Below are 114,102 nucleotides of genomic sequence, written 5' to 3'. Positions count from 1 at the left end.
TTTTTACCCTGCACTTTACCTTTTCTTGGTATTCCCTGTACTGTTCCTTGGACGGAGGGGAGTACTCCCATACGCGGCGTGCCCGTCAGTACGGACTGTGACCGGTCCCGGGGCGCCGGCCCGCGGCGCGCACCCCGTGCGCCCGGGTGGAAGAGACCTCCGGCAGCGACGACGCTGATCAGTAGCCGTAGCGAACTGCCGGAGGCGCAGTGGACGTTTCATGGACCCTCTGGGCGCTGACCATTCTCGGTCTGTCAGCCCTCATCGCCGTCGACTTCTTCATCGGGCGCAAACCTCATGACGTGACGACGAAGGAAGCCGGACTCTGGACGATCGTCTGGATCGTGCTGGCCGCGCTCTTCGGGCTCGGCCTGCTCCTCTCCGGTGAGAGCCAGGCGGCCGGCGAGTTCTTCGCCGGTTACATCACCGAGAAGTCGCTCAGTGTCGACAACCTCTTCGTCTTCGTCCTGATCATGGCGAAGTTCGCGGTGCCCTCCCACCTCCAGCAGCGTGTGCTGCTGGTCGGCGTGCTGATCGCGTTGGTACTGCGAGCGATCTTCATCGCCGCCGGCGCCGCGGTCATCGCCAACTTCTCGTGGGTCTTCTACATCTTCGGCGCGTTCCTGATCTACACGGCCTGGAAGCTCATCCAGGAGGCGCGGACCGACGAGGAGGAGGACGAGTTCGAGGAGAACCGTCTCCTCAAGTCGATCGAGCGCCGGTTCGGTGTCGCCGACAGGTATCACGGCACCAAGCTCTTCATCAGGGCCAACGGCAAGCGCGTCATGACCCCGCTGATGGTCGTCATGCTCGCCATCGGCACCACCGATGTGCTCTTCGCGCTGGACTCGATCCCCGCGATCTTCGGCCTGACCCAGGACCCGTACATCGTCTTCACCGCCAATGCCTTCGCCCTGATGGGGCTGCGGCAGCTGTACTTCCTCATCGGCGGTCTGCTGAAGAAGCTGGTCCACCTCAGTTACGGGCTGTCGGTCATCCTCGGCTTCATCGGCGTCAAGCTGGTGCTGCACGCCCTGCACGAGTCCGGGGTGCATGTCCCCGAGATCTCCATCCCGGTCTCGCTCGGCGTCATCTGCGGCGTACTGGTGATCACCACGATCACCAGCCTGATCGCGAGCAGGAGGCAGGCGGCGGCCGAGGGCGAGCAGGAGGCGGAGAAGAACTCCACCATCGAGGCCTGACCACTACCGTCGGCCGGGGCCCGGGGCGATGACCGCCCGCCCCGGCCGGCGGCCGTCCTCACCACCGGCGACGTGCGGGACGGCCCCGGCAGGGACGCGCGGCGGGGCGGGGCCCGGCCCGGGTCACCAGCCGCGTGCGCGCCACTCGGACAGCTGCGGCCGCTCGTCGCCGAGCGTCGTGTCGTGGCCGTGGCCCGGGTAGACCCAGGTCTCGTCGGGCAGCTCGTCGAAGAGCTTGGTCTCCACGTCGTGGAGCAGGCTCGCGAACGCCTCGGGGTCCTTGTGCGTATTGCCGACCCCGCCGGGGAAGAGGCAGTCCCCGGTGAACAGGTGCGGGGCGCCGTGCGGGTCGTCGTAGACCAGGGCGATGGAGCCCGGGGTGTGGCCGACCAGATGCCGGGCGGTCAGCGTCACCCGCCCCACCCGGATCGTGCCGTTGTCGTCGACCAGCACATCGGTCGGCACCGGGATGCCCTCGGCGTCGTACCGCCCGGCGAAGGTGCGTGCGCCGGTGGCCGCCACCACCTCGCCCAGAGCCTGCCAGTGGTCGCCGTGCCGGTGCGTGGTGACGACGGACGCGATGGAGTCGTCACCGATCAGCTGCAGCAGGATCCCGGGCTCGGCGGCCGCGTCGATCAGGAGCTGCTCGCCGGTGGCCCGGCAGCGCAGCAGATAGGCGTTGTTGTTCATCGGGCCGACGGCGACCTTGGAGATCATCAGATCCGTCAACTCGTGTACATCCGCAGGTCCGCCGACCTTGACCGCTCCGCTGTACGTCATGCGTCTCAGCCTATAGCGGCGGCAGTGCGGGGAGCGGGCCGCCTTCGGTCTTCAGCGCCGAGCCGTCACGACGCCCGGCGAGCCAGCCGAGCAGCTCCGGGGCCGTGCCACGGACCACGACCGGTCCGCCTTCCGCGTCGCCGCCGGTGGTCCAGAACCGGCCGTCGTCGGCGGCCACGCCCGTGGAGGGGACATCCGGGTGCCCGGCGAACCGCTCCGTGAGGAAGTCGATCTCACGGGTCACGAATTCGTCCGGCAGGTCCTCCAGCTCGTAGCCGACGCCCAGGTCGACATGGTGCAGTTCGACCTCGATCCGACGGCGGAAGGGGACGCGGGAGGCGGAGTCGGTCACACCGTTGCGCATGGTGACGGTGCGGGACCAGTCGGCCGGGACGGCGGCCGCGGCCTCGAAACGTGCGGCGCTTCCGCGCAGGTCGGCCAGGTGCTCGGAAAGCGGTCGCGTCGCATCGCGCTCGATGTCGCGTTCGCGGGTTTCGCTGTCTGCGTACATCGGCCGGCCCTGGAGAACATTTACCAGCGCGTCGGCGTTACGAGAGAGATGCGCAAGGACATGGCGTCGGCTCCAGCCCGGCAGACGGGACGGCGCGGCCGCGGCGAGATCGTCCATCGCGGCCGCTGCGCCGAGGAACCGATCGGTCGCCTCACGGAGGGCTGCCAGGTCGAGCGCATGATCAGTCATGGGGCCGAGCCTAGCCTCGCCACTCGTTCGGGTGAAGGAGTCGACGGACGTCCGTAAATCGAATGTGCGTGCTATACGCTCGTAATCGAAAGCTTCGACCAACGCTGTGGCGCCCCCCATACCCTGGGACAGGGGCTCAGTTCCCCCACTTCTCTCCAGAAAGGTGCGGACCGGCGTGACCGACCGTCTCATCGTCCGTGGCGCTCGCGAGCACAATCTCAAGAACGTCTCGCTCGACCTTCCCCGCGACTCCCTCATCGTCTTCACCGGGCTCTCCGGGTCGGGCAAGTCGTCGCTCGCGTTCGACACGATCTTCGCCGAGGGCCAGCGCCGCTACGTGGAGTCGCTCTCCTCGTACGCCCGGCAGTTCCTCGGCCAGATGGACAAGCCGGACGTCGACTTCATCGAGGGCCTGTCGCCCGCCGTCTCCATCGACCAGAAGTCGACCTCGCGCAACCCGCGCTCGACGGTCGGCACGATCACCGAGGTGTACGACTACCTCCGGCTGCTCTTCGCCCGGATCGGCAAACCGCACTGCCCCGAGTGCAGCCGGCCGATCTCCCGCCAGTCGCCGCAGGCCATCGTCGACAAGGTGCTCGGCCTGCCCGAGGGCAGTCGTTTCCAGGTGCTGTCGCCGCTGGTGCGCGAGCGCAAGGGGGAGTTCGTCGACCTCTTCGCCGATCTGCAGACCAAGGGCTACAGCCGGGCCCGGGTCGACGGCCTGACCATCCAGCTCTCCGAGCCGCCCAAGCTGAAGAAGCAGGAGAAGCACACCATCGAGGTGGTCATCGACCGCCTCACGGTGAAGGACAGTGCCAAGCGCAGGCTGACCGACTCGGTCGAGACCGCGCTCGGGCTCTCCGGCGGCATGGTCGTGCTCGACTTCGTCGATCTTCCCGAGGACGACCCCGAGCGTGAGCGGATGTACTCCGAGCACCTCTACTGCCCGTACGACGACCTCTCCTTCGAGGAGCTGGAGCCGCGCTCCTTCTCCTTCAACTCGCCGTTCGGCGCCTGCCCCGACTGCACGGGTATCGGCACACGGATGGAGGTCGACCCGGAGCTGATCGTCCCCGACGAGGAGAAGTCGCTCGACGAGGGCGCGATCCACCCCTGGTCGCACGGCCACACCAAGGAGTACTTCGGGCGTCTGATCGGCGCGCTCGCCGAAGCGCTCGGTTTCCGTACGGACATCCCGTGGGCCGGACTCCCGCAGCGCGCCAAGAAGGCGCTGCTCCACGGCCACAAGATCCAGACCGAGGTCCGCTACCGCAACCGCTACGGACGGGAGCGCGCCTACACCACGCCGGCCTTCGAGGGCGCGCTGCAGTTCGTCAAGCGGCGGCACTCCGAGGCCGAGAGCGACTCCAGCCGGGAGCGCTTCGAGGGCTACATGCGCGAGGTGCCCTGCCCGACCTGTGAGGGCACCAGGCTCAAGCCGATCGTTCTCGCGGTGACGGTGATGGAGAAGTCCATCGCCCAGGTCGCCGCGATGTCGATCAGCGAGTGCGCCGAATTCCTCGGCCGGATGAAGCTGAACGCCCGGGACAGGAAGATCGCGGAGCGGGTGCTGAAGGAGGTCAACGAGCGGCTGAAGTTCCTGGTCGACGTCGGCCTCGACTACCTCTCGCTGAACCGTGCCGCAGGCACCCTGTCCGGTGGCGAGGCGCAGCGCATCCGGCTCGCCACCCAGATCGGCTCCGGCCTCGTCGGCGTGCTGTACGTGCTGGACGAGCCCTCCATCGGCCTGCACCAGCGCGACAACCACCGGCTGATCGAGACACTGGTCCGGCTCCGCGACATGGGCAACACGCTCATCGTCGTCGAGCACGACGAGGACACCATCAAGGTCGCCGACTGGGTCGTCGACATCGGCCCCGGCGCGGGTGAGCACGGCGGCAAGGTGGTCCACTCCGGCTCGCTCAAGGAGCTGCTGGCCAACGACGAGTCGATCACCGGCCAGTACCTGGTCGGCAAGAAGGCCATCCCGATGCCCGACATCAGGCGTCCGGTCGATCCGGGGCGCCTGCTCACGGTGCACGGCGCCCGGGAGAACAACCTCCAGGACATCGACGTCTCCTTCCCGCTCGGGGTGCTCACGGCCGTCACGGGCGTCTCGGGATCGGGGAAGTCGACGCTGGTCAACGACATCCTCTACACCCACCTGGCGCGCGAGCTGAACGGCGCCAAGTCGGTCCCCGGCCGTCACACCCGGGTCGACGGCGACGACCTCGTCGACAAGGTGGTGCACGTCGACCAGTCGCCCATCGGCCGTACGCCCCGGTCCAACCCGGCGACGTACACCGGCGTCTTCGACCACGTCCGCAAGCTGTTCGCCGAGACGATGGAGGCGAAGGTGCGCGGCTATCTGCCGGGCCGCTTCTCCTTCAACGTCAAGGGCGGCCGCTGCGACAACTGCTCCGGCGACGGCACGATCAAGATCGAGATGAACTTCCTGCCGGACGTCTACGTCCCGTGCGAGGTCTGCCACGGGGCGCGGTACAACCGGGAGACGCTGGAGGTCCATTACAAGGGCAAGTCCATCGCCGAGGTGCTGGACATGCCGATCGAGGAGGGGCTGGAGTTCTTCGAGGCCGTCCCGACGATCGCCCGCCACCTCCGTACGCTCAACGAGGTGGGCCTCGGGTACGTCAGGCTCGGCCAGTCCGCGCCGACGCTCTCGGGCGGCGAGGCGCAGCGGGTGAAGCTCGCGAGCGAGCTGCAGAAGCGCTCCACCGGCCGGACGGTCTACGTTCTGGACGAGCCGACCACCGGACTCCACTTCGAGGACATCAGCAAGCTCATCAAGGTGCTGTCCGGACTGGTCGACAAGGGCAACTCGGTGATCGTCATCGAGCACAACCTCGATGTCATCAAGACCGCGGACTGGGTCATCGACATGGGTCCCGAGGGTGGCAACGGCGGCGGCCTGGTCATCGCCGAGGGCACGCCGGAGCAGGTCGCCACCGTCCCGGCGAGCCACACCGGCAAGTTCCTGCAGGGCATCCTGGACGCGGACCGGGTGAGCGAGGCGGCGGTGCCCGCGGCGCGCAAGCCGGTCCGTAAGGCGGCCGCGAAGCAGGCGGTGGCCGCGAAGTCGGCCCCGGCGAGGAAGACGGCGACGGCCAAGACCGGCACGGGCGCCGCCGCCAAGCCCGCCGCGGCGAAGAAGGCGACCCGCGCGCGCAAGGCCTGACGCGCAGACGCGTCGAGGTGGCGGCTCCCGGCCGGAGAGAGGGAGCCGCCACCTCGGGCTGCTGCTGCGCAGGCGCCCGCATGACCGGCTCCGACCAGGCACGACCGTTCACGACCGGCCCGGCCGCAGGGCCACCGGTCTCCGCCGGTATCGTCGGTTCTGTCACCGATGCCTGTGGTGTCCCGGGGCAGACAGCGCCCCCGACGCCGCCCGGCGGTTCTCTGACACCCCTCTTCGTTCCGTATCTCCGACCCCGTGGAGTCCGCATGTCCGGCCAGCCCGCCGCCCGCCGCACCGTGCTGAAGGGTGCCGCTCTCGCCGGTGTCGCCGGGCTGGGGGTGGCCGCCTGCTCGACCGATTCGAAGCTCGGTCACGCGCAGACGCCGACCCCCACCGCCCCCGTCGAGCTCGGCTCCCCCGACGAGGTGCCGGTCGGTGAGTCCAAGCTCTACCGCGAGCAGCGGGTCGTCGTCAGCTGCCCGGCCAAGGGGCAGTACAAGGCGTTCAGCGCCCAGTGCACCCACGCGGGCTGCCTCCTGGAGAAGGTCGAGCACAACGAGGGGCAGTGCCCCTGCCACGGCAGCCGCTTCGACACGACCACCGGCAAGGCCGTGCACGGCCCGGCCACCGTGCCGCTGCCCTCGGTCCCGGTCAGGGTCGAGGGCGGAAAGCTGATCGCCGGTCCCGACGCCTGACATCCCCGGGCCGGGTCACTCCCACTCCCAGTCGATACCGATCAGACCGGGCCGTACCGCCTGTTCCACCAGGTGTACGGTCCGGTGCCGGCCGGTGGGGGTGAGCTCCGCGCGGCTGCCGCGCGGAGACCCCGACGACGACTGGGCGAAGCGGCGGCACCGCACCGGCAGCGCATCCTCGTCGAAGCGCACCTGCAGCACGTACTGTCCGCCGGGGAAGCCGAAGGCTTGGACGTACTCGTTGCAGGGGCCGCCCGTACCGTCGTCGAACCCGTACCCGAAGAGGTACGTCTCACCGGCTCGCAGCCGGGCGTCGAAGAGCAGCTCGGCGACGAGCACGCCCGTCTCCCGGTCCCAGCGGACCCTGCCGGTCCGGCAGTTCTCCCTGGCCGACACCGCCACCCTCCCCGGGTCGCAGCCCGGATCACCGTCGTACACGGCGAAGTAGCGGTCGACGCCGTCGCGGTGCGCCCGCACGACATGCTGCGAGTGCCGGTGCCGCATCTCCCGGCCGGGTCCGATCCGTACCCGCTCCTGGTGCCCCACCGTGTGCAGCCCGCTGCCGGGGGACGACCCCGGGGCGCCGAGCAGCCGCTCCACCGCGCCGGACGTCTCCTTCGGCGAACGGTAGGGACGCGGGGCGGGACGTTCGGCGTCCGTGTCGGCGTCACCGGTCCGCAGGAGCCGGAGCAGCGAGTTCTCCGGCAGCCTCAGCACCTCCTCCAGCGCCTCCACCGCCCGCAGCGACTCGGCGCGCTGCGGGCGCCGCGCGCCCTGCTGCCAGTAACACAGGCTGGTCACGCCGACCTTGACCCCGCGGTGCGCGAGATGGTGCTGCACCCGCTGGAGGGGGAGCCCGCGCACCGAGAGGGCGGTGCGCAGCGCCAGATGGAAAGGTCCGGTGTGCAGCACCTGCGCCAGTTCGGCCTCGGTGTGCTGCATGACGTACCTCCAGTGAACGGTCGTGACACGGGCGGCGGGCCGCGCCGGGGGAGTGGGGCGGCAGGCGGCCGGGGCGGGCCGTGCACGCTTCCGCCACGTCGTTCACACCGCGTTGTTCCCCCGCATTGAAGCGTGTTGACCCGTCTCCGACAACGGTTGGCGCTCCTTCCGCTCGGTCCGCGCGCACTCCGGCGACTTCCGCCACCTCCCGCCACGGGAGGAACACCGTGCGCAACCGCACATCACGGCCGGGCGGCCGCCGCTCCCGGCTCCGCGGTCCGCCCGGTGCTCCGTACCCAGGAGCGCGGCACCACCGCCGAGGGCTCCGCACTGTCACTGCCCGCAAGTAGGGTGGGAGGCATGGCAGACCCCTCCAGCTACCGCCCCAAGCCGGGACAGATCCCCGACTCCCCGGGGGTCTACAAATTCCGCGACGAGCACCGCCGGGTGATCTACGTCGGCAAGGCCAAGAGCCTCCGCCAGCGCCTGGCCAACTACTTCCAGGACCTGGCCCACCTCCACCCGCGCACCCGCACGATGGTCACCACGGCAGCCTCCGTCGAATGGACCGTGGTCGCCACGGAGGTCGAGGCGCTGCAGCTGGAGTACTCCTGGATCAAGGAGTTCGACCCGCGGTTCAACGTCAAGTACCGCGACGACAAGAGCTATCCGTATCTCGCGGTCACGCTGAACGAGGAGTTCCCGCGGGTCCAGGTCATGCGTGGCGCCAAGAAGAAGGGCGTGCGTTACTTCGGTCCGTACGGGCACGCCTGGGCGATCCGTGAGACCGTCGACCTGATGCTCCGGGTCTTTCCCGTGCGTACGTGCTCCGCCGGTGTCTTCAAGAACGCCGCACGGACCGGCCGCCCCTGCCTTCTCGGCTACATCGGCAAGTGCTCGGCGCCGTGCGTCGGCCGCGTCACCCCCGAGGAACACCGCGAACTGGCGGACGACTTCTGCGACTTCATGGCCGGCCGCACGGGCACGTACATCCGCCGCCTGGAGAAGGACATGATGGTGGCGGCGGAAGAGATGGAGTACGAGCGGGCGGCCCGCCTCCGCGACGACGTGGAGGCCCTCAGGCGCGCCCTGGAGAAGAGCGCCGTCGTCCTCGCCGATGCCACCGACGCCGACCTGATCGCGCTGGCCGAGGACGAGCTCGAAGCCGCCGTGCAGATCTTCCACGTCCGCGGCGGCCGGGTGCGCGGCCAGCGCGGCTGGGTCACCGACAAGGTCGAGGCGGTCGAGACCTCGGACCTCGTCGAGCACGCACTGCAGCAGCTTTACGGGGAGGAGAGGGGCGACGCCGTGCCCAAGGAGGTCCTCGTCCCGGCCCTCCCCGAGGATCCCGCGGCGGTCTCCCAGTGGCTCGCCGACCGCCGCGGCTCCCAGGTCAGCCTGCGTATCCCGCAGCGCGGCGACAAGAAGGACCTGATGGTGACGGTCCAGCGCAACGCCCAGCAGGCCCTGGGGCTGCACAAGACCAGGCGCGCCTCCGATCTGACGACCCGCTCCCGCGCCCTGGAGGAGATCGCCGAGGCGCTCGGTCTCGATACGGCTCCGCTGCGTATCGAGTGCTTCGACATCTCCCATCTCCAGGGCGACGACGTGGTCGCGTCCATGGTCGTCTTCGAGGACGGTCTGGCGCGTAAGAGCGAGTACCGCCGCTTCCAGATCAAGGGCTTCGAGGGGCAGGACGACGTCCGGTCGATGCATGAGGTGATCGGCCGGCGGTTCAAGCGGTACCTCCAGGAGAAGGAGCGGACGGGGGAGTGGGAGGAGACCCCCGCCCCGACCGGAGCCGTCCCCGCCCCGGCGGCTGCCGCGACGGCCGTGCCCGAGCCGGTCGACGCGGCACCGGACGGCGACCCCTTCGGGAGCGAGCCCCGTGAGGACGACGGCCGCCCCAAGCGGTTCGCCTACCCGCCGCAGCTCGTCGTGGTGGACGGCGGCCAACCGCAGGTCGCCGCGGCCAAGCGCGCCCTCGACGAACTGGGGATCGACGACATCGCCGTCTGCGGTCTCGCCAAGCGCCTCGAAGAGGTCTGGCTGCCCGATGACGACGACCCCGTGGTCCTGCCCCGTTCGAGCGAGGGGCTCTACCTGCTGCAGCGCGTCCGCGACGAGGCCCACCGCTTCGCCATCACCTATCAGCGGGCCAAGCGGGCCAAGCGCATCCGGTCCAGCCCGCTGGACGCGGTCACCGGCCTCGGCGACACCCGGAAGCAGGCGTTGATCAAACATTTCGGCTCCGTGAAGAAGCTGAAGCAGGCGACAATCGATGAGATCTGCGCGGTTCCGGGGATAGGCCGCAGGACGGCGGAATCGGTGGCCGCCGCCCTCGCCTCGACCGCCCCGGCGGCGCCCGCCGTGAACACGGCGACAGGAGAGATCATTGAAGAGGACGACGGGGGCAGCACAGCATGACTGAGCGTGAACAGGAACAAGCACACCGGCAGCACGACGCGCACGGGCCGGAGCGCGCGCAGGACAGCAGAGACCGAGCAGACGGAGCAGGACACGTGAGTACGGGCACCACGACCGAGACCGGTGATGCCGCCGCGGCCATCCCGGAGCTGGTGATCATCTCCGGGATGTCGGGCGCCGGGCGGTCCACCGCCGCCAAATGCCTGGAGGACCTCGGCTGGTTCGTCGTCGACAACCTGCCGCCCGCGCTGATCCCCACCATGGTGGAGCTCGGCGCCCGGTCCCAGGGCAATGTGGCCAGGATCGCCGTGGTCGTGGACGTACGCGGCCGCCGGTTCTTCGACAACCTCCGGGAGTCCCTGGCGGACCTCGCGGCCAAGCACGTCACCCGGCGGATCGTCTTCCTGGAGTCCTCCGACGACGAGCTGGTCCGTCGCTTCGAATCGGTCCGCCGCCCGCATCCCCTCCAAGGCGACGGCCGCATCGTCGACGGCATCGCCGCCGAGCGCGACCTGCTGCGCGAGCTGCGCGGCGACGCCGACCTGGTGATCGACACCTCCAGCCTCAACGTGCACGAACTGCGGGCCAAGATGGACGCCCAGTTCGCCGGCGACGAGGAGCCGGAGCTGCGCGCCACGGTGATGTCGTTCGGCTTCAAGTACGGCCTGCCGGTCGACGCCGACCTGGTGGCGGACTGCCGCTTCCTGCCCAACCCGCACTGGGTCCCGGAGCTGCGCCCGTTCACCGGACTCAACGAGGAGGTCTCCGCCTACGTCTTCGACCAGCCGGGCGCCAAGGAGTTCCTCAACCAGTACACCGAGCTCCTCCAGCTCGTCGCCGCGGGTTACCGCCGCGAGGGCAAGCGCTACGTGACGATCGCCGTCGGCTGCACGGGCGGCAAGCACCGTTCCGTCGCGATGTCCGAGAAACTCGCCGCCCGGCTCGCGGGCGAAGGGATCGAGACCGTCCTCGTCCACCGGGACATGGGGCGCGAGTGACCGCCCGCAATCTGCGCCTGCGAAGGCTGCGCAGAGCCACCTCCGCGCTGTCGGCCCGCAAGCGCGGCGCCCAGCCCAAGGTCGTCGCCCTCGGCGGCGGAATGGGCCTGTCCGCATCGCTCGCGGCGCTCCGCCGGATCACCGGTGACCTGACCGCCGTGGTCACCGTCGCCGACGACGGCGGCTCCAGCGGCCGGCTCAGGGAAGAGCTCGGCGTCCTGCCGCCCGGCGACCTCCGCAAGGCGCTCGCCGCGCTCTGCGGGGACGACGACTGGGGCCAGACCTGGGCGCAGGTCATCCAGCACCGCTTCCAGTCCAAGGGCGATCTGCACGAGCACGCGGTCGGCAATCTGCTGATCGTGGCCCTGTGGGAGCAGCTGGGCGACCATGTGCAGGCCCTCGACCTGGTCGGCAGGCTGCTCGGCGCGCACGGCCGGGTGCTGCCCATGTCCGCGGTGCCGCTGGAGCTCCAGGCGCTCGTACGGGGGCACGACCCGGCCCGCCCGGACGACGTGGACACGGTGCGCGGCCAGGCCACCGTGGCGCTCACCCCGGGCGAGGTGCAGTCCGTGCACCTGGTTCCGCACGACCCGCCGGCCGTCCCGGAGGCGGTCGAGGCGGTCCTGGACGCGGACTGGGTGGTGCTCGGCCCGGGGTCCTGGTTCTCCTCGGTGATCCCGCACCTGCTCGTACCGGAACTGCTCGACGCGCTCGTGACGACGAAGGCCCGTAAGGTCCTCTCGCTCAACCTCGCACCGCAACCCGGTGAAACTGATGGCTTCTCCCCGCAGCGTCATTTGGAGGTTTTGGGACGACACGCCCCTAAACTCGCCCTGGACGTGGTGCTGGCCGACGAAGCCGCCGTGCCCGATCGCGAGTCCCTCGCCGATGCCGCCAAACGGCTCGGCGCCGCGGTCGAGCTGGCGCCGGTGGCCTCACCCGACGGCGTTCCGATTCATGATCCGGAGCTGTTGGCCGCCGCGTACGACCGTATTTTTCGGATGCATGGAAGGATCGGCCCATGGCGATGACGCCAGCGGTGAAGGACGAAATCTCTCGGCTTCCCGTGACCCGGACCTGCTGCAGGAAGGCAGAGGTTTCGGCGATTCTTCGGTTCGCGGGCGGGCTGCACCTGGTGAGCGGCCGGATTGTGATCGAGGCGGAGCTGGACACGGCGATGGCGGCGCGCCGGCTGAAGCGGGACATCCTCGAAATCTTCGGCCACAGCTCCGAGCTGATCGTGATGGCGCCCGGCGGTCTGCGGCGCGGCTCCCGCTATGTCGTACGGGTGGTGGCGGGCGGCGACCAGCTGGCCCGGCAGACCGGACTCGTGGACGGCCGCGGCCGCCCCATCCGCGGTCTTCCCCCGCAGGTGGTCTCGGGGGCCACCTGCGATGCCGAGGCGGCCTGGCGCGGAGCCTTCCTGGCCCACGGTTCGCTCACCGAGCCCGGACGCTCGTCCTCGCTGGAGGTCACCTGCCCCGGCCCGGAGGCGGCGCTCGCGCTGGTCGGCGCGGCCCGCAGGCTCTCCATCGCGGCGAAGGCCCGCGAGGTGCGCGGTGTGGACCGCGTCGTCGTCCGCGACGGTGACGCGATCGGTGCCCTGCTCACCCGGCTCGGCGCCCACGAGTCGGTGCTGGCCTGGGAGGAGCGGCGGATGCGCCGCGAGGTCCGGGCGACCGCCAACCGGCTCGCCAACTTCGACGACGCGAATCTGCGCCGGTCGGCGCGGGCCGCGGTGGCCGCAGGCGCCCGGGTAGGGCGCGCCCTGGAGATCCTGGGCGAGGAGGTGCCCGAACACCTCGCGGCGGCCGGACGGCTGCGCATGGAGCACAAGCAGGCATCGCTGGAGGAGCTGGGCGCGCTCGCCGACCCGCCGCTGACCAAGGACGCGGTCGCCGGCCGGATCCGCCGGCTGCTGGCCATGGCCGACAAGCGGGCCCAGGACCTCGGTATCCCGGGGACGGAATCGACTCTCAGCGAGGAGCTCGCCGACGGCCTGGTGGGCTGAGGCGCGGCAGGGCGCAAGCACGCCGAAAACGGAACAGGCGCCATTCACCAAGGTATTGACGCCCCGTAATCGTCGCTGCATGCAAGGGCGAGCATCCGGAGGCCCGTACTCCTACTGGGGAGTACGGGCCTCCGCGGCTCTCCCGGCTCCACTCGATGTCACTCCAGGGCCTTCGGAGAGGTAGGGTCGGAGGCGGTCGGGGACATCCCATACAACTCGCCGGCGTCGAAACCCGGCGTACCTAACGAGGAGATCGGTTCGTGACGATCCGCGTAGGCATCAACGGCTTTGGCCGCATCGGTCGTAACTACTTCCGCGCGCTGCTGGAGCAGGGTGCGGACATCGAGATCGTGGCTGTCAACGACCTGGGTGACACTGCGACCACGGCCCACCTGCTGAAGTACGACACCATTCTGGGTCGTCTGAAGGCCGAGGTCAGCCACACCGCCGACAGCATCACTGTCGACGGCCACACCATCAAGGTGCTCTCCGAGCGCAACCCGGCCGACATCCCCTGGGGTGAGCTGGGCGTCGACATCGTCATCGAGTCGACCGGCATCTTCACCAAGAAGGCCGACGCCGAGAAGCACATCGCGGGTGGCGCGAAGAAGGTCCTCATCTCGGCTCCGGCCAAGGACGAGGACATCACCATCGTGATGGGCGTCAACGAGGAGAAGTACGACGCGGCCAACCACCACGTCATCTCCAACGCCTCCTGCACCACCAACTGTGTCGCGCCGATGGCCAAGGTTCTGGACGAGAACTTCGGCATCGTCAAGGGCCTCATGACGACGGTCCACGCGTACACGAACGACCAGCGCATCCTTGACTTCCCGCACTCCGACCTGCGTCGCGCCCGCGCCGCGGCGGAGAACATCATCCCGACCACGACCGGTGCCGCCAAGGCCACCGCTCTGGTGCTCCCGCAGCTCAAGGGCAAGCTCGACGGCATCGCGATGCGCGTCCCGGTCCCGACCGGCTCGGTCACCGACCTGGTCATCACGCTGGAGCGCGAGGTCACCCGCGACGAGGTCAACGCCGCCTTCCAGAAGGCCGCGGCGGAGGGTCCCCTCAAGGGCCGCCTCTTCTACACCGAGGACCCGATCGTGTCCTCGGACATCGTCTCGGACCCGGCGTCCTGCACCTTCGACTCGCTGCTCACCATGGCCGAGGGCACGCAGGTCAAGGTCATCGGCTGGTACGACAACGAGTGGGGCTACTCCAACCGTCTCGTCGACCTGACCGTCTTCGTCGGCAGCCAGCTCTGACCGTCGAACCGGCAGGCACCTCGATGTGAGCACGGGGCTCGAACAGCGCAACGCAGCGCCGTTCGAGCCCCGTTGCATGCTCTCTCGCCCTCCAAGGAGTCCAGCAGGATGAAGACCATCGACGAACTTCTCGCCGAAGGGGTCGCCGGCAAGCGCGTATTCGTCCGCGCCGACCTCAACGTGCCGCTGAGCGGTACCACCATTACCGACGACGGCCGCATCCGCGCCGTCCAGCCGACCGTGGAGAAGCTCGCCGCGGCCGGTGCCAAGGTCATCGTCGCCTCACACCTGGGCCGCCCCAAGGGCGCCCCGGACCCGGCCTTCTCCCTGGCCCCCGCCGCGGCCCGCCTCGGCGAGCTGATCGGTGCCGACGTCGCCTTCGCGACCGACACGGTCGGCGAGTCCGCCCGCGCCACGGTCGCAGCCCTCGCCGACGGCCGGGTCGCCGTCATCGAGAACCTCCGCTTCAACGCCGGCGAGACGTCGAAGGACGACGCCGAGCGCGGCGCGTTCGCCGACCAGCTCGCCGAGCTGGCCGACGTGTACGTGGGCGACGGCTTCGGAGCCGTCCACCGCAAGCACGCCTCGGTATTCGACCTTCCGGCCCGGCTGCCGCACGCCGCGGGCGACCTGATCGCCACCGAGGTCGGCGTCCTCAAGAAGCTCACCGAGGACGTCGCCCGTCCGTACGCCGTCGTGCTCGGCGGTTCCAAGGTCTCCGACAAGCTCGGTGTCATCGACCACCTCCTGGAGCGTGCCGACCGCATCCTCATCGGCGGCGGCATGGCGTACACCTTCCTCAAGGCCCAGGGCCACGAGGTCGGCAGCTCCCTCCTGCAGGAGGACCAGATCCCGGCGGTGCTGGAGTATCTGAAGCGGGCCGAGGAGAAGGGCGTGGAGTTCGTGCTCCCCGTCGACGTCGTGGTCTCCGGACAGTTCCCGGACCTCAAGACCAAGGCCCCGACCGAGCACAGCACCGTTCCCGCGGACGCCATCCCGGCCGGTGTGATGGGCCTGGACAACGGACCCGAGACCGACAAGCTGTACGCATCGAAGCTCGCCGACGCCGTCACCGTCTTCTGGAACGGCCCGATGGGCGTCTTCGAGCACCCCGACTACGCCGAGGGCACCCGGGCCGTCGCTCAGGCCCTCGTCGACTCCGAGGGCTTCAGTGTCGTCGGCGGTGGCGACTCCGCCGCGGCCGTCCGCATCCTGGGCTTCGACGAGAACGCATTCGGCCACATCTCGACCGGTGGCGGCGCCAGCCTCGAATACCTCGAGGGCAAGACGCTTCCCGGCCTCGCCGCACTGGAGGACTGACCTTTCATGAGCACCCGTACCCCGCTGATGGCGGGCAACTGGAAGATGAACCTCAACCACCTCGAGGCCATCGCGCACGTCCAGAAGCTCGCCTTCGCCCTGGCCGACAAGGACTACGACGCCGTCGAGGTCGCCGTCCTGCCGCCCTTCACCGACCTGCGCTCGGTGCAGACGCTGGTGGATGGCGACAAACTGAAGATCAAGTACGGCGCCCAGGACATCTCGGCGCACGACTCCGGCGCGTACACCGGTGAGATCTCCGGTCCCATGCTCGCCAAGCTGAAGTGCACCTACGTCGCGGTCGGCCACAGCGAGCGACGCCAGTACCACGGCGAGAACGACGAGATCTGCAACGCCAAGGTGAAGGCCGCGTACAGGCACGGCCTGACCCCGATCCTCTGCGTCGGCGAGGGCCTGGACATCCGCAAGGCCGGTGACCAGGTCGCGTACACCCTCGCCCAGCTCGACGGCGGTCTGAAGGACGTCCCGGCCGAGCAGGCCGAGTCCATCGTGATCGCGTACGAGCCGGTCTGGGCCATCGGTACCGGCGAGGTCGCCACCCCCGAGGACGCGCAGGAGGTCTGCGGCGCGATCCGCCGCCGCCTCGCCGAGCTGTACTCGCAGGAGCTGGCCGATGCCGTCCGTATCCAGTACGGCGGCTCGGTGAAGTCCGGGAACGTGGCGGCGATCATGGCGCAGCCCGACGTGGACGGCGCGCTGATCGGTGGCGCCGCACTGGACGCCGACGAGTTCGTCAAGATCGTCCGCTTCCGCGACCAGTGAGTATGCGGTAGCGCGGATCCGTCGTACCCTTGCGGGGGCCGGGGAGGTTGTCTCCCGGCCCCCGTTGTCCGTTAGAGCAGTCCAAGGGAATTCCGGAAAGTAGGGACCAGCCGTGGTTGTGGGGTTCTCGATCGCCCTGATCGTCTTCAGTCTGCTGCTGATGCTGCTGGTGCTGATGCACAAGGGCAAGGGCGGCGGCCTCTCCGACATGTTCGGTGGCGGTATGCAGTCGTCCGTCGGCGGCTCGTCGGTCGCCGAGCGAAACCTCGACCGGATCACCGTGGTGGTCGGTCTGGGATGGTTCGCGTGCATTATCGTGCTTGGTCTGCTGATGAAGCTGGACAGCTGACCCGTCGTCCGCGATTCCTGGTGAGGGTGTAACTCCTTTCACTGGACGCGCGTTGGGCCTTACGTAGACTGGGGCATCTTCGAGCACCATCACGCAGGGAGTTACGACCGTGGCAAGTGGCAACGCGATCCGGGGAAGCCGGGTCGGAGCGGGGCCGATGGGGGAGGCCGAGCGGGGCGAGTCCGCGCCGCGTCTCCGCATCTCCTTCTGGTGCTCGAACGGGCACGAGACGCAGCCGAGCTTCGCCAGTGACGCGCAGACACCGGAGACCTGGGACTGTCCGCGCTGCGGTTTCCCGGCCGGTCAGGACCGGGACAACCCGCCGGACCCGCCGCGCACCGAGCCGTACAAGACGCACCTCGCGTACGTACGTGAGCGGCGCAGCGACGCCGACGGCGAGGCCATCCTCGCCGAGGCCCTGGCCAAACTCCGGGGCGAGATCTAGTTCTGTTCACCGGCCGGTCACCCCAAGGGTGCCCGGCCGGAGTGCATGTGGCGGCGTCACAGCTTTTCGTCGCCTCGCCGATCCCCCTGATCAATTAGGTTGGAGGGGCAGCGGGGCATGTGCAGGCACGAGAAGAAGTGGGCTGATACCCGGGATGAACACCCAAAGCCGAACCAAGCTCAACCAGACCCCCGAATGGACCGCTCTCGGCAAGCACCGTGAGCAGCTCGGGCAGACGCATCTGCGGCAACTCTTCGCGGACGATCCGGAGCGCGGCACCGGATACACCCTCCAGGTCGGCGACCTGTATCTCGACTACTCCAAGCACCTGGTGACCGACGAGACGCTCCGGCTGCTGCGCGAGCTCGCCGACGCCACCGGGGTGGCCGGGCTGCGGGACGCCATGTTCCGCGGCGAGAAGATCAACACCACCGAGGACCGTGCCGTCCTGCACACCGCGCTGCGCGCCCCGCGCGACGCCGTGATCGAGGTCGACGGCGAGAACGTGGTGCCCGCCGTGCACGCCGTGCTCGACAAGATGGCGGCGTTCGCCGACCGTGTCAGGTCGGGCGAGTGGACCGGCCACACCGGCAAGCCGATCAAGAACATCGTCAACATCGGTATCGGCGGCTCCGACCTCGGTCCCGCCATGGCGTACGAGGTGCTGCGCTCCTTCACGGACCGCTCGCTCACCGTCCGCTTCGTGTCGAACGTCGACGGCGCCGACCTGCACGAGGCCGTCCGCGACCTCGACCCCGCCGAGACGCTCTTCATCATCGCGTCGAAGACCTTCACCACGATCGAGACGATCACCAATGCGACCTCCGCGCGCAACTGGCTCCTGACCGGCCTGAGGGCCGGCCAGGACGCGGTCGCCAAGCACTTCGTGGCACTGTCGACCAACGCCGAGAAGGTCGCGGAGTTCGGTATCGACACCGCCAACATGTTCGAGTTCTGGGACTGGGTCGGCGGCCGTTACTCGTACGACTCCGCCATCGGGCTCTCGCTGATGATCGCCATCGGCCCGGTCCGGTTCCGCGAGATGCTCGACGGCTTCCACCTCGTCGACGAACACTTCCGCACCGCACCGGCGGAGGCCAACGCCCCGCTGCTGCTCGGCCTGTTGGGCGTCTGGTACGGCGCGTTCTTCGACGCCCAGTCGCATGCCGTACTGCCGTACAGCCACTATCTCTCCAAGTTCACCGCCTACTTGCAGCAGCTGGACATGGAGTCCAACGGCAAGTCCGTCGACCGGCAGGGCGATCCGGTCGAGTGGCAGACCGGGCCGGTCGTCTGGGGCACGCCCGGCACCAACGGGCAGCACGCCTACTACCAGTTGATCCACCAGGGCACCAAGGTCATCCCGGCCGACTTCATCGGCTTCGCCGAGCCGGTCGCCGATCTGCTGCCCGGTCTGGTCGCCCAGCACGACCTGCTGATGGCCAACTTCTTCGCCCAGACCCAGGCGCTGGCCTTCGGCAAGACGCCGGACGAGGTCCGTGCGGAGGGCGTCGCGGAGGAGCTGGTGCCGCACAAGACGTTCAAGGGCAATCACCCGACGACGACGATCCTCGCCGACCGGCTGACGCCGTCGGTGCTCGGCCAGCTGATCGCGCTGTACGAGCACAAGGTCTTCGTCCAGGGCGCCGTCTGGAACATCGACTCCTTCGATCAGTGGGGCGTCGAGCTAGGCAAGGTCCTCGCCAAGAAGATCGAACCGGTGCTGACCGAAGGCGCCGGGGGAGAGCAGCTGGACAGCTCGACCGCCGCCCTCGTCTCCGCGTACCGGACGCGCAGGGGCCGCTGAGCCGATGACCACGGGGGAGGGGACGGTACGGCTGCGGCCGTAGAACAACAGGCTGGACCCCAGGGCGGTCGGCTGGTGGCGGCACCCTGCGGATCCGGCGCGGTCTCCTCACTCTCCCGGTCCGTCTCCGTCGAGGAGCGGCGGCTGCGCGGTGTCGACGTCGTCGAACCGCTCGGCGTCCCGCTGTCCGGCGCCGCCCGGGTGGACGCGATCACCACCGGCCTGGCCGAGGACGACGAGAAGCAGCACGGCGACCGGAACACACTGCTGCCCGCCGTGCCCCGGAACATCGCCGACTCGGTGGCGGCCGACGTGCTGCGGGAGACGGCGGCGCCGACCGCCGTCCCGCTGCCCGCGCATCCCGTCGCGGCCCGCGGCCGGCGGGTGCGCAGGGCCCTGTGGGCCGTCCTGACGCCCGTCCTGGTCCGCGGGCTCCTCGGTGCGCTGCCGGCGCCCGTGCTGTGCCGCGACCCGGGGGCCGTTCCGGCGGGTGCCGCACGACGTACGGGCCCGGTCCGCTCCTGGGAGCGGACCGGGCCCGTGGTCGACGGTGCTGACGGCCGGTCAGGGAGAGGCCGGCGGATACAGCGCACGCGGCAGCTGCGAGGCCGCCGACGCGTCCAGCAGCCACAGCGTGCGGCTGCGTCCGTACGCGCCCGCCGCGGGGGCCTGGATCTCCCCGGCGCCGGACAGCGCGATGGCCGCGGCCTCCGCCTTGTCCTCGCCCGCCGCGAGTAGCCACACCTCACGTGCCGCCCTGATGGCGGGCAGCGTCAGCGACACCCGGGTCGGCGGCGGCTTGGGAGCGCCGTGCACACCGACGACGGTGCGCTCGGTCTCCCGTACCGCGGGCAGCTCCGGGAAGAGCGACGCGACATGCGTGTCCGGGCCCACGCCCAGCATCAGCACATCGAACGTCGGCACCGGGCCGTGGTCCTCCGGACGGGCCGCGGCGGCCAGTTCGGCGGCGTACGCGGCCGCGGCGGCATCGGCGTCGCCGCCCCAGGGGCCGTCCGAAGCGGGCATCGCGTGCACCCGGGACGGGTCCAGCGGTACCGAGTCCAGCAGGGCCTTACGGGCCTGCGTGACATTGCGCTCCGGATCGCCCTCCGGCAGGAACCGCTCGTCGCCCCACCACAGATCGAGCCGCGACCAGTCGATCGCGTCCCGGGCGGGCGCGTCGGCGAGCGCGGCCAGCAGGCCGTTGCCGTTGCGCCCACCGGTGAGGACCACCGAGGCGTGGCCCCGTGCGGCCTGGGCGTCCACGATCTTCGTGATCAGCCGGGCCGCGGCGGCCTGCGCCATCAGCTCCTTGTCGCGGTGCACGACAAGCTGAGGGGCACTCACTTGGCTGCTGCCTTCTTTGCCGCGGTCTTCTTCGCCGCGGTGGGGGCGGTGGCGGCCGGTTCGGCGGACTTCGCCTCGTCCGGGGCACCCAGCTTCTCCACGCCGAACTTCACCGTCGACGCGTAGGTGTTGTCCGGGTCCAGGCGCCGCAGCTCCTCGGCGAGCAGTTCGGCGGTCTCCCGCCGCTTGAGCGCCACCGCACGGTCCGGCTGTCCCTGCATGGAGAGCGTGGCCAGCGAACCGTCCGGGCGGTCCAGGACGATGGGGCCGTCCTTGGTCTCCATCCGTACGGCCGTCAGGCCGGGGCCGTCGGACTGGGCACGCTGCACCCGTACGTGGAGCCGGTCCGCGAGCCACATGGCGAGCAGCTCGCAGCTCGGGTTCTCACCCTCGCCCTCGACCGTCGCGGAGATGACCTCGGCGGGCTTCTGGTCGAGCGCGGCCGCCAGCATCGAACGCCACGGGGTGATGCGGGTCCAGGCCAGGTCCGTGTCGCCCGGGGTGTACGACTGGGCGCGCGCCGCGAGTTCGGCGCTCGGCGTCACCGCCGAGTAGGAGTCCGTGATCCGGCGCTGGGCGAGCGCGCCCAGCGGGTCCTTCGCCGGATCGGACGGCGCGTCCTCGGGCCACCACAGCACGACCGGGGCGTCCGGCAGCAGCAGCGGCAGGACCACCGACTGGGCGTGGTTGGCCAGTTCACCGTGGAGCCGCAGGACGATGGTCTCGCCGGAGCCCGAGTCGGAACCGACCCGTACCTCGGCGTCGAGCCGGGCGTCCCGCCGGCTGCGCTGCGAGCGGCTGGCCCGCTTGATCACCGCGATGATCCGCGAGGGGTGCTCGCGGGAGGAGTCGCTCGCCGCCTTGAGGGCGTCGTACGCGTTCTCCTCGTCGGTGACGATGACCAGGGTCAGCACCATGCCGATGGCCGGCGTGCCGACGGCACGGCGGGCCGACACCAGCGCCTGGTTGATCTTGCTGGAAGTGGTTTCCGTGAGATCGATCTTCATGGCCGGCGCCAGCTCCGTCCGTCTCGTGCAAGCATCTCGTCAGCCTCGGTCGGACCCCAGGTGCCCGCCGGGTACTGCGCGGGCTTGCCGTGCTTGTCCCAGTACTCCTCGATCGGGTCGAGGATGTTCCAGGAGAGTTCGACCTCCTGGTGCCGGGGGAAGAGGTTGGCGTCGCCGAGCAGCACATCGAGGATGAGCCGCTCGTACGCCTCCGGGCTGGACTCGGTGAAGGACTCGCCGTAGGCGAAGTCCATCGTGACGTCCCGGACCTCCATCGAGGTGCCGGGCACCTTGGAGCCGAACCGTACGGTCACGCCCTCGTCCGGCTGGACCCGGATGACCAGGGCGTTGCCGCCCAGCTCCTCCGTGGCACCGGACTCGAACGGCAGGTACGGGGCGCGCTTGAAGACGACCGCGATCTCCGTGACACGACGGCCGAGCCGCTTGCCGGTACGGAGGTAGAACGGCACGCCCGCCCAGCGGCGGTTGTTGATCGTCAGCTTGATCGCGGCGAAGGTGTCGGTCTTCGACTTGGGGTCGATGCCGTCCTCCTCCAGATAGCCGAGGACCTCTTCGCCGCCCTGCCAGGCGTGCGCGTACTGGCCGCGTACGGTGTGCCGGCCCAGGTCCTCCGGCAGCTCGACCGCCGTGAGCACCTTGAGCTTCTCGGCGACCAGGGCCTTCGGGTGGAAGGAGCCGGGCTCCTCCATCGCCGTCAGCGCCAGCAGCTGGAGCAGGTGGTTCTGGATGACGTCACGGGCTGCGCCGATGCCGTCGTAGTAGCCGGCCCGGCCGCCGATGCCGATGTCCTCGGCCATCGTGATCTGGACGTGGTCGACGTACGACCTGTTCCAGATCGGCTCGAACATCGTGTTGGCGAACCGCAGCGCCAGGATGTTCTGGACCGTCTCCTTGCCCAGGTAGTGGTCGATCCGGAAGACCTCGTTGGGCGGGAAGACGTCGTGCACGAGCTGGTTGAGCTCCTGCGCGCTGGCCAGGTCGTGGCCGAACGGCTTCTCGATGACGGCCCGCCGCCAGGAGTTCTCCTTCTGGTCCGCCAGCCCGTGCTTCTTGAGCTGCTGGACGACCTTCGGGAAGAACTTCGGCGGTACGGACAGGTAGAAGGCGTAGTTGCCGCCCGTGCCCTGTACCTGGTCGAGCTCCTCGATCGTGGCCTTCAGGGTCTCGAACGCCGCGTCGTCGTCGAAGGTGCCCTGGACGAAGCGCATCCCCTGGATGAGCTGCTGCCAGACCTCCTCGCGGAACGGCGTGCGGGCGTGCTCCTTGACGGCGTCGTGGACCACTTGGGCGAAGTCTTCGTCCTCCCAGTCACGGCGCGCGAAACCGATGAGCGAGAAGCCCGGCGGCAGCAGGCCGCGATTGGCCAGGTCATAGACGGCGGGCATCAGCTTTTTACGGGACAAATCGCCCGTGACTCCGAAGATCACCAGGCCCGACGGCCCCGCGATACGCGGGAGCCGTCGGTCCTGAGGGTCACGAAGCGGGTTGGCTCCGGGAACACCAGACAAGGTGGTCAGCCCTCCGAAGGGGCGAGGCGCTTGAGCTCCGCCTCGGTCGAGTTGAGCAGGTCGATCCAGGACGCCTCGAACTTCTCGACGCCCTCGTCCTCGAGCAGCTGTACGACGTCGTCGTACGAGACGCCCAGCTTCGCGATGGCGTCCAGGTCGGCCTTCGCCTGGTCGTAGGTGCCCGCGACGGTGTTGCCGGTGACCTCGCCGTGGTCGGCCGTGGCCTCCAGGGTGGCCTCGGGCATGGTGTTCACCGTGCCGGGGGCGACCAGGTCGACGACGTACATCGTGTCCCGGTACGCGGGGTCCTTCACGCCGGTGGAGGCCCACAGCGGACGCTGCTTGTTGGCCTGCGCCTTGTCCAGGGCGGCCCAGCGGTCGGAGGAGAAGACCTCCTCGAACGCCTGGTACGCCAGCCGGGCGTTGGCGACGGCCGCCTTGCCCTTCAGGCCCTTGGCCTCGTCGGTGCCGATCGCGTCGAGCCGCTTGTCGATCTCGGAGTCCACCCGGGACACGAAGAACGAGGCCACCGAGTGGATCTTGGAGAGGTCCAGGCCCGCGGCCTTCGCCTTCTCCAGGCCCGCCAGGTAGGCGTCCATGACCGCGCGGTAGCGCTCCAGCGAGAAGATCAGCGTGACGTTGACGCTGATGCCCCGCCCGATGACCTCGGTGATCGCCGGCAGGCCGGCCTTCGTCGCCGGGATCTTGATGAGCGTGTTCGGCCGGTCCACCAGCCAGGCCAGCTGCTTGGCCTCGGCGATGGTGGCATCGGTGTGGTGGGCCAGCCGCGGGTCGACCTCGATGGAGACCCGGCCGTCCTGCCCGTCCGTGGCGTCGAAGACCGGGCGCAGGATGTCGGCGGCGTCGCGGACGTCCGCCGTCGTGATCATGCGGATGGCCTCGTCGACCGTGACCTTACGGGTCGCCAGGTCGGTGAGCTGCTGCTCGTAACCGTCCCCGTGCGAGATCGCCTTCTGGAAGATGGACGGGTTGGTGGTGACGCCCACGATGTGCTGCTGGTCGATCAGTTCGGCGAGATTGCCCGAAGTGATCCGCTTGCGCGACAGGTCGTCGAGCCAGATCGCCACGCCCTCGTCGGAGAGGCGCTTGAGTGCGTCTGTCATGAGAATTGCATCTCCTACTAGTCGTATGTCGGCGTCAGCGTGCGACGGCGTCGAGAGATTCCCGCGCGGCGGCGGCAACGTGCTCGGCGGTGAAACCGAACTCGCGGAAGAGGACCTTGGCGTCGGCCGAGGCACCGAAGTGCTCCAGCGAGATGATCCGGCCGGCGTCGCCGACGTACCGGTACCAGGTCAGGCCGATGCCCGCCTCGACGGCCACACGGGCCTTCACCGACGGCGGCAGGACGCTGTCCTTGTACGCCTGGTCCTGCTCCTCGAACCACTCGACCGACGGCATCGACACGACGCGGGTCGGGATGCCGGCCGCCTGCAGCTCCTCGCGCGCCTCGACGGCGAGGTGCACCTCGGAACCGGTGCCGATCAGGAGGACCTGCGGCTCGCCGCCCTCGGCGTCGAACAGGACGTAGCCGCCCTTGGCCGCGTTCTCGTTCGCCTCGTATGTCGGCACGCCCTGGCGGGTCAGCGCCAGACCGTGCGGGGCGCCCTTGCCGAACACCTTGGTGTAGCGGCGCATGATCTCGCGCCAGGCGATGGCGGTCTCGTTGGCGTCGGCCGGGCGGACGATGTTCAGGCCCGGGATGGCGCGCAGCGAGGCCAGGTGCTCCACCGGCTGGTGGGTCGGTCCGTCCTCTCCGAGACCGATCGAGTCGTGCGTCCACACGTACGTCACCGGCAGGTGCATCAGCGCGGACAGGCGCACGGCGTTGCGCATGTAGTCGGAGAACACCAGGAAGGTGCCGCCGTAGATGCGGGTGTTGCCGTGCAGTGCGATGCCGTTCATGGACGCGGCCATGGCGTGCTCGCGGATACCGAAGTGGATCGTGCGGCCGTACGGGTCCGCACCCGGCAGCGGATTGCCCGCCGGGAGGAACGACGACGTCTTGTCGATCGTGGTGTTGTTCGAGCCCGCCAGGTCGGCGGAGCCGCCCCACAGCTCGGGAATGATCTCGCCGAGCGCCTGCAGCACCTTGCCGGAGGCGGCGCGGGTGGCGACAGCCTTGCCGGGTTCGAAGACCGGGAGCCGGTCCTCCCAGCCCTCGGGCAGCTCGCCCGCGGCGATCCGGTCGAACTCGGCGGCGCGCTCCGAGTTGGCGGTACGCCACGCGGCGAACGACTTCTCCCACTCGGCCTTGGCCTCGCGGCCGCGGTCCAGCGCCTCACGTGTGTGCGCGATGACCTCTTCGGAGACCTCGAAGCTCTTCTCCGGGTCGAAGCCGAGGACCTTCTTGGTCGCGGCGACCTCGTCGTCGCCGAGCGCCGAGCCGTGCGCGGCCTCGGTGTTCTGCGCGTGCGGGGCCGGCCAGGCGATGATCGAGCGGGCCGCGATGAACGACGGGCGCCCGGTCTCGGCCTTGGCCGCCTGCAGCGCCCTGTACAGGCCCGCGGGGTCGAGGTCGCCGTTCGGCAGCTGCTCGACGCGCTGGACGTGCCAGCCGTACGCCTCGTACCGCTTCAGAGTGTCCTCGGAGACCGCGGTCTCCGTGTCGCCCTCGATGGAGATGTGGTTGTCGTCCCACAGCAGGACCAGGTTGCCGAGCTTCTGGTGCCCGGCCAGCGAGGACGCCTCCGCGGAGATGCCCTCCTGGAGGCAGCCGTCACCGGCGATGACCCAGACCATGTGATCGAACGGGGAGGTGCCGGGGGCCGCGTCCGGGTCGAACAGGCCGCGCTCGTAGCGGGAGGCCATGGCCATGCCGACGGCGTTGGCGACACCCTGGCCCAGCGGGCCCGTCGTCGTCTCGACACCGGTGGTGTGGCCGTACTCCGGGTGACCGGGGGTCTTCGAACCCCAGGTGCGGAACGCCTCGAGGTCGCCGAGCTCCAGGCCGTAGCCGGCCAGGTAGAGCTGGATGTAGAGGGTCAGGCTGGTGTGGCCCGCCGAGAGCACGAACCGGTCGCGTCCCGTCCAGTCGGCGTCGGCCGGGTCGTGCCGCATCACCTTCTGGAAGAGGGTGTACGCGGCGGGAGCCAGGCTCATCGCCGTGCCCGGGTGGCCGTTTCCGACCTTCTGTACGGCGTCGGCGGCAAGGACGCGGACAGTGTCCACGGCCCGCTGGTCCAATTCGGTCCACTGGAGGTCTGTGGTGGTCGGCTTGGTGCTCACCCTGAGTCAGGGCTCCTCTCCACTGTTGTAAGCCGGTGACTGGTTGAACGCACCGGGCGATGTCGAGCCTACCCCCGTCGGAACAAGCATTTTCCGGCTGCTTTCCAGGGTGCAGGCGACCCGCGGAGTTCGCCTCCCGTATGAGCGCAACGGCTCACTTCTGCGCCTCTCCGATGAGCGCGTACCCATACTTCTGGGCTACTCCGATGAGCGCGTCCTGCCGCTTCTGTGCCTCTCCGACGAGCGCGTCCTTATACATATGCGCCTTTCCGGTGAGCGCGTCCTTATACATCTGTGCACTCCCATGAGCGCCTCGTCGTACTTCCGTGCCGCTCCGCCGGTGTGACCTCGCACTTCTGCGCCACGTCAACACGACCCCACCCCCGCGAAGGAGGGCCTGTCCCCAACGTCTACAGTGGTCTGGTTCGCGCAAGTCTTCACCGGGCCTTCATGCCCGGAGCTTGCTGGGATTTCTCTGTCAGGGGTGTGCGTGACGGCCGTCGAGTCCCGACCCGCAGGGGTCGCCTTGACTCCGAGCCCAGGGGGCCATCGCCCGTTCGGGGCCCGTATCAAGGCATTCGTGGCGCTGACCAAGCCGCGGATCATCGAGCTGTTGCTGATCACCACTGTTCCGGTGATGTTCCTGGCCGCTCAAGGTGTGCCCAACCTGTGGCTCGTTCTCACTACCACCATCGGCGGATATCTCTCCGCCGGCGGTGCCAATGCGCTGAACATGTACATCGACCGCGATATCGACGCGTTGATGGACCGTACGTCGCAGCGTCCGCTGGTCACCGGCGCGGTGAGCCCGCCCGAGTGCCTGGTCTTCGGCCTCGCCCTCGCGGTGATCTCGACCGTCTGGTTCGGCCTGCTGGTCAACTGGCTGTCGGCGGCGCTGTCGCTCGGCGCACTGCTCTTCTACGTGGTCGTCTACACGATGCTGCTGAAGCGCCGGACCTCGCAGAACATCGTCTGGGGCGGCATCGCGGGCTGCATGCCGGTCCTCATCGGCTGGTCCTCCGTGACCGACTCGATGTCGTGGGCCGCGGTGATCCTCTTCGCCGTCATCTTCTTCTGGACGCCGCCGCACTACTGGCCGCTGTCGATGAAGGTGAAGGACGACTATGCCCGGGTCGGCGTCCCGATGCTCCCGGTCATCGCCTCCAACAGGGTGGTCGCCCGGCAGATCGTGATCTACAGCTGGGTGATGGTGGTGGTCTCGCTGCTGCTGACCCCGCTCGGCTACACCGGCTGGTTCTACACCGTGGTGGCGCTGCTGACCGGCGGGTTCTGGCTCTGGGAGGCGCACGGCCTGCAGAACCGGGCGAAGGCGGGAGTCGCCGGCGCCAAGCTCAAGGAGATGCGGCTGTTCCACTGGTCGATCACCTATGTCTCGCTGCTGTTCGTCGCCGTCGCGGTGGATCCCTTCCTGCGATAGCACCCCAGCACTCCTGCCGACGGGCGGGGTACGTGGCCCATGCCACGTGCCCCGCCCGTCGCCAGTTGATCTACCCATCGGTAGCATCCGTTGCATGGCAGACACGGCAGAGACCCAGCAGGTTGACGACGGCAAGCAGGCGGCCCGCGCGGAGCGCAGGGCGGCCAGGCTCGCCAAGCAGATCGGCGCCTTCGCCAAGGCGCACGGCGGAGCCGAGGGGCAGCTCGCCTACATCGGGCAGATGGGCACCCGCATCGTGCTGGTCGGCGAGGACGGTGGCTGGGGCGACCTGGTCGCACCCTCGTACGCGGTCGCCGAGAGCGCCACGGCCAAGGCCGGGATCACCATGCACGAGACCTTCGACGGGGAGTTCGCCGCCAAGGTCCGCACCGGCCCGTACGAATGGACGCGGATGGCCGGGATCCAGGTCGGCGGCCCGTCCAACAAGGCCTGAGCCGCCCGCGACGCATTCCGGGGGGCAGGGGAGCGCTACCCGACGACGGCGTCACCCGTCGCGCGGGTACGCCCACGTCGTCGCAGGGAGCTTCGGACGACCGGCGCACCGCACGTGGCGGTACGCGCACCGAGCCCGGGCCGCCACCCTCGGGGCCGTGCCGGCCGCGGGGCGGCCCGCGCCGGGCAACACATCTTCGGCACCCGGACCGTTTCCGCCGTGCGTCGACGGTGCCCGCCGCACGGCGGCGGGTGGCTGTGACTCCGGCGATGCCGGCCGGATGTACGGGCCGGAGGGGCGGACGGGCCGCGAGCAGGGCCGGATCCGGCCGGAACCGGGCCGAGGAGCCGCGCCTCGCTCAGCCGGCGGCCGCGGGCTCCGGCTGCCCGGTGACGGGGGCCGGCACGGCGGCGGCCGTGGCCGGACGCTCGCGCAGCGACAGCAGCACCCGCAGGGCGGCGATCCACACCAGGCACGAACCGAGCATGTGCAGCCCGACCAGGATCTCCGGGGTGTCGGTGAAGTACTGGACGTAACCGATCACACCCTGAGCCATCAGCACCACGAAGAGATCACGGGTGCGGTGCTGCGGCCCGGCCGGCGCGTCGACGGCCTTCAGCACGAACCAGAGCGCCACGGTCAGCGCCACGACGACCCAGGCGAGATCGGCGTGCAGCTGCGCGATCATCTTCCAGTCGAGCGGGATGCGGTGCACCTCGCTGGAGTCCCCGGCATGGCGTCCGGCGCCCGTCACGACGGTGCCGACCGCGATCAGCAGACCGGCCGCGGTCATCAGCAGCCAGGTGAGCTGGGAGACCGCCTTGCCGACCAGTGGCCGCGGCTGCTCGTCGCCCTCCCGGGTCCGCTGCCAGGTCAGCACGGCGACCGTGAGCAACGCGGTGGAGAGCAGGAAGTGCGCCGCGACGGTGTACGGGTTGAGGCCGACCAGCACGACGATGCCGCCCAGTACCGCATTGCCCATGACCACCCAGAACTGCGCCCAGCCGAACCGGGTGAGGCTGCGCCGCCACGGCTCGGCGGAACGGGCGGCGATGATCGCCCAGCCGACCGCCGCGCACAGCACGTAGGTGAGCATCCGGTTGCCGAACTCGATCGCGCCGTGGAAACCCATGGCGCTCGTCGCCGTCAGCGACTCGTCGGTGCACTTGGGCCAGGTCGGGCAGCCGAGGCCGGAGCCGGTCAGCCGCACCGCGCCACCGGTGACCACGATGATCACGGCCATCACGACGGCCGACATCGCCGCGCGACGGACCGTCCGGGGGGACGGGGTCCAGCGTTCGGCGATGCAGAGAAGCGGGTTCCGCACGGCTTGAGCGACGTTCCGCACGGCTTGAGCGACATCGGCTCGGGTCAGCTTGGGCACGCGCACCATCGTAAGCGGCGGCTTGTGCAAGCTTTCACGAGGGGGACGAGTTACCCCGAACCGTCATGCCGCAGGGCGTGCGGCGCCGGTCGCTCCCGTCATTCCCAGCGGAAGAACTTCGCCGCCGCGCCCAGCCCGAGCACCGCCCAGACCGCGAGGATCCCCAGATCGCCCCATGGCATCGAGGCACCGTGCTGGAGCACGTCCCGCAGTCCGCCGGACAGGGCGGCGATCGGCAGCAGACCCAGCGCCGACTGCACCGCGTCCGGGAACTTGTCCAGCGGCACGATGACCCCGCCGCCGACCAGCAGCAGCAGGAAGACCAGATTGGCGGCGGCGAGCGTCGCCTCCGCCTTCAGCGTGCCGGCCATCAGCAGACCGAGTCCCGAGAACGCGGCGGTGCCGAGCACGAGCAGCAGCAGCACGGCCGACGGACTGCCGTGCGGGGACCAGCCCAGCGCGAACGCGATGACGGTCAGCAGGACGACCTGCAGCACCTCGGTGACCAGTACCGCGAGGGTCTTGGCGGTCATCAGCCCCCAGCGCGGCAGCGGTGAGGCACCGAGCCGCTTGAGCACTCCGTACCGGCGCTCGAAACCGGTCGCGATGGCCTGGCCGGTGAAGGCGGTGGACATCACGGCGAGCGCGAGAATGCCGGGCGTCAGGAAGTCGACGGCCTTGCCCGCGCCGGTGTCCACGATGTCGACGGCGCTGAACAGCACCAGCAGCAGCGTCGGAATGATCACCGTCAGGAGCAGCTGCTCGCCGTTGCGCAGCAGCATCCGCGTCTCCAGCGCGGTCTGCGCGCCGATCATGCGCGGCAGCGGGGCGGCTCCGGGCCGCGGGGTGTACGTACCGGCGCTCATGCGCGCAGCTCCTTGCCGGTCAGTTCCAGGAAGACGTCCTCCAGGGTGTGCCGCTCGACGGAGATGCCGTCCGGCATCACGCCGTGCTGCGCGCACCAGGAGGTGACGGTGGCCAGCAGCTGCGGGTCGATCTGGCCGGTGATGCGGTACGTGCCCGTGACGGGCTCGGCCGCCTCCGTCCCGTCGGGCAGCGCCTTCAGCAGTGAGCCGAGGTCGAGACCGGGGCGGCCGGTGAAGCGCAGGGTGTTCTCGGCGCCGCCGCGGCACAGCAGCTCCGGGCTGCCGTGGGCGATGACCCGGCCCGCGTCGATGATGGCGACATCGTCGGCGAGCTCCTCGGCCTCGTCCATGAAGTGGGTGGTCAGGACGGTGGACACGCCGTCGGAGCGCAGCTCCCGTACGAGTTCCCAGGTGGAGCGGCGGGCCTGCGGGTCCAGGCCGGAGGTCGGCTCGTCCAGGAACACCAGCTCGGGGCGGCCGACGACGGCCATCGCCAGGGCGAGCCGCTGCTGCTGGCCGCCGGAGAGCCGCCGGTACGTCGTACGGCCGCAGCCGCCGAGGCCGAGACGCTCGATCAGGGCGTCGACGTCGAGCGGGTGGGCATGCAGTTTTGCCATGTGGCGGAGCATCTCGTCGGCGCGCGCCCCGGAGTAGACACCACCCGACTGGAGCATCACGCCGATCCGGGGCCGCAGCTCCGCGGCGTCGGCCAGCGGGTCGAGGCCGAGCACGCGTACGGTCCCGGCATCCGGGCGGCGGTAACCCTCGCAGGTCTCGATCGTGGTGGTCTTGCCGGCGCCGTTGGGGCCGAGGACGGCGGTGACCGTACCGGTGCGTACCGCCAGGTCGAGGCCGTCCACCGCGGTCTTGGTGCCGTACCGCTTCACCAGGCCACGGATCTGCACGACCGGCTCGTTCTTCATGGCCGGTAAGTCTAGGCAGCGGCGCTGCGGGCTCGTCCCCGGGGGCCTGATTAGGTAACCCTTAGTGACGAACTCCACCATTGATCGTTCCGGACCGTGGTTGTCAGAGCCGGAGGAATTACGCAACAATGGCGTTGTGAAATACGTGGGCGAGGCTCCGCAGGAGGAACTCGCGACCGGAGAGCGCTCGACGCGCAACCGGGTCGCGCGCTCCATCCTGGACCACGGCCCGTCCACCGTCGCCGATCTCGCCAAGCGCCTCGGGCTGACCCAGGCCGCCGTCCGCCGCCATCTCGACGCCCTCGTCTCCGACAACGTCGTCGAGGCCCGCGAACAGCGGGTGTACGGGGCCAGGACCCGCGGCCGCCCGGCCAAGGTGTTCGCCCTGACCGACTGCGGCCGGGACGCCTTCGAGCAGTCGTACGACAAACTCGCCGCCGACGCGCTGCGCTGGATCGCCGAGACCGCGGGCGAGGACGCCGTCGTCGCCTTCACCCGCGCCAGGGCCGCCGCCCAGTCGGAGACCTACCGCGCGGCGATCGAGGCGACGGACCCCCGGGAACGCACCGAGGCGCTGGCCAAGGCGTTGTCCGCCGACGGGTACGCTGCTACGGCGCGTAGCGCGCCGGGCCCCCAGCAGGGCGAGCAGTTGTGCCAGCACCACTGCCCGGTCGCACATGTCGCCGAGCAGTTCCCGCAGCTGTGCGAGGCGGAGACGGAGATCTTCTCCAGTCTGCTCGGGACCCATGTGCAACGTCTGGCCACCATCGCCCACGGCGACGGGGTGTGCACGACGTTCGTACCGCGCGGCGGTCCCCCGACCGCACAGACCACCACATCAGCATCCGCAAGCAAGGCCGGGAGGAACCCCGCATGACGCTCCCTACGGAGACTGCCCACCCTGAGCTCGAGGGTCTGGGTACGTACGAATTCGGCTGGGCCGACTCCGACGCGGCAGGCGCGGCGGCCAAGCGCGGCCTCTCCGAGGCTGTCGTCCGCGACATCTCGGGGAAGAAGAACGAGCCCGAGTGGATGCTGAAGCTCCGCCTCAAGGGACTTCGGCTGTTCGACAAGAAGCCCATGCCGAACTGGGGCTCGGACCTGTCGGGCATCGACTTCGACAACATCAAGTACTTCGTCCGGTCCACCGAGAAGCAGGCGGAGTCCTGGGAGGACCTGCCCGAGGACATCAAGAACACCTACGACAAGCTCGGCATCCCGGAGGCGGAGAAGCAGCGCCTGGTCGCCGGGGTCGCCGCGCAGTACGAGTCCGAGGTCGTCTACCACCAGATCCGTGAGGACCTGGAGGAGCAGGGCGTCATCTTCCTCGACACGGACACCGCGCTGAAGGAGCACCCGGAGCTCTTCAAGGAGTACTTCGGCACCGTCATCCCGGTCGGCGACAACAAGTTCGCCTCGCTGAACTCGGCCGTGTGGTCCGGTGGCTCGTTCATCTACGTGCCGAAGGGTGTCCACGTCGACATCCCGCTCCAGGCCTACTTCCGTATCAACACGGAGAACATGGGCCAGTTCGAGCGCACGCTGATCATCGTCGACGAGGACGCCTACGTCCACTACGTCGAGGGCTGCACCGCGCCGATCTACTCCTCGGACTCGCTGCACTCCGCGGTCGTCGAGATCATCGTGAAGAAGGGCGGCCGCTGCCGCTACACGACGATCCAGAACTGGTCGAACAACGTCTACAACCTCGTCACCAAGCGTGCCGTGGCGTACGAGGGCGCGACCATGGAGTGGGTCGACGGCAACATCGGCTCCAAGGTCACCATGAAGTACCCGGCCGTCTACCTGATGGGCGAGCACGCCAAGGGGGAGACGCTGTCCATCGCCTTCGCGGGCGAGGGCCAGCACCAGGACGCCGGATCCAAGATGGTCCACATGGCGCCGAACACCTCCTCCAACATCGTCTCCAAGTCGGTGGCGCGAGGCGGCGGCCGTACCTCGTACCGCGGTCTGGTCGAGATCGGCGAGGGCGCCGCGGGCTCCAAGTCCAACGTGCTGTGCGACGCGCTCCTGGTCGACACGATCTCCCGCTCCGACACGTACCCCTACGTGGACGTCCGTGAGGACGACGTGTCGATGGGCCACGAGGCCACGGTCTCCAAGGTCTCCGAGGACCAGCTCTTCTACCTGATGAGCCGCGGTCTGACCGAGTTCGAGGCCATGGCCATGATCGTGCGCGGCTTCGTCGAGCCGATCGCGCGCGAGCTGCCCATGGAGTACGCGCTCGAACTCAACCGGCTGATCGAGCTGCAGATGGAGGGTTCGGTCGGCTAGCGCAGCCTGACGACCGAATCCCCGGACTTTTGACAGAGAAAGCGAGCACTACGACAGCCATGGCTGAGGCTCAGAACATTCCGGCGGGGTCCACCACCACCGGGTCCATCGCGGTGGCCGCCGAGTCGACCGTCGCCACGCGCATGAGTGCGCCCCCGTCCTTCGACGTCGCGGACTTCCCGGTCCCGCACGGCCGCGAGGAGGAGTGGCGGTTCACGCCGCTGGAGCGGCTGCGCGGGCTGCACGACGGCACCGCCGTCGCGACCGGTGGCGCCGTCAAGGTCGAGGTCGACGTCCCCGAGGGCGTCACCGTCGAGACCGTCGGCCGTGACGACGCGCGGCTCGGCCGGACCGGCGCCCCGGTGGACCGCGTCGCCGCCCAGGCGTACTCGTCCTTCGAGAAGGCCTCGGTGATCACCGTCGCCAAGGAGGCCGTGCTCGCCGAGCCGATCCGGATCGCCGTGCACGGTGAGGGCGGTGTGGCCTACGCCCACCAGATCATCGAGCTGGGAGCCTTCGCCGAGGCCGTCGTCGTCATCGACCACACCGGTGACGCGGTCGTCGCGGGCAACGTCGAGTACGTCGTCGGTGACGGGGCGAAGCTGACCGTCGTCTCCGTCCAGGACTGGGACGACACCGCCGTCCACGCCGCCCAGCACAACGCGCTGATCGGCCGGGACGCCACCTTCAAGTCGATCGTCGTCACCTTCGGCGGTGACCTGGTCCGGCTCCACCCCCGGGTCTCCTACGCGGGCACCGGCGGCGAGGCCGAGCTCTTCGGTCTGTACTTCACCGACAAGGGCCAGCACCAGGAGCACCGCCTCCTGGTCGACCACAACACCCCGCACTGCAAGTCCAACGCCGTCTACAAGGGCGCGCTGCAGGGCCAGGACGCGCACGCCGTCTGGATCGGCGACGTCCTGATCCAGGCCAAGGCCGAGGGCACCGACACCTACGAGATGAACCGCAACCTCGTCCTCACGGACGGCGCGCGGGTCGACTCGGTGCCGAACCTGGAGATCGAGACCGGCGAGATCGTCGGCGCCGGTCACGCCTCCGCGACCGGCCGGTTCGACGACGAGCAGCTCTTCTACCTGATGTCCCGCGGCATCCCGGCCGAGGACGCCCGCCGGCTGGTCGTGCGCGGCTTCTTCGCCGAGCTGGTCCAGCAGATCGGTCTGCCGGACGTCGAAGCCCGTCTGCTCGACAAGATCGAGGCCGAGCTGAAGGCTTCCGTCTGATGGCCTTCGTCAAAGCCTGTGCGCTGAGCGAACTGGAGGAGGACACCCCGAAGCGGGTGGAACTCGACGGAACGCCGGTCTCTCTCGTACGCACCGAGGGCGAGGTGTTCGCGATCAACGACATCTGCTCGCACGCGAACGTCTCACTGTCCGAGGGCGAGGTGGAGGACTGCACGATCGAGTGCTGGCTGCACGGCTCCAGCTTCGACCTCCGCACCGGCAAGCCGTCTGGCCTTCCCGCGACGCGCCCCGTCCCCGTATACCCCGTCAAGATCGAAGGGGACGATGTGCTCGTCTCCGTCACCCAGGAGTCCTGAGTCACCCATGGCAACGCTTGAAATCCGCGACCTGCACGTCTCCGTCGAGGCCGACAACGCCACGAAGGAGATCCTCAAGGGCGTCGACCTGATCGTGAAGCAGGGCGAGACCCACGCCATCATGGGCCCCAACGGGTCCGGCAAGTCGACCCTCGCGTACTCCCTCGCCGGTCACCCCAAGTACACGATCACCAGCGGCACGGTGACCCTGGACGGCGAGGACGTCCTGGAGATGAGCGTCGACGAGCGCGCCCGCGCCGGCCTCTTCCTGGCCATGCAGTACCCCGTCGAGATCCCCGGTGTCTCGGTCTCCAACTTCCTGCGTACCTCCGCCACCGCCGTCCGCGGTGAGGCACCCAAGCTGCGTACCTGGGTGAAGGAGGTCAAGGAGACGATGGCCGGCCTCCAGATGGACCCGGCGTTCGCCGAGCGCAACGTCAACGAGGGCTTCTCCGGCGGTGAGAAGAAGCGCCACGAGATCCTTCAGCTGGAGCTCCTCAAGCCGAAGGTCGCGATCCTCGACGAGACCGACTCCGGCCTGGACGTCGACGCCCTGCGCGTCGTCTCCGAGGGAGTCAACCGGGTCCGTGAGACGGGCGAGGTCGGCACCCTGCTGATCACGCACTACACGCGGATTCTCCGCTACATCAAGCCCGACTTCGTGCACGTCTTCGCCAACGGCCGGATCGCCGAGTCCGGTGGCGCCGAGCTCGCCGACAAGCTGGAGAACGAGGGCTACGAGGCATATGTGAAGGGTGGCGCTTCCGCGTGACACAGCTGCCGGGCCTCCTCGACACCGAGGCGATCCGCAAGGACTTCCCCCTGCTGGATCGTACGGTCCACGACGGGAAGAAGATCGTTTACCTGGACAGCGCGGCGACTTCGCAGAAGCCGCGTCAGGTCCTGGACGCCCTCAACGAGTACTACGAGCGGCACAACGCCAACGTCCACCGGGGCGTGTACACGATCGCGGAGGAGGCCACGGCGCTGTACGAAGGCGCCCGTGACAAGGTCGCCGCGTTCATCAACGCGCCGAGCCGCAACGAGGTGATCTTCACCAAGAACGCCTCGGAGTCGCTCAACCTCGTGGCCAACATGCTCGGCTGGGCCGACGAGCCCTACCGGGTGGACCACGAGACCGAGATCGTCACCACGGAGATGGAGCACCACTCCAACATCGTGCCGTGGCAGCTGCTCGCGCAGCGCACCGGTGCGAAGCTGAAGTGGTTCGGCATCACCGACGACGGCCGGCTCGACCTGTCCAACATCGAAGAGATCATCACGGAGAAGACGAAGATCGTCTCCTTCACGCTGGTCTCCAACATCATGGGCACGATCAACCCGGTCGAGAAGATCATCCGGCGTGCCCAGCAGGTCGGCGCGCTGGTCTGCATCGACGCCTCGCAGGCCGCCCCGCACATGGTGCTCGACGTGCAGGCGCTGCAGGCCGACTTCGTGGCCTTCACCGGCCACAAGATGGTCGGCCCGACCGGCATCGGCGTGCTCTGGGGACGGCAGGAGCTCCTGGAGGACCTGCCGCCGTTCCTGGGCGGCGGCGAGATGATCGAGACCGTGTCGATGCACTCGTCGACGTATGCCCCCGCGCCGCACAAGTTCGAAGCGGGTACGCCTCCGATCGCACAGGCCGTCGGCCTCGGTGCGGCCGTGGACTACCTCTCCGCGATCGGCATGGAGAAGATCTTCCGGCACGAGCACGCGATCACCGAGTACGCGGTGAAGCGCCTCCTGGAGGTCCCGGACCTGAGGATCATCGGTCCGGCCACCGCGGAGGACCGCGGCGCCACGATCTCGTTCACGCTGGGCGACATCCACCCGCACGACGTGGGCCAGGTCCTCGACGAGCAGGGCATCGCGGTCCGGGTCGGACACCACTGCGCGCGGCCGGTCTGCCTGCGGTACGGAATTCCTGCGACGACGCGAGCGTCGTTCTATCTGTACTCCACGCCCGCCGAGGTCGACGCCTTGGTTGAGGGCCTGGAACACGTACGGAACTTCTTCGGCTGAGGGTTGACTGGTGAAGCTTGATTCGATGTACCAGGAAGTGATCCTGGACCACTACAAGCACCCCCACGGGCGCGGCCTGCGGGACGGCGACGCCGAGGTGCACCACGTCAATCCGACGTGCGGGGACGAGATCACGCTCCGGGTCAGATACGACGGCGAGACCATCGCCGATGTGTCGTACGAGGGGCAGGGCTGCTCCATCAGCCAGGCCAGCGCCTCGGTGCTGAACGATCTGCTGGTCGGCAAGGAGCTGGGCCAGGCGCAGAGGATCCAGGAGGCCTTCCTGGAGCTGATGCAGTCGAAGGGCCAGCTGGAGCCGGACGAAGCGATGGAGGAGGTGCTGGAGGACGCGGTCGCGTTCGCCGGTGTCTCGAAGTACCCGGCCCGGGTCAAGTGCGCGCTGCTGAGCTGGATGGCGTGGAAGGACGCGACGGCGAAGGCGCTGTCCGAAGGGAAGACGGCATGAGCGAGAACGAGACTCTGACGACCAAGCCGGCCTCCGAGGAGGAGGTCCGCGAGGCGCTGTACGACGTCGTCGACCCGGAACTGGGCATCGACGTCGTCAACCTGGGCCTGATCTACGGCATCCACATCGACGACGCCAACATCGCCACCCTCGACATGACGCTCACGTCCGCGGCCTGCCCGCTGACCGACGTCATCGAGGACCAGGCGAAGTCCGCGACCGACGGCATCGTCAACGAGCTGCGGATCAACTGGGTCTGGATGCCGCCGTGGGGCCCCGACAAGATCACGGACGACGGACGCGAGCAGCTGCGCGCGCTCGGTTTCAACGTCTGAGTCCACCGAACTCCCCGACGGCCCCCGGCTTCTGCCGGGGGCCGTCCGGCGTTGTTCGCCTGCCGTACGCATGGCGTCCGTCCGCCGTTGAGGCGGAGGCCGGAGCCTACTCGTCGACAACACGCCGACGAGAGGCACGCTGTGCTGCATCAGCTTTCGCTCCAGAACCGCCGGGCGGCCACCGCCGCGGCGGGTGTGCTCACGCTGGCCGCGCTGGGAATCAACTTCCCCGCGCATGCCGCGAGTTACGGGACACCGACGATCACACTGTCGGCCTCCTACCTCTCCGGGGCGGTCGGGGCGACCGGTGACCCGGTGGTGACGGTCACGGTCGCGCAGAGCGGGGCCGATGTCACCGCGCTCGGTGTGGCGGCGTCCGCCAGCACCAAGTCGTCCGTCGCGGGCACCGGCGATGTGACCGTGACCGGGACCGGCGCCACCCGGCAGCTCGCCGTGGCCGCGCACGCCCGCGGCTACACGGACCTCACCGTCAAGGTCACCGGGCTCGGCGGCAAGACCGCCACCAAGACGCTGCACTACGCCGCGTCCGCAGCCGTGCAGAACCCCGCCGACACGCGCTACCTCACCGGGTCCTCCGACTCCTCGGCCGCAGTCGACGTCGGCGACGGCTATGTGGTGGTGGCCGACGACGAGTCCAACACGCTCCGGCTGTACAGCCGTTCGGCCTCCGGCGCGCCCGTGAGGAGCTGGGACGTCGCCTCGGCGCTCGGGGTGTCCAAGGAGATCGACATCGAGGGCGCGGCCCGGGTCGGCAACACCATCTACTGGACCGGATCGCTGGGCAACAACAAGGACGGCGAGTACAAGTCGGACCGCAACACCGTCTTCACCACGACGGTTACCGGGTCCGGGGCGGCCACGCAGCTGACGGTCGCCGGCTCGTACAAGAAGCTGCGCGACGACCTCGTCGCCTGGGACAAGGCGAATGGCAACCGGTACGGCTTCGCCGCGGGCACGGCCGACGGTGAAGTGCCCAAGCAGGTCGACGGGTTCAACATCGAAGGACTGGAGTTCGCCCCCGGCTCGACCACCACCGCGTACCTCGGCTTCCGGGCGCCGCTCGTACCGCCGAAGGAGGGCGGCAAGGCGCTCGTCGTGCCCGTCACCAACTTCGACAAGGTGGCCGGCAGCGGGGCGAAGGCAGTCATCGGTACGCCGATCGAACTGGACCTCGGCGGGCTGAGCATCCGCGACATCCGGAAGAACGCCGCCGACCAGTACCTGATCGTGGCCGGCTCCTGGGCTGCCGACGACAACTCCGACCCGTACGCCCTCTATTCGTGGGACGGCGTCGCAGGGCATGCGCCGGTCAAGCGGGTCGACCTGCCGACCGCCGACCCGGGCGGCTGGGAGGCCGTGGTGGACGTGCCGGACCTGACGGTGCCCGGCGCGCGGGCCCAGCTGATCACCGACGCCGGCTCGGCCGATCTGTACGGGGACGGCACGGAGGCGAAGGACCTCGACCACGCCGAGTGGAAGAAGTCCCGCTCCGTCTGGTTCACCGTCAGCAACTGACGGAGGCAAGCGGCTTCGCGTTTCCTTACGGCTGACGGCCATGGTCACCGGGCAGACTGGCGGGCATGGCCGTTTCCTTTTACTCCGTCGTCGTCGACGCCCACGATCTGCCGTCGCAGGCCCGGTTCTGGTGCCGGGTGCTCGATTGGAAGGTCCTCTTCGAGTCCCACGACGAGATCGTCATCGGCGCCGACAAGGACGCTGTGCCCGGGATCACCTTCGTCCCCGTACCGGAGGGGAAGACCGTCAAGAACCGGCTGCACATCGATCTCGCCCCCGACGACCAGGCGGCGGAGGTCGGGCGGATCGTCGGTCTCGGGGCCACCCGGCTGAACATCGGCCAGCCGGTCGACGTGGGCTGGGCGGTGCTGGCGGACCCCGAGGGGAACGAGTTCTGCGTGCTGAGTCCGAAGAACTCGCTCATCGACTGAACGGGGACCACCGGCCTTGCTGCGGGGGTGCGGCGGCCGCTTCGGCGAGTGCCGCGCCCAGGTTCTCGTTGCGTATCCGCCGGTCCACGTAGAGCAGCCCGATCACCAGGGGCGGGAACGTCGCCGAGATCAGCTGGCCGATCAGCTGGCCGATCAGCACCGCCGTCAGATAGCCGCCCATGGCCAGTACCACCGCGGCGGGAGTCGGATCGCTGCCCAGGTCCGAGGCGCCGACGGCGCTGGTGAACATGCCGACGAACGTGAACGGCAGCTGGATGATGTAGCTCGCCACGGCCGCCATGACGAAGGCCAGCGCCGAGATCCCGAAGATCCGCCACCACGCGCCGCGCACCAGCTGGGCCGAGCGGCGCAACGCGGCGACCGGGCGCTGACGCTCGAAGACCACGGCCGACGGGGCCAGCGAGAACTTCACCCAGAGCCACACCGCCACGGGGCCGAGGACCAGGAAGCCGAGGATGCCGACCGAGACCACCACGGCGGTGACCGCTCCGCTGTCCGACGCGACGGCGGAGACCATCAAGGCGACGAACGCGGCGATGGCGAGAAGCATCGGGACCATCGCGATCAGGGACGTCAGGATCACGGTACCGATCACGGCCGGTACCCGCGCCCACGCGCGCCGCCAGATGACGCCGAACGTGCTCCGCCTGCCCAGCACCGCGTCCTGCAGCACCGCCGGAGCGGTCGCCTGCATCATGGCGGTGCCGGTGATGAACAGCACCATGGCCACCAGCCAGACGGAGCCGAACGCGATGATCAGCGGTGCGACGTCCTCGCTGCGCGCGCTGGCTCCGGAGGGGAGGTCGACGATCCGGTGCAGATGGTCACTGGTGGCGGAGTAGGCGATCGCGGTCGCCGCCGCGATCACGGCCAGGACTCCGCCGTACACGGCCCCGCCGATGCCGAACAACTGCTTCCAGTGGCGGCCCAGCGTGGAGAACGCGCCGTTGACTATCTGCCCGAGGTCCAGCGGCATCAGCGGTATCACCCCCGGACCGGCCGGTGGGGGCGTCCAGCCGCCCCATCCCGGCGGGCCGGGAGGCCCTCCGTACGGCGCTCCTCCGTACGGCGCGTTCCCGTCCGCGCCGCCGCCCCACCCTGCGTCCTGCGCCACTGCTGCTCCGTTGTGTAGGTGTTCGGTGTACCGGTCGGGGACACCGTAGCGCGGCGGATTCTCCGCAGGCCGGCCAGGAGTTGCACGGCCGGGTGCGACGACGCGCACACTCGTGCACATGGGATACGGACTGCTTGCCGCGGCCATCGCGGCGGAGGTGGCCGGGACGACGGCCATGAAGTACAGCGAGGGCTTCACCCGGCTCTGGCCCTCCCTCATCACCGTCGTGGGCTATCTGCTCGCGTTCTCGTTGCTCGCGCAGACCCTCAAGACGCTGTCCATGGGCACCGCCTATGCCATCTGGGCGGGGATCGGGACGGCGGCGGTCGCCGCCATAGGGGTCCTCGTCATGGGCGAGTCCGGAAGCCCGGTCAAGGTGGCGGGCATCGCCCTGATCATCGCCGGTGTGGTCGTGCTCAATCTGGGTGGCGCGCACTGACGGCCCGCCCGGCGGGCGCCACGGGCCGGGCGGGCCGTCGGGGGCCGCCCGGTTCAGCTGCGGACCGCCGCCAGCGCCGCCTGCACGCTCGCCTCGATGTCCGTGATCGGATACAGCGCCTCGCGGACGGTCCGGTACCGGTCCACCACCAGGGTCAGCCTCTTGAGCCGCCTGATCCCTGCCGCCCGGAACGTCGGCAGCCGCAGCGCCGCCGTCAGTTCCAGCTCGGCGTCGGAGAGCAGCGGGAAGCGCAGCCGTTCCGCGTCCGCGAACGCCCGCTGTTCGTCGGGACGTTGGGTGGAGACGCCGTGCACGGTCGCCCCCGCCGCCGTGAACTCGGCCAACTGGTCACGGTAGGTGCAGGATTCGAGGGTGCAGCCGCTCGCGCCCGGGATCCCGGCCCAGCCGGGCGGGTAGGCGTCCCGGCGGGCGTACGCGCTCGGGAAGCAGTACAGGACGGTGTACGGGGTGTCGGCGACCGGGTCGCGCAGTGTGCCGTCGTAGTCGCGGAGCCGGAGCTCCGGCAGGCGGGTTCCCACCAGGGCGTGCACCCGCTCCGCCTCCTTGGACATCTCATCGGTCGTCGCCATCACTTCGCCTTCTCCCATCACCCAGGCGTCGCCCCAGTCCTGGAGCGCGATCAGTACAGGCAGCAGCGCGCGGCCGCGCGGGGTGAGCCGGTACTCGTACCGGGCCGGACGGTCCTGGTACGGATCCCGGGACAGCACGCCCGCCTCGACCAGCAGCCGCAGCCGCTCGGTGAGCACCTTGCGGGACACGCCGAGCTCCCGCTGGAGCGCGTCGAAGCGGTGCACCCCGCGCGCGGTGTCGCGCACGATCAGCAGGGTCCACCAGTCGCCGACGACGTCGAGGGCCTGGGCGATCGCGCAGTCGGCGTCGGTCAGGCTGGTGCGCTGCGGCATGACGGTGCCTTCTTTCCGTTCGTTCCCCGGGCCGCCGTCATGAGGTCTGCCGTGACCGCATCGGGATTGACCTGGGGAAAGCATGCTGCCATAGTCCGTTCCCAAAGGGAACTTACTGGGGGAGGGGCGTTGCGGACACGAGTCTTCGCGGTCGTGCGGGACGTACCGCGTACGGTGCGGCTGCTGGCCTTCGGCGCCTTTCTCAACGGAGTCGTCAGCTTCACCTTCGTCTTTCTCTTCGTCTATCTGACGGGCCCCCGCGGACTGCCCGTACCGCAGGCCGGAGTGATCGCGGGCGTCGGCGGCATCGGCCTGGTCGCCGGGAACTTCACCGGCGGCTGGTTCGGTGACCACTACGGCCACCGCCGGATGCTCCTGACAGGCGCGCTGGTGAGCGGCGCGGCGCTCACCACCCTGCCCGTCCTGCCGGTCGTGGCGATGTACGCGGTGCTGCCGCTCGCGCAGTACGCGGCCGGTGTCGTACGAGCCGCCAACGCGGCACTCGTCGCCGTCTCCGTCCCGGAGGGCGGCCGCCGCCAGAGCTTCGCCCTGATGCGCGCCGGCAGCAACGCGGCCTTCACCGTCGGTCCGCCGCTCGGCGCGCTGATCGCGGCCCGCTTCTCGTACGGCCCGCTGTTCGTCGCCGACGGCCTCGGGACGCTGCTCTTCGCGGTGTACGCGTCGAAGGTGCTCCCGGCGCGCGGCACCGCGCACGCCCGGCCGGCGCACGTCCCCGGGGCGCCCGGCCTCCGGCGGGAGCTGCGGGCCAGACCCGCGGTGCCGGTGCTGCTCGTCGCGATCCTCTGCGTCGACTTCGTCTACCGGCAGCAGTACTCGACCCTGCCCGTGTTCCTCGCCGACCACGGCCACGGCGCCCAGGTCTACGGATGGCTGCTCGCCATCAACGGCGGCGTCATCCTCTGTCTCGAACTCCCCGCGGCGCACGCGCTGCGCCGGCGGGCGCCGCTGAGCATCGTGGGCACCGGACTGCTGCTGGTGGGGCTGGGGTACGCGGTGCTGATCCCCGGGGCCGGGACGCTGTCGGCCGTCACCATGATGGTGTCGCTGACGGCGGGGGAGGTCCTCTACAAGACCACTGCCACCGCGTACGTCGCCGACCAGGCACCCCTCCACGCGCAGGGCCGCTTCCAGAGCCTGTACGCGGGGGCGTCCATCAGTGGTCAGGTGCTGGCACCGCCGCTCGGGGGAGCGCTCTACGCCGCCGCGCCCGGGCTGCTCTGGCCGGCCTGTGCGGTGCTGGCGGGCGGCGCGGGGGCGGCGGTGCTGGCGGCGGGGCGACTGCGGGGGCCGGCCGGCCCGCCGGCCGCCGAGCGGACCGCGGCCGCCGAGCGGCAGGCGCAGCCCGGCTGACCGGGGCGGACCGGCGGGGCGCGCGGCGACCATCCGGCGGGACCGGTTGGCTCCGGTGGTGCCTCGCCGGTTAGGTTTCGTGTCATGACCGACACGACTTCCCGCACCACCGGCGCCGTCGCCGCCGGCCTCGCCACCATCGCCGGCGACGGTTCCGTCCTCGACACCTGGTTCCCCGCACCCGCGCTCGCCGGCGAGCCCGGCCCGGCCGGAACCGAACGGCTCACCCCCGACCAGGCCGTGAACCTCCTCGGCGAGGGCGCCGCCAAGGCCATCGGCGTGGACGCCCGCCGTGGTGTCGAGGTCGTCGCCGTGCGCACGGTCATCGGCTCGCTCGACGACAAGCCGCTCGACGCGCACGACGCGTACCTGCGCCTGCACCTCCTCTCGCACCGCCTGGTCCAGCCGCACGGCCAGAACCTGGACGGCCTCTTCGGCCTCCTCTCCAACGTCGCCTGGACGTCGCTCGGTCCGGTCGCCGTGGACGACCTGGAGAAGGTGCGGCTCAACGCCCGCGCCGAGGGCCTCCACCTCCAGGTCACCTCGGTCGACAAGTTCCCGCGGATGACGGACTACGTCGCCCCGAAGGGCGTCCGGATCGCCGACGCCGACCGGGTCAGGCTCGGTGCGCACCTCGCCGCCGGCACGACGGTCATGCACGAGGGCTTCGTCAACTTCAACGCGGGCACGCTCGGTACGTCGATGGTCGAGGGCCGCATCTCCGCGGGTGTCGTCGTCGGCGACGGCTCCGACATCGGTGGCGGCGCCTCCACGATGGGCACCCTCTCCGGCGGCGGCAAGGAGCGCATCGTCATCGGCGAGCGCTGCCTGATCGGTGCCGAGGCGGGCGTCGGGATCGCGCTCGGCGACGAGTGCGTCGTCGAGGCGGGTCTGTACGTCACCGCCGGTACCCGGATCACGTTGCCGGACGGCCAGATCGTCAAGGCGCGTGAGCTCTCGGGCGCCTCGAACATCCTCTTCCGCCGGAACTCGGTCACCGGTTCCGTCGAGGCCCGCCCGAACAACGCGGTGTGGGACGGCCTCAACGAGGTTCTGCACAGCCACAACTAGCTGGTAGCGGCGAGGAGTTCCTCGTACGCCCTGCGCAGCCCGTCGGTCGCATCGCGCCCGGCGGGCTGCAGCGGTTCGCGGACCGGTCCGGCGCCGAGCAGCGCCTTGGCGGTCACGGTGCCGGGCAGACCCGACGCCATCATCAACTCCGCCAGTGGCACGGTGAGCCGGTTGAGCCGGGCCGCTCCGGTGGTGTCACCGGCATCGAACGCGTCCAGGACCGCCCGCAGTTGCCGGGGCGCGACATTGGCGACCGTACTCACGTAGCCTGCCGCGCCCACCGCGTACAACGGCAGATTCAGCTCCTCGCAGCCCGAGTAGTACGCGAGCGAGGTCGCGCCCATCACCTTGGTGGAAGCGAGCAGGTCGTACGCGCAGTCCTTCACCGCCACGACCCGTGGGTGGTCCGCGAGCCGCAGCAGCGTCTCCGGCTCGATCCGGGTGCCGGTGCGGCCGGGGATGTCGTACAGCATCAGCGGGATGCCGGTCGCGTCGGCGACGCGGCGGAAGTGCGCCTCGACGGCGGGCTGCGGCGGCCTGCTGTAGTACGGCGTCACGACCAGCAGCCCGTCGGCTCCCGCGCGTTCGGCCTGACGGGCCAGCTCCACGGTGTGCCGGGTGTCCGCGCTGCCGACCCCGGCGACGATCGGCACCCCGTCGCCGACCGCCTCCCGGACCGCGCGCAGCAGCGCGGTCTTCTCGGCGTCGGTGGTGGTCGGGGACTCGCCGGTGGTGCCGCTGAGCACCAGGCCGTCGCAGCCGTCGGCGACGAGACCGGCGGCGTGGGCCCCGGCGGCGTCCGGATCGAGACCGCCGCCCGGGGTGAACGGCGTGATCATGGCGCAGAGGGTACGGCCGAAGGGGGCCACGGATGCAGTCATGTCCGAAGTGTCCGATGACCGGACCGTGAAGGTCCACTTAGTTCTGCTAGAGGTGACGGCGAAGAAATGCTCAACGATCGGCATGGGCGGGCCCGCGCTCTGGCATGATCGAACGCCTATGCGGCAGGCCGATACGGGGGCGGATGCATGAGCGTGCAGCGACCGGCGGGTACGGGGAACGGGACACGGAGAGCGGTGGCGGCCGTGAGTCTGGCGGGGGCGCTGGCCCTCGCACTGTCGGGGTGCGCCGGATTCCTCGTACCGGCGGGGGAGGGGGAGGCGGCGCCGACGCCCGGCGGTTCGTCCACGCCGGGCCTCGTGCACGCGGAGAAGCTGCGCCCCGGCGACCTGTCCGCCGCACCGCCCGCCACGAGACCGCCCGCCACGGGGGACGCGAGCGGCCCCGCACCCTCGCCGAGCACCGCGGCACCGGGCGGCTGCCCGTCCTCCGGCGTCGTCGTGGACATGGGCGAGGTGCAGGCCGCGGTGGGTCACCGGGCCGTGTCCCTCACCCTCACCAACTGCGGCGGGAAGCCGTTCCGGGTGAACGGCTACCCATCCGTCCGGGCCCTGGACGACAAGGGTGACCCGCTGCCGGTCCCGGTGAATCCGGGTTCCTCGTACATGGGGACGGACCGGGGGCCGAAGGAGGTCATGCTGAAGCCGGGGGAGACCTTGCGCTCACTGCTGGCCTGGGTGTCCACCCCGACCGGCGGCGACCTCATCGAGGGCGACGCGCTGGAGATCGCACCGGCCCCCGGCCTGGAGGCGCGCACGTTCCCGCTGGAGGGCAACGATGTCCGGCTGCTCGACGAGCTGAACATGACTGCCTGGCGCGCCGAGTAGCCCCGGTGGGGCCGCCGGGGCGGCTCGGCGCGCGAGGACGGCGGGCAGGCCGACGCGGCCGGCGGTACGAAGGACAGCGGTACGAAGGACAGCGGTAGCGACGTACGGACGAGGTGCGTCAACGGGGGCTGGCGCACGGCGTGTTCGAGGTGCTGGGTTCGGATCCGGCAGCCGCGCGCTCAGCCGGGGCGCGGGACCGGAGCGGCAGTTGCGGAGTCCGGGCGGACGGCGTGGTGGCAGCGGGCGCCCCGGGAGCGGCGATGGGCGCCCGGCCGCACCGACTCCGGTGCTGTGCGGGGCAGTTGCCGATGGCGCTCCGGCGAACGGCCGCCGTCCGTCGTATGAACCGAGTGGCATGGGGTGAAATGCGTCTACGCTTGGTCGATCCGGGACCGCATCCCCCTGCGGGCCGGTCCGAGCCCGTACCCCCGTACGCCCGAGGAGAACCACCTGATGTCCGCAGAGCGCCCCACCCTGCCGCCGGTACGGCTGCACACCGAGGCCGAGCTGGCACGGGACGCGCTTGCCGCGCCGCTGCTCGCCCGTGCCGCACGGCTCGCCCGCTGGGCGGGACCCACGACCCGGGTCGGCGCCGGGGGCGAGCTCGTCGAGGCGCAGCTGCCCGCGGCAGCCGAGCACCTGGGGCTGGCGGCGGACGAGGACGGCGCCGCGGAGGCCAGTGAGGCGTGGCGGATCGCGGTCGACACCGGGCTCCTCGACGTCCACGACCCGGAGGGGGACGAGGCCGGGGACGACGCGGAGGGCACGGTCTCCGCGGGCGAGAACCTGGGGCTGCTGACCGGCGGTTCCCCGCAGGACGTCCTCGCCATCTGGCTCGACGGCCTGGAGGCCGTGTACGCCGACGCCACCGCGCCCGTCTTCGAGGACTTCGCCGATCTCGTCGGCGAGGACGGCTCGATCGATTTCGACGCCCTCGACTGGGACCCGGAGGCGGAGGCCGACTTCCTCGACGGTGTGCTCGGCAACCTGTACCTGCTCACGGTCGGTGACGGCGACGGTGACGGCGGCAGCGGCGAGGCTCCCGTGCCGCTGCCCGCGCTCGCCGCGTCGGTGATCGTGCCCGACGACATGGGCGAGCCCAGCGACGACGTCCTGGAACAGGTGTCGGAGGCGATGATGCGCCTGGACGACCAGTTCCGGCTCTTCGAGCCGATCGGGCTCGTCGAGTACCGGCCGGTGGACGAGGCGCTGCTCGCCGAGGAGGGCGACCAGGCGCAGCCGCCCGTGGACGACGAGGACGTCACCCGGTACGGCATGGTGAAGCTGACCCCGCTCGGTCTGTACGGCATCCGGGCCCGGATGCTGGACGCCGGCGTCGACGCTCCGGCTGTCGGTGATCTCGCGGACAAGGGAGCGGACGTGCTCCTCGGCTCCATCGGCCACTACCCGGAGTCGGCGGCCCGCAGCGAGGTCGAGCAGTGGCTCGCCGGCCGCGGGACGGACGGCGCCGCCGCCGACCTGCTGGACGCGGCCCGCGGTGCGGACCAGCAGGCGCCGCTGCGGCGGCTGCACTGCCAGCAGGCGCTCGCCCTGGTCGGCACGGAGGCGGAGCCCGCGGTCCGCGCGGTGCTTCAGGATCAGGAGCTGGGCGGACTCGCACGGGTCTGGCTCGCGGAGCGCGGCGCGGCGGACGTGCCCCCGCCGCCCGAATCGATGATCTTCTGGCTCGCCGTCGACACGATCGCCGCCCAGCTGCAGGCCGAGGGCGATCTGACCGAGCTCCAGGGGCTGGTCGAGGGGTTGTCCGGTCAGCACAGCGGGTTCTTCGACGAGGTCTGGCGGGTGGACCACCCGGCGACCGCGGAGGTCCTGGAGGCGATGGGGCGGGTGCACAGCGACAAGAAGAAGGCGAAGGAAGCCCGTAAGGCGGCGTTCAAGGCGCGTTCGCGGTCGGACGGCTGAGCCGAACGGCCCGTCGGCCCGGACGGGGCCGGCGGGCCGAGGCGGTGTGGGCGCCGTGAAGGTTCACAGCAACCATGCCACTCGAAGTCGCCCACCGTTCAACTGGAGTTGGCGCAAGGGCGGGAGCGTGAGCCCGCAAACAACCCGTCCCAGTCGCTCCAGGAGTTCGTGATGCCCTTCACGCGCAGGGAATTCACCAAGCAGTCCGCCGCCACCGGCGTCGGCATCGCCCTTACCGGCACCGTCGCCGCACTGGCCACCGCGCCCGGCGCCCTCGCCGCGGAGGAGTCCCGGCACGGCCACGACGGCCACGGGCACGACCACGACCACGGTCACCACGACGAGCTCGGCTACGGTCCGCTGGTCTCCGACCCGAAGGGCATAGTCGCGCTGCCCGCCGGATTCTCGTACCGCATCATCACGCACAGCGGTGTCACCAAACTGGACTCCGGCGAGTACACCCCCTCCAACCACGACGGCACGGCCACCTTCGAGGGTCCGCGCGGTGTCACTCTGCTCGTCAACAATCACGAGCTGAGCGGTACCAGGGCCGGCTGGGAGCACCCCGTCCCGCTCGCCGAGGGCCTGGTCTACGACCCGATCGCCGCCGGGGGCTGCACCGTCGTCGAGACCCGCCGCGACGGTCACACCGCCGAATGGGTCGGCATCGCCGGTACGTCCACCAACTGCGCCGGTGGCGCCTCCCCCTGGGGCACCTGGCTCACCTGCGAGGAGACCGAGGACAAGGCCGGCAAGAACGGTCTGCTCAAGGACCACGGCTATGTCTTCGAGGTCGACCCGTACGACAGGCGCGCCAACCGTGACCCGCGCCCGGTCAAGGCGTTCGGCCGGTTCGCCCACGAAGCCGTCGTCATCGACCCCAGGCTCGGCCACGCCTACCTGACCGAGGACGCCGCCGGTCCCAACGGTCTGCTCTACCGCTGGGTTCCGCCGCACGGCTTCAAGCACGGCCGCGGCAAGCTGCGCACGCTCGCCGACACCGCGGGTGTCCTCCAGGCCGCCAAGTGCTTCGACAGCGGCGGCAAGTTCGTCGACGACCTGTCCCGTGCCACGAAGATCGGCACGGTGTACGGCGTGGACTGGGCCGAGGTCGTCGACCGCGACGCCAAGACCGTCTCCATCCGCAAGCAGTTCGGCGACCAGGAGGTCACCCGCGCCCGGAAGCTCGAAGGCATGTGGTGGAGCGACGGCGGCGCATACATCGTCTCCTCGTTCGCCCGCGAGGAGAGCCCCGTCCAGCACGACGGCCAGGTCTGGTTCTACGACCCGAAGCGGCGCACGCTGACGCTGAAGGTTCTCCTCGGCGTGAACGCCGACCCGTCGAAGGACGGCGCGTTCGACGGCCCGGACAACATCACCGTCTCCCCGTACGGAGGTCTGGTCATCGCCGAGGACGGCGAGGGCATCCAGCATCTCTTCGGGGCGACCGAGAGCGGCCGTACGTACCCGATCGCGCGCAACGAGCTGAACGCGGGCACCGCCGAGGAGCCCGAGTACAGCGAGTTCACCGGTGTCACCTTCTCGCCGGACGGGACGACGCTGTTCGCGAACATCCAGACGCCCGGCATCATGCTTGCCATCACGGGCCCGTGGAAGCGCCAGCCGAACCACCGCTGACGGGGGAGTCCGCCGACGCGCGGAAAAATCCGTCGTGTGTCCGGCGGCCGGTCGTCCAAGGTCCTGTCCGTGCCCAGGGGAGCAGGCAGGACTTGCTACCACTCTCCATGGGGATGTCGCCGGTTCGAGTCCCGCCACCGGTTCCCGAACCGGTGCAGCTCAGCCGGTGGAGCGCCTTCGTCGGTTCCGCCGACCGTTCGAGGAGCGGCGGGCCGTGGTCACCGCCCCCGGCGGGGCGGACCGGCCGGCGGCGGGCATGACCGCAGGGGGTGGGTGGTCGCCGCTCTCGGACCGTTCGCGGCTGAACCGGGCCGACGCCGCCACGGTCCTCGGTATGGCGCTCACGGTGCGGGCCGAAGAAGTCGACCCGGTGGCATTCGGCACAAGCGGCGCATCGGTGATATTTCGTACAGGTGAGTCCGTGCCGAAGATCCTTGAGCGGTTCGGTGATCCCGGCGGCACCAGTAGGGCGGAGGCGGTACGCCGGCACCACCGCGGCCACGACCGGGTGCTGGTCGTCACCGATGAGCAGGCGACGTTCACCCGCCACGGCGGCGCGACCACGGCCGTCCCGGCGAGCGCGCCCGTCCACACCTGGAATCCGGCCGGATACCGGGTCGGGCACGCCCCGTCCGGAAGCGGGAACCGCCACACCTTCGGAGAGCTTCCGGACGCGGCTTTCCGCATGGTTCCCCTGCTGGAAGCGGGGCGGGACGCCGACCGGCCCCGGGTCCGCTGATTACGAATCCGGCATCAGTGGGCCCCCAGGAGTGGTCGGGCATGGCGTCCGACGCTCCGGAGGCGCATACTCAACGTAATGAAACAGTCAGCCGGATCCCGGCGTCACCTGCCTTCCAGTCCCTTCAACCGCCCGGCCCAGGCGGCCCCACCGGTCGAGTGCTTCGATGTGGGCGACAGGGTTTCGCATGACCAGTTCGGACTCGGACGAGTCCTCGCTGTCGAGGGCGACAACGACGCAGTGCTCATCGACTTCTCTGGGCGACAGGGGAGGATCCTGAGCCCGTACTCCAAGCTGACCAAGCTCTGAGAGGCGCGCCGAGCACGCGCAGCGTCCGTCCTGTTCTCAGGATCAGGGGCACCCGCAGACAACGCGGGTGCCCCTGATGCCGTTCCGGCAGCGTTCGCGAAGCTCCTACAGCGCCTGGGCGGCAGGCTTGACCATGCCGCGGACGGTGCGCGACTTCGCGAAGTCACCCATCGCCGTCATCTCCCATTCACCGGAGAACTGCTTGATCAGCTTCGCCATCATGACGCCGGTCTGCGGCTCGGCGCCGGTCAGGTCGAAGCGGACCAGTTCCTCGCCGGTGGCCGCGTCGATCAGCCGGCAGTACGCCTTGGCGACCTCGGTGAATTTCTGGCCGGTGAACGAGTTGACCGTGAAGACCAGCCCGGTCGCCTCCGGCGGGATCCGTCCCAGGTCGACCACGATCACCTCGTCGTCCCCCGCGCCCTCGCCCGTGAGGTTGTCGCCGGAGTGCTTCACCGCGCCGTTCAGGATGGAGAGCTTGCCGAAGTAGCAGCTGTCCAGGTGGTTCCGGTCGGGGCCGTAGGCGATCACGGACGCGTCGAGGTCGATGTCCTTGCCGCGGAACGCGGGCTCCCAGCCGAGCCCCATCTTGACCTGGGAGAGCAGCGGGCGGCCGCCCTTGACCAGGGACACCGTCTGGTTCTTCTGGAGGCTGACCCGCCCCTTGTCGAGGTTGATCTTGCCGGAGCCGGCGGGTGCCGGAGCGGCTGCGGGCGGCGCCGGCGGGGCGGCCGGCACCGGGGGAGCGGCGATCCGCGGGTCCACGGGTGCGGCGGCGGGAACCGGCGGTGCGGCCGGTGCGGCGGGTTGCTCCTCGACCGAGACGCCGAAGTCCGTGGCGATGCCGGCCAGCCCGTCGGCGTACCCCTGGCCGACCGCGCGGGCCTTCCAGGCGCCGCCGCGCAGATAGACCTCGATGACCACGAGCGCCGTCTCGGCGCCCAGCCGGGGCGGGGTGAAGGTGGCGAGCACGCTGCCGTCGTCCGCGTTGCGCACGGTGGCGGTGGGCTCGATGCCCTGGAAGGTCTGACCCGCCGCGTCCGGGCTGGCCGTGACGACGATCTTCTCGATGCCGGGCGGTACCGCGGTGGTGTCCACCACGATCGCGTCCGGTGCCGTGCCGCTGCCGGAGCGGTAGGTCACACCGGGACCCGTGGGCTGGTTGTAGAAGATGAAGTCGTCGTCGGAACGCACCTTGCCGTCGGCGGTGAGCAGCAGGCCCGAGACGTCGAGCCGCACCGGGGCGGCGACGTCCACCGCCACGCGGGCGGCGGAGAGTGGAATGTTCGAGCCGGGTGTCATAGCGGTCATGCCCGGGGTAACGAACGGCCCGGCTTTGCCGTTCCCTTACCTTTACGGGCGTCCGGGGGCCCCACGGACGCCCGTACGTCGCCGCGCCTGGGGACGTCAGTACGGCCAGATCGGCGGGTTGGTGACGAAGTGGCCGCCGAGGTGGGCGTGGTCCGGGTTGGCCGGGTCGAGCTCGCCCTGCTCGGCGACGAGCTTCTCCGCGTACTGCTCCGAGTCGTCCTGCGGTTCGTAGCCGAGGGACCTGGCAGTCGTCAGGTCCCACCACAGGCGGGTGTTGTCGGAGGAGCCGTAGACCACGGTGTGGCCGACCTCCTCGGCGGTGAGGGCCGCGTGGAAGAGCCGGGCGCCGTCGCCGGGGCTCATCCATACCGACAGCATCCGTACCGAGGTCGGCTCCATGAAGCAGGAGCCGATGCGCACGGAGACGGTCTCCAGGGCGTGCTTGTCCCAGTAGAGCTGGGCGAGGTCCTCGCCGAAGGACTTGGAGAGGCCGTAGAAGGTGTCGGGGCGGCGCGGTGTGGCGACCGGCACCAGCGGGTCCCCGGGGAGCGGGCGCGGGGTGTAGCCGATGGCGTGGTTGGAGGAGGCGAAGACGATGCGCCGGACGCCCTCCTCGCGCGCCGCCTCGTAGAGGTTGTACGTCCCCTCGATGTTGGCCCGCAGAATCTTGTCGAAAGAGGCTTCCAGGGAGATGCCCGCGAGGTGGATGATCGCGTCGACGCCGCGCACGGCCTCACGCAGCGCGGCCTTGTCCCCGAGGTCCGCCGCGATCGCGTCCGGCTCGCCCTCGATGGGGGTGACGTCGAAGAGGCGGAGCTCGTAGCCGTATGCGGGCAGCAGTCCGCGCATCAGGGTGCCGAGGCCGCCGGCGGCGCCGGTGAGCAGGACGGTGCGGGGAGCGGGCATTCGCGGATCTCCTCGGTACATACGCGCGACACGTCAAATGCATGGACAGTATTCACATGCATGGACAAGCTAAGAAGTATGGGCGCCCTGCGTCAAGTGGTGCGGGCCTCCGTGCCGCAGGGGTTTGATCCGGCGCCGACCCCGCTTTCGTCCGGGCTCCGCGGGGGCGTTCCCTCCTTGACCTGTGCCGCGCCGCTGCCTTAGCGTGTAAGCGTTCATAAGTATGGACATCGATCAGAATTGTGCACGCCTGAACCTGCTCAGGGAGCGCCCGTGACCTCAGCCCCCCTTGCCGCCCGACTCACCCATGTCGCCGGGCCGCTCTTCTTCCCCGTCACCGCCTACGGGCCGGACGGCGCCGTGGACCTCGACGCCTTCCGCGCGCACGTGCGCAGTGGCATCGACGCCGGTGCCGCCGCCGTGTTCGCCTGCTGCGGGACCGGCGAGTTCCACGCGCTGACGCCGGAGGAATTCGGTCTCGTCGTCGCCGCCGCGGTCGAGGAGACCGCCGGGCAGGTGCCCGTCGTCGCGGGCGCCGGATACGGCACGGCGCTGGCGATCCAGTACGCGAAGCTGGCCGAGGGAGCGGGTGCGGACGGGCTCCTCGCCATGCCTCCGTATCTGGTCCACGCCGACCAGGAGGGCCTGCTCGACCACTACACGGCCCTGGCCGCCGCCACCGGCCTGGAGACGATCGTCTACCAGCGCGACAACGCCGTCTTCACCCCGGAGACCGTCGTCGCGCTGGCCCGCACGCCCGGGATCATCGGCCTCAAGGACGGCTTCGGCGACCTCGATCTGATGCAGCGCATCGTCAGCGCCGTCCGTACCGAGCTGCCCGGCCAGGACTTCCTGTACTTCAACGGGCTGCCCACCGCGGAACTCACCGGACTCGCCTACCGAGGCATCGGCGTCACGCTCTACTCCTCCGCCGTCTTCGCCTTCGCCCCCGACATCGCCCTCGCCTTCTACCGTGCGCTGGAGTCCGGCGACGACGAGTTCGCCAACGCCCTGCTCGACCACTTCTACCGGCCGCTCGTCGAGCTGCGGGCCAAGGGCCGCGGTTACGCCGTCTCGCTGGTCAAGGCGGCCGTCCGGCTGGAGGGCCTGGCGGTGGGCAACGTCCGCAGCCCGCTCACCGAGCCGCCCGCCGCTCATGTCGAGGAGCTGGTCGCGATCATCGGGCGCGGCCGCGCGCTGCTGGAGAAGTACGGGCAGAACGGGACCGCGGCCGAGGAGCGCGGGTGAGGGCCTCCGCCTTCCTCTACCCCTGGGACGTCGTCGGGGACCCGGACGCGGCCGCCCGCGTCGCGGACCTCGGAGTCCAGCAGGTGACGCTCGCCGCCGCCTACCACTCCACCCGTGCGCTGACCCCGCGCCATCCGGGCCGCCGTATCGTCACGGCCGAACACGCCGCGGTGCTGTACCCGCCGGACGCCGCGCGGTGGGCGGGGCGTCGGCTGCGTCCGTACGCGCAGTCCTGGGTGGCCTCCGGCGATGCGTACGCCGAGGCCGCGCAGGCGCTGACCGACGCCGGTCTGGAGGTGCACAGCTGGGTGGTGCTCGCGCACAACTCCCGGATGGGCGCGGAGCATCCGGAGACCTCGGTGGTCAACGCCTACGGCGACCGCTACCCCTGGGCACCGTGCATCGCCCGGCCCGAGGTCCGCGCCTACCTGGTGGACCTCGCGGCGGAGGCGGCGGTACGCGGTGGCATCACCGGCGGCACCGAGCTGGAGTCCTGCGGCTGGTACGGCTTCGCCCATCTGCACGCCCACGACAAGATCGCCGGCGTGGGCCTCGGGGACGCGGCGCAGTACCTGATGTCGCTCTGCTTCTGCTCCGACTGCCGTACCGGGTATGCCGGACAGGGGCTGGACGCAGACGAGTTGCGCCGCGCCGTGCGCGCGGCTCTGGAGCCGGCCTGGGCCGGTTCCGGCTCCCCCGACGCCGGCTGGTCGGGTGTCGAGAAACTTCTCGGCCCCGACCTCGCCGCCGCCACGCTCCGGTGGCGCGTCCAGGTCGCCCGTACCCTCCAGGAGTCCGCCGTCGAGGCGGTGCGCGCGGCCGCCGGGACGGGCTTCCAGGTGCTGCTGCACGCCGACCCCGCCCCGTACCGCTCGGGCGCCAATGTCGGTGTCGACGCGCAGCACGTCATGGACGTGGCCGACGGTGTGGTGCTGCCCTGCACAGGTGGTGACACCCAGCGGGAGACGTATCTCGGTCCGTTCGCCGGACGGCAGGGTGTGGTGGCCGCCAACTTCACCGTGGTCAGCGGCATGGGCGGCAGCCCCGCCACGCTGGAGCGCGACGCCGCGCACGCGGCCTCGCTCGGCGCGAACCAACTGCGCCTGTACCACGCCGGGCTGGCTTCGGCCCCGGACCTCGCGGCCGTCACCGAAGCGCTGTCACGCCTCGGTCGATGACGGAACCGGGCCGGTGGGGGCGACCGTCAGCCGTCCCCACCGGCCCGTGACCAGCAGCGCCGCGGGCCCGGTCGGCGGCAGCGGCGCCCGGAGGCCCGGCACCGCGATCAGCCCTGCGCCGACCGCCGGAGCCCCGCTTCGGGCACGGCACCCTCATCAGCGAGTCGGCGGTCGCACGCGTCCGGCCGGGGACGGTGTCCGGCGTCTCCCCCTGACCACTGCCCTCGCGGCGATCGGCGCATCCGGCAGCCCGGCCCGGCGCGCCTCCGCACCCGCAGCGGCGGGTGGACCCCGGCGGCCGGCGCGAACGACGCCGCGTCGAGGAGAGCCACCGCGCCGCTCCCGAAGCGGGCGTACAGCCCTGCCCCGGTGAGGTTCGACCCGATCAGCGGTGGTGTGCGGCGCCCCCGGCCGGCGACTGCGCCGAGCCCGGAACCGGTCGGCAGCGGAAGTCACAGGGTGAACCCATGAGTGCGGCCGAACCGGCCGACCTGGTGGGGACTTGACCTGGACTCTGCCGGCCGGCCACATCCCGGACGTCCGGAGCCGGACACCACCACCCCCTCGTGCGCGGCCCGGCGCTGCGTTTCCGCGGCATCACCCCCGCCGTCGGTCCCGCCGGCACGCTCCGCGAACTCCGCAGGATTTCCCGTGTGTTGTGGGAGCCGGGCCGGCGACCGAGGACGTATCCGGGCACCAGGAGGACTCCTTGATGCGGCCGGACGACCGCTGAGGCAGGACAGGTCGACGGAAGTTCTTTTGCCGGAAGCGTTGACGAAACATTGACCACCGCTCTAGCTTCAACGCGTCGTACTTCGTACGTCATATATGAGACGCGATACGCGATACGCGAGATGTGAGAGCCCTCCCCCATGATCTTTGCGCCCACCCCCATTCCGTCCCGCACCCAGTACGTGCTGGAGGCGATCAAGCACGCCATCCTCACGGCGCAGCTGAGACCGGGGCAGGCGCTCGTCGAGACCGAACTCGCCGCGCAGTTCGGGGTCTCCAAGACGCCGGTGCGCGAGGCGCTGAAGACACTCGCCGGTACCGGACTCGTCGTCATGAGCCAGTACAAGGGCGCCACCGTGCGACTGGTCGACGCGGAGATGGCACGCCAGGTGTACGACGTACGACTGCTCCTCGAGCCGGAGGCGCTGCGCCGCTCCATCACCCGCAAGGCGTCCCTCGACGAGGCCCAGGCAGCCCTGGAACGGGCCGACTCGGCGGGCGACAAGGCCGACCGGTCCCTCGCCAACCGGGACTTCCACCGGGCGCTGTACCTGCCCTGCGGCAACCCGCTGCTGGCCCGGATGCTCGACGAGGTCCGCGATCAGGCCGCGCTCGTGTCGACGGTCGCGTGGGCGACCATCCCGTCCTGGGAGCGGGAAGCGGCCGAGCACCGGGAGATCCTCCGGCTCGCGCTCGCCGACGACGCGGAGGCCGCGGTGGGCGCACTGCGCGACCACATCGCGTCGTTCGTCAGCCGCGCCTTCCCCGAGGGAGCAGAGACCGAGGAGGACGGCGCGTGAACCACCAGCACACCGATGAAAGGCCTGTCCGCATGGACCTCACACCGCTGAAGGCGGCCCTCGCAGATGTCGTCGCGATCCCGGTGACCCCGTTCGCCGAGGACGGGACCCTCGACGCGGCGGCCCACCGCAGACTGCTGCGACGGCTGCTGGACGGCGGCGTGCGCACCCTCACCCCCAACGGCAACACCGGGGAGTTCTACGCGCTCACCCCCGAGGAGCGGCGCACCGTCACCGAGATGACCATCGACGAGGCGGCCGGCCGTGCCACGATCCTGGTCGGGGTCGGGCACGACCTGCCGACCGCCGTGGCCACCGCCGAACACGCCCGTGACGCCGGCGCCGAAATGGTGATGGTCCACCAGCCGGTCCACCCGTACGTCTCGCAGGACGGCTGGATCGACTACCACCGGGTGATCGCCGAGGCGGTCCCCGGGCTCGGCGTGGTTCCGTACATCCGCAACCCGCTGCTCGGCGGGGAGGCGCTGGCAGCGCTCGCCGACAGCTGCCCCAACGTCATCGGCGTGAAGTACGCAGTCCCGGACGCCGCGCGGTTCGCCGCCTTCGCGCGGGACGCGGGCCTCGACCGGTTCGTCTGGATCGCGGGGCTCGCCGAGCTGTACGCACCCGCCTACTTCTCCGCCGGCGCCACCGGATTCACCTCCGGACTCGTCAACGTCGCCCCCGGTGTCTCGCTCGCCATGCTGGAGGCGCTGCGGGCCGGCGACCACCCGGCGGCGATGAAGGTCTGGGAGCAGATCCGCCGGTTCGAGGAGCTGCGCGCCGACCGGCAGTCCGCCAACAACGTGACGGTGGTCAAGGAAGCCCTGGCCTCGCTCGGGCTCTGCCGCCGCGATGTCCGTCCGCCCAGCCGTGCCCTGCCGGAGGCGCACCGCGCCGAGGTCGCCGACGAGATCGCCGGGTGGTCGATATGACCGACCAGGACCGCCGCATCACCGCAGAGGAACTGCGGAGCCATCAGTGGTACGGGACGGACGGGCTGCGCTCGTTCAGCCACCGGGCCCGCACCCGGCAGCTCGGCTACCTCCCCGAGGAGCACCTCGGCAAGCCGGTCGTCGCGATCCTCAACACCTGGTCCGACATCAACCCCTGCCATGTCCATCTGCGCGACCGTGCGCAGGCGGTCAAGCGGGGCGTCTGGCAGGCGGGCGGCTTCCCGCTCGAATTCCCGGTCTCCACCCTCTCCGAGACATTCCAGAAGCCGACGCCGATGCTCTACCGCAACATGCTGGCGATGGAGACGGAGGAGCTGCTGCGCTCCTACCCGGTCGACGGCGCCGTGCTGATGGGCGGCTGCGACAAGTCGACGCCCGCGCTGCTGATGGGCGCCGCCTCGGTCGACCTGCCGACCGTCTTCGTGCCCGCCGGGCCGATGCTGCCGGGCCACTGGCGCAACGAGGTCCTGGGCTCCGGGACCGACATGTGGAAGTACTGGGACGACAAGCGGGCCGGACTCATCGGTGACTGCGAGATGGCGGAGCTGGAGAACGGGCTCGCCCGCTCGCCCGGTCACTGCATGACGATGGGTACGGCATCCACCCTGACGGCCGCCGCCGAGGCGCTCGGCGTCACCGTGCCGGGAGCCTCGTCGATCCCGGCCGTGGACTCCGGGCACGACCGGATGGCGGCGCAGTCCGGGATGCGGATCGTCGAACTGGTGTGGCAGCAGCGGAAGCTGTCGTCGATCCTCACCGCGGAGGCGTACGAGGACGCGGTCGCCACCGTGCTCGCGCTCGGCGGTTCCACCAACGCCGTCATCCATCTGATCGCGATGGCGGGCCGGTCGGGAGTGAAGCTCACTCTCGACGACTTCGACCGGATCGCCCGGACCGTCCCGGTCCTCGCCAACCTCCGCCCCGGCGGGAAGTACCTGATGGAGGACTTCCACTTCGCCGGGGGACTGCCCGGGTTCCTGGCCCGGCTGACGGACGTGCTCCACCTGGACCGGCCCACGGTCTCGTACGACAGCTACCGCGAGCAGCTGGACGGGGCGCTCGTGCACAACTCCGATGTGATCCGGGAGCGGGACAACCCGCTCGCGGAGGAGGGCGGCGTGGCGGTCCTGCGCGGCAATCTCTGCCCGGACGGCGCGGTCATCAAGCACATCGCCGCCGAACCCGAGCTGCTGCGCCACACCGGACCCGCGGTCGTCTTCGACGACTACAAGGAGATGCAGCGCACCATCAACGATCCGGCGCTGGCTCTCACCCCGGACCATGTGCTGGTGCTCCGCAACGCCGGACCCAAGGGCGGCCCCGGGATGCCCGAGTACGGCATGCTGCCGATCCCCGACTACCTGCTGAAGCAGGGGGTGCGGGACATGGTGCGGATCTCCGACGCCCGGATGAGCGGCACCAGTTACGGGGCGTGCGTGCTGCACATCGCCCCCGAGTCGTACGTAGGCGGTCCGCTCGCCCTCGTCCGCACCGGTGACCGGATCACCCTGGACGTCGAGGCCCGCCTGCTCCATCTCGATGTGCCGGACGACGAGTTGGCGCGCCGCAGGGACGCCTGGACGCCGCCGCCCACCCGGTACGAACGCGGTTACGGGGCGCTCTACCACGAACAGATCACCCAGGCCGACACCGGCTGCGACTTCTCCTTCCTGGCCAGGCAGGGAGAGGTGCCCGACCCGTACGCCGGCTGATCCGCCCCACCGAGAATTCCGGCGCACCGCCCGTTCGGCATACCGAATGCCATGCGGTAAGCGCTTGCGCAATACACGCACTGCCCCGCCCGCACCCGCACTTCCCTCAGAACGGAGACGTGTCATGGCCCAAGCCACCGCTGTGGCCGCACCGCCCAAGGTTCCCCGGCGCCGCTCCGCGAACCCCCGTCGACTGCCGTACCTGCTCATCGCCCCCGCGGGGCTGCTGATGCTGGGCTTCATCGCCTATCCGGTGGTCAGCGTCTTCTACTACAGCCTGCAGAACTACAACGTCACCAAGCCGTGGCGGAACGGTTTCGCCGGCTTCGACAACTTCACCCGGATCTTCACCGACGACGACCAGTTCTGGTCGGCGCTCGGCTTCAGCGCCCAGTGGGTCGTCACCCAGGTCGTGCTCCAGCTCGCGCTCGGTCTCGCGCTCGCGCTGATCGTCAACCAGACCTTCATCGGCCGGGGCATCTCCCGCGCCATGGTCTTCTCCCCGTGGGCCGTCTCCGGCGTACTGACCAGCACCATCTGGATCCTGCTCTACAACTCCTCGACAGGCTTCAGCCGTTACCTCGCGGACGCCGGGATCGGCGACTACGGCACCTCCGTACTCTCCGACACCGGCACCGTCTTCTGGGCGGCGACGGTCTCGGAACTCTGGCGCGGAGTCCCGTTCTTCGCCATCCTCATCCTCGCCGACCTGCAGTCCGTCTCCAAGGAGCTGTACGAGGCGGCGGCGGTCGACGGCGCCGGACGGCTGCGCCAGTTCTTCCACATCACCCTGCCGCACCTGCGGGACGCGATCATCCTCTCCACGCTGATGCGCGGTGTCTGGGAGTTCAACAACGTCGACCTGCTCTACACCCTCACCGGAGGCGGGCCGGCCGGCGAGACCACCACCCTGCCGCTCTACGTCGCCAACACCGGCATCGAGGGCCACGACTTCGGGTACGCCTCCGCGCTCACCACCGTCGCCTTCGTGATCCTCCTCTTCTGCTCGATCGTCTATCTGCGCCTGAGCAAGTTCGGAGGCGACCACAAATGACTGCCGCACTCGCCGAGAAGCACACCGGCACCGTCGCGGAGCCGGTACGGGACACCCCGCCGCCTCCCGCGCGCCGCCCCGGGCGTGAGCGCGCCTTCGACGACGTACCGCGCTGGCAGATCTACGTGCCGCTCGGCATCTACCTGCTCTTCACCCTCATCCCCTTCTACTGGATGATCCTCTTCGCGGTACGGCCCACCGGATCCACCTCGCTGGTGCCGTGGCCGATCACCGGGGAGCACTTCCAGAAGGTCTGGACCGAGCGCAGCTTCGCCGTCTTCTTCCAGAACAGCATGATCGTCGGCGTCTGCACGCTGATCGCCACCACGCTCGTCGCCCTGGCCGGCGGCTACGCCCTGGCCCGGTTCGACTTCCGGATCAAGAACGGCTTCATGCTGGCACTGCTCTGCTCGCAGTTCATCCCGGGCGCGCTGATGCTCGTACCGCTCTTCGAGATCTTCAAGAACCTCCAGATGATCAACTCCCTCGGGAGCGTCGTCATCGCCGAGACGGTCTTCCAGCTGCCGCTCTCCATCATCCTGATCAGCGGATTCATCAAGAACGTCCCGGTCACGTTGGAAGAGGCGGCCTGGGTGGACGGCTGCTCGCGCTTCCGGGCCTTCTGCGCGGTGGTGCTGCCGCTGCTGCGGCCCGGGCTGATCGCCGTCGGCTCCTTCGCCTTCGTGCACAGCTGGAACCACTTCCTGTTCGCGCTGATGTTCCTCAGCGACCAGGACAAGCAGACGATCCCGGTCGGCCTGAACACCCTGATCGGCGCGGACAGCGTCGACCTGGGTGCGCTCGCCGCGGGCGGTGTGATCGCCGCGGTCCCCGTGGTGCTCATCTTCGCCTTCATCCAGAAGTGGCTGATCACCGGCTTCAGCGCCGGTGCCGTGAAGGGCTGACAGCCGCCCCGCGGCGCGCTGCCCCCACCCCCGTCCGCCCGGTCGAGGAGACTCCCCGATGATCGCAAACCCCCCAACAGGTCTCATGCGGAAACGAGATGTGCGGCAGTCCGCAGCCGCGAAGGCGCCCGCCCGCGCAGCGGCGACGGGGAGGATCGGATGACTGTCACCACACCCGTCCCCGTCGTCCTCGCCGGCGCGCGCGGACACGGCCGCTGGCACCTCGCCAACATCCGCCGCCTGCAGAACGACGGCCTGGTCCGTCTCGTCGGCATCTGCGAGCTGAATCCGCTGACGGAGGACGAACTCGCTCCCTTCGCCGGTGAACTGCCCGCTCAGTCCGCCGACTTCGGGGAGCTCCTCGACTCCACCGGTGCACGCGTCGCCATCATCTGCACCCCGATCCAGACCCACACCGATCTGGCGCTGACCGCCGCCGCCCGGTCCGTCCACCTCCTCCTGGAGAAGCCGCCCGCCGCGACGTACGCCGACTTCGAGCGGATACTCACCGGCGTACGGTCGGCCGGCATCGCCTGCCAGGTCGGCTTCCAGTCCTTCGGCTCGCACGCCGTGCCGGCCATCCGGGAACTGGTGGGCTCCGGTGCCATCGGCACGGTGCTCGGCATCGGCGCCGCGGGCGCCTGGACCCGCGACGACGCCTACTACCGGCGGGCACCCTGGGCCGGGCGGCGCAGGATCGGCTCGGTCGACGTCGTCGACGGCGTTCTCACCAATCCCCTCGCGCACGCCGTCGCCACCGCGCTCGAACTCGCCGGCGACGGAACCGCCGACGAGGTGGCGTCCATCGAGACCGAGCTCTTCCGCGCCCACGACATCGAGGCCGACGACACCTCCTGCGTGCGCGTCACCACCACCCGCGGGCTGCCGGTCACCGCGGCCGTCACGCTCTGCGCCGAACAGGCCGGGGAACCGTACGTCGTCGTCCACGGCGACCGGGGCCGGATCACCTTCTGGTACAAGCAGGACCGGGTCCTCGTCCAGCGCGCCGGACACGGCCCCGAGGAGTCCGTGCACGGGCGGACCGACCTGCTGGAGAACCTGGTCGAACACCTCGCGGGCCGCGCCGGACTCCTCGTGCCCCCGCACCGCACGGGCGCCTTCATGCGGGTCGTCGAAGCCGTACGGACCGCCCCCGAGCCGGTCGCGCTGCCCTCCGGCGCCTGGCACACCGAACCCGCGTCCGCCTCCACCGGCGTACGCCGGGTGGTCCGCGGTATCGACGCCCTGGTCGCGGCGGGCGCCGACACCCTCACGCTCTTCTCCGAACTCGGCGCCTCCTGGGCGCTCCCCACCGAGGTGAGGTCATCGTGACCCCGACAGCCGCGCTCCTGAGCTGCGCCGGACGCCCCGTGGGCCGGTACACCTACCGGCCCGCGTCGGAGAGCCGCCCCTACTTCCACCCGGTCACCACGCTCGGGGGGGTCGCGGTCACCGAGGAGCGCCCGGCCGACCACCTCCACCACCTGGGTACCTCCGTCGCCGTCCCCGACGTCGCCGGGCACAACTTCTGGGGCGGCCGTACCTTCGTGCGCGACCAGGGCCCCACGGTGCTCGACAACCACGGGGTCCAGCGTCACGTCGGCTGGAAGCTCCGCGACCCTGACGGCTTCGTCGAGGAGCTCAGCTGGGAGGCGGACGACACCGAGCTGCTGCGCGAGCACCGCACCGTCGCCGTCGCCGAACTCTCCGACACCGCCTGGGTGCTGGACTTCTCCTTCTCACTCACCAACCGGAGCGGCGCGGACCTCTCCATCGGCAGCCCCGCCACCAACGGCCGCCCCGGCGCCGGATACGGCGGCTTCTTCTGGCGCGCGCCGAAGGAGACGGCGGCGCCCGCCGTGTTCAGCGGCTCCGGCGACGGCGAGGAGGCGGTCCACGGACGGATCGCCGACTGGGTGGCGATGACGGGCGACGGGTGGACCCTCGTCTTCGCCGGCGCGACCGAGGAGACCCGGCGCGACCCGTGGTTCGTCCGGAGCAACTCGTACCCGGGCGTCGGCTCCTCGCTCGCCGCCACCGAGCGGCTGCCGGTCCCGGCCGGTGCCACCGTGGTACGCCGCGTGGTCACCGTCGTCGCCGACGGCCGGCTCGACCGCGCCACCGCGGCGGCGTACGTGCGCCGGGCGGTGACCGCGTGAGCCGTCCCTGGACCGCCGACCTCGGCGACGGCACCTACCGCAACCCCGTCCTGAACGCCGACTGGTCCGATCCCGACGTCATCCGGGTCGGCGACGACTACTACCTCACCGCGTCCAGCTTCGGCCGGGTGCCCGGACTGCCGCTGCTGCACTCCCGCGACCTGGTCAACTGGTCGCTGGTCGGTCACGCCCTCGAACGTCTCGAACCCGCCGCCGACTTCGCCGTACCGCGCCACGACTGCGGGGTGTGGGCACCGTCCCTCCGGTACCACGCGGGCCGCTTCTGGATCTTCTGGGGCGACCCCGACCACGGCATCCAGCAGATCAACGCCGAGTCCGTCCGCGGACCGTGGAGCGCCCCGCACCTGGTCAAGGGCGGAAAGGGACTGATCGACCCCTGCCCGCTGTGGGACGAGGAGACCGGCGAGGCCTACCTCGTGCACGCCTGGGCGAAATCCCGCTCCGGCATCAAGAACCGGCTCACCGGCCACCGGATGAGCCCCGACGGCCGGGAACTCCTCGACGAGGGCGCGACCCTGATCGACGGCGACACGATCCCCGGCTGGTTCACCATCGAGGGGCCCAAGCTCTACCGGCACGACGGCGAGTTCTGGATCTTCGCCCCGGCCGGCGGGGTGACGACCGGCTGGCAGGGGGCGTTCCGGTCGAGGGACTTCTTCGGACCGTACGAGGAACGTGTCGTCCTCGCCCGGGGCCGCACCGAGGTCAACGGGCCGCACCAGGGCGGCTGGGTCCGTACCGCGGCGGGGGAGGACTGGTTCCTGCACTTCCAGGAGCGCGGGGCGTACGGGCGAGTGGTCCACCTGCAGCCGATGCGGTGGGCCGAGGACGGCTGGCCGGTCCTCGGCGACGACGGCGAACCCGTCTCCGTCCACCCCCGGCCGGCCGCCCCCGAGCAGCCCGTCGAAGCCCCCGCGTCCAGTGACGGCTTCCCCGGCGGACGGTACGGCAGGCAGTGGCAGTGGACGGCGAACCGGCGGCCGGGCTGGACGGTCGAGCATGCCGGGGACGGGCTGCGGCTCAGCTGCGTACGGACCGCGTACGCACACGATCTGCGCGCCCTGCCCAACGTCCTGGTCCAGCGGCTGCCCGCCGAGACGTTCACCGTCGAGGTCGGTCTCGTCCTCGGCAGTGAGGAGGCGGGGGCCAAGGCGGGACTGGCCGTACTCGGCGACGCGTTCAGCTGGATCGGCCTCGAACGCACCGAGGACGGCGGGACCCGGCTCGTGCACCGGTACGCCGAGAGCGTCGCCGAACACGAACGGGACGCCGAACACAGCCGCCCGGCACCCGCGGGACGGGCCCGGCTCCGCGTCGAGGTCACCGCGGGCGCCCGTTGCCACTTCTCCGCGGACACCGGGGACGGGGCCGGGTTCCGGGCCTCGGGCCAGCCCTTCGCCGCGACCCCGTGGCGCTGGGTCGGCGCACTGCTGGGGCTCTTCGCCACCGCACCCACCGGAACGGGACCGGCCGGGACGGCCGACTTCACCGACTTCCGCACCGCGGCCTGAAGCGCGCCGGAAGGCAGCACACCACGTCAGGTCCGACGCACCGCCCCTGACTCACCCCCCATGCACCGCAACCGGAATGCACCCCGAGAAAAAGAGAGAAGAGCCGATCATGAACATCTCCAAGACGCACCGGGGGCGGGCCGCGGCAGCGGTGTCCCTCACCGCAGTGCTCGCGCTGACCGCCACGGCCTGCGGTGACGACGGCAGCGGGTCGGCGGGCGGCGCCGAAGGCAGTGGCAAGGGCAAGATCGTCTTCTGGGACAACAACGGTGGAGTCCGCACCGACATCTGGAAGGAGATCATCGCCGACTTCGAGAAGAAGAACCCGGACATCCACGTCCAGTACGTCGGGGTGGCCGCCCCCGAGGCCCAGTCCAAGTACGACAACGCCATCCAGGGCGGCGGCCTGCCGGACGTCGGCGGTGTCGGCGCGGCGATGCTCGCCGGGATCGCCGCGCAGGACGCGCTGGAGCCGCTGGAGGGACGGATCGCCAAGTCCTCCCTCGAAGGCAAGCTGAACAAGGGCATGGTCGAGTCGGTGAAGTCGGCCGGCGGCTCCGGCGAGCACATGTACAACGTGCCGATCTCCGCCAACAACGGTGTGCTGTACTACCGCACCGATCTGTTCAAGAAGGCGAAGCTGGCCGAACCCACCACCTGGGACACGTTCTACCAGGCGGCCGACAAGCTGACCGCTGCCAAGAAGAACGAGTTCGGCTACACCATCCGCGGCGGCGCCGGCTCCATCGCGCAGGCGATGGACGCGATGTACGGACAGTCCGGCATCACCTCCTTCTGGGACGCGAGCGGTGACAAGACCACGCTCAACGACCCGAAGAACGTCGCGGCGCTGGAGAAGTACACGGGCCTGTTCAAGAAGGTCACCCCGTCCGCCGACCTCAACAACGACTTCATCAAGATGGTCGCCCAGTGGGACTCCGGCACCATCGGCATGGTGAACCACAACCTGGGCTCCTACCAGGACCACGTGAAGGCGCTCGGAGCCGACAAGTTCCGCGGCATCCCGCAGCCCATCGGCCCCGGCGGCAAGCGGGTGCAGGTCTCCAACCCGGTCGACGGACTCGGCCTGTTCAAGTCCTCCAAGAACAAGGAGGCCGCCTGGAAGTTCATCGAGTTCGCCGCCTCCCACGAGGCGAACTCGAAGTTCAACGAGTCGGCGGGCCTGATCCCGGCCAACACGGAGGCCGCCACGGACGCCTGGATCTCCGAGACCGAGCCGACCAAGCTCGCGGCCCAGACCCTCAACGACGGTTCCACCAGCATCGTCCAGCTCCCGTACTACCTGCCGGACTGGAACACCGTCAGCAAGGCCGACAACGAGCCCGAGTTCCAGAAGGTGCTCCTCGGCAAGACCACCGCGAAGGCCTTCCTGGACAAGATGGCCGACGAGCTGAACAAGGCCCAGGCGGAGTGGAAGGACCAGAAGAAGAGCTGATCCGGCCGGCCGTTCCCCCACAGCCGGACCGCCCCCGGTGACCGGGGGACCGGGGGCGGTCCGGGTCGCGTCCCGCCGCCGGTCCCCTCCTCCCGCACGACCGGAACACCCCGACCGCTCGCACGCTGCCGGACAGGGGGCGTCCCCGCACCCCGCGAGGTGGACCGTCCCGACGAACCCGTCCCGGCGGTCCGGATTCACCCGGCCCCGGGCCCGGCGCACGCAGCGTTCCGTACGGCACCGCACCGCTTCATCACTCCACCACTCACCGTCGAAGGATCCGCCATGTCTGCACGCATGTCTCATGCACGCGCCATCGCCCTGGTGATGGGCTGCGCCTCGCTCGCACTTGCCGTGACCGTCCCCGCCCAGGCCGCCTCGCAGAAGGGACACCAGGCGCCCCGGCACCGGGGGATCGAGCGCGCCGTACTGCCCGCGGGTGACGGCTGGGCCGCCGCCGACGGCTCCACCACCGGTGGTTCCGCGGCGACGCCCGACCACGTCTACACCGTGTCCAACCGGGCCGAACTGATCGCGGCCTTCAAGGACGCGGGCGACGCCCCGAAGATCGTCAGGATCGACGGGACCATCCACGGCAACGCGGACGCGGCCGGCAACCCGATCGACTGCGACGCCTACCGGACCGACGGCTACACCCTGGACAAGTACCTCGCCGCGTACGACCCGGAGACCTGGGGGACGACCCTGCCGTCCGGGCCGCTGGAGGACGCCCGTGCCGCGTCCGCGGCCCTGCAGAAGGAATCGGTCGAGGTGGAGGTGCCGTCCAACACGACCCTCGTCGGTGTCGGCGACGACGCCACCGTCATCGGTGCCAGCCTCCAGGTGATGGACGTCTCGAACGTCATCGTCCGCAACATCACCTTCGAGGACACCTACGACTGCTTCCCGCAGTGGGACCCCACCGACGGGGAGACCGGAGCCTGGAACTCCGAGTACGACAACCTCGTCGTCACCGGTTCCGACCACGTCTGGGTCGACCACAACACCTTCAGCGACGGTGACCGGCCCGACGCCGACCAGCCGCACTACTACGGCGACGTGTTCCAGCAGCACGACGGCCTCTTCGACATCGTCCGCGGCGCCGACCTGGTCACCGTCTCCTGGAACGTGCTGAAGAACCACGACAAGACCATGCTGATCGGCAACAGCGACAGCGCCGCCACCGCGGCGATCGACCGCGGGAAGCTCCGTGTCACCCTGCACCACAACCTCTTCCAGGACCTCAAGGAACGCGCGCCCCGCGTCCGGTTCGGCGCCGTCGACTCGTACAACAACCACTTCGTCGCCACGGCGGACGCCCCGTACGGCTACAGCTACGGCGTGGGCATGGAGTCCCGGATCGTCGCGGAGCACAACGCCTTCACCCTCGCGTCGCAGGTCGACCCGGCGACCATCCTGAAGAAGTGGAAGGAAGCCCCGATCACCGCCGGGGACAACTACGTCAACGGCCGCATGACCGACCTCATAGCCGTCCACAACGCGGGTGTTCCCGCCGAGCAGCTCGTCTCCGGAGCCGGCTGGACACCGACCCTGCGCACCAGGATCGACAACCCGCGCGCCGTCCCGGGCATCGTCGACCACGGTGCGGGCGCCGGTAAGACCTGCTGACCCTCCCCTTCCGTACGGGGCCGGGGTGCTCCTGCACCCCGGCCCCGCCCTCTGTTCCCTGAGCCGCAACGGAGGCACCTCCCGCATGACTTCGCACCTCGCACGCCGGTCCGTCCTCAGCGGCGCCCTGGCCGCAACCGCCCTCGCCCTCGCCCCGCGGGCCTCCGCCGCCGGCCGGCAGCAGATCCTGCACGTGGACCCGCGCGGGCGGGGCGATCACACCACCGTCCAGGCGGCGGTCAGCGCCGTCCCCTCAGACGGCTGGACGATCGTCCTCGCCCCCGGCGTCTACCGCGAGACCGTCGTCATCCCCCTCACCGCAACCAATCTCACCCTGCGCGGGACGACCCGCGACCCACGCGACACCGTGATCGTGTACGACAACGCCGCGGGTACGGCGAAGCCGTCCGGTGGTACGTACGGGACGACGGGCTCGGCCACGACCACGGTCCAGGCCGACGGCTTCACTGCGCACGACCTCACCTTCGCCAACGACTGGCTGCGCGCGGATCACCCCGACATCACCTCCGGGACGCAGGCCGTCGCAATCAAGGTGCAGGGCGACCGCTCGTCATTCCTCAATTGCCGTTTCCTGGGTCACCAGGACACTTTGTACGCCGACTCGATGGGCCTGGGGATCTTCGCCCGCCAGTACTTCCGCGACTGCTACGTCGAAGGCGACGTCGACTTCGTCTTCGGCCGTGCCACCGCCGTCTACGAACACTGCCACTTCCGCACCCTGGACCGTACCGATCTGGCGGCCGCCCCCTACGGCTTCGTCTTTGCGCCCAGCACCGCGGTCGCGAACCCGCGCGGCTACCTGGTCCTGAACTCCCATGTCACCAGCGGCGCCCCGGCGGCCCACTACAAACTGGCGCGCCCATGGGTGCCGGGGTCGGACACCACGGCGAGACCGATGCTGACGGTCCGCGAGAGCGTCTTCGGCCCGGGCATCGACTCCGACGCCCCCTACACGAACATGCAGGACATCTATCCGTGGCAGGCCCAGCGGTTCGCCGAGTACCGGAACACGGGCCCGGGTGCGCGGATCAACGTCCCGGAGAACCGGCCTCAACTGACGGATGCCGAGGCCCAGGTGCAGACCCGGTCCGCCTATCTGGGTGACTGGACGCCATGGAAGCGGTGCTGAGACGCGCCGTAGCGCTCTACTGACAGGCCCAGCAGCGGGCTCCGGGCTCGGTCGCGACGCCGACGGCGCCTGCGCCGATGACCCGGCGGCGGGTGAGACGCCTCTCGCGGGTGCTCATGGGAGGGGAGTGCTCCGGACGGGTGGGGCGGTGCGGCGCGACCGGAGGGCGCCCGGTCGTGCCGCACCTGGGAACGGCTACTGGTAGCTGATGTCCGAGGCGGAGTAGCGGCAGTACGTGCCGTCCGGGCCGCTGCCCGTCTCGGTCGGCTCGTCACCCGTGCTGTTGCCCGTGTAGCGGACACACGGCTTGATCTTCTTGCTGCTGTCGCCGTGGATCCGTACCGAGCGCAGCGTCGCGCTGTCCCCGTAGTTGGTGTTGATGCCGGCGATGGCACTGCCAGGGGCCGTGACGTCGACATCGTCGACGGTGATGGTGCGCTTGTACTGGGTCGAGCAGTTGCCGCAGGAGCGGACCAGCTTGCCGAAGTCGGAGACCTGGAATCCGCCGGTGATGGTCAGGCTGCCCGCGCCGTTGAACTGGAAGACCTTGTCGGAGGCCTTCCGTGCGCCACCACCGGTCACCGTGTACACGGCACTCGACGAGGTGCCCTTGAAGGACGCCGCGTCCTCGCCGACGTCCTCCCACCACACGTTCTGAAGCGTGCAACTGCCCGAGCAGTGAATGCCGTCGGCAGCCGGCGAGCCCAGGATGACGTTCTTCAGGACCGCCCCGTTCGCCAGCTTGAAGATCGGATCCTGGTCCTCGTCCTGGCCTCCGGTGCCGAGATCCCCGGTCCCGTAGAAGCGCTTCGATCCGCCGTCGTACGTCCCCGAGACCGCGATGGTCGCCGAGACGGGCTGGGACCCGTTCGGGGTGGGCCAGGCGGCGACCGCGGCGGTCGCCGCGCCGGCCGGCTGGACCGTCAGGTTCGTGACGACAGCGGCGCCGGTGAGAGCCAGCGCGGCGGTCAGGGCGGCATAGATGCGGCGCCGACCGGTGCGCCGCCGACGGTGGTGGCGGAGTGCGGCTCGTTCCTTCATCTCGATGTCCCGTTCCTCGGGGGTGGGGGGAGCATTGCGCTCTCTGGTCGCCGCCGCCGGAGGAAGGGTTGCCGGGTTCCGGGATTCTTCTCGGGTCAGTGATCGGGCGTGAAGTCGTCGCCCACGGACACCTGCTGACCGGAGGTACGGGCAGCACTCGCGGTGATGTAGTCGCCGTCCGCGCCCCGGACGCCCTCCGCGTGGTTGTACTGGCCGGCGAACATGTGCGTACCGATCGGCACCGTGCGCCCCGGCTTCAGCGTCCACCGGTAGACGAGGAAGCCGCTCCTCTCCTGCGCCGAGGCGGTGAAGTCCTGCTCCGGCAAGGAGCGCCAGGAGCCGGTGGTGTTGACGCCGCCGGTCTGAGCGATACGCAGTTCCACCGTGAGCGAGGAGAGCGGCTGCGTCGTCCTGAGCGTCACATTGCTCTGCGCCCAGTACGCGTTGCTGTGCGGGTCGACGGCGCCGTCCACCCGTAGCGGCCCGTCCTCGGTACGCAGCTCGTGCACGCGACCCGGCGCCGCCGGGGCCGAGGCGGACGTGACCGGGGAAGCGGCCACCTGCCCGCGCCGCGTCTGCCCGGCGCCGGTCGAAGTGACGGCGTACGCCCCGACGGTCAGCACGCCGCAGACCGCCGCCGTCGCCCCGACCACCCGCAGCCACCGCAGCGGACCTTGCGGAGCGCGCGGAGTACGGGCGGAGGGACCCTCTGCCATCCCGCGTTCGACCCGGGCCAGCATCCGCTCCCGGTCCGGGCAGTGCGCCTCGGTAGCCGTGCGCAGCCACTCGCGCAGCTTGTCGTCCATCAGTGCCTTCCTCCGCCGCGCTGCGCCGCGACAGCCACCTGTACCTGCGCGGCGGGCTTATCGGGACCGAGCAGCCGTTGCAACTCCGCGACGCCGCGCGAGGTCTGGCTCTTCACCGTGCCGACGGATATCCCCAGCACCAGCGAGGTGTCCCGCTCCGAGAGGTCGAAGGCGTGCCGCAGCACCACGCACGCCCGCTTGCGGAAAGGCAGCCTGCGCAGGGCGCCCTGGACATCGACGACCGCCGGCACGTCGGGGTCGTCGACCGCGTATCCGTCCGCACCGCCGCGCGGCGCCCAGAACAGCGCGATCCTGCGGCGCTCGCGCACGGCGCTGCGGATCCGGGTACGGGCGAGATTGGCGACGACGCCCCGCGCGTAGGCGACGGGGTGGTCGGCGTTCCTGACCCGGTCCCAGCGGTGCCAGAGCGCCAGCAGCGCGTCGGCGGCCAGATCGTCCGCGGCGTCGGCCTCCCCGGTGAGCAGCCGGGCGAGCCGGGCGAGTTCGGCGTAGTGAGCCTCGAAGAACGCGTGGAACTCAGCGGCAGCGGCATCGTCGACAACTGTGCCCACGGGTACCTCTCTCTGCACTCGATCCCTGTACGCGCGTCGTGCCCGTGTGTACGTTCCCCGGTACCGTCCGCGGGACGCGGGCGGGGCGAGAGCGTACCAGCGCACCCCGGAAGCGCTTCGACGAGGTCACACGATCCGGCAAGGCGTAACACGGCGAAAACCTGAACTCCCGCCGCCGGGGGAACAATCCAGCTACCGACCGACGGACCGTCACGTACCGAGGGAGCGCCATGCCGGACAGCACCGTGGACAAGAGCGACAGCCCCGCCGCACCACCCGCGTCACCGGCCCCCGCGTCAGCCGTACCGGCGCACAATGCCGTGGACCGTTTCTTCTCCGTCACCGCCCGGGGCTCCAGCTTCGGGCGCGAGATACGCGGCGGCTTCGCCACGTTCTTCACGATGGCGTACATCCTGGTCCTCAACCCGATCATCCTCGGCTCGGCCGAGGACAAGTTCGGCGCCCATCTCTCAGGTCCTCAACTGGTCACCGCCACCGCCCTGGTGGCCGCGGTGATGACAGCGATCATGGGCCTCGGCGGCAATCTGCCGCTCGCCGTCGCCGCCGGACTCGGTCTCAACGCCGTCGTCGCCTTCCAGATCGCGCCGCTGATGAGCTGGCCCGACGCGATGGGGCTGATCGTCCTCGAAGGTCTGCTGATCTGCGTCCTGGTCGTCACCGGGCTGCGGGAGGCCGTCATGCGGGCCATCCCGGCGGCCCTCAAGCAGGCGATCAGCGTCGGCATCGGGCTCTTCATCGCGTTCATCGGCTTCGTCGACGCGGGGTTCGCCACCCGCATCCCCGGTGACACCGGTTCGGTACCCGTGCAGCTCGGCGCGACCGGGCACCTCTCCGGCTGGCCGGTCCTGGTCTTCTGCCTGGGGGTGCTGCTGACCGTCGCGCTGCTGGCCCGGAAGGTGAAGGGCGCCATCCTCATCAGCATCGTCGTCATGACGGTCGTCGCGGTCGTCGTCAACGAGATCGCCGACATCGCCCCGGCCGCGTGGGGCCTGACCGTCCCGGCCGTCCCCGACGACATCGTGGCCGCCCCGGACTTCGGGCTCATCGGGCACTTCAGCCTCTTCGGGGCGTTCCAGCAGGTCGGCGTCGTCACCATCGTCCTGCTGGTTTTCACCCTGGTCCTCAGCGACTTCTTCGACACGATGGGCACCGTCGTCGGTGTCGCAAACGAGGCCGGTCTCCTCGACGAACAGGGCAAGGTCCCCCACCTCGGGCGGGTCCTGCTGATCGACGGCGCCGCCGCCGTCGCGGGCGGCGCGGCGTCCGCCTCCTCCAGCACCTCCTACATCGAGTCCGCGGCCGGTGTCGGCGAGGGCGCCCGTACCGGATTCGCGTCGCTGGTCACCGGTGCGCTGTTCGCCGTCGCGCTGTTCCTCACCCCGCTCGCCACGGTCGTCCCGGCCCAGGCCGCCGCGCCCGCCCTGATCGCCGTCGGCTTCCTGCTGATGGCGCAGGTACGGCACATCGACTGGGAGAGCTACGAGATCGCCATCCCGGCCTTCCTCACGATCGCCGTGATGCCCTTCACGTACTCGATCACCAACGGCATCGGCGCGGGCTTCCTCGCGTACGTCGTCATCAAGACCGTCCTCGGCAGGGCCCGTGAGGTGCACTGGCTGCTCTGGGGTGCCTCGGCACTGTTCGCGGTGTACTTCGCGATCGACCCGATCGAGCAACTGCTCGGCGTGAAGTAGCCGCGGCGGCGGGGCGGTCGGGATCGCTCAGGTCCCGAACGCGCGCAACGCGGCCCGCGCCGCCCCGCACAGCTCGTCGTCCTCCGGTACGGATTCCCAGCCGCCGTGCCGGACCGGGCGCTCATCGGCGGCCAGCACGGCCCGCAGGACCGGTGCCGCCGCGGCGGCCGGCGGACCGATCTCGGCGAGGTGGTGGACGGCGGTGATCGTCGCCCGGTAGGCGTGCCTGCCCTGCTGCAGCGGGCTCAGAAGCCCGAGCAGCGCGGGTACCGCCTCACCGCTCTCCCCGGTGATCCGCCACAGGGCGTAGCCGCACCTCAGCGGCAGCCATCCCTGCTCGCGCTCGGGGAGCAGGGCCCGGATCCGGTCGGCGTACGGCGCCGCGGACGGGCCCAGTTCGCCGAGGAAGTCCACCGCCTCCTCGCGGCCCCAGCGCGCGCCGAGCTTCGGCAGCAGCACATCGAGCGCGGGCTGCGGATCGCCGGTCAGCCGCCAGTAGGCCCTCCGAAGCCGGGGTACGGCGAAGTCCTCACCCGGTGCGTCGATCAGCGCCCGCAGGCGGGTGCGAGGGACGGCGCCGACCGCCGCCGGGCCGATCGCGGCGAGGGCCTCGAGCGCCCAGACCGCCGCGTCGGTGTCCAGCAGCGGCAGCAGCTCCGGGACGGCGGGCGCGGCTGCCGCACCCCACGCCGTCACCACCTGGCACAGGGCCCGCCGTTCGTCGTCGAGCGTCGCCGCCGAGAGCCGCCGCCGCAGCGGCCCCAGCAGTTCGTCGGCGCACCCGGCCAGCGGGGAGAGGGCGTCCAGCAGCGCCAACCCGTACATCCACCAGCCGTCGGCGTGCGACTGGCACAGGGCGAAGCCGAGCCGGCCCCCGGAGAGCCGGTCCGCCAGGGGACCCACGCAGCGCCGGTCGCCGAGCCGGGCGAGTGCCCACACGGCGGTGGACCGTGCGTCCGCGTACACCTCGTCGCCCGAGCGCAGCGCCGCCAGACCGTCGGCCCACGGCCGGGCGGCCTCGCCGCACATGCCGAGCACCCGCGCGGCGAACTGCCGGTTCTCCGGCTCGGTGTCGGTGAGCAGCGCCGCGACGGCGGGCAGCAGCACGGGCACGGTGGAGCGCCAGGTGCTGATCACCTCGGCGGCGGCCCGCAGCGCGCCGGCCCGGTGATCCGCCGCCGGATGGCCGAGGAGCCGCAGGGACAGCTCCGTACGCGCCTCGCGGTCCGGTCCGAACGCCTCGGCCGTGCACGGCACCAGCCCCCTCGCGTTCCGGGATCCCGCTCTGCGTCCCGGTCCGTCGAACCGGACATCCCGCAGGACCGCCGCGGCCGTCTCCAGATGTTCCGGGTCCCGCTGCTCCGGGAGGGCCCGGCGCAGCGCGGTGACCGCCGCGAGCCGTTCGGCCGGGCGGCCCCGCGCGGCGATGTCCCGCAACCGGTCACGGGTCGAGGTCAGTCCGGGCGCCCGGAGCAGCAGCCGGCCGGCCGCCTCGGCGAGCTCCGTCCGGACCTCGCGGTCCGGCTCCACGTCCGACCGAGCCCACAGCGCCCCGGTCACCGCCTCCGCCTCCGCCTCCGCGTGCGACAGCGGCCCGGCGACCGCCCGGCGCACCTCCGGATCGGGGTCGTCCAGCAGCGTGAGCAGTACGGGCAGCGCCCCGGCCCACGCCGCGGACCAGCCGGGGTCGACGAACCGGCGCTCCGCCTCCCAGCAGCCGACCCGGGCCAGACCGCCGACGAGGTGGAGCAGCTTCGCACGGACCGTCACCACCGGGTCGGCGGCCGTCGCCACCAGATGCCGCAGCAGCGGGGGCGCCGCCGAACAGATCTGACCGCCCTGGTGGTAGACGGAGACGTGCATCTGCTCCACCGCGTCATCGGCGCGCTCCGGCGCGTACACGTCGCGCACCCAGCCCGGCACCTCGGCCGCGGAGCCGTACACATGGTCCAGAGCGGCCCAGTCGGTCCGGTCCAGTCCGTCGAGCGTGCGGGGGCCGGCAGGTGTGGCGGTCATGATCCGGATTCTCGCAGCCGAGACCCGGCCCCCGCGCCCGCCTTTCTCACCCCTTGAGCGCCGCCTTCATCATCTTCTGCGCGATCGGCGCCGCCAGTCCGTTGCCGCTGACCTCCGAGCGGGCCGAGCCCGAGTCCTCGACCACCACGGCGACCGCGACCTGCTTGCCGGTGGACCGGTCCTTCGCGTACGAGGTGAACCAGGCGTACGGAGTGTTGCTGTTGCCCACGCCGTTCTGTGCCGTGCCCGTCTTCCCGCCGACTTCGGCACCGTCGATCCGGGCATTCGTGCCGGTGCCCTGCTCGACGACGGTGACCATCGCGCTGCGCAGCTGCTCGGCGGTCCTCGCGGAGACGACCCGTTTCGTGTCGCCGTCCGCGAACTTCTGCAGAGCGGTGCCCTCCGAGTCCGTGACCGCGGACACCATGTGCGGCGCGGCCAGCTCGCCGCCGTCGGCGAGGGCCGAGGAGACCATGGCCATCTGCAGCGGGGTCGCGGTGACCTCGAACTGGCCGATGCCCGTCAGCGCCGTCGACGACCTGTCCATCCCTGACGGGTAGACGCTCTGCGAGGCGCGCACCGGCACATCGAGCTTCTCCGTGTTGAAGCCGAACTTCTCCGCCATCGCCCGCACCTTGTCCTGGCCGAGATCGGCGGCGACCTTCGCGAAGACGTTGTTGCAGGAGTACTGGAGAGCCGTACGCAGCGTGGCGTTCTCGCAGGGCGCGGAAGCGCTCTCGTTCTTCAGGACCGTTCCGGTGCCCGGCAACGTGTACGGATCCGGGCTGTCGGTGCGCTCGTCGACCGAGCTGTAGAGGCCGTTCTCCAGCGCCGCGGACGCCACCACCAGCTTGAACGTCGAACCGGGCGCCAGCGGTTGCCGCAGCGCACGGTTGACCAGCGGCTTGTCCGGATCGGCGAGCAGCTTCTGCCAGGTGTCGCCGTCGTTCGTCCCGCTGATCCGCGAGGGGTCGTACGAGGGGGTGGAGACCATCCCCAGGATCTTCCCGGTCGACGGGTCGATGGCGACCGCCGCCCCCTTGTCGTCGCCGAGCGCCGCGTACCCCGCCTTCTGCACATCGGGGTCGATCGTCGTCAGCACACTGCCGGGCGCGGTCCGCTTGCCCGTGACCACGTCGGCCGGATTCCTCAGCCGGTCGTCGGTGCCGTCCAGCACATGGCTGTAGATCCCTTCGAGCTGGGTCGCTCCGTACGCCTGCGAGCTGTACCCGGTGACGGCGGCGTAGAGGTCGCCCTTCGGATAGGTGCGCTTGTACGCGAGATCGCCGTCACTGGTCCTCTCCGAGCCGGTGACCGGTGATCCGGCCACGATGATGTCACCGAGCGGCTGCGCGTACTGCGCGATGGTGTTCCGCCGGTTGTGGTCGTCGTCCGCGAGTGCCTGGGCCCGGTAGGTCTGCACCCAGGTCGCCCGCCCCAGCAGGGCGAGGACCAGGAGCAGACAGAAGACCGAGGCGCGCCTGATAGTTCTGTTCATCCCGCTGGAGGGACGAGCGGCGGTGCCCGGCACGTTCCCGTCTGTGCCGCTTCTCACCGCTTTCTCATCCGTGCGTTCCGGGTCGTACCGCCCGCACCCGGCTCTCAGCCCAGCGTGAAGAGCAGCTCGTCGGTCAGCTCGCCGCGGGCGTTCGCGAAATTCCGGTCCTTGCCCGTGACGGTGAACCCGCACTTGCGCAGCACCGCCACCGAACCGGTGTTGTCGGCCGCCGCCCCGGCGTGCAGGGGCCGTTCCGGTACGGCGGCGAGCAGCGCCCGCAGCGCAGCCGTCGCGTACCCGCGCCCCCAGTGCGCCCGGTGGATCCAGTACATGACCTGCCGGTCGCCCTCGGGCCCGTACACCCCGGTGTTGCCCACCACCTCACCGTCGGCGAGCACCGTGCGCAGCACGACGGAGGAGTCGGCCCGTATCCGGGCCCAGTGGGCGTCGAACGCGGCCCGGTCGTCCGGGTCCTCGGCGGTGAAGGCCGCCATGCGGACCGACTCCGGGTCGGACATGTACGCGTGGAAGAGCGGTAGATCGGTGTCGCGCACCTCGCGCAGCGTCACCTCGGCCGGGCCCACGGGTCAGAGCCTGCGGGTGGCGAGCGTCAGCCGGTCCCGCGCGTCGAACAGCGCGTCCTTGACCATCTGCTCGTGCGCCGGGGTGAGCCGGGCGACCGGAACCGAGCAGCTGATCGCGTCCCGGGCCGGGGTCCGGTACGGGATGGCGACCCCGAAGCAGCGCAGCCCCAGCGTGTTCTCCTCGCGGTCCACCGCGTACCCCTGCTCGCGGATGAGGTGCAGCTCCTCGATCAGCTTCTCGCGGTCGGTGAGGGTGTGCTCGGTCAGCGCGGGCAGTGTCTCCGGCAGCATCTTGCGGACCTGCTCGTCGCTGTGGGTGGCCAGCAGCGCCTTGCCGAGCGAGGTGGAGTGTGCGGGCAGCCGCCGACCGACCCGGGTGAAGGGCCGCAGGTAGTGCTGGGACTGGCGGGTGGCGAGGTAGACCACGTTCGTGCCGTCGAGGCGGGCGAGGTGGATGGTCTCCGTGGTGTCGTCGGAGAGCCGGTCCAGCGTCGGGCGGGCGGCGGCGACGACCTCGTCACCGTCGATGTACGAGGTGCCGACCAGGAGCGCCCGCACGCCGATGCCGTACCGGGTCCCGGTCGCGTCGGTCTCCACCCAGCCCAGTTCGACCAGGGTGCGCAGCAGCATGTAGAGGCTCGACTTGGGGTATCCGACTGCTTCCTGCACCGCCGCCAGCGAGTGCATGCCGGGACGGCCGGCGAAGTATTCCAGCAGTTCCACCGTCCGTACCGCGGACTTGACCTGTGCCCCACCTGACTCGGCAACCGACATCGCCCTACGCCCCTTCCAGCCCACTTACGAAACCCTGCGACTTCTTGCCAACACTGAACGGCCGGAAATAGAGTCGCCGCATATTCACGATCAGGAACTCTGTTCAGAATACCGAACAACTTCTGATGTGTGGCAGTGGAGCGGAAGGAAACACGGTGGCAGCAGCACCAGTCTGGAGCGTCGACCCCCGAACCGGGAACCCGCGTGAGCAGGTTGCCGTGGAGGCTACAGCGGAGGAGGTCGACCGCGCGGTCAGAGCGGCACACGCGGTACGGGAGTCGCTCGCCGACCGAACCGTACGCGCCGCGTTCCTGCGCACCGCGGCCGATCTGCTCGCCGAGGCGGGGGAGCACGTCATCGAGGCCGCCGACGCGGAGACCGCGCTCGGCCCGGCCCGGCTCACCGGCGAACTCGCCCGCACCGCCGCCCAGCTGAGGGCCTTCGCCGAGGTCGTCGACGAGGGCGCCTTCCTCGACATCCACATCGACCACGCGGACGACACCAGGACCCCGCCCTGGCCCGACCTGCGCCGCTACAAGATCCCGCTCGGTGTCGTCGCCGTCTACGCGGCCAGCAACTTCCCGCTCGCCTTCTCCGTGCCCGGCGGCGACACCGCCAGCGCCCTGGCGGCCGGCTGCCCGGTCGTCGTCAAGGCGCACCCCGACCACCCCGCCACGTCCGAGCTCTGCGCCTCCGTGCTGCGCAGGGCCGCCGCCCAGGTGGGGCTGCCCGAGGACGTGCTGATCCTGGTGCACGGCTTCGAGGCCGGCGTCGAACTGGTCAAGCACCCGCTCGTGGCCGCCGCCGGGTTCACCGGCTCGGTCCGCGGCGGAAGGGCGCTCTTCGACGCTGCGGCCGCCCGCCCCGCCCCGATCCCCTTCCACGGCGAACTCGGTTCCCTCAACCCCGTCGTCGTCACCGAGGCGGCAGCCGCCGAGCGCGGCGAGCAGATCGGCGCCGGGCTCGCGGGCTCGATGACCATGGGCGCCGGCCAGTTCTGCACCAAGCCCGGCTTCGTGCTGGCCCCCGCGGGTGAGACCGGCGACCGGCTGCTGAAATCGCTGACCGAGGCGGTCAGCGACAGCGAGGCCGGAGTCATGCTCGACCACCGGATGCGCGACGCCTTCCTCGCAGGCGTACGCGAACGGGCCGAACTGCCCGATGTCGAAGCCCCGGTCACCCCCGGCGCGGGCGGCGAACACACCGTGTCCGCAGGCTTCCTGACCGTACCGGCGCAGCTGCTGGCGGCCGAGGGGCCGCACGACGCGCTCCTGGAGGAATGCTTCGGGCCGGTCACCGTCATCGCCCGGTACGGATCCGAGGACGAGGTCACCGCCGTCCTCTCCCGGCTCCCCGGCAACCTCACCGCCACCCTCCAGATCGCCACGGAGGGTGCCGACGCCGACGCCCCCGGACTCCTCGCGGCCCTCACCCCGCTGGCCGGCCGGGTCCTCGTCAACGGCTGGCCGACCGGTGTCGCCGTCGCTCCTGCCCAGCACCACGGCGGCCCCTACCCGGCCACCACCTCCACCTCCACCTCGGTCGGCGCCACCGCGATCGAGCGCTGGCTGCGCCCGGTCAGCTACCAGACGACGCCGGAGGCCCTGCTGCCGCCGGAGCTCCGCGAGGACAACCCGCTGGGTCTGCCGCGCCGCGTCGACGGGCGTCGCGCATGACGGTGGACCTGCCCGAGCTTCCCTTCGAGCTCAGGCCGCTCGGCCCCGAAGGGGAGTGGACGTACCGCGACGGCGTCCTGACCGGCCGGGCGGGCGCCCGGCAGGACCGGTTCGTGCCGCCCGGCGGCGATGCGCTCGAACCCGCGGCCGACGCGCCGCGGCTGCTCGGCGCCCCGCCGCAGGGCGACTTCCAGCTGATCGCCCGGGTGAAGGTCGGCTTCGCCGCGGCCTTCGACGCCGGAGTGCTCTATCTGCACGTCGGGGAACGGGAGTGGGCGAAGCTCTGCCTGGAACTCTCCCCGGACCGCCCCACGGTGTGCACGGTCGTCACCCGTGGCCACTCCGACGACGTCAACTCCACCGTCGTGGAGGGCGACAGCTTCTGGCTGCGGCTCAGCCGCACGGGCAGGGCCTTCGCCTTCCACTCCTCCGCCGACGGCGAGAAGTGGACCTTCGTCCGCACCTTCGCCCTCGGCGACGTGGAGGCGACGGCGGCGGCGTCCGTCGGCTTCATGGTCCAGTCGCCGACCGGCGGGGGCTGCGAGGTGGCGTTCGACCGGATCACGTTCCGCCCGGAGGGGCCGGCAGACCTGCGCGGCGGCGTCTGAGCGCTTGGGGTGGGGCGCCGCGGCGGCCCTGTCCCCGGGCGGGGGTTTGTCCTCAAGCGCCGGACGGGCGTGGGCGTTCTCCCGGTCCGGGGCGAGAAAACAGGCACCCCGGACCGGAGGAGCACTGCCCACCGAGGCGGCCGAGGCAACCGCGGGCCGGTCCGCCGCGTCCCTTCCCGCATGATCAGAACAGCCACGCCCGTCGATCTCGACGCCATGGTCCAACTGCACACCGAGGCCCGCGCCACCTACTACCGGGGGCACCTCCCGGAGGAGGAGTACGCGGGCGCCGCGGAGGTCGGGCGCAGCCGCGGTGGCTGGTCCCGGGCGATAGACCGCCCCGACGCCACCGTGCTCTGCGCCGAACGGGACGGTGTCCTCGTCGGCATCGCCGCCTACGCCGTACGCGAAGGGGACATGACGCTCACGCAGCTCCATGTCGCGCCGGCCCACTGGCGCACCGGAATCGGTACGGAGCTCCACACCGCGTGCGTCGACGCCTGGCGGCTGGCCGGGGTGGACGCCGCCCGGCTGGAAGTCTTCGTGCACAACACCCGCGCCCAGGCCTTCTACGTCCGGCACGGCTGGACCCCCGACCCCGGGCGCCCGCAGCACGGCACCCATCTGTCGCTGCGGCTCGCGGTGGCACGCTGACCCCGGAGTGCCTCGGCGGAAGAGCGGGCCCCGGTACGCAGACAACAGGGCCGACGGGGGCGCGCGAAGGGACCGGACGCCGGTGCGCTGCAGCCGCTGCCGAGCCCGCTGGACCGGGCCATGCTGTGACCGGGTGACCGGCCCGGTCCGGCGGTACGGGAATGACCGGGTCCGGACGCGTGTTCCGGGGAGAGCGGAGGGTCCCTCCGCGCTGCCCGTACGCGAACCGTGCGGGCCGAACCACATTCCGGAGAGAAGAAGAGTCATGCGCGTCGAGATCTGGAGCGACATCGCCTGCCCCTGGTGCTACATCGGCAAGGCCCGCTTCGAGAAGGGCCTGGCGGGGTTCGCCCATCGCGACGAGGTCGAGGTCGTGCACCGTTCCTTCGAGCTCGACCCGGGCCGGGCCAAGGGCGACACCGCGCAGGTGATCGACATGCTGGCGCAGAAGTACGGGCGTACCCGTGAGGAAGCCCGGTCCATGGAGGCCGACGTGGCGGCCAACGCACAGGCCGAAGGGCTCGGCTACCGGACCGAGGGGCGCGATCACGGCAGCACCTTCGACATCCACCGGCTGCTCCACCTCGCCAAGGCCCGCGGTCGCCAGGACGAGCTGCTGACGCTCGCCTACCGGGCGAACTTCGCCGAGGAGCGGTCCGTCTTCGACGACGACGTGCTGGTCGAGCTCGCCGTCGAGGCCGGTATCGACGGCGGCGAGGCGCGCGCCGTGCTCGCCGACCCGCAGGCGTACGCGGCCGAGGTGCGGGCCGACGAGCAGGAGGCATCCGAACTGGGCGCCAACGCCGTGCCGTTCTTCGTCCTCGACCGGCGGTACGGGATCTCCGGTGGCCAGCCCGCCGAGGTCTTCGCGCAGGCGCTGGAGCAGGCGTGGAAGGACCGCCCGCTGACCGCCATCGGTTCGGACGGGGCGGCCTGCGACGCCGACGGGACGTGCGAGGTCCCGCAGACCGGCGCCCAGGGCTGACCCGTACCACCCCGCCCAGCGGCACGCATGAGCACTGCTGGGGAGTTCCCCTCAATTCTTCGTGATTGACGATGAGTTGAGGGGGATCCAGGGTAGGTGCATGGAGACCTCCTCGCTCGTCCAGGTGGCAGGCGCCGAGTTTGCGCCCAAGACCACGTATCTCAACACCTCCAGCTGCGGGCTGCTGCCCCACCGCACCGTCGAGGCGGTGAAGGCGCTCGTCGACGAGAACGCCTCGGGCACCGGCTCGGGTGCGGGCAGCTTCGAAGTCGTGGACGCCGCGCGGTCCCGGTTCGCCGCGCTCGTCGGCGTCGGCCCCGACCGGGTCGCCATCGGCAGCTCGGTCGCCGTCCACGTCGGTCTCATCGCGGCCTCGCTGCGGCCGGGCGCCGAAGTGCTCCTGCCCGAAGGGGAGTTCAGCTCGGTCGTCGGCCCGTTCGCGGCCCGCGGGGATCTGCGGACGCGGTACGTCCCGCTGGACGGCATGGCCGAGGCGATGCGGCCCACGACCTCGCTCGTCGCCCTCTCCTCCGTGCAGTCCGCCGACGGCCGCCTGGCCGACCTCGACGCGGTCCGCGCGGCGGCCGCCGCGCACGGGGCCCGGGTCCTTCTCGACGCCACCCAGTCCGCCGGCTGGCTGCCGCTGGACGCCGGAGCGTACGACTACACCGTCACGGGTGGCTTCAAGTTCCTGCTCTGCCCGCGTGGTACGTCGTTCCTCACCCTCACCGAGGAGGTGCAGGATTCCCTGCCGCCCCTCTTCGCGGGCTGGGTGGCCGCAGAGGACCGCTGGAACAGCACCTACGGTCCGATCGACCGGCTCGCGGCGACCGCACGCCGCTTCGACGAGGCACCCGCCTTCCTCGCGTACCACGGGGCCGAGCGCTCCCTCGCGCTGCTGGCCGAGATCGGCATCGATGCCGTGCATGCCCACAACACCGCACTCGCCGCCCGGTTCCGTACCGGGCTGGCCGCGATCGGTCACGAGCCGGTGCCCGGCGGGACCGCGGTCGTCGCCGTACCGGGGCTCGGCAGCCGGGAGCCGGCGCTGGCACGGGCCGGCATCACGGTCTCGGACCGGGCCGGGAACCTGCGGGTGGCCTTCCACCTCTACAACACGCAGGCCGACATGGACCACGCGCTGGAGGTGCTGGCGGGCTGACCGGCCGCCCCGCTTCCGGTCAGCCGCCGCCGGGGCAGTCCCCGGCCTGCCGGGAGAGGTTCTCCTCGACCTTGGCGAGCAGCCGGGCCAGCTCGGTGCGCTCCGTCGCGTCCAGGCCGGCGAGCGTGTGCTCCTCCAGATCCGTCCAGGCCCGCTCCACGTCGGAGTGGAGTGCGCAGCTGTCGGCGCTCGCCTCGACCAGGACGGCCCGCCGGTCGCCCGGGTCGGGGCAACGGCTGACGTGGCCGGCCTGTTCGAGCCGCTGGAGCATCTTGGTGACGGTCGACGGGTCGAGGTCGACCGCCTTGATCAGCTCCGACTGCCGCACCGCGCCCGTGTCCCACAGGTGCATCATCAGGAATTCCTGGCCGGGGTAGAGCCCGGCCCGCCGGAGCGCCCGGCCCGCAGCGATCCGGTGCAGCCGGGCGACGCGCGAGACGGCGTGACTGACCGGCCCGCCGCGGGCTGCGCTCGGCAGCTCGGTACAGACGGGGTCGACGGGTTCGGCCTTCATGGGGACTCCTCGTGGCTGCTTTCCGCCAGGTTCAGGCAGCTGTCCAAGACTTTACCTTGGTCGGCCAAGTAAATGCGTTACAGTGGCGCCGCCGCATTTAATTGGCCGACCACATAATCTCTGGGGGTTTCCGTGACCACCGTATTCGACCCGATCGACCTGTCCGGCACACAGCTTGCCAACCGCATCGCCATGGCCCCGATGACCCGCAGCCGGGCCGGTGAGGGCGGGACCGCCACCGATCTCACGGTCGAGTACTACGCGCAGCGCGCCTCGGCCGGGCTCATCATCACCGAGGGCATCCAGCCGTCGGTGGTGGGTCAGGGCTACCCCTTCACCCCGGGGCTGCACAGCGCCGAGCAGGTCGCGTCGTGGCGCAGGGTCACCGACGCGGTGCACGCGGCGGGCGGCCGGATCTTCGCCCAGATCATGCACGCGGGCCGGATCGGCCACCCGGTCCTGCTGCCGGACGGACTGACCCCGGTCAGCGCCTCCCCGGTCAGCGCCCCCGGCCAGGTCCACACCCACGTGGGACCGAAGGACTTCGTCGAGCCGCGCGAGCTGACCGGCGACGAGGTCCGGCAGACCGTGGCCGACTTCGTGTCCGCCGCCCGCAACGCCGTCGACGCCGGCTTCGACGGGGTGGAGCTGCACGGCGCCAACGGCTACCTGATCCACCAGTTCCTCGCGCCCAACACCAACCTGCGCACCGACGAGTGGGGCGGCTCCGACGAGGCCCGCATCCGGTTCGCCGTCGAGGTGGTCAGGGCCGTCGCCGCCGAGATCGGCGCGGCACGGACCGGGCTGCGCATCTCGCCCGGAAACCCGTACAACGGCATCGACGAGCCCGCGCCGGACGCCGTCTACACCGCGCTGGTGCGGGAGATCGAACCGCTCGGCCTCGCCTATCTGCACATCATGGAGGCGGTGGAGATCCGCGAGCTGACCCTCACGCTGCGCAAGCAGTTCTCCGGCACCCTGGTCGTCAACGTGCTGACGGACGGACCGACCGGACCGGACGACCACTCGGTGATCGACGACGGGATCGCCGACATCATCTCGTACGGCGCCCTCTTCCTCGCCAACCCGGACCTGCCCGCCCGGCTGAAGGCAGGCGGCCCGTTCAACACCCCGGACCCGTCCACCTTCTTCGGCGGGGACGCGAAGGGGTACGTCGACTACCCGGCGCTGGGAGCCTGAGGGCCTACGCCGAATCCCGGCGCACCAGTTCGGTGGGGAGGATCACCGCGGACGGCTCCTCCCCGCCGATCCGGGCCAGCAGCACCCGTACCATCTCGGCGCTGATCCGGTCCCACGGCTGCCGGATCGTGGTCAGCTCGGGCCGGGACGCGAGCGCCGCGGGCGAGTCGTCGAAGCCGCCGACCGCGACATCCTCCGGCACCCGCCGCCCGGCTTTCTCCAGCGCGGCCAGCACGCCCTGCGCCATCAGGTCGGAGGCGACGAACACCGCGTCGAGGTCGGGGGCCCGCTCCAGCAGCAGCGCGGCGGCCGCCTCGCCGCTCGCCCGGCTGTAGTCGCCCGGGACGATCAGCGCGTCGTCGGCGGGCAGCCCGCACTCGGCGAGCATCTCGCGGTAGCCCGCCAGCCGTTCCACGCCGCCGGGGGTGTCCAGCGGGCCGCTGACCGTACCGATCCGGCGGCGCCCCGACCCGTACAGATAACGCACCATGTCCCGGGCGCCGTCCCGGTCGTCGGCCGCCACATAGCTGACCTTCGAGCCCTGTCCGAGCGGCTTGCCGCAGGCGACGAGCGGGACCCCGGCCTCGTGCAGCCGGGCGGCGACCGGGTCGCCGGAGTGACTGGAGACCAGCAGCACCCCGTCCACATGACCGGCGATGTACCGCATGTTCCGGCGGCGTTCCGCCTCGGTCCCCGCGATCATCAGCAGCAGCGGGATGTCGTGCGCGGCGAGCGCGGCGGTGCAGCCCCGCAGCAGCACATTGAAGTTCGGGTCCTCGAAGAACCGCTCCTGCGGCTCGGTGAGCAGGAACGCCACCGAGTCGGAGCGGCCGGTGATCAGTGACCTGGCGTGCCGGTTCACCGTGTAGCCGGTCTTACGGATCGCGGAGTTGACCGCATCGAGCGCGGCCGGGCTGACGTTGTGCCCCCCGTTGAGTACCCGCGAGACCGTGCCGCGCGAGACCCCGGCCTCCCGTGCCACGTCGTGGATGGTCGGCGGCCTGCGGCGTCCCGTGCCGGACTGTCCGTGCCGGCCGGGCTGCCCGGGCTGTTCTGTGCGGCTCATGGTGCATGATCTTTCATCAATGGAAGCCCTGGCGGGGACCGGTCAGGACTTTACGGCGCCGGAGAGCAGGTCGAGGCTCCAGAAGCGCTGGATGACGAGGAACAGCGCGATCAGCGGGACGATCGCCAGCAGCGCCCCCGTGATCACCAGGGTATAGAGGGCCGGGGTGGTGGAGCCCTGCTGGAGCAGGGTGTAGAGGCCCAGGGTGACCGGGAACTTCTCGTCGTCACCGAGCATGATGTACGGGAGCAGGAAGTTGTTCCAGATCGCGACGAACTGGAACAGGAAGACGGTCACCAGACCCGGCAGCATCATCGGCAGAGCGATGGTGCGGAAGATCCGCCACTCGCTGCCGCCGTCCATCCGTCCCGCCTCGATCACATCGCCCGGTACGGCGGAGGCCGCGTAGATCCGGGCGAGATACACACCGTACGGGGACAGGATCACCGGCAGCAGGACCGAGAGGTAGGAGTCCGTCAGGTCGGCCTCGGCCAGCAGCAGGTACTGCGGTACGGCGAGGATCACCGGCGGCATCAGCACGCCGGCCAGCAGGATGTTGAAGATGCTCTCCTGCCCGCGGAACCGGTACACGGCCAGGGCGTACCCCGATACCGCGGAGACGGCCGTGGACAGCAGGGCGCCGGCTCCGGCGTAGAACGCCGAGTTGGCCATCCACTTCCAGTACACACCGTCGCGGTACGCCGACAGATCGGCGACGTTCCGGCGGAAGCCGGTGCCCGGCAGGAACGTGAAGGTGGAGAACAGCTCGCTGCCGGACTTGGTCGAGGCGACCAGTACCCAGGCGACGGGCAGCAGGCAGTAGAGCGCGCCGAGGAGCAGCGCGGCGGTCGGCACGAGCGCGAAGCGGCGCGGACCTGCGGGGGTGGATGCGAGGTGCGGCGTACTCATCGGGAATCTCCCTTCGGCGTACGGGAGTTGGCCGCCCTGAGGAAGCCGAAGGACAGGGCCAGGGTGGCGACGGCGATGATGACCGCCTGAGCGGCCGCCGCGTAGATGTCGTTGTTGACGAAGGCGTCCTGGTAGACCTTCATCAGCGGACTCCAGGTGGTGGAGAGCGAGTTGGTGAGCGGCTTCAGCGTCGTCGGCTCGCTGAACACCTGGAGCGTCGCGATGATCGAGAAGAAGAACGTCAGGACCAGTGACGGCGCCACCATCGGGATCTTGATCCGGAGCGCGATCTGCAGTTGCGAGCAGCCGTCCAGCCGTGCCGCCTCGAACACCTCGCCCGGGATCGCCCGCAGCGAGGTGTAGATCACGATCATGTTGAAGCCGGTGCCGCCCCAGACCGCGATGTTGGCGAGGGCGAGATACAGCGGCCCGCCGTCGAGCAGATCGGGCTGCGGGAGCCCCGCCCTGCCGAGAAGGTAGAAGAAGGGGCTGACGTCCGGGAGGTAGAGGAAGCCCCACATGAGTGCGGCGACGACGCCCGGGATCGCGTACGGCAGGAAGATCGCGAGCCGGGAGAAGCCCCGCAGCCGGAGCCGGTCGGTGTCCAGGAGCAGGGCGAACAGCAGGGCGAGGCCGAGCATCACGGGGACGACGATCACGCCGTAGCCGAGGATGCGCAGCGCGCCGTGCAGCAGTTCCGAGTCGGAGAGCGCGCCGGCGTAGTTGGCGAAGCCGGCCCAGATCTCCTTGCGGGCGCCTCTGCCCAGACCCAGCCCCTCGACCTCGGTCCTGCGGAAGCTGAGGTAGAGCGCGTACCCGATGGGAAGGGCGAAGAAGAGCAGGAAGAGCACGATGGCGGGAGCCAGGAAGGCGTACGGGGCGCTCTTGACCCCGTACGCACTCCTGCGGCGTGCGCGTGTCACTCGGAGACTCCGAAGCCCTGCTTCTTGAGGTCGGCGACGGTGGCGTCCTGCATCGCGGTCAGGGCGGGCCCGAAGTCCGACCTGCTCTTGGCCGCTTCGGCGAAGTTGTCCTTGAAGGCGGTGTACGCGACGTTCACGTTCGGGCCCCAGGCGGCGGGGGCGGTGCCCTTCGCGATCTCGGCGGCCTTCGTGTAGAAGTCGGACTGGTTGGAGAAGTAGTCCGGGGCCTGGGCGAGCGCGCCCCCGGTCTGGGCGACCGTGGCGGCGGGGTAGATGCCGCTCTCCTTGACCAGCGCGGCCAGCGCCTCGGGGTTCGTGTTCAGCCACTTCGCGAAGGTCGCGGCGGCGGCCTTGTTCTTGGAGTCGTTGGTGACGGCGGTGGAGGAGCCGCCCCAGCTTCCGGTGACGTTCTGGCCGGCCGTCCACTGGGGGAGCGGGGCCATGGCCCACTTGCCCTTGGTGTCGGGCGCCGCCGTGGTGAGGGTGCCGGGCGCCCAGACCGCGCTGACCCAGGCGATCTGCTTGCCGGTGTTGAGCGCCTTGTTCCAGGCCGGGGTGTACATCGGCTGGTTGTCGATGGCGCCCTCCTTGACCAGACCGCCCCAGAAGTCGGCGACCTTCCGCGTGGCGGCGTCGTCGATGGCGACCTTCCACTTGTCGCCGCCGGTGGTCCACCACTTCGCCCCGGCCTGCTGGGCGAGGCCCGCGAAGAGACCGGAGTCGTTCGAGGAGAACGTGGTGAGGTCCTTGCCCGGCGCCTTCTTCTTCAGCGTGCGGGCCGTCTCGGCGAACTCGTCCCAGGTGGTGGGCACGGACAGGCCGTACTGCTTGAACAGGTCCTGGCGGTAGTAGAACATCAGCGGGCCGGAGTCCTGCGGTACGGCGTACAGGGCGTCCGATCCGAGGGTCGTCTGCTGCCAGATGCCGTCGGCGAACTCGCCCTTCGCGTCGCCAGCCTCCTTGGATATGTCGGCGAGCACATCGTTGGAGACCAGGGTGGGGAGCGCCTGGTACTCCGCCTGTACCAGGTCGGGGGCCTTGTGGGCCTTGGCCGCTGTGATGATCTTGGTGACCAGGTCGTCGCCCGACGCCTGCTTCTTCACCGTGACCTTGACACCGGTCTTCTTGCCCTCGCCCGCGTTCCAGATGTCCGCGACCTTGTCCAGGCCGGGCGCCCAGGCCCAGTAGGTGAGTGAGACGGGGCCGGATGCGGCCGGGCCGTCCCCGCTGTCGCCGTGCGACGAGCCGCAGCCCGAGAGCAGGCCGGTGGCGGCGAGTGCAGCGGCCGTGGACACCGCGACGATGCGGTACTTCATGGAATTCTCCCCTGACGAGAAGCGAGGGTGCAGCGCCGAGATGCGCTGTGAGCGTTCACAGTAGAGAAACGAATCCGACGCTTGTCAATGGTTGTTGCTGTGCGGTTATGTTGGCTCTGCGCCACCCAGAGTGTGTGTGCACGTTCCCAGAAGTTGTACCAAAGAGCCCAGGAGACCCCCATGCCGCACACCGCGCCCGAGCCTGCCCCGCACGGTCTGCGCAAGCTCGCCTTCGGCGGCGACTACAACCCCGAGCAGTGGCCGGAGGAGGTCTGGCACGAGGACGTGGCCCTGATGCGGGAAGCCGGCGTGACCATGGTCAGCGTCGGGATCTTCTCCTGGGCGCTTCTCGAACCGGAGCCCGGCGCATACGACTTCGGCTGGCTCGACCGGGTCCTCGATCTGCTGCACGAGGCCGGTATCCGGGTCGACCTCGGCACCCCCACCGTCGCCCCGCCCGCCTGGTTCTACCGCGCCCACCCGGAGGCCCTCCCGGTCAGCCGCGAGGGTGTCCGCTACGCCTTCGGGTCACGCGGCGCGATCTGCCACAGCAACCCCGCCTACCGGTCGGCTGCGGCGAACATCACCGAACAGCTCGCCCGCCGGTACGCAGACCATCCGGCGCTCGCGATGTGGCACGTCCACAACGAGTACGGCGTTCCGGTCAGTGCCTGCTACTGCGACAACTGCGCCGCTCACTTCCGCCGCTGGCTGGTAGGCCGCCACGGCGGCGTCGACGCCGTCAACGAAGCCTGGGGCACCGCCTTCTGGGGCCAGGGCTACCGCAGTCTCGACGAGATCGACCCGCCCCGCGCCACTCCGACCGTCGCCAACCCGGCGCAGCGCCTGGACTACGCCCGCTTCGCCGACGCCACCATGCGCGAGAACTTCTGCAGTGAACGGGACATCCTGCACCGCCTCGCCCCCGGCATCCCGGTCACCACCAACTTCATGACCGCCCTCAGCCAGTGCGACTCCGTCGACTACTGGGCCTGGGGCCGCGAGACCGATCTCGTGACCAACGACCACTATCTGATCACCGACGGCCGCCGCACCCATGTCAATCTCGCGATGGCCGCCGACCTCACCCGCTCCGTCGCGGGCGGTGCACCCTGGCTGCTCCTGGAGCACTCCACCAGCGGCGTCAACTGGCAGCCCCGCAACCCCGCCAAGCGCCCGGGCGAGATGGCCCGCAACAGCCTCGCCCATGTCGCGCGCGGCTCCGACGGCGCCATGTTCTTCCAGTGGCGGCAGTCCCGCAGCGGCGCGGAGAAGTTCCACTCGGCGATGGTGCCGCACGCCGGTACGGACTCCCGGGTGTGGCGCGAGGTCTCCGGGCTCGGCGCCGACCTCGGCCTGCTGAGCGGCATCCGCGGGACCCGAACCGTCGCGGACGCGGCCATGCTCTGGGACTGGCAGTCCTGGTGGGCGCAGAAGCTGGAGTGGCGCCCGAGCGAGGACCACGACGCCCGCGAGCGCGCCGACACCTTCTACGCCTCGATGTACGACCGCCACCTCACCGTCGACTTCGCCCACCCGGACGCCGATCTGTCCGGGTACCCGCTGGTCGTCGTCCCGGCCCTCTACCTCGCCACCGAGGAGACCGGCCGGAACCTGCGGAGCTACGTCGAGAACGGCGGCACGCTCGTCGTCTCCTACTTCTCCGGCATCGTCGACACCCAGGACGCCGTGCACCCGGGGCCCTACCCGGGCGCCCTGCGGGACGTACTGGGGCTGACGATCGAGGAGTTCTCACCGCTCGGCGAGGGCGGGACGGTCCGCCTGATCACGCCCGAGGGCGCCACCGAAGGTCCGGAGCTGACCGGCGACCTGTGGTCGGACGTGGTGATCCCGCGCGGCGCCGAGACCGTCTGGTCCTACGCCGACGGCATTCCCGCGGGCCGCCCCGCCGTCACCCGGCACCGCCTGGGCAGGGGCACCGCCTGGTACATCTCCACCCGGCTGTCCGGACCCCACCTCGACGCCGTCCTCGACCGGGCCTGTGACGACGCCCGGATCGCACCGCGCACCGGCCTCCCGCATGACGTCGAGGTCGTACGCCGCACCGGCGGCAGCGGCACGTACCTCTTCGCGATCAACCACACCGGGGACGACGCGAAGGTACTGCTCGACGGCCCCGGCACCGAACTCCTCACCGGCGAGCACACCGTGGGCCGCCTCGCCGTTCCGGCGGGCGCGGTCCGGGTCGTCCGCCTCGACGGCTGAGTCGCCCAAGCCCCGCAATTCCCGCGCAACGGTCGAAGGGACATCGACGATGTACGGAAAGACGCACGGAAAGCCACCTGGACGCGCGCGAGCGGCGGTGGTGTCGGCCCTCGCCGGCCTGCTGTTCGCCGCACTGCCCGCCCAGGCCGCCCACGCGGCCACCACCCCCACCGACACCGGCTTCGAATCGGGCAGCACCGGCTGGTCGGCCTACTCGGCAGACGGCCGGACCGACGCCTCCTTCACCGAGGCGGGCGGCCACGGCGGCAGCAACCGGCTGACCCACTGGTCCGCTTCGGCCTACAAGGTGGAGACCTACCAGTACCTCTCCGGGCTCACCGACGGCACGTACACCCTGAGCGCCTGGGTCCGCTCCAGCGGCGGCCAGAACTCCGCGTACATCGCCCTGCGCAACTGCGGAAGCGCCGAACAGCGCACGGACCTGCCACCGACCGCGAACGGCGCCTGGATCCGTCTGGTCACCTCCGTCAAGGTGACCGGCGGAGCCTGCACGATCAGCCTCGACTCCGATGCGCACGCGGGGGAGTGGGCAAACTTCGACGACATCTCCTTCACCTCGGGAACGACCGGCCTCACCGTCAAGGGCGGTGACCTCTCCACCCTCCCGAAGAACGAGGCGCACGGCGCGACCTACCGGGGCGCGACCGGAACGGCCGGCGAGGCGATGAGCATCCTCAAGGCCTCCGGGATGAACTACGTCCGCCTCAAGGTGTGGGTGGACCCCGCCGACGGATACAACGACAAGACCCATGTCCTCGCCATGGCCAAGCGCGCCAAGGCCCTCGGCATGAAGGTGCTCATCGACTTCCACTACTCCGACAGCTGGGCCGACCCGGGCAAGCAGAACAAGCCGGCCGCCTGGGCCGGCCATACGTACAGCCGGCTGAGGACGGACGTCTACGACCACACGTACGACGTGCTGAACGCCCTCAAGGCGCAGGGCACCACGGCCGACATGGTGCAGATCGGCAACGAGATCAACGCCGGGATGCTCTGGCCGGAAGGCTCCACCGACAACTGGTCGCAGCTGGCGGGTCTGCTCACCTCGGGCGCGAACGCAGCGAAGGCGGTCTCGTCGAGTACGAAGGTCGCGCTGCACCTGGCCGAGGGCGGCGACAACGCGGGCACCCGCTGGTGGTTCGACAACGCCGTGTCGTACGGGGTGCCGTTCGACGTCATCGCGCTCTCGTACTACGGCTACTGGCACGGACCGTTGTCCGGCCTCCAGGCCAACCTCGACGACGCCGCCTCGCGGTACGGCAAGCCGGTGCTGGTCGCCGAGACGGCGTACGCCCACACGCTGGCCAACGGTGACGCGCTGGAGAACAACATCGCGACACCGGACCAGCTGGTCGCCGGCTATCCCGCCACACCGGCCGGTCAGGCGGCGAACCTGCGGGACGTCATGAACGTCGTCGAGGCCGTCCCGAACGGCCGTGGTCTCGGCGCCGTGTACTGGGAGCCCGCCTGGACCGCCGTCAGCGGCAGCGGATGGGATCCGGCAGACCCCGCGTCCGGCAACGCGTGGGAGAACCAGGCGTTGTTCGACCACAACGCGACGCTGCTCCCGGCAGCGAGCTGGTTCTCCCACCGGTAGAAAGCTGGGACGTCAGGCGGCGTCGAGCGGCGCGCTGCGCCACTTCCACGAGGTGAGGCGCTCCCGCCCGGGCAGCTCGGTGCGGCCGGTGGACCAGAGCAGCACGGTCCACCGGTCGGCGTCGTCCGGGGCGTCCGGGAAGAGCCGGGCCAGCACGCGGTCGCACAGGTCGGCGGGCGGCGCCCAGGAGATGTCCAGGCCCTGGACGACATCGTGGGTGTGGACCAGGGTCTCCACGATGCCCATGGCCGCGAAGCCCTCCGGGTCGGACACCCCGTACGAGTGGTAGGAGCGGACGTCCGCCGCGGTCGTCCGCACCATCGCAGTCAGCAGGGCGCCGCTCGCCTCCAGGGTCTGGAGCAGGCCGACCGGTCCTGCGTCGGGGTTCGCGAAGATCGAATTCGCCGGGCCGCCCTTGCGGTCGGCTCCCCAGCGGAACGGGACCTCGCGGTCCAGTGGCGGTCGCTTCGGGCCCAACTGGGCCGCATAGGCGAAGAGATCGTCGTTCAGATGCTCCACGGTCTCCCAGGAGTCCCACTCCAGCGACCCGGCGGGTGCCCGCCAGTGGTCCTCCGGAACCTCACGGAGCGCGGCGAGCGAGAGGTGGACCGCGGTGGTCACGTCGTCGGCGGTGACCGGCAGCCGGGCGGCGGTCAGCGTGGCCAGCTCGACGGCTCCGCACTCCACGCAGAACTCGTTGCCCTCGGGGTCGGCGAGGGTCGCCCAGCCCCGGCCGTTCGGCCTGCGGTGGTCGCCGACGAGGGTGGCGCCGAGGGCGAGCAGCCGCTCGACCTCCTCGTCACGCGTGCGGTCCTGCGGCTGGATGTCCAGATGGACGCGGTTCTTGACGCTCTTGGGTTCGGGCACCGTGACGAACAGCAGCTTGACCCCGGGCGTCTCGACGAGCGCCTCGGGATCACCGGGCCGGTCGTCGTCGTGGAGCGCTGCGCCGAGCACCTCGGCCCAGAAACCGCCGAGCCGGTAGGCGTCGGCGCAGTCGATGGTGACGTGACGTACGAGTGAAGTCATGCTCTCACTCTCGCTGTTGGCGGACGTCCCGGTCCACCGGGTTGTACCGGTGGGCGGGGACGGCCAGGACCGTCCCCGCCCACCGCGCCACCGCCTCAGCCCACCGGTGTGAACTCACGCGCACCGATGAACTCCGGGCGCCTGGCCGGCGCCGCGAACGGCTCCTCGGCCGTGTTCTCCACGCTGTTGAAGACGATGAAGACATTGCTGCGCGGGTACGGGGTGATGTTGTCCCCCGAGCCGTGCATGCAGTTGCAGTCGAACCAGGTCGCCGACCCGGCCGGGCCCGTGAAGAGCCTGATGCCGTGCCGGTCGGCCATCCTGGTCAGCGCCTCGTCGGACGGGGTGCCTGCGTCCTGCGTCTTCAGCGACTTCTTGTAGTTGTCCTCCGGCGTCGCGCCCGCGCAGCCGAGGAACGACTTGTGCGAGCCGGGCATGATCATCAGCCCGCCGTTGGTGTCGTGGTTCTCGGTCAGCGCGATCGACACGGACACGGTCCGCATGTGCGGCAGACCGTCCTCGGCGTGCCAGGTCTCGAAGTCCGAGTGCCAGTAGAACCCCGAAGCCCCGAAGCCGGGCTTGACGTTGATCCGTGACTGGTGGACGTAGACGTCCGAACCGAGGATCTGGCGGGCCCGGCCCACCACACGCTCGTCCTCGACCAGCCGGGCGAACACCTCGCTGATCCGGTGCACCTCGAAGACCGACCGGACCTCTTGCGACGACGGTTCGATGACGGACCGTTCGTCGGCGCGGACCGCGGGATCGGCGATCAGCCGGTCGAGTTCGGCCCGGAGGACGGAGACCTCGTCGGGCGTGATCAGCTGGTCGACGGTGAGGAAACCGTCCCGCTCGAAGCCCTGCAGGTCCTTCACGGCGACCGGACCCGGGGCGCCCGGGGTGGACCAGATGACCGGGTCCTGGCGGGGAGTCGCCATCTCGGCCGCGCCCCGGCTGGGGTACAGGTCGACACGCACGTCGGTGGTCATGGTTCAGCCCTCCTCGGTCAGCAGCGGGTAGACACCGTTCTCGTCGTGGTCCTCCCGTCCGGTGACGGGAGGGTTGAAGACGCAGACGCAGCGGAAGTCGGTCTTGGGGCGCAGGGTGTGGTGCTCGTGCCCGTTCAGCAGATACATCGTGCCCGGGGCTATCCAGTGCGTCTCGCCGGTGTCGTCGTCGGTCAGCTCTGCCTCGCCCTCGGTGCAGAGCACGGCCTCGATGTGGTTCGCGTACCACATGGACGTCTTCGTGCCCGCGTACAGCACGGTCTCGTGGAGTGAGAAGCCCACCCCCTCCTTGGCGAGCACGATGCGCTTGCTCTCCCAGGTGCCGGAGGCGGCCTTCACATGCCGGTCGGTGTTCTCGATGTCACTGAACGATCGGACGATCACGGTGTTCTGCCCTTCTCTTCCTTGTTGCTGTGCCGGACGTTTCAGGCGGTCTCGCGAACGCAGCGGGCCAGCGTGCGCAGGCCCTCGTCCAGCTCTTCCGGGGTGATGGTCAGGGGCGGCAGCAGCTTCACGACCTCGCTCTGCGGGCCGGACGTCTCCAGCAGCAGACCCAGTTCGAAGGCGCGGGCGCAGACCGCGGCGGCGCGTGAGGCGTCGGCGAACTCCAGGCCCCAGACCAGTCCGCGACCGCGGAACTGTGCGCCGAGCCGGGCGTGTTCGTCGCAGATCGCCAGGAGGGCCTGTTCGACCTGCTCGCCGCGGGCCAGCGTCTGCTTCTCCATCTGGCCGTCCGCCCAGTACGCGTCGAGCGCGGCGGCGGCGGTCACGAAGGCGGGGTTGTTGCCGCGGAAGGTGCCGTTGTGCTCGCCCGGGCTCCACACGTCCAGCTCCGGCTTGAACAGGCAGAGCGACATGGGCAGCCCGTAGCCGCTGATGGACTTCGACAGGGTGACGATGTCCGGGGTGATACCGGCCTCCTCGAAGGAGAAGAACGCACCGGTGCGGCCGCAGCCCATCTGGATGTCGTCGACGATCAGCAGCATGTCGCGGCGGCGGCACAGATCGGCCAGCGCCCGCAGCCACTCGGGCCGTGCGACGTTGATGCCGCCCTCGCCCTGCACCGTCTCGACGATCACGGCGGCCGGTTGGTTGAGCCCGGAGCCCTGGTCCTCCAGGAGCCGCTCGAACCAGAGGAAGTCCGGGACCCTGCCGTCGAGGTAGTTGTCGAAGGGCATCGGGGTGCCGTGCACCAGCGGGATGCCGGCCCCGGCGCGCTTGAAGGCGTTGCCGGTGACGGCGAGCGAGCCCAGCGACATGCCGTGGAAGGCGTTGGTGAAGGAGACGACGGACTCGCGCCCCTTCACCTTGCGGGCCAGCTTCAGCGCGGCCTCGACCGCGTTGGTGCCGGTCGGGCCGGGGAACATCACCTTGTACGGGAGGTCCCGCGGGCGCAGCACCACGTTCTGGAAGGACTCCAGGAAGGCGCGTTTCGCGGTGGTGGCCATGTCCAGGCCGTGGGTGATGCCGTCGCGCTCGATGTAGTCGATCAGCGCGCGTTTCAGCACCGGGTTGTTGTGGCCGTAGTTGAGAGACCCTGCACCGGCGAAGAAGTCGAGGTACGAGTGACCGTCCTCGTCGGTCAGCCGGGAGCCCTGCGAGCGGTCGAACACTGCGGGCCAGCCGCGGCAGTAGCTCCGTACCTCGGACTCCAGGGTCTCGAAGACACTCAGGGCGGGCGGGGTGATGGTCACAGGGGATCTCCTGCTTGAGGGGGGTGTGCGGGGGTGGCGGTGAAGCGGTGGACCGGTCGTCGCGGGGAACGGCCGGGTGGCGCCGGGCTCGTACGCGGGCCTTCGGAACGGAAGCCGGGCGGGGACGTCAGCGCCGGACGTCAGCGCCGGACGTCAGGAGTGGAACGGGCCTATGCGGTACAGCACTTCCGGCAGGTGCGTCCCCTCGGGGAAGAGCCCGCCGTCGAAGAGCACCTCGCGCTCCATGGCGACGTCCTGGCGGAGCGCGTACGAGGTGAAGAGCCGGTCCGACGCGGTGTTGTCCGGGGTGACGGTCGTCTCGACCCAGGCCAGTCCCTGCTCCGCGGCGACCCGCGCGGTCAGCGAGTCCAGCAGCTCGGCGGCCAGCCCGGTCCCGCGGTGCGCGTGGCCGACGGCCACCTGCCAGACGACGAGCGTCTCGGGGCGGTCGGGGCGGATGTAGCCCGTCACGAAGGCGACCGGTGCGCCGGTCTCGTCGCGGGCGACCACGGAGGTGGCCGCGAAGTCACGGCACCACAACAGGTAGCTGTAGGAGGAGTTGAGGTCCAGGACCTCGGAGTCGCGGGCGATGCGCCAGATCACGGCTCCGTCCTCCACTCGCGGAGTATCGATCGTGAGGAATTCGCTTCGGGCACGTGCAAAGTCTGCTGGTGCGGCGGTCATGCGAATTGAATTTACCCAGCAAATTCTGAAATTGCATCGAGCCAAGGGGTTGGGTGGAGCGCTCCTCCGTGTTATCACGCGGGCGCGCGCCCCGGCGTGAATCGAGAGGGATTTCTATCGGTCTGTCCTACATTTAACCGGCAAATCGACCAGCGGTGTGGAGTCGATCACAAGGATCGACCCGGGCGTCACGTGACCGGATTGCGCGACTCGGAACAATGGGAATCCGGGCGTTTAACGCCTGGGAAAGCGGGCAGAAGAATGCGGGGAGCTGATTTCCATGAAGCAGCTCCCCGCATTTACGGATTACCTGGGGCCGGATTGTGTTTCCGCGGACCAGGTCGAATTTATTCGCTCGGCCAGGTTTCCGTGACGGCCTTGCGGGCAGCTTCGAGGTCGACCTGCCGGCCCTCTTCGGCCAGCGCCGCCCCGAGTGCCGCGAGCGAGGACTGCACCGCTCCCCGCGTCGCGTCCACGCCGTAGTGATTGACCCGGATCATTTCCTTGGACAGCGCCCCGCCGCCCGCGATCAGCGGCAGCGAGGGGTCGGCCGCGAGCGCCTTGGCGACCAGCCCGGCGGCGTCGACTCCCGCCGGGGAGCGCAGCGTTGTGGCGACCGGCGCCGCGTCCTTCGCCTCGTGCACGTACGGCGCCAGACCGCCGCCGAGCGCCAGCGCGCCCGCCCGCGTCGCCGCGGCGGCCGCCGCGTGCCGGGCCGTCAGCGTCTCCAGCCCCTCGGTCTCGATCCGCTCCAGACAGGCTTCCAGCGCCAGCATCTCCAACTGGGCGGGGGCGTGCAGCAGAGCCTTGCGGCCGCCGTCGATCCAGCGCTCCTTCCAGTCCAGGAGGGAGAGGTACGAGTGGCGCGGGGCCTCGGGGTTCGCGGCGATCCGCTCCCAGGCGCGCCCGCTCACCGATACCGCGGACACCCCCGCGGGGCCGCCCATCGCCTTCTGCGCGCCGATCACGCACAGGTCCACGCCCCACACGTCCGGCAGCAGGGGCTCGGCGCCCACCGATGCGACGGCGTCCAGCATGAAGAGCGCCCCGTGCGCCCGGACCACCTCGCCGATCTCCGCGACCGGGTTGGTGTTGCCGGTCGCCGCCTCCGCGTGGACCAGCGAGACGAAGTCGATCTCCGGGTGCGTGGCGAGCGCCTGCGCGACCTGGTCGGCGGTGACCGCCGTGTGGAACGGCACCGCCAGGTCGATGACATTGGCACCGCAGTCCCGCAGCCAGTTCCCGAAGGTCTGCCCGTACGGCCCCGTGACCACGTTCAGCGCGGTCGAACCGGGCCGGGCACCGCCCCGGATGCAGCCTTCGAGGGGCAGCAGCGCCTCGCCCTGCATGATGACGACGTCCTGCTCGGTGGCGAGGAGACCGGCCACCCGCCGCTCGATGGCTGCGAAGTGCGCGGCGGTGAGCGGTGCGAGGTCGAGGAAGGGGTGCGTCACGGTGGTGCTCTCTTCGGATCGGATCGGTCTGCGGTTCGGTGGACGAACAGCGCTTGCGTCGAGAGTACCCAGGGCCCTGCGGGCGGCCTCGTACAGTGCTGCCCATGAGTGATCACAAGCCGCAGCCGCCGCTGCACGTGAAGGGGCGGGTGCTCGTCGGTCCCGACGAGGTCAGGGACGAACTGTGGGCCGTCGGCGGGCGGATCTCGTTCGAGCGGCCGCCGGGTGCGGACGCCGCGGTGACCGTGAGCGGCTGGGTGCTGCCGGGGCTCGTCGACGCCCACTGCCATGTGGGGCTCGACCGCCACGGCCCGGTCGACGCGGCGACCAGCGAGAAGCAGGCCCTCACCGACCGGGAGGCCGGCACCCTGCTCGTCCGGGACGCCGGATCGCCCTCCGACACCCGGTGGATCGACGACCGCCAGGACCTCCCGAAGATCATCAGGGCGGGCCGCCACATCGCCAGGACCCGCAGGTACATCCGGAACTACGCCCATGAGATCGAGCCCGGCGACCTGGTCGCCCTTGTGGCACAGGAGGCGCGGCGCGGCGACGGCTGGGTGAAGCTGGTGGGCGACTGGATCGACCGGGAGGCCGGCGACCTGACCGCCTGCTGGCCGCGCGGCGAGGTCGAGGCCGCCATCGCCGAGGCGCACCGGCTCGGCGCCCGGGTCACCGCGCACTGTTTCGCCGAGGCCGCCCTGACCGATCTGGTCGAGGCCGGGATCGACTGCATCGAGCATGCGACCGGCCTGACCGAGGACACCATTCCGCTCTTCGTCGAGCGGGGCGTCGCGATCGTCCCGACGCTGGTCAACATCGCGACCTTCCCCGACCTCGCGGCGGGCGGCGAGGCCAAGTTCCCGCGCTGGTCGGCGCATATGCGGCGGCTCCACGCCCGCCGTTACGACACGGTGCGCGCGGCGTACGACGCCGGTGTGCCGGTCTTCGTGGGCACGGACGCGGGCGGTTCGCTCGCCCATGGGCTGGTGGCGTCGGAGGTCACCGAGCTGGTCACCGCGGGCATCCCGGCCCGCGATGCGCTCTCCGCCACGGCCTGGGGTGCGCGGGCCTGGCTCGGGCGGCCCGGGCTGGAGGAGGGCGCCCCGGCGGACCTGGTGGTGTACGACGAGGACCCGCGGGCGGACGTGCGCGTGCTCGCGGCGCCACGCCATGTGGTGCTGAACGGCCGCGTGATCGGCTGACGCCCGTCGCGGCGCCGGGTTGACCGCCGGTGACCGAACCCCGCCCGTGCTCGTTGAAGCACCTCGGCGCACGCTCGGGCGTGATCGGCCGACTTGTCGCACACGCTCGGCGGAACGGGTGACGTACAGGAACGCGCGTGCCGAGATAATCGAATACAGGCACGGAAACCCCCCTTTGGAGTGAACTCGCCTTGGGTGTCCGCCAGTTCACCCTCTGTGCGTAAAGATTCACGGAGTCGAGGCCGCCGGTGCCCGCGATGTCCCCCATTGGACGGCGCCGGCGGCTCCATGTCTCATGTGGGGGTTCCACCATCTTGAACAGCAACACCTTCCGCCTGGCCGCCCTGGTGGCCGCCGCTGCTCCTGTCGCCCTGCTGGTCGCCTCCCCGGCGTACGCCCACGGGGCCACCACGGCCTCCGGTGGCGGGAAGGCGAGCGCGGTCGTGCTCCGTACCGCACTCGACGTCTCACTCCTGAACAAGACGGTCGATGTGCCGCTCAAGGCCACGCTCAACGAGGTGCAGGCACCGGCCAGCGCCGATGAGACCGCGCTCAGCGTGCGGCTGGACGGCGTGGACCGCGGGCGGCAGGTCAGCGTGTTGCGTGCCGATGTGGCCACGGCGGACGCGACCGTCGGCAAGCGCCGGGCGGAGGGCCACAGCAATCTGGTCAATGCCCGCCTGCACGTGCCCGGGCTGCCGCTGCTCTCGCTGATCGAGGTCGAGAAGGTCTCTTCCGAGGCGGTCTGCGTGGTGGGCCGCAGGCCGGTCGCCGAATCGAATGTGCTGGGGCATGTGCGCGTGCTCGGCCGACGGATCACGCTGTCGGCCGGCGGCACCACCCGGGTCCACGTCCCGGGTGTCGGCGAGGTGACCCTGGACCTGTCGAAGACGCGGACCACGTCCCGTACGGCCGCGGCCGTCGCGCTGCAGCTGAAGGTGTCGGTCAACCCGCTCAAGCTCAATGTCGCGGACGTCCAGGGCGAGGTCACGCTCGCCGAGGCGACCTGCCGGACCCCGAAGGCCGACGGGCCCCACTCCAAGCCCACGAAGCCGGCCGGCAGCACCGGTGGTGACAGCGAGGGTGGATCCGGCACGGGCGGCGACGGGAGCACCGGCGGTGGCAGCGGCACGGGCGGTGACGGCAGCACCGGTGGCAGCAGCACGGGTGGCAGCAGCACCGGTGGTGACAGCGGCGGCGATGTGAAGACCCAGACCGGGACCGGGCACGCCCCGGCGGCTGTCGACACCAGCCTGGCGGAGACCGGCAGCAGTTCCGCGACGCCTTACGTCGCGGGCGGAGCGGCGTTCCTGCTGGCGCTGGGCGGCGGCGCCATGGTCGTGGCCCGCAGGCGCGCCCAGGACTGATCAGACCGGTCCCGAGCCGGCACCGGGCCCGGTGCCGGCGGGGGGAGGGGACGGAGTCGCCCCGCCCGGACAGAAGTCTGGACGGGGCGGCAGCCGTCACCGGCCGACGAGCACCAGCGCCTGGTCGAGCGCCTGCAGAAAACGGTTGGTCGTCACCCGGTCGCGCACGGCCAGCCGAAGCCACTGCGGGCCGAGTCCCGGAAACGTGTCACCGCGCCGCGCCGCGAACCCCAGGGCCCGCAGCCGCTCCCGCACCTCCGCGGCCCGCTCCAGCCGCACGAGCACGAACGGGCCCTCGGCCGGATCCGCCACCCGGACCTCCGCGAACTCCATGAGTCCCGCGATCAGATGCGCCCGGTCCACCGCGATCCGCTCCGCCGCGGCAGCCGCCTCCGCAAGCGCTCGCGGACCCATGCACGCCTCCGCGGCGGCCAGCGCCGGGGAGGAGACCGGCCACAGCGGCTGCGCCTCCTGGAGCGTGGCAACGGTCTCCGGGGCGGCCAGCACGTAACCGATCCGCAGCCCCGCCAGCCCCCAGGTCTTGGTGAGGCTGCGCAGCACGACGAGGCCGGGGACGTCCGTACGCCCGCCGAGCGCCTCGGTCTCGCCGGGCACCGCGTCCATGAACGCCTCGTCGACCACCAGGGTCCGCCCGGGGCGCGCCAGTTTCTCCAGTGCGGCCGCCGGATGCAGGACAGACGTCGGGTTGGTCGGATTGCCGACCACCACCAGATCCGCCTCCTCGGGTACGGCCGCCGGATCCAGCCGGAAACCGTCGTCGGCCCGCAGCAGCACCCGCTCCACCTCGTGCCCGGCCGCGCGCAGCGCCGCCTCGGGCTCGGTGAACTGCGGATGCACGACGACCGGCCGCCGGGCCGGCAGCGCCCGTGCGATCAGCACGAACGCCTCCGCGGCCCCCGCGGTCAGCAGCACCCGCTCCGCCGGAAGTCCGTGGCGTCGCGCGACCGCTGCCCGCGCCCTGTCCCCGTCCGGGTAGGCGGCAAGTGTGGAGAGGGACGCGGCTATTCGCTCCCTCAGCCAGGCCGGCGGCGTATCGGTGCGTACGTTGACGGCGAGATCGGTCAGATTCGCGCCGCGGACCTCCACGTCACCGTGGTGCCGCAGATCGTGCCCGTCCGCGCTGTTGACATCGGAACTCTCAGTGGGAGTGTGCATGACTTCCAGGGGGGTGTGGGGGTGGGTTCGTACACACGAGTCGGTACACATCAGTTCGTAGGCACGAGGTGGAGCTACGGCAGGACGACTATGTGCCCGGCACCGCACTCGACGCAACGGTCGGATCGCGATGCGTGTGCGACGCCCGCCGTGCCACCGCGCACGTCACCTTCCCCGGCCGCCCCGCGGGGCTCGACTTCCGCTTCGGTACGAGCAGTTCGTCGGCGTGGAAGAGAGCCGCGGCCTCCGCCACCGACGCCGTGCCGACCGCGGCGAGCGCGGCACCGGACGGATTCGGTACGGCGACCGCGGCCAACTCCTCCGGGCGGTACCCACGCACCGGAACGCCCAGCCGAGCCGCCGCCGCCACGATCCCCGGCTCCTCGGCCCGCGCGTCGAGCGTCGCCAACTCCACGACACCACGTGGTGAGAGCCCCGCCTCGCGCAGCACGGACGAGACGAGCTCCAGCACCTCCTCGGCCGGCACGCCCCGGCCCGCCCCGACCCCGACCACCAGCACAGCCACAGGACAGAACCTTTCGGAGCACGGGAGCACGTGAGCACGGGAGCACGGGAGCACGGGAGCACGGGAGGAGGAGACGAGGGACAGGTCGGCCGGGGCTGAGATGCGGGGACCGGGGTCAATCGGCTAGCAAGACCCCATGGCGGTGCTTGTCGCGCTCGGCGCGTTCCTGATGACCCTGGCGGGTGGCTGGGTCGCCCAGCGCGTCACCGACCGTCGCCATCTGGTGCTCGGCTTCGCGGGCGGGCTGATGCTCGGCGTCGTCGGCCTCGACCTGCTGCCGGAGGCGATCGAAGCCGCGGGCGGGAAGGTCTTCGGCGTCCCGGCGGCGCTGCTGCTGTTCGTCGGCGGCTTCCTCGTCGCCCACCTGGTGGAGCGTCTGCTTGCCGTACGCCAGGCGGCACACGGTGCGGGCGAGGAGCGGGTGCCGCAGGTCGGTCTGACGGCGGCGGCGGCGATGGTCGGCCACAGCCTGATGGACGGGGTGGCGCTCGGCGCGGCGTTCCAGGTCGGCGGTGCCATGGGCACCGCCGTGGCGCTCGCCGTCATCACGCACGACTTCGCGGACGGCTTCAACACGTACACGATCACCAGCCTGTACGGGAACGCGCGCCGCAAGGCGTTGGCGATGCTCTTCTCGGACGCCCTGGCACCGGTCGCCGGAGCGGCGACGACGCTGGTGTTCACCCTTCCGGAGGAACTCCTCGGCGGCTATCTCGGTTTCTTCGGCGGGGCACTGCTGTACCTCGCCGCCGCCGAGATCCTTCCCGAGGCACACCACGAACACCCGGCCCGCTCCACGCTGCTGTGCACCGTGGCGGGGGTCGGGTTCATCTGGCTGGTGGTGGGCATCGCGGACTGACGCCGTCACACCGCGGCCCGTTCGACGAACCGCCGGGCGATGCCGGGTGCCGAGGCCCAGTGCGTATGCAGATAGCTGGCGTGGACGCCCTGCTGTACGAAGCCCTCCACACGCCGCTCCGGCAGATGCATGCCCCAAGCGGGGGTGGCGCCGGCGCCCGGCTGCAGCACCGTGCGGTGGAACTCGTGCCCGCGCAGCCGGGTGCCGACCGCCGCCAGCGGACTGTCGGTGATCGCCACGGCCTCCCGGTAGCCGAGTGTCAGCCGCTTCGACATCCGGCCCTCGGCCTCCAGCACCCCGCACATCGGCAGCCCGTCGAGCGAACGCGACAGGTACAGCAGTCCGGCGCACTCCGCGGCGACGGGTGCCCCGGCGGCCGCGAGAGCGGCAACGGCCCGGCGGAGCGGTTCGTTCGCCGACAGCTCGGGCGCGTACACCTCCGGGAACCCGCCACCGATGACGAGCCCGCGGGCGCCCTCGGGCAGCCTCTCGTCCCGCAGCGGATCGAACGTCACGACGTCGGCCCCGGCAGCGGCGAGAAGTTCGCTGTGCTCCGTGTAGGAGAACGTGAACGCCGGCCCACCGGCCACGGCGACGACCGGACGCGGTCCGGGCAGGGGAGCGGACCCGCCGGAGGCGTCCCCGCCCACGGCCGCGCCCCGCACGGCCTGCGACGGATCCCAGACCTCCGACGCGGCCGGCATCCCGGGCGCCGTCCGCGCCAGCGCCATCAACCCGTCCAGATCGCAGCCGTCCCGCACCTGCGCGGCCATCGCCGCCACGGCGGCCACCGCGTCACCGCGGCGTTCGGCCACCGGCACCAGCCCGAGATGGCGCGCAGGTGTGGCCACCTGCTCGGCGCGGCGCAGCACGCCCATCACCGGCACGCCGGACTCCTCCAACGCCTCCCGGAGCAGCATCTCGTGCCGGTCCGAGCCGACCTTGTTGAGGATCACCCCGCTGATCCGTACCTGCGGATCCCACGAGGCGAAGCCGTGCACCAGTGCCGCCACCGACCGCGACTGCGACGAAGCGTCGACGACCAGCACCACCGGCGCCCGCAGCAGTTTCGCCACATGGGCGGTCGACGCCAGCTCGCCCTGCCCGGACGCCCCGTCGTACAGCCCCATCACGCCCTCGACCACGGCGAGGTCGCATCCGCGCGCGCCATGGGCGAACAGCGGAGCGATCAGATCCGGCCCGCACATGTACGCGTCGAGGTTGCGCCCCGCCCGCCCGGTGGCCAGCGCGTGGTAGCCGGGGTCGATGTAGTCGGGCCCGACCTTGTGCGGCGAGACGGCGAGACCGCGCTCCGCGAAGGCCGCCATCAGACCTGTCGCCACCGTGGTCTTGCCGCTGCCGGAGGCCGGCGCGGCAATCACCAGTCGCGGAACCGTCACCACTCGATGCCTCTCTGGCCCTTCTGGCCGGCGTCCATCGGGTGCTTCACCTTGGACATGTCGGTCACCAGATCGGCGGCCGCGACGAGCTTCTCCGGGGCGTTGCGCCCGGTGATCACCACATGCTGTGTGCCCGGCCGGCCGCGCATCACCTCGACCACCTCGTCGGTGTCGATCCAGCCCCAGTGCATCGGGTACGCGAACTCGTCGAGGACGTAAAGCCGGTACGTCTCGGCGGCCAGATCGCGCTTGACCTGCTCCCAGCCCTCCCGGGCCTTCGCCTCGTTGTCCGCGTTGTCGCCGTGCAGTCCGCGCTGGACCCACGACCAGCCCTCGCCCATCTTGTGCCAGGCGACCGTGCCGCCCTCGCCGCTCGCGCCGAGGACCTTCAGCGCGTTCTCCTCGCCGACCTTCCACTTCGCCGACTTGACGAACTGGAACACCCCGATCGGCCAGCCCTGGTTCCAGGCGCGCAGCGCGAGGCCGAACGCGGCCGTCGACTTGCCCTTGCCGATGCCGGTATGGACGAAGAGCAGCGGGCGATTACGTCGCTGACGCGTCGTCAGTCCGTCGTCCGGCACGGTGGTCGGCTGTCCCTGTGGCATCAAGCGGCCTTCCTGTTGACTCCGTTGGTTCCCTGAACATCCCTGACGAGCCCGGCGATCGAGTCCGCGCGCAGCTCGTCGAGCGTGACGGCGGTGCCGCCGAGGTCGTGCGCCAGGCGGCCGGCCAGTCCGAGCCGCACGACCCCCGACTCGCAGTCCACGACGACGGACGCCGTGCCCTCGGCCTCGAGCAGCCGCGCGGCCCGCGCCGCCAGGGCCACCGGCTCCGGACCGCCGGTCGCCCGTCCGTCGGTCACCACGACCAGCAGCGGCCGCCGCGACGGATCGCGCAGCCGCTCCACCCGCAGCACGTCATGGGCCTTCAGCAGCCCGGCCGCAAGGGGCGTACGCCCGCCGGTCGGGAGCGTCTCCAGCCGTGCGGCGGCCGCGTCCACGGAGGAGGTCGGCGGCAACGCCACCTCGGCCCCCTTGCCCCGGAAGGTGATCAGACCGACCTTGTCCCGCCGCTGGTACGCGTCGAGCAGCAGCGACAGCACCGCGCCCTTCACGGCGCCCATCCGCTGCCGGGCGGCCATCGACCCGGATCCGTCCACGACGAAGAGCACGAGATTCCCCTCGCGTCCCTCCCGGGTCGCCTGCCGCAGATCGTCACGCCGCACCACGAGCCCCCGGCCCGACCGCCCGCGCGCCCGCTGGTGCGGGGCGGCCGCCTGCACGGTCGCGGCCAGATGCAGTTTGGTCAGTGCCCCCTCGGGGCGCCGCGCCCCGGTCGTACGACCGTGTTCGGTACGTGCCCGGGACCGCCGCCCCGCCGCTCCCTCGCCGAGCCCCGGCACGCTCAGCATCTTGGTCCGGAACGGCTCGGCGGCGCGTACGGGCTGCTGCTCGCCGCTGCCGGCGGGCCGCCCCTGCGGAGGCAGCCCGGGCGTGTCCTCGTCCTCGCCCCCGGACTCCGGCGGCGTGTCGGGGCCGTCCTCCCGAGGCGGCCGGCCGCCCCCGCCGGGGCCGTCCGGATCCGGATCGTCCTCCTCGCCGTCCCCCCGGCCGCTGTTCTGCTCCAGGGTGTCGTCGAGCTTGTCCTCGTCGAGGCCGGGCGCGTCGAAGGGGTTGCGGCGACGCCGGTGGGGGAGCGCGAGGAGGGCGGCCTGCCGGACGTCGTCGGCGAGTACGTCGGTACGCCCCGCCCACGCGGCCAGCGCGGTCGCGGTGCGGGCCATCACGATGTCGGCGCGCATCCCGTCGACCTCGAACGCCGCGCAGGTGGCGGCGATCTGCCGCAACGCGCGGTCGCCGAGCGCCACTTGGGGGAGCAGCGACCGCGCGGCGGCGATCCGTTCGCGCAACGCTCCTTCCTCCTCGGCCCACCGGGCGGCGAAGCCGGCCGGGTCGTCGTCGTACGCGAGCCGCCGCCGCACCACCTCGACCCGCTGATCGGTCTCGCGCGACGCCGCGACCTCGACGGTCAGCCCGAACCGGTCGAGCAACTGCGGTCGCAGTTCGCCCTCTTCGGGGTTCATCGTTCCGACCAGCAGGAACCGGGCGGCATGCCGTACGGAGACACCCTCGCGCTCCACGTACGAGGCACCCATGGCCGCCGCGTCCAGCAGCAGGTCGACCAGATGGTCGTGGAGCAGGTTGACCTCGTCGACGTACAGGATCCCGCGGTGCGCGTCGGCGAGGAGTCCCGGCTCGAAGGCCTTCACTCCTTCGGAGAGTGCCCGTTCGATGTCGAGCGCCCCGACGAGCCGGTCCTCGGAGGCCCCCACCGGCAGCTCCACCGTCCGCGCCGCCCGCGACACGCCGTCCCCGGCCCCGTGGGGCCCGTCGGGACACGCCGGATCGGGCGACGCCGGATCACACGAGAACCGGCAGCCGGGGACGACGCCGACCTCCGGCATGAGCGCGGCGAGCGCTCGTACGGCGGTGGACTTGGCTGTTCCCTTCTCACCGCGCACGAGCACGCCGCCGACGGCCGGCGACACGGCGTTCAGCAACAGTCCGAGCCGCAGGTCGTCCTGCCCGACGATGGCGGTGAAGGGGTACGGGGTACTCACAAAGCCTCCTTGACGACGTCGTCCATCCATATACCTGGGCCCCGGTCACGGCGAAGGGCGGACAGCGTGACCTGGCCCGCCACGAGTGTCCCGCCGGCCCCTCTCACGCCGGACCCCCGGCGGCAACTCCCGCGCCACGCGCCGCCGGTACCTCCGGCGCCCCCGGGCCCACGAAGGGCAGCCCGGCCGGCGCCCCCGACTCGATCAGCCGCAGCAGCGCGTCGGTATCCGCGTGCTCCTCGATCAGGTCCCCCAGCCGGTCCAGCTGCTCCTCCCGCAGCGCCCCGAAACTCGTGTCCGGCGCCGGCACGAACCGCCGCCCCGCCGCCCGCGCGACCTCGGCCAGGAACCGCCGCCGGAAAGCGTCGCTCTCCAGCGAGCCGTGCCAGTGCGTCCCCCACACCGCCCCCACCCGGCAGCCGTCCAGGAACGGCTCGCCGCCCCGCACATCGGCGACCCCGTGGTGGATCTCGTACCCCTCCACCGGCTCCCCGAGCGCGGTCCCGACCGGCCGTGCGAGGGTCTTCTCCCGGTCGAACCGGATCCGCACCGGCAGCAGCCCGAGTCCGTCGACCCGCCCCGCCCGCGACTCCACCTCGTCGTCGATCTGTTCCCCGAGGAGCTGGAACCCGCCGCAGATGCCGAGCACCGGCAGCCCCTGCGCCGCCCGACGCACCAGCGCGTCGGCCAGCCCCCGTTCGCGCAGCCAGGCGAGCGCCTTCACGGTGCCGCGTGTACCGGGCACGATCACCAGGTCCGCGTCGGCCAGTTCCTCCGCCCGGTCCACGAAGCGCACGACGACCCCCGGTTCGGCGGCCAGCGCGTCCACATCGGTGAAGTTGGACATCAGCGGGACGGCGCACACCGCGACGCGCAGCACGTCCTCACCGTGCGGCGGCGCGACGACCGACTCGCGCACGGCACCGCGCAGCGAGACCCGCAGCCCGTCCTCCTCGTCGATGCCCAGGCCGTGGGCGAACGGCAGCACCCCGTACGTCGGCCGCCCGGTCAGCCCGTGCAGCATGTCCAGCCCCGGCTCCAGGAGCGACACGTCGCCGCGGAACTTGTTGACCAGGTAGCCGGCGATCAGCGCCTGGTCCTCCGCGCTCAGCAGCGCCGTCGTACCGAAGAAGGAGGCGAAGACACCGCCCCGGTCGATGTCACCGACGACGACCACGGGGAATCGTGCGGCCCGCGCGATCCCCATGTTCACGATGTCGGTGCGCCGCAGGTTGATCTCGGCCGGGCTGCCCGCCCCCTCGCAGATCACCGCGTCGTAGGCGGAGCGGAGCTGCTCCAGGCAGTCCACGACCGTGGAGAGCAGGGATTCCTGCCGCCCTCCGTGGTAGCCGCGGGCGCTCATCTCGCCCACCGGCCTGCCCATCAGGACGACCTGGCTGGAGCGGTCGCTGCCCGGCTTGAGCAGCACCGGGTTCATCAGCGCGGTCGGTTCCACCCGGGCCGCCTGCGCCTGCATCGCCTGGGCCCGTCCGATCTCCGCCCCCTCGCGGGTGACGAACGAGTTCAGCGACATGTTCTGCGCCTTGAACGGTGCGACCTTCACACCCTGCCGCACCAGCCAGCGGCAGATGCCCGCCGTGACGACGCTCTTGCCCGCGTCCGACGTGGTTCCCGCGACCAGCAGTCCGCCACTCATTTCCCTCTCCGTCCCGCGGCCGGAAGCCGCCCCGCGGGCGACCGCCGTCCCGCGATCAGCCGGCCCGCCGCGCACACGCCCAGGGCCAGCACTCCCACCCGGCGCGACAGCCGCACCGCACGTTCGATGTCCGCGGTCTCCACCGCACGGCCGGCCCCGCCGTTCAGCACCGGTCGGTGCTCGACCCGCCCTCCGTACGCGAGGGTCCCGCCGAGCCGTACCCCGAGCGCGCCCGCGAACGAGGCCTCCACCGGGCCGGCGTTGGGGCTCGGATGTCTGCCGGCGTCGGCCCGCCAGGCCCGGAGCGCTTGCCGTGGCTGCCCTCCGGCGGCCACGGCGAGCGCGGCCGTGAGCCGTGCACCGGGCCAGCCCGCCACATCGTCCAGCCGGGCCGAGGCCCAGCCGTAGCGGCGATGGCGGGGCGACTTGTGCCCGACCATCGCGTCGAGGGTGTTGACGGCGCGGAAGGCGACGAGTCCGGGCACGCCGCCCAGGGCGCCCCAGACCAGCGCGCCGACCACCGCGTCCGAGGTGTTCTCGGCGACGGACTCCACCACGGCCCGGGCGATCTGTGGTCCGTCGAGGGACTGCGGGTCGCGGCCGCACAGGTGGGGGAGGCGTGCACGGGCGCGTTCGATGTCACCGGCGGCCAGCGCGGCGCCGATCGCGCGGGCCTCCCGGCCCAGCGAGGTGCCGCCTACGACGGACCAGGTGGCGGCGGCGGTCAGGGCGACGGCGGCGGGACGTCGGCGGACGGCGCGGGCGGCCAGTGCGGCTCCGCCCGCGGCGCCGCCGGCACAGATCAGGGTGTGCAGCGCGCCCCACCCGCGGTGGTCGCGCCACAGACGCCGCTCGACACCCGCCGCGGCCCGCCCGAACGCGGCGACCGGGTGACCCCGGCGGGGATCGCCGAGCAGCAGATCGCCGATCAGACCGGCGGTGGCGCCGTACGCGAAGACGCGGTCGGCTCGCACGCTCAGCCGGCCGTCGCGCCTCGAAGGACCTTCGTGCAGCCGGCTCTCGGGGAGAGCGGCACGACAACGGGCGCAGGGCAGCCGGGCATGGCGATATGTCCTCACTCAGGGTCCGCGCCCTGGATCGACGTGACCGGCGGCGAGAGTCTCCTGGCTCCCGGATCCGCAGTTCCCCCGGCCTTCCAGCCCGCCTGCGCGAGCCGTGACTTCCGGTGTGGGGGACTGCTCCCCGGTGACAGTGGCGGGACCGCGCCGGATTCGCACCGGCTTCCTCTGCTGTCGCCGTAAATGGCTCCGGCAGTCCACCACGCTCCGCGAACGCCCGTCAACCCGGCGTTGACCTGCGGCGGCGAGTGTGCGCAGACGCACACCGGGCCGGCCACACACGAGGTGTGACCGGCCCGGCGGGGAGTGCGGGACGCGACTCAGGCGACGATCAGGTAGATCCCGTACGCCACCGCTGCCGCGCACAGTGCGAAGCAGAGGTACGCGCCCGTGCGGACGAGCGCCGTGGAACCTCCGGAGGCGCCGCCGCCCTGCGCAGCCGGTTCCGGCTGCCTGGAGAGACCTGCGATGCCGAGGGTGAAGAGGCCCACCAGTGCGACGGTGACGACGAGCGAGACACCGAAGACGGAGCCGAGAGCTGCCCAGTCGATTTTCATGGTGATCTGTCCTTACACCGTGGCGGGCCGCGCCGGGTCGGCGGCGACGGTTGCGGGCTGGGCCGGGATGGTGGTCGTGAGGTCGGTGGTGACGTCCACCGCCGTGGCGGCCGTGACGACGGCCCCGGCGGGCGGCGGCGGGGTGACGGCCGCGATGGCGGTGGTGATGACACCCGCCGGCTCGGCGGCCCGCCTGTCGGGTGCGACATCGTCGCGTCCGACCGGCTTGCGCCGCGACAGCAGCCAGATCGCACCGGAGCCCGCGATAAGCAGGACGGCGACGACGACGACACCCCAGGTGCCCTGCTTGGTGAGGAACTCCGCGCCCGCGCCGACCAGACCGGCGGCCGGCAGGGTCAGACCCCAGGCGACGAACATCCGGGTGGCGGTGGACCAGCGGACCACACCGCCGCGGCGGCCCAGCCCGGCGCCCATCACGGCGCCGGAGCAGGACTGGGTGGTGGAGAGGGAGAAGCCGAGGTGCGAGGAGGCCAGGATGACCGTCGCCGCGCTGGTCTGGGCGGCGAAGCCCTGCGGCGGCCGGAGCTCGGTGAGGCCGCTGCCCATGGTGCGGATGATGCGCCAGCCGCCCAGATAGGTGCCGAGCGCGATGGCCAGACCGGCGGAGAAGATGACCCAGACCGGCGGGTTCGAGCCGGGGGAGAGGACACCGCCGGTGACCAGGGCCAGGGTGATGATGCCCATGGTCTTCTGCGCGTCGTTGGTGCCGTGCGCGAGCGAGACCAGCCCGGCCGAGGCGATCTGGCCGGCCCGGTAGCCCTTGGCGGTCGCCTTCTCCTGGGCTTCGTTCCGGGACTTGCCGCCGATCCGGTACGTCAGCCTGGTCGCCAGCAGTGCGGCGAGACCGGCGACGAACGGGGCGGCGATCGCGGGGAGCAGCACCTTGGTGACGACGGTGCCGCCGTCGACCGAGGACCAGCCCGCCGACATCACCGCGGCGCCGATGAGGCCACCGAAGAGGGCGTGGGAGGAGCTGGACGGCAGGCCGACCAGCCAGGTCAGCAGATTCCACAGGATGGCGCCGACGAGCGCGGCGAAGATGACTTCGGTGCGCAGCCCGTTCTCGTTGATGATCCCGCCGGAGATCGTCTTGGCGACCTCCACGGACAGGAACGCGCCGACGAGGTTGAGAGCGGCGGACATGGCCACCGCCGTCTTGGGTTTGAGGGCACCGGTCGAGATGGTGGTCGCCATCGCGTTCGCGGTGTCATGGAAACCGTTCGTGAAATCGAACACTAGAGCTGTCACGATCACAATCGCGAGTAGCAGCGTGATGTGTTCCATTTACCCAGGCAATCGTTCGACGTCATTGGCACGTGGACCGTAGGCAATCTGAGTGAACGGAAGATGAACTGGGCAGGGCGCTGTGGTGTCCCCAAGCGGAGTGGGGTCGTCTTCTTTGCCCGGCGGGAGATGTCCGGAGTGGGGCGCAGGGCCCGTAGTGGCTGGTTTTCGACCCTCTCGCCCGGCCTCGTGACCGTGTGGGCCGTGGGCGGAAACGGCCCGCAAAGAGATGTCCGTCACCGGTCGGTCCCCGCCCCGCCCGCGGCGCTGACAGGATTCCCCCATGAGCGATCGGCACGAGGACGCACCGGACCCGGGCGGCACACGGCGCACACCGCACGCGCACCAGGGGGACGGCGCCGTCGGACGGGCGTGGCACGACGTCGTCGCCACCGCCCGCAGGACCGCGGCGGAGGGCCTGGTCGTCGGGACCTCGGGCAACGTGTCGGCGCGCGTCGGCGACCTCGTCCTGGTCACGCCGAGCGGGGTGCCCTACGAGCGGCTGGGGCCCGGCGACACCGTCGCCGTCGACCTACGGGGCGACCAGGTCATCGGCGACCTCGTCCCGACCAGTGAACTCCCGCTGCACCTGGCGGTCTACCGCACCACCGACGCCCTCGCCGTCGTGCACACCCACGCCGTCCACGCCACGGCCGTCTCCACCCTCGTCCCCGAGGTGCCGCCGGTCCACTACGCCGCCGCCATGCTCGGCGGCCCCGTCCGCACCGCGGAGTACGCCCGGTACGGGACGCCGGAGCTGGCCGAGAACATGCTGGAGGCCCTGCGCGGCCGTACGGGATGTCTGCTCCGGAACCACGGGACCGTCACCTACGGGTCCACCCTCGACGAGGCCT

At 70.8% G+C, this 114,102-nt stretch carries 102 protein-coding genes, 2 pseudogenes and 1 riboswitch (1 of these 105 only partly in view); of the genes and pseudogenes, 60 read left to right on the top strand and 44 right to left on the bottom strand.

Going from position 1 to position 114,102, the window contains the following annotated elements:
* Positions 1-209 precede the first annotated feature (209 nt).
* Positions 210-1,202, top strand: a complete 993-nt coding sequence (locus tag ACFVXE_RS03595; protein ID WP_389668789.1) for a TerC family protein — start codon at positions 210-212, stop codon at positions 1,200-1,202.
* Between the two features lie 123 nt (positions 1,203-1,325).
* On the opposite strand, the gene ACFVXE_RS03590 is transcribed toward ACFVXE_RS03595, so the two are convergent.
* Together ACFVXE_RS03590 and ACFVXE_RS03585 are read right to left on the bottom strand one after the other, a co-directional pair.
* A complete protein-coding gene (locus tag ACFVXE_RS03590) occupies positions 1,326-1,982 on the bottom strand; it encodes an MBL fold metallo-hydrolase (RefSeq protein ID WP_389668787.1) in 657 nt (218 codons plus the stop codon).
* A 10-nt stretch (positions 1,983-1,992) separates the two neighbouring features.
* A complete protein-coding gene (locus tag ACFVXE_RS03585) occupies positions 1,993-2,682 on the bottom strand; it encodes a maleylpyruvate isomerase family mycothiol-dependent enzyme (RefSeq protein ID WP_389668785.1) in 690 nt (229 codons plus the stop codon).
* A 175-nt stretch (positions 2,683-2,857) separates the two neighbouring features.
* Here ACFVXE_RS03585 and uvrA point away from each other — a divergent pair, with 175 nt between their 5' ends.
* Both uvrA and ACFVXE_RS03575 read left to right on the top strand, forming a co-directional pair.
* A complete protein-coding gene (gene uvrA / locus ACFVXE_RS03580) occupies positions 2,858-5,878 on the top strand; it encodes an excinuclease ABC subunit UvrA (RefSeq protein WP_389668783.1) in 3,021 nt (1,006 codons plus the stop codon).
* A 266-nt stretch (positions 5,879-6,144) separates the two neighbouring features.
* Entirely contained in the window at positions 6,145-6,573 is a 429-nt protein-coding gene (locus ACFVXE_RS03575) for a Rieske 2Fe-2S domain-containing protein (protein ID WP_389668781.1), read from the top strand.
* 15 nt (positions 6,574-6,588) lie between these two features.
* Here the strand turns inward: ACFVXE_RS03575 and ACFVXE_RS03570 are convergent, their stop codons facing one another.
* A complete protein-coding gene (locus ACFVXE_RS03570; RefSeq protein ID WP_389668779.1) occupies positions 6,589-7,515 on the bottom strand; it encodes a hypothetical protein in 927 nt (308 codons plus the stop codon).
* 360 nt (positions 7,516-7,875) lie between these two features.
* Between ACFVXE_RS03570 and uvrC the strand changes: the two genes are divergently transcribed.
* The 11 genes and pseudogenes from uvrC to ACFVXE_RS03515 form a co-directional block, all read left to right on the top strand.
* Positions 7,876-9,942, top strand: coding sequence for an excinuclease ABC subunit UvrC (gene uvrC, locus ACFVXE_RS03565; protein WP_389668777.1), 2,067 nt, complete (start codon positions 7,876-7,878; stop codon positions 9,940-9,942).
* Positions 9,939-10,940, top strand: a complete 1,002-nt coding sequence (rapZ, locus tag ACFVXE_RS03560; protein ID WP_389668775.1) for an RNase adapter RapZ — start codon at positions 9,939-9,941, stop codon at positions 10,938-10,940. The genes uvrC and rapZ overlap by 4 nt, the downstream gene beginning before the upstream one ends.
* Positions 10,937-11,971 carry a uridine diphosphate-N-acetylglucosamine-binding protein YvcK gene (gene yvcK, locus ACFVXE_RS03555; protein WP_389668773.1) on the top strand — a complete coding sequence of 345 codons (1,035 nt, stop codon included), beginning with the start codon at positions 10,937-10,939 and terminating at the stop codon, positions 11,969-11,971. Before rapZ ends, yvcK begins: the two co-directional genes overlap by 4 nt.
* Positions 11,962-12,951, top strand: coding sequence for a DNA-binding protein WhiA (whiA, locus tag ACFVXE_RS03550; protein WP_030919772.1), 990 nt, complete (start codon positions 11,962-11,964; stop codon positions 12,949-12,951). Before yvcK ends, whiA begins: the two co-directional genes overlap by 10 nt.
* Before the next feature lie 260 nt (positions 12,952-13,211).
* A complete protein-coding gene (gene gap / locus ACFVXE_RS03545; protein ID WP_389668771.1) occupies positions 13,212-14,219 on the top strand; it encodes a type I glyceraldehyde-3-phosphate dehydrogenase in 1,008 nt (335 codons plus the stop codon).
* Between the two features lie 108 nt (positions 14,220-14,327).
* Positions 14,328-15,539: a phosphoglycerate kinase gene (locus ACFVXE_RS03540; RefSeq protein WP_389668769.1), complete on the top strand. Its 1,212-nt coding sequence runs from the start codon at positions 14,328-14,330 to the stop codon at positions 15,537-15,539.
* 6 nt (positions 15,540-15,545) lie between these two features.
* A complete protein-coding gene (gene tpiA, locus ACFVXE_RS03535; protein ID WP_389668767.1) occupies positions 15,546-16,322 on the top strand; it encodes a triose-phosphate isomerase in 777 nt (258 codons plus the stop codon).
* A 112-nt stretch (positions 16,323-16,434) separates the two neighbouring features.
* Positions 16,435-16,671 (top strand): preprotein translocase subunit SecG, encoded by a 237-nt coding sequence (gene secG, locus ACFVXE_RS03530; RefSeq protein WP_328889613.1) that lies wholly within the window; start codon positions 16,435-16,437, stop codon positions 16,669-16,671.
* Between the two features lie 109 nt (positions 16,672-16,780).
* Positions 16,781-17,116: an RNA polymerase-binding protein RbpA gene (locus ACFVXE_RS03525; RefSeq protein ID WP_078852825.1), complete on the top strand. Its 336-nt coding sequence runs from the start codon at positions 16,781-16,783 to the stop codon at positions 17,114-17,116.
* Positions 17,117-17,270: 154 nt separating this feature from the next.
* Positions 17,271-18,923, top strand: a complete 1,653-nt coding sequence (pgi, locus tag ACFVXE_RS03520; RefSeq protein WP_389668764.1) for a glucose-6-phosphate isomerase — start codon at positions 17,271-17,273, stop codon at positions 18,921-18,923.
* 77 nt (positions 18,924-19,000) lie between these two features.
* Positions 19,001-19,385 (top strand): annotated as a pseudogene (locus ACFVXE_RS03515) (hypothetical protein); the annotation flags it as partial.
* Between the two features lie 102 nt (positions 19,386-19,487).
* Here ACFVXE_RS03515 and pgl read toward each other — a convergent pair.
* The 6 genes from pgl to ACFVXE_RS03485 form a co-directional block, all read right to left on the bottom strand.
* A complete protein-coding gene (gene pgl, locus ACFVXE_RS03510; protein ID WP_389668762.1) occupies positions 19,488-20,270 on the bottom strand; it encodes a 6-phosphogluconolactonase in 783 nt (260 codons plus the stop codon).
* Complete coding sequence (gene opcA / locus ACFVXE_RS03505; protein ID WP_389668760.1) at positions 20,267-21,277, bottom strand: glucose-6-phosphate dehydrogenase assembly protein OpcA; 1,011 nt, start codon at positions 21,275-21,277, stop codon at positions 20,267-20,269. The genes pgl and opcA overlap by 4 nt, the downstream gene beginning before the upstream one ends.
* Positions 21,274-22,806 carry a glucose-6-phosphate dehydrogenase gene (gene zwf, locus ACFVXE_RS03500; RefSeq protein ID WP_389668758.1) on the bottom strand — a complete coding sequence of 511 codons (1,533 nt, stop codon included), beginning with the start codon at positions 22,804-22,806 and terminating at the stop codon, positions 21,274-21,276. The genes opcA and zwf overlap by 4 nt, the downstream gene beginning before the upstream one ends.
* 5 nt (positions 22,807-22,811) lie before the next feature.
* The gene (tal, locus tag ACFVXE_RS03495) at positions 22,812-23,930 is read right to left on the bottom strand and encodes a transaldolase (RefSeq protein WP_389668756.1); all 1,119 of its coding nucleotides are present in this window, start codon (positions 23,928-23,930) and stop codon (positions 22,812-22,814) included.
* A 34-nt stretch (positions 23,931-23,964) separates the two neighbouring features.
* Positions 23,965-26,052, bottom strand: a complete 2,088-nt coding sequence (tkt, locus tag ACFVXE_RS03490; protein WP_389668754.1) for a transketolase — start codon at positions 26,050-26,052, stop codon at positions 23,965-23,967.
* Positions 26,053-26,206: 154 nt separating this feature from the next.
* Positions 26,207-26,344, bottom strand: coding sequence for a hypothetical protein (locus tag ACFVXE_RS03485; RefSeq protein WP_389668752.1), 138 nt, complete (start codon positions 26,342-26,344; stop codon positions 26,207-26,209).
* Between the two features lie 192 nt (positions 26,345-26,536).
* On the opposite strand from ACFVXE_RS03485, the gene ACFVXE_RS03480 reads away from it, so the two are divergent.
* Positions 26,537-27,490, top strand: a complete 954-nt coding sequence (locus ACFVXE_RS03480) for a heme o synthase (protein WP_389668751.1) — start codon at positions 26,537-26,539, stop codon at positions 27,488-27,490.
* 94 nt (positions 27,491-27,584) lie between these two features.
* Positions 27,585-27,944: a hypothetical protein gene (locus ACFVXE_RS03475; protein ID WP_389668749.1), complete on the top strand. Its 360-nt coding sequence runs from the start codon at positions 27,585-27,587 to the stop codon at positions 27,942-27,944.
* Between the two features lie 358 nt (positions 27,945-28,302).
* Here the strand turns inward: ACFVXE_RS03475 and ACFVXE_RS03470 are convergent, their stop codons facing one another.
* From ACFVXE_RS03470 to ACFVXE_RS03460, 3 genes are all read right to left on the bottom strand, one after another.
* Positions 28,303-29,337 (bottom strand): heme A synthase, encoded by a 1,035-nt coding sequence (locus tag ACFVXE_RS03470; RefSeq protein ID WP_389668747.1) that lies wholly within the window; start codon positions 29,335-29,337, stop codon positions 28,303-28,305.
* Positions 29,338-29,426: 89 nt separating this feature from the next.
* Positions 29,427-30,194 carry an ABC transporter permease gene (locus tag ACFVXE_RS03465; protein WP_389668745.1) on the bottom strand — a complete coding sequence of 256 codons (768 nt, stop codon included), beginning with the start codon at positions 30,192-30,194 and terminating at the stop codon, positions 29,427-29,429.
* Positions 30,191-31,117, bottom strand: a complete 927-nt coding sequence (locus tag ACFVXE_RS03460) for an ABC transporter ATP-binding protein (protein ID WP_389668743.1) — start codon at positions 31,115-31,117, stop codon at positions 30,191-30,193. The genes ACFVXE_RS03465 and ACFVXE_RS03460 overlap by 4 nt, the downstream gene beginning before the upstream one ends.
* 136 nt (positions 31,118-31,253) lie before the next feature.
* Between ACFVXE_RS03460 and ACFVXE_RS03455 the strand changes: the two genes are divergently transcribed.
* The 10 genes from ACFVXE_RS03455 to ACFVXE_RS03410 all read left to right on the top strand — a co-directional run bounded on the left by ACFVXE_RS03455 (position 31,254) and on the right by ACFVXE_RS03410 (position 39,763).
* Positions 31,254-31,994 carry a helix-turn-helix transcriptional regulator gene (locus ACFVXE_RS03455; RefSeq protein WP_389668741.1) on the top strand — a complete coding sequence of 247 codons (741 nt, stop codon included), beginning with the start codon at positions 31,254-31,256 and terminating at the stop codon, positions 31,992-31,994.
* Positions 31,991-33,412 carry a Fe-S cluster assembly protein SufB gene (sufB, locus tag ACFVXE_RS03450; protein WP_389668739.1) on the top strand — a complete coding sequence of 474 codons (1,422 nt, stop codon included), beginning with the start codon at positions 31,991-31,993 and terminating at the stop codon, positions 33,410-33,412. Before ACFVXE_RS03455 ends, sufB begins: the two co-directional genes overlap by 4 nt.
* A 59-nt stretch (positions 33,413-33,471) precedes the next feature.
* Positions 33,472-34,653: a Fe-S cluster assembly protein SufD gene (sufD, locus tag ACFVXE_RS03445; protein ID WP_389668737.1), complete on the top strand. Its 1,182-nt coding sequence runs from the start codon at positions 33,472-33,474 to the stop codon at positions 34,651-34,653.
* Positions 34,653-34,970: a bifunctional 3-phenylpropionate/cinnamic acid dioxygenase ferredoxin subunit gene (locus tag ACFVXE_RS03440; RefSeq protein WP_389668735.1), complete on the top strand. Its 318-nt coding sequence runs from the start codon at positions 34,653-34,655 to the stop codon at positions 34,968-34,970. The genes sufD and ACFVXE_RS03440 overlap by 1 nt, the downstream gene beginning before the upstream one ends.
* A 7-nt stretch (positions 34,971-34,977) precedes the next feature.
* On the top strand, positions 34,978-35,742 hold the full coding sequence (gene sufC / locus ACFVXE_RS03435; protein WP_389668734.1) for a Fe-S cluster assembly ATPase SufC: 765 nt from the start codon (positions 34,978-34,980) through the stop codon (positions 35,740-35,742).
* Positions 35,739-36,995 (top strand): cysteine desulfurase, encoded by a 1,257-nt coding sequence (locus ACFVXE_RS03430; protein ID WP_389668732.1) that lies wholly within the window; start codon positions 35,739-35,741, stop codon positions 36,993-36,995. The genes sufC and ACFVXE_RS03430 overlap by 4 nt, the downstream gene beginning before the upstream one ends.
* A 10-nt stretch (positions 36,996-37,005) precedes the next feature.
* Entirely contained in the window at positions 37,006-37,461 is a 456-nt protein-coding gene (gene sufU, locus ACFVXE_RS03425; protein WP_389668730.1) for a Fe-S cluster assembly sulfur transfer protein SufU, read from the top strand.
* Entirely contained in the window at positions 37,458-37,796 is a 339-nt protein-coding gene (locus ACFVXE_RS03420; RefSeq protein ID WP_014156915.1) for a metal-sulfur cluster assembly factor, read from the top strand. Before sufU ends, ACFVXE_RS03420 begins: the two co-directional genes overlap by 4 nt.
* A 141-nt stretch (positions 37,797-37,937) precedes the next feature.
* On the top strand, positions 37,938-39,332 hold the full coding sequence (locus ACFVXE_RS03415) for a DUF3616 domain-containing protein (protein WP_389668728.1): 1,395 nt from the start codon (positions 37,938-37,940) through the stop codon (positions 39,330-39,332).
* Positions 39,333-39,397: 65 nt separating this feature from the next.
* Positions 39,398-39,763, top strand: coding sequence for a VOC family protein (locus ACFVXE_RS03410; RefSeq protein ID WP_389668726.1), 366 nt, complete (start codon positions 39,398-39,400; stop codon positions 39,761-39,763).
* Here the strand turns inward: ACFVXE_RS03410 and ACFVXE_RS03405 are convergent.
* Positions 39,753-40,760 (bottom strand): hypothetical protein, encoded by a 1,008-nt coding sequence (locus ACFVXE_RS03405; RefSeq protein WP_389668724.1) that lies wholly within the window; start codon positions 40,758-40,760, stop codon positions 39,753-39,755. The genes ACFVXE_RS03410 and ACFVXE_RS03405 overlap by 11 nt on opposite strands.
* A 256-nt stretch (positions 40,761-41,016) precedes the next feature.
* On the opposite strand from ACFVXE_RS03405, the gene ACFVXE_RS03400 reads away from it, so the two are divergent.
* Positions 41,017-41,337 carry a DMT family transporter gene (locus tag ACFVXE_RS03400; protein WP_389668722.1) on the top strand — a complete coding sequence of 107 codons (321 nt, stop codon included), beginning with the start codon at positions 41,017-41,019 and terminating at the stop codon, positions 41,335-41,337.
* A 53-nt stretch (positions 41,338-41,390) separates the two neighbouring features.
* Here the strand turns inward: ACFVXE_RS03400 and ACFVXE_RS03395 are convergent, their stop codons facing one another.
* Entirely contained in the window at positions 41,391-42,260 is an 870-nt protein-coding gene (locus ACFVXE_RS03395) for a winged helix-turn-helix transcriptional regulator (RefSeq protein WP_389668720.1), read from the bottom strand.
* 129 nt (positions 42,261-42,389) lie between these two features.
* Here ACFVXE_RS03395 and ACFVXE_RS03390 point away from each other — a divergent pair, with 129 nt between their 5' ends.
* Both ACFVXE_RS03390 and dapD read left to right on the top strand, forming a co-directional pair.
* Positions 42,390-43,631 (top strand): MFS transporter, encoded by a 1,242-nt coding sequence (locus ACFVXE_RS03390; protein ID WP_389668718.1) that lies wholly within the window; start codon positions 42,390-42,392, stop codon positions 43,629-43,631.
* Between the two features lie 84 nt (positions 43,632-43,715).
* A complete protein-coding gene (dapD, locus tag ACFVXE_RS03385) occupies positions 43,716-44,702 on the top strand; it encodes a 2,3,4,5-tetrahydropyridine-2,6-dicarboxylate N-succinyltransferase (protein ID WP_389668716.1) in 987 nt (328 codons plus the stop codon).
* Here dapD and dapA read toward each other — a convergent pair.
* Entirely contained in the window at positions 44,699-45,583 is an 885-nt protein-coding gene (gene dapA, locus ACFVXE_RS03380) for a 4-hydroxy-tetrahydrodipicolinate synthase (RefSeq protein ID WP_389668714.1), read from the bottom strand. The genes dapD and dapA overlap by 4 nt on opposite strands.
* A gap of 147 nt (positions 45,584-45,730) precedes the next feature.
* Here dapA and ACFVXE_RS03375 point away from each other — a divergent pair, with 147 nt between their 5' ends.
* From ACFVXE_RS03375 to ACFVXE_RS03355, 5 genes are all read left to right on the top strand, one after another.
* Complete coding sequence (locus tag ACFVXE_RS03375) at positions 45,731-46,429, top strand: DUF4232 domain-containing protein (RefSeq protein ID WP_389668712.1); 699 nt, start codon at positions 45,731-45,733, stop codon at positions 46,427-46,429.
* Positions 46,430-46,882: 453 nt separating this feature from the next.
* Positions 46,883-48,352 (top strand): hypothetical protein, encoded by a 1,470-nt coding sequence (locus tag ACFVXE_RS03370; RefSeq protein ID WP_389668710.1) that lies wholly within the window; start codon positions 46,883-46,885, stop codon positions 48,350-48,352.
* A 171-nt stretch (positions 48,353-48,523) separates the two neighbouring features.
* A complete protein-coding gene (locus tag ACFVXE_RS03365) occupies positions 48,524-49,990 on the top strand; it encodes an alkaline phosphatase PhoX (RefSeq protein ID WP_389668708.1) in 1,467 nt (488 codons plus the stop codon).
* 214 nt (positions 49,991-50,204) lie between these two features.
* Positions 50,205-50,729 carry a hypothetical protein gene (locus ACFVXE_RS03360; protein ID WP_389668706.1) on the top strand — a complete coding sequence of 175 codons (525 nt, stop codon included), beginning with the start codon at positions 50,205-50,207 and terminating at the stop codon, positions 50,727-50,729.
* 78 nt (positions 50,730-50,807) lie between these two features.
* Positions 50,808-51,038: a hypothetical protein gene (locus ACFVXE_RS03355; protein WP_014156926.1), complete on the top strand. Its 231-nt coding sequence runs from the start codon at positions 50,808-50,810 to the stop codon at positions 51,036-51,038.
* A gap of 105 nt (positions 51,039-51,143) precedes the next feature.
* Here ACFVXE_RS03355 and ACFVXE_RS03350 read toward each other — a convergent pair whose 3' ends face one another.
* Entirely contained in the window at positions 51,144-52,349 is a 1,206-nt protein-coding gene (locus ACFVXE_RS03350; RefSeq protein ID WP_389668704.1) for a TerD family protein, read from the bottom strand.
* A gap of 96 nt (positions 52,350-52,445) precedes the next feature.
* Entirely contained in the window at positions 52,446-53,255 is an 810-nt protein-coding gene (locus ACFVXE_RS03345) for an NAD-dependent epimerase/dehydratase family protein (protein ID WP_389668702.1), read from the bottom strand.
* A 273-nt stretch (positions 53,256-53,528) separates the two neighbouring features.
* Between ACFVXE_RS03345 and ACFVXE_RS03340 the strand changes: the two genes are divergently transcribed.
* The 13 genes from ACFVXE_RS03340 (at position 53,529) to ACFVXE_RS03280 (ending at position 69,766) form a co-directional block, all read left to right on the top strand.
* On the top strand, positions 53,529-54,503 hold the full coding sequence (locus ACFVXE_RS03340; protein WP_389668700.1) for a 5-dehydro-4-deoxyglucarate dehydratase: 975 nt from the start codon (positions 53,529-53,531) through the stop codon (positions 54,501-54,503).
* A complete protein-coding gene (locus ACFVXE_RS03335; protein ID WP_389668698.1) occupies positions 54,500-55,681 on the top strand; it encodes a hypothetical protein in 1,182 nt (393 codons plus the stop codon). Before ACFVXE_RS03340 ends, ACFVXE_RS03335 begins: the two co-directional genes overlap by 4 nt.
* Positions 55,682-56,553: 872 nt before the next feature.
* The gene (locus ACFVXE_RS03330; RefSeq protein ID WP_389668696.1) at positions 56,554-57,213 is read left to right on the top strand and encodes a GntR family transcriptional regulator; all 660 of its coding nucleotides are present in this window, start codon (positions 56,554-56,556) and stop codon (positions 57,211-57,213) included.
* Between the two features lie 32 nt (positions 57,214-57,245).
* Entirely contained in the window at positions 57,246-58,148 is a 903-nt protein-coding gene (locus ACFVXE_RS03325; RefSeq protein ID WP_389668902.1) for a dihydrodipicolinate synthase family protein, read from the top strand.
* Positions 58,145-59,881 (top strand): L-arabinonate dehydratase, encoded by a 1,737-nt coding sequence (gene araD, locus ACFVXE_RS03320; RefSeq protein ID WP_389668694.1) that lies wholly within the window; start codon positions 58,145-58,147, stop codon positions 59,879-59,881. The genes ACFVXE_RS03325 and araD overlap by 4 nt, the downstream gene beginning before the upstream one ends.
* 124 nt (positions 59,882-60,005) lie before the next feature.
* Positions 60,006-60,935, top strand: a complete 930-nt coding sequence (locus ACFVXE_RS03315; RefSeq protein ID WP_389668692.1) for a carbohydrate ABC transporter permease — start codon at positions 60,006-60,008, stop codon at positions 60,933-60,935.
* Positions 60,932-61,840, top strand: a complete 909-nt coding sequence (locus ACFVXE_RS03310) for a carbohydrate ABC transporter permease (protein ID WP_389668690.1) — start codon at positions 60,932-60,934, stop codon at positions 61,838-61,840. Before ACFVXE_RS03315 ends, ACFVXE_RS03310 begins: the two co-directional genes overlap by 4 nt.
* Before the next feature lie 159 nt (positions 61,841-61,999).
* Entirely contained in the window at positions 62,000-63,172 is a 1,173-nt protein-coding gene (locus ACFVXE_RS03305; protein WP_389668688.1) for a Gfo/Idh/MocA family protein, read from the top strand.
* Complete coding sequence (locus ACFVXE_RS03300) at positions 63,169-63,999, top strand: PmoA family protein (RefSeq protein WP_389668686.1); 831 nt, start codon at positions 63,169-63,171, stop codon at positions 63,997-63,999. The genes ACFVXE_RS03305 and ACFVXE_RS03300 overlap by 4 nt, the downstream gene beginning before the upstream one ends.
* On the top strand, positions 63,996-65,531 hold the full coding sequence (locus ACFVXE_RS03295; protein ID WP_389668684.1) for a family 43 glycosylhydrolase: 1,536 nt from the start codon (positions 63,996-63,998) through the stop codon (positions 65,529-65,531). Before ACFVXE_RS03300 ends, ACFVXE_RS03295 begins: the two co-directional genes overlap by 4 nt.
* Before the next feature lie 109 nt (positions 65,532-65,640).
* Positions 65,641-66,987, top strand: a complete 1,347-nt coding sequence (locus tag ACFVXE_RS03290; RefSeq protein ID WP_389668682.1) for an ABC transporter substrate-binding protein — start codon at positions 65,641-65,643, stop codon at positions 66,985-66,987.
* 285 nt (positions 66,988-67,272) lie between these two features.
* A complete protein-coding gene (locus tag ACFVXE_RS03285; RefSeq protein WP_389668680.1) occupies positions 67,273-68,616 on the top strand; it encodes a polysaccharide lyase family 1 protein in 1,344 nt (447 codons plus the stop codon).
* An 85-nt stretch (positions 68,617-68,701) separates the two neighbouring features.
* Positions 68,702-69,766, top strand: a complete 1,065-nt coding sequence (locus ACFVXE_RS03280; protein WP_389668678.1) for a pectinesterase family protein — start codon at positions 68,702-68,704, stop codon at positions 69,764-69,766.
* Positions 69,767-69,961: 195 nt separating this feature from the next.
* On the opposite strand, the gene ACFVXE_RS03275 is transcribed toward ACFVXE_RS03280, so the two are convergent.
* The 3 genes from ACFVXE_RS03275 to ACFVXE_RS03265 form a co-directional block, all read right to left on the bottom strand.
* A complete protein-coding gene (locus ACFVXE_RS03275; RefSeq protein ID WP_389668676.1) occupies positions 69,962-70,807 on the bottom strand; it encodes a pectate lyase in 846 nt (281 codons plus the stop codon).
* A 95-nt stretch (positions 70,808-70,902) separates the two neighbouring features.
* Entirely contained in the window at positions 70,903-71,613 is a 711-nt protein-coding gene (locus tag ACFVXE_RS03270; protein WP_389668675.1) for a hypothetical protein, read from the bottom strand.
* On the bottom strand, positions 71,613-72,185 hold the full coding sequence (locus tag ACFVXE_RS03265) for a SigE family RNA polymerase sigma factor (RefSeq protein WP_389668673.1): 573 nt from the start codon (positions 72,183-72,185) through the stop codon (positions 71,613-71,615). The genes ACFVXE_RS03270 and ACFVXE_RS03265 overlap by 1 nt, the downstream gene beginning before the upstream one ends.
* A gap of 230 nt (positions 72,186-72,415) precedes the next feature.
* Here ACFVXE_RS03265 and ACFVXE_RS03260 point away from each other — a divergent pair, with 230 nt between their 5' ends.
* Entirely contained in the window at positions 72,416-73,900 is a 1,485-nt protein-coding gene (locus ACFVXE_RS03260) for an NCS2 family permease (RefSeq protein ID WP_389668672.1), read from the top strand.
* 27 nt (positions 73,901-73,927) lie between these two features.
* On the opposite strand, the gene ACFVXE_RS03255 is transcribed toward ACFVXE_RS03260, so the two are convergent.
* The 4 genes from ACFVXE_RS03255 to ACFVXE_RS03240 all read right to left on the bottom strand — a co-directional run bounded on the left by ACFVXE_RS03255 (position 73,928) and on the right by ACFVXE_RS03240 (position 78,772).
* Positions 73,928-75,916: a hypothetical protein gene (locus ACFVXE_RS03255; protein WP_389668670.1), complete on the bottom strand. Its 1,989-nt coding sequence runs from the start codon at positions 75,914-75,916 to the stop codon at positions 73,928-73,930.
* 46 nt (positions 75,917-75,962) lie between these two features.
* Positions 75,963-77,414 carry a peptidoglycan D,D-transpeptidase FtsI family protein gene (locus ACFVXE_RS03250; protein WP_389668668.1) on the bottom strand — a complete coding sequence of 484 codons (1,452 nt, stop codon included), beginning with the start codon at positions 77,412-77,414 and terminating at the stop codon, positions 75,963-75,965.
* Positions 77,415-77,518: 104 nt separating this feature from the next.
* The gene (locus tag ACFVXE_RS03245; RefSeq protein ID WP_389668666.1) at positions 77,519-77,998 is read right to left on the bottom strand and encodes a GNAT family N-acetyltransferase; all 480 of its coding nucleotides are present in this window, start codon (positions 77,996-77,998) and stop codon (positions 77,519-77,521) included.
* Between the two features lie 3 nt (positions 77,999-78,001).
* Positions 78,002-78,772 carry an IclR family transcriptional regulator gene (locus ACFVXE_RS03240; protein WP_037691667.1) on the bottom strand — a complete coding sequence of 257 codons (771 nt, stop codon included), beginning with the start codon at positions 78,770-78,772 and terminating at the stop codon, positions 78,002-78,004.
* Positions 78,773-78,927: 155 nt separating this feature from the next.
* Here ACFVXE_RS03240 and ACFVXE_RS03235 point away from each other — a divergent pair, with 155 nt between their 5' ends.
* The 5 genes from ACFVXE_RS03235 (at position 78,928) to ACFVXE_RS03215 (ending at position 83,857) form a co-directional block, all read left to right on the top strand.
* Positions 78,928-80,448 (top strand): aldehyde dehydrogenase (NADP(+)), encoded by a 1,521-nt coding sequence (locus tag ACFVXE_RS03235; protein ID WP_389668664.1) that lies wholly within the window; start codon positions 78,928-78,930, stop codon positions 80,446-80,448.
* The gene (locus tag ACFVXE_RS03230; protein WP_389668662.1) at positions 80,445-81,056 is read left to right on the top strand and encodes a DUF1349 domain-containing protein; all 612 of its coding nucleotides are present in this window, start codon (positions 80,445-80,447) and stop codon (positions 81,054-81,056) included. Before ACFVXE_RS03235 ends, ACFVXE_RS03230 begins: the two co-directional genes overlap by 4 nt.
* 180 nt (positions 81,057-81,236) lie before the next feature.
* Positions 81,237-81,710 (top strand): GNAT family N-acetyltransferase, encoded by a 474-nt coding sequence (locus ACFVXE_RS03225; RefSeq protein ID WP_389668660.1) that lies wholly within the window; start codon positions 81,237-81,239, stop codon positions 81,708-81,710.
* 265 nt (positions 81,711-81,975) lie between these two features.
* On the top strand, positions 81,976-82,695 hold the full coding sequence (locus ACFVXE_RS03220; protein ID WP_389668658.1) for a DsbA family oxidoreductase: 720 nt from the start codon (positions 81,976-81,978) through the stop codon (positions 82,693-82,695).
* Positions 82,696-82,795: 100 nt separating this feature from the next.
* Positions 82,796-83,857 carry an aminotransferase class V-fold PLP-dependent enzyme gene (locus ACFVXE_RS03215; RefSeq protein ID WP_389668656.1) on the top strand — a complete coding sequence of 354 codons (1,062 nt, stop codon included), beginning with the start codon at positions 82,796-82,798 and terminating at the stop codon, positions 83,855-83,857.
* A gap of 19 nt (positions 83,858-83,876) precedes the next feature.
* Here the strand turns inward: ACFVXE_RS03215 and ACFVXE_RS03210 are convergent, their stop codons facing one another.
* Positions 83,877-84,371 (bottom strand): MarR family winged helix-turn-helix transcriptional regulator, encoded by a 495-nt coding sequence (locus ACFVXE_RS03210; RefSeq protein ID WP_389668654.1) that lies wholly within the window; start codon positions 84,369-84,371, stop codon positions 83,877-83,879.
* 132 nt (positions 84,372-84,503) lie between these two features.
* Between ACFVXE_RS03210 and ACFVXE_RS03205 the strand changes: the two genes are divergently transcribed.
* On the top strand, positions 84,504-85,571 hold the full coding sequence (locus ACFVXE_RS03205) for an alkene reductase (RefSeq protein ID WP_389668652.1): 1,068 nt from the start codon (positions 84,504-84,506) through the stop codon (positions 85,569-85,571).
* Positions 85,572-85,575: 4 nt separating this feature from the next.
* Here the strand turns inward: ACFVXE_RS03205 and ACFVXE_RS03200 are convergent, their stop codons facing one another.
* Genes ACFVXE_RS03200 through ACFVXE_RS03185 form a run of 4 tightly spaced genes read right to left on the bottom strand, consistent with a single transcriptional unit; the run spans position 85,576 to position 89,785 of the window.
* Complete coding sequence (locus ACFVXE_RS03200) at positions 85,576-86,637, bottom strand: LacI family DNA-binding transcriptional regulator (protein ID WP_389668650.1); 1,062 nt, start codon at positions 86,635-86,637, stop codon at positions 85,576-85,578.
* Positions 86,638-86,679: 42 nt separating this feature from the next.
* Entirely contained in the window at positions 86,680-87,546 is an 867-nt protein-coding gene (locus ACFVXE_RS03195) for a carbohydrate ABC transporter permease (protein WP_389668648.1), read from the bottom strand.
* Positions 87,543-88,469: a carbohydrate ABC transporter permease gene (locus ACFVXE_RS03190; RefSeq protein ID WP_389668646.1), complete on the bottom strand. Its 927-nt coding sequence runs from the start codon at positions 88,467-88,469 to the stop codon at positions 87,543-87,545. The genes ACFVXE_RS03195 and ACFVXE_RS03190 overlap by 4 nt, the downstream gene beginning before the upstream one ends.
* Positions 88,466-89,785: an ABC transporter substrate-binding protein gene (locus tag ACFVXE_RS03185; RefSeq protein WP_389668644.1), complete on the bottom strand. Its 1,320-nt coding sequence runs from the start codon at positions 89,783-89,785 to the stop codon at positions 88,466-88,468. Before ACFVXE_RS03185 ends, ACFVXE_RS03190 begins: the two co-directional genes overlap by 4 nt.
* Positions 89,786-89,965: 180 nt before the next feature.
* On the opposite strand from ACFVXE_RS03185, the gene ACFVXE_RS03180 reads away from it, so the two are divergent.
* Both ACFVXE_RS03180 and ACFVXE_RS03175 read left to right on the top strand, forming a co-directional pair.
* Complete coding sequence (locus ACFVXE_RS03180) at positions 89,966-92,011, top strand: beta-galactosidase (protein ID WP_389668642.1); 2,046 nt, start codon at positions 89,966-89,968, stop codon at positions 92,009-92,011.
* 49 nt (positions 92,012-92,060) lie between these two features.
* Entirely contained in the window at positions 92,061-93,629 is a 1,569-nt protein-coding gene (locus tag ACFVXE_RS03175; protein ID WP_389668641.1) for an arabinogalactan endo-beta-1,4-galactanase, read from the top strand.
* Between the two features lie 12 nt (positions 93,630-93,641).
* Here ACFVXE_RS03175 and ACFVXE_RS03170 read toward each other — a convergent pair whose 3' ends face one another.
* From ACFVXE_RS03170 to ACFVXE_RS03145, 6 genes are all read right to left on the bottom strand, one after another.
* Positions 93,642-94,658, bottom strand: coding sequence for a VOC family protein (locus ACFVXE_RS03170; protein ID WP_389668639.1), 1,017 nt, complete (start codon positions 94,656-94,658; stop codon positions 93,642-93,644).
* Positions 94,659-94,753: 95 nt separating this feature from the next.
* Positions 94,754-95,647: an ectoine hydroxylase gene (gene thpD / locus ACFVXE_RS03165; protein WP_389668638.1), complete on the bottom strand. Its 894-nt coding sequence runs from the start codon at positions 95,645-95,647 to the stop codon at positions 94,754-94,756.
* A gap of 3 nt (positions 95,648-95,650) precedes the next feature.
* Complete coding sequence (locus ACFVXE_RS03160) at positions 95,651-96,049, bottom strand: ectoine synthase (protein WP_389668636.1); 399 nt, start codon at positions 96,047-96,049, stop codon at positions 95,651-95,653.
* 41 nt (positions 96,050-96,090) lie between these two features.
* Positions 96,091-97,359: a diaminobutyrate--2-oxoglutarate transaminase gene (gene ectB / locus ACFVXE_RS03155; protein ID WP_389668634.1), complete on the bottom strand. Its 1,269-nt coding sequence runs from the start codon at positions 97,357-97,359 to the stop codon at positions 96,091-96,093.
* Between the two features lie 153 nt (positions 97,360-97,512).
* Positions 97,513-98,043 (bottom strand): diaminobutyrate acetyltransferase, encoded by a 531-nt coding sequence (gene ectA, locus ACFVXE_RS03150; protein WP_389668632.1) that lies wholly within the window; start codon positions 98,041-98,043, stop codon positions 97,513-97,515.
* A gap of 347 nt (positions 98,044-98,390) precedes the next feature.
* Positions 98,391-99,497: a pyridoxal-phosphate-dependent aminotransferase family protein gene (locus ACFVXE_RS03145; protein WP_389668631.1), complete on the bottom strand. Its 1,107-nt coding sequence runs from the start codon at positions 99,495-99,497 to the stop codon at positions 98,391-98,393.
* Between the two features lie 104 nt (positions 99,498-99,601).
* On the opposite strand from ACFVXE_RS03145, the gene ACFVXE_RS03140 reads away from it, so the two are divergent.
* Together ACFVXE_RS03140 and ACFVXE_RS03135 are read left to right on the top strand one after the other, a co-directional pair.
* Positions 99,602-100,702 carry an amidohydrolase family protein gene (locus tag ACFVXE_RS03140; protein ID WP_389668629.1) on the top strand — a complete coding sequence of 367 codons (1,101 nt, stop codon included), beginning with the start codon at positions 99,602-99,604 and terminating at the stop codon, positions 100,700-100,702.
* Positions 100,703-101,016: 314 nt separating this feature from the next.
* Complete coding sequence (locus tag ACFVXE_RS03135) at positions 101,017-102,069, top strand: SCO1860 family LAETG-anchored protein (protein WP_389668627.1); 1,053 nt, start codon at positions 101,017-101,019, stop codon at positions 102,067-102,069.
* A 96-nt stretch (positions 102,070-102,165) separates the two neighbouring features.
* Here the strand turns inward: ACFVXE_RS03135 and cobC are convergent, their stop codons facing one another.
* Together cobC and ACFVXE_RS03125 are read right to left on the bottom strand one after the other, a co-directional pair.
* Entirely contained in the window at positions 102,166-103,245 is a 1,080-nt protein-coding gene (gene cobC, locus ACFVXE_RS03130) for an Rv2231c family pyridoxal phosphate-dependent protein CobC (protein WP_389668625.1), read from the bottom strand.
* A 145-nt stretch (positions 103,246-103,390) separates the two neighbouring features.
* Positions 103,391-103,771: pseudogene (locus ACFVXE_RS03125) on the bottom strand (cobalamin biosynthesis protein); the annotation flags it as partial.
* Between the two features lie 136 nt (positions 103,772-103,907).
* On the opposite strand from ACFVXE_RS03125, the gene ACFVXE_RS03120 reads away from it, so the two are divergent.
* The gene (locus ACFVXE_RS03120) at positions 103,908-104,630 is read left to right on the top strand and encodes a ZIP family metal transporter (RefSeq protein WP_389668623.1); all 723 of its coding nucleotides are present in this window, start codon (positions 103,908-103,910) and stop codon (positions 104,628-104,630) included.
* Between the two features lie 5 nt (positions 104,631-104,635).
* Here the strand turns inward: ACFVXE_RS03120 and ACFVXE_RS03115 are convergent, their stop codons facing one another.
* The 7 genes from ACFVXE_RS03115 to ACFVXE_RS03085 form a co-directional block, all read right to left on the bottom strand.
* The gene (locus tag ACFVXE_RS03115) at positions 104,636-106,033 is read right to left on the bottom strand and encodes a cobyrinate a,c-diamide synthase (protein WP_389668621.1); all 1,398 of its coding nucleotides are present in this window, start codon (positions 106,031-106,033) and stop codon (positions 104,636-104,638) included.
* Positions 106,027-106,635, bottom strand: a complete 609-nt coding sequence (cobO, locus tag ACFVXE_RS03110) for a cob(I)yrinic acid a,c-diamide adenosyltransferase (protein ID WP_389668619.1) — start codon at positions 106,633-106,635, stop codon at positions 106,027-106,029. Before cobO ends, ACFVXE_RS03115 begins: the two co-directional genes overlap by 7 nt.
* A complete protein-coding gene (locus ACFVXE_RS03105; RefSeq protein ID WP_389668617.1) occupies positions 106,635-108,650 on the bottom strand; it encodes a putative cobaltochelatase in 2,016 nt (671 codons plus the stop codon). Before ACFVXE_RS03105 ends, cobO begins: the two co-directional genes overlap by 1 nt.
* Before the next feature lie 103 nt (positions 108,651-108,753).
* Positions 108,754-110,307, bottom strand: a complete 1,554-nt coding sequence (locus tag ACFVXE_RS03100) for a cobyric acid synthase (protein WP_389668615.1) — start codon at positions 110,305-110,307, stop codon at positions 108,754-108,756.
* Positions 110,304-111,281, bottom strand: coding sequence for a cobalamin biosynthesis protein (locus ACFVXE_RS03095; RefSeq protein ID WP_389668613.1), 978 nt, complete (start codon positions 111,279-111,281; stop codon positions 110,304-110,306). Before ACFVXE_RS03095 ends, ACFVXE_RS03100 begins: the two co-directional genes overlap by 4 nt.
* Positions 111,282-111,424: 143 nt before the next feature.
* Positions 111,425-111,556, bottom strand: a riboswitch (cobalamin riboswitch).
* A 150-nt stretch (positions 111,557-111,706) separates the two neighbouring features.
* On the bottom strand, positions 111,707-111,943 hold the full coding sequence (locus ACFVXE_RS03090; protein ID WP_389668611.1) for a hypothetical protein: 237 nt from the start codon (positions 111,941-111,943) through the stop codon (positions 111,707-111,709).
* 12 nt (positions 111,944-111,955) lie between these two features.
* Positions 111,956-113,248 (bottom strand): anion permease, encoded by a 1,293-nt coding sequence (locus ACFVXE_RS03085; RefSeq protein WP_389668609.1) that lies wholly within the window; start codon positions 113,246-113,248, stop codon positions 111,956-111,958.
* A 283-nt stretch (positions 113,249-113,531) separates the two neighbouring features.
* On the opposite strand from ACFVXE_RS03085, the gene ACFVXE_RS03080 reads away from it, so the two are divergent.
* Positions 113,532-114,102, top strand: the 5' portion of a protein-coding gene (locus tag ACFVXE_RS03080; protein ID WP_389668607.1) for a class II aldolase/adducin family protein. The gene runs 143 nt beyond the window's last position; only the first 571 of its 714 coding nucleotides appear in the window; it begins with the start codon at positions 113,532-113,534; the stop codon falls past the right edge of the window.

The sequence above is a fragment of the Streptomyces sp. NPDC058231 genome (genome assembly GCF_042882275.1).
Lineage (GTDB): Bacteria > Actinomycetota > Actinomycetes > Streptomycetales > Streptomycetaceae > Streptomyces.
The sequence above is the reverse complement of the archived record's forward strand: the minus strand, read 5'-3'. Positions and strand labels throughout refer to the sequence as shown.

Coding starts and splice junctions, on each gene's coding strand:
- ACFVXE_RS03590 (WP_389668787.1), bottom strand. CDS start 1,982: ATGACGTACAGCGGAGCGGTCAAGGTCGGCGGACCTGCGGATGTACAC.
- ACFVXE_RS03585 (WP_389668785.1), bottom strand. CDS start 2,682: ATGACTGATCATGCGCTCGACCTGGCAGCCCTCCGTGAGGCGACCGAT.
- ACFVXE_RS03575 (WP_389668781.1), top strand. CDS start 6,145: ATGTCCGGCCAGCCCGCCGCCCGCCGCACCGTGCTGAAGGGTGCCGCT.
- ACFVXE_RS03570 (WP_389668779.1), bottom strand. CDS start 7,515: ATGCAGCACACCGAGGCCGAACTGGCGCAGGTGCTGCACACCGGACCT.
- uvrC (WP_389668777.1), top strand. CDS start 7,876: ATGGCAGACCCCTCCAGCTACCGCCCCAAGCCGGGACAGATCCCCGAC.
- rapZ (WP_389668775.1), top strand. CDS start 9,939: ATGACTGAGCGTGAACAGGAACAAGCACACCGGCAGCACGACGCGCAC.
- whiA (WP_030919772.1), top strand. CDS start 11,962: ATGGCGATGACGCCAGCGGTGAAGGACGAAATCTCTCGGCTTCCCGTG.
- ACFVXE_RS03540 (WP_389668769.1), top strand. CDS start 14,328: ATGAAGACCATCGACGAACTTCTCGCCGAAGGGGTCGCCGGCAAGCGC.
- tpiA (WP_389668767.1), top strand. CDS start 15,546: ATGAGCACCCGTACCCCGCTGATGGCGGGCAACTGGAAGATGAACCTC.
- pgi (WP_389668764.1), top strand. CDS start 17,271: ATGAACACCCAAAGCCGAACCAAGCTCAACCAGACCCCCGAATGGACC.
- opcA (WP_389668760.1), bottom strand. CDS start 21,277: ATGAAGATCGATCTCACGGAAACCACTTCCAGCAAGATCAACCAGGCG.
- tal (WP_389668756.1), bottom strand. CDS start 23,930: ATGACAGACGCACTCAAGCGCCTCTCCGACGAGGGCGTGGCGATCTGG.
- ACFVXE_RS03485 (WP_389668752.1), bottom strand. CDS start 26,344: ATGTATAAGGACGCGCTCACCGGAAAGGCGCATATGTATAAGGACGCG.
- ACFVXE_RS03475 (WP_389668749.1), top strand. CDS start 27,585: ATGGCAGACACGGCAGAGACCCAGCAGGTTGACGACGGCAAGCAGGCG.
- ACFVXE_RS03470 (WP_389668747.1), bottom strand. CDS start 29,337: ATGGTGCGCGTGCCCAAGCTGACCCGAGCCGATGTCGCTCAAGCCGTG.
- ACFVXE_RS03465 (WP_389668745.1), bottom strand. CDS start 30,194: ATGAGCGCCGGTACGTACACCCCGCGGCCCGGAGCCGCCCCGCTGCCG.
- ACFVXE_RS03460 (WP_389668743.1), bottom strand. CDS start 31,117: ATGAAGAACGAGCCGGTCGTGCAGATCCGTGGCCTGGTGAAGCGGTAC.
- sufB (WP_389668739.1), top strand. CDS start 31,991: ATGACGCTCCCTACGGAGACTGCCCACCCTGAGCTCGAGGGTCTGGGT.
- sufD (WP_389668737.1), top strand. CDS start 33,472: ATGGCTGAGGCTCAGAACATTCCGGCGGGGTCCACCACCACCGGGTCC.
- ACFVXE_RS03440 (WP_389668735.1), top strand. CDS start 34,653: ATGGCCTTCGTCAAAGCCTGTGCGCTGAGCGAACTGGAGGAGGACACC.
- sufC (WP_389668734.1), top strand. CDS start 34,978: ATGGCAACGCTTGAAATCCGCGACCTGCACGTCTCCGTCGAGGCCGAC.
- ACFVXE_RS03420 (WP_014156915.1), top strand. CDS start 37,458: ATGAGCGAGAACGAGACTCTGACGACCAAGCCGGCCTCCGAGGAGGAG.
- ACFVXE_RS03410 (WP_389668726.1), top strand. CDS start 39,398: ATGGCCGTTTCCTTTTACTCCGTCGTCGTCGACGCCCACGATCTGCCG.
- ACFVXE_RS03405 (WP_389668724.1), bottom strand. CDS start 40,760: ATGCCGCTGGACCTCGGGCAGATAGTCAACGGCGCGTTCTCCACGCTG.
- ACFVXE_RS03400 (WP_389668722.1), top strand. CDS start 41,017: ATGGGATACGGACTGCTTGCCGCGGCCATCGCGGCGGAGGTGGCCGGG.
- ACFVXE_RS03395 (WP_389668720.1), bottom strand. CDS start 42,260: ATGCCGCAGCGCACCAGCCTGACCGACGCCGACTGCGCGATCGCCCAG.
- dapD (WP_389668716.1), top strand. CDS start 43,716: ATGACCGACACGACTTCCCGCACCACCGGCGCCGTCGCCGCCGGCCTC.
- dapA (WP_389668714.1), bottom strand. CDS start 45,583: ATGACTGCATCCGTGGCCCCCTTCGGCCGTACCCTCTGCGCCATGATC.
- ACFVXE_RS03375 (WP_389668712.1), top strand. CDS start 45,731: ATGAGCGTGCAGCGACCGGCGGGTACGGGGAACGGGACACGGAGAGCG.
- ACFVXE_RS03370 (WP_389668710.1), top strand. CDS start 46,883: ATGTCCGCAGAGCGCCCCACCCTGCCGCCGGTACGGCTGCACACCGAG.
- ACFVXE_RS03365 (WP_389668708.1), top strand. CDS start 48,524: ATGCCCTTCACGCGCAGGGAATTCACCAAGCAGTCCGCCGCCACCGGC.
- ACFVXE_RS03355 (WP_014156926.1), top strand. CDS start 50,808: ATGAAACAGTCAGCCGGATCCCGGCGTCACCTGCCTTCCAGTCCCTTC.
- ACFVXE_RS03350 (WP_389668704.1), bottom strand. CDS start 52,349: ATGACCGCTATGACACCCGGCTCGAACATTCCACTCTCCGCCGCCCGC.
- ACFVXE_RS03345 (WP_389668702.1), bottom strand. CDS start 53,255: ATGCCCGCTCCCCGCACCGTCCTGCTCACCGGCGCCGCCGGCGGCCTC.
- ACFVXE_RS03330 (WP_389668696.1), top strand. CDS start 56,554: ATGATCTTTGCGCCCACCCCCATTCCGTCCCGCACCCAGTACGTGCTG.
- ACFVXE_RS03325 (WP_389668902.1), top strand. CDS start 57,246: ATGGACCTCACACCGCTGAAGGCGGCCCTCGCAGATGTCGTCGCGATC.
- araD (WP_389668694.1), top strand. CDS start 58,145: ATGACCGACCAGGACCGCCGCATCACCGCAGAGGAACTGCGGAGCCAT.
- ACFVXE_RS03315 (WP_389668692.1), top strand. CDS start 60,006: ATGGCCCAAGCCACCGCTGTGGCCGCACCGCCCAAGGTTCCCCGGCGC.
- ACFVXE_RS03310 (WP_389668690.1), top strand. CDS start 60,932: ATGACTGCCGCACTCGCCGAGAAGCACACCGGCACCGTCGCGGAGCCG.
- ACFVXE_RS03305 (WP_389668688.1), top strand. CDS start 62,000: ATGACTGTCACCACACCCGTCCCCGTCGTCCTCGCCGGCGCGCGCGGA.
- ACFVXE_RS03290 (WP_389668682.1), top strand. CDS start 65,641: ATGAACATCTCCAAGACGCACCGGGGGCGGGCCGCGGCAGCGGTGTCC.
- ACFVXE_RS03285 (WP_389668680.1), top strand. CDS start 67,273: ATGTCTGCACGCATGTCTCATGCACGCGCCATCGCCCTGGTGATGGGC.
- ACFVXE_RS03280 (WP_389668678.1), top strand. CDS start 68,702: ATGACTTCGCACCTCGCACGCCGGTCCGTCCTCAGCGGCGCCCTGGCC.
- ACFVXE_RS03275 (WP_389668676.1), bottom strand. CDS start 70,807: ATGAAGGAACGAGCCGCACTCCGCCACCACCGTCGGCGGCGCACCGGT.
- ACFVXE_RS03270 (WP_389668675.1), bottom strand. CDS start 71,613: ATGGACGACAAGCTGCGCGAGTGGCTGCGCACGGCTACCGAGGCGCAC.
- ACFVXE_RS03260 (WP_389668672.1), top strand. CDS start 72,416: ATGCCGGACAGCACCGTGGACAAGAGCGACAGCCCCGCCGCACCACCC.
- ACFVXE_RS03255 (WP_389668670.1), bottom strand. CDS start 75,916: ATGACCGCCACACCTGCCGGCCCCCGCACGCTCGACGGACTGGACCGG.
- ACFVXE_RS03250 (WP_389668668.1), bottom strand. CDS start 77,414: ATGAACAGAACTATCAGGCGCGCCTCGGTCTTCTGTCTGCTCCTGGTC.
- ACFVXE_RS03240 (WP_037691667.1), bottom strand. CDS start 78,772: ATGTCGGTTGCCGAGTCAGGTGGGGCACAGGTCAAGTCCGCGGTACGG.
- ACFVXE_RS03230 (WP_389668662.1), top strand. CDS start 80,445: ATGACGGTGGACCTGCCCGAGCTTCCCTTCGAGCTCAGGCCGCTCGGC.
- ACFVXE_RS03225 (WP_389668660.1), top strand. CDS start 81,237: ATGATCAGAACAGCCACGCCCGTCGATCTCGACGCCATGGTCCAACTG.
- ACFVXE_RS03220 (WP_389668658.1), top strand. CDS start 81,976: ATGCGCGTCGAGATCTGGAGCGACATCGCCTGCCCCTGGTGCTACATC.
- ACFVXE_RS03215 (WP_389668656.1), top strand. CDS start 82,796: ATGGAGACCTCCTCGCTCGTCCAGGTGGCAGGCGCCGAGTTTGCGCCC.
- ACFVXE_RS03210 (WP_389668654.1), bottom strand. CDS start 84,371: ATGAAGGCCGAACCCGTCGACCCCGTCTGTACCGAGCTGCCGAGCGCA.
- ACFVXE_RS03200 (WP_389668650.1), bottom strand. CDS start 86,637: ATGAGCCGCACAGAACAGCCCGGGCAGCCCGGCCGGCACGGACAGTCC.
- ACFVXE_RS03195 (WP_389668648.1), bottom strand. CDS start 87,546: ATGAGTACGCCGCACCTCGCATCCACCCCCGCAGGTCCGCGCCGCTTC.
- ACFVXE_RS03185 (WP_389668644.1), bottom strand. CDS start 89,785: ATGAAGTACCGCATCGTCGCGGTGTCCACGGCCGCTGCACTCGCCGCC.
- ACFVXE_RS03180 (WP_389668642.1), top strand. CDS start 89,966: ATGCCGCACACCGCGCCCGAGCCTGCCCCGCACGGTCTGCGCAAGCTC.
- ACFVXE_RS03175 (WP_389668641.1), top strand. CDS start 92,061: ATGTACGGAAAGACGCACGGAAAGCCACCTGGACGCGCGCGAGCGGCG.
- ACFVXE_RS03170 (WP_389668639.1), bottom strand. CDS start 94,658: ATGACTTCACTCGTACGTCACGTCACCATCGACTGCGCCGACGCCTAC.
- thpD (WP_389668638.1), bottom strand. CDS start 95,647: ATGACCACCGACGTGCGTGTCGACCTGTACCCCAGCCGGGGCGCGGCC.
- ectA (WP_389668632.1), bottom strand. CDS start 98,043: ATGACCGCCGCACCAGCAGACTTTGCACGTGCCCGAAGCGAATTCCTC.
- ACFVXE_RS03140 (WP_389668629.1), top strand. CDS start 99,602: ATGAGTGATCACAAGCCGCAGCCGCCGCTGCACGTGAAGGGGCGGGTG.
- cobC (WP_389668625.1), bottom strand. CDS start 103,245: ATGCACACTCCCACTGAGAGTTCCGATGTCAACAGCGCGGACGGGCAC.
- ACFVXE_RS03120 (WP_389668623.1), top strand. CDS start 103,908: ATGGCGGTGCTTGTCGCGCTCGGCGCGTTCCTGATGACCCTGGCGGGT.
- cobO (WP_389668619.1), bottom strand. CDS start 106,635: ATGCCACAGGGACAGCCGACCACCGTGCCGGACGACGGACTGACGACG.
- ACFVXE_RS03100 (WP_389668615.1), bottom strand. CDS start 110,307: ATGAGTGGCGGACTGCTGGTCGCGGGAACCACGTCGGACGCGGGCAAG.
- ACFVXE_RS03090 (WP_389668611.1), bottom strand. CDS start 111,943: ATGAAAATCGACTGGGCAGCTCTCGGCTCCGTCTTCGGTGTCTCGCTC.
- ACFVXE_RS03085 (WP_389668609.1), bottom strand. CDS start 113,248: ATGGAACACATCACGCTGCTACTCGCGATTGTGATCGTGACAGCTCTA.